This is a genomic window from Labrenzia sp. PO1 (assembly GCF_012273635.1).
GTDB classification, from domain to species: Bacteria; Pseudomonadota; Alphaproteobacteria; order Rhizobiales; family Stappiaceae; genus Roseibium; species Roseibium algicola.
Genome location: NZ_JAAXCR010000001.1, coordinates 1138323 through 1253665 on the forward strand (window position 1 = coordinate 1138323; position 115343 = coordinate 1253665).

Annotated in this window: 110 protein-coding genes (2 of these 110 cut by a window edge); 59 read left to right on the forward strand and 51 right to left on the reverse strand. The window is 60.5% G+C overall.

The annotated features are described in order from the left end of the window. The 9 genes from uxaC to uxuA all read left to right on the forward strand — a co-directional run. Window positions 1-650, forward strand: partial view of a glucuronate isomerase gene (uxaC, locus tag HCG46_RS05320; protein WP_168684995.1) — the 3' end only. Its footprint begins 793 nt before the window's first position; 650 of the gene's 1443 nt are visible here — the last part of the coding sequence; its start codon lies off the left edge, out of view; the stop codon is at window positions 648-650. A 23-nt stretch (window positions 651-673) separates the two neighbouring features. Then, window positions 674-1654, forward strand: a complete 981-nt coding sequence (locus HCG46_RS05325; RefSeq protein WP_023003254.1) for a TRAP transporter substrate-binding protein — start codon at window positions 674-676, stop codon at window positions 1652-1654. A gap of 152 nt (window positions 1655-1806) precedes the next feature. Then, window positions 1807-2304 (forward strand): TRAP transporter small permease, encoded by a 498-nt coding sequence (locus tag HCG46_RS05330; RefSeq protein WP_088665314.1) that lies wholly within the window; start codon window positions 1807-1809, stop codon window positions 2302-2304. 1 nt (window position 2305) lies between these two features. Next, window positions 2306-3586, forward strand: coding sequence for a TRAP transporter large permease (locus tag HCG46_RS05335; RefSeq protein ID WP_055656087.1), 1281 nt, complete (start codon window positions 2306-2308; stop codon window positions 3584-3586). Between the two features lie 10 nt (window positions 3587-3596). Continuing rightward, entirely contained in the window at window positions 3597-3914 is a 318-nt protein-coding gene (locus HCG46_RS05340; protein ID WP_023003251.1) for a cupin domain-containing protein, read from the forward strand. A 27-nt stretch (window positions 3915-3941) separates the two neighbouring features. Next, window positions 3942-4766: a 5-dehydro-4-deoxy-D-glucuronate isomerase gene (gene kduI, locus HCG46_RS05345; protein ID WP_168684997.1), complete on the forward strand. Its 825-nt coding sequence runs from the start codon at window positions 3942-3944 to the stop codon at window positions 4764-4766. Then, the gene (gene kduD, locus HCG46_RS05350) at window positions 4763-5491 is read left to right on the forward strand and encodes a 2-dehydro-3-deoxy-D-gluconate 5-dehydrogenase KduD (protein ID WP_055656093.1); all 729 of its coding nucleotides are present in this window, start codon (window positions 4763-4765) and stop codon (window positions 5489-5491) included. The genes kduI and kduD overlap by 4 nt, the downstream gene beginning before the upstream one ends. Further along, window positions 5481-6935 carry a mannitol dehydrogenase family protein gene (locus HCG46_RS05355; RefSeq protein ID WP_286185199.1) on the forward strand — a complete coding sequence of 485 codons (1455 nt, stop codon included), beginning with the start codon at window positions 5481-5483 and terminating at the stop codon, window positions 6933-6935. Before kduD ends, HCG46_RS05355 begins: the two co-directional genes overlap by 11 nt. Then, the gene (gene uxuA, locus HCG46_RS05360) at window positions 6932-8119 is read left to right on the forward strand and encodes a mannonate dehydratase (protein ID WP_168684999.1); all 1188 of its coding nucleotides are present in this window, start codon (window positions 6932-6934) and stop codon (window positions 8117-8119) included. Before HCG46_RS05355 ends, uxuA begins: the two co-directional genes overlap by 4 nt. On the opposite strand, the gene HCG46_RS05365 is transcribed toward uxuA, so the two are convergent. Then, window positions 8116-9744, reverse strand: coding sequence for a hypothetical protein (locus HCG46_RS05365; RefSeq protein WP_168685001.1), 1629 nt, complete (start codon window positions 9742-9744; stop codon window positions 8116-8118). The two genes, uxuA and HCG46_RS05365, sit on opposite strands and share 4 nt — an antisense overlap. Before the next feature lie 182 nt (window positions 9745-9926). Here HCG46_RS05365 and HCG46_RS05370 point away from each other — a divergent pair, with 182 nt between their 5' ends. Continuing rightward, the gene (locus HCG46_RS05370) at window positions 9927-10595 is read left to right on the forward strand and encodes an OmpA family protein (protein ID WP_055656098.1); all 669 of its coding nucleotides are present in this window, start codon (window positions 9927-9929) and stop codon (window positions 10593-10595) included. A gap of 147 nt (window positions 10596-10742) precedes the next feature. On the opposite strand, the gene HCG46_RS05375 is transcribed toward HCG46_RS05370, so the two are convergent. Next, complete coding sequence (locus tag HCG46_RS05375) at window positions 10743-11954, reverse strand: caspase family protein (protein ID WP_168685003.1); 1212 nt, start codon at window positions 11952-11954, stop codon at window positions 10743-10745. 280 nt (window positions 11955-12234) lie between these two features. On the opposite strand from HCG46_RS05375, the gene HCG46_RS05380 reads away from it, so the two are divergent. The 4 genes from HCG46_RS05380 to HCG46_RS05395 all read left to right on the forward strand — a co-directional run bounded on the left by HCG46_RS05380 (window position 12235) and on the right by HCG46_RS05395 (window position 17853). Beyond that, window positions 12235-13221: an OmpA family protein gene (locus HCG46_RS05380; protein ID WP_168685005.1), complete on the forward strand. Its 987-nt coding sequence runs from the start codon at window positions 12235-12237 to the stop codon at window positions 13219-13221. A gap of 9 nt (window positions 13222-13230) precedes the next feature. After that, window positions 13231-14835, forward strand: a complete 1605-nt coding sequence (locus HCG46_RS05385) for a caspase family protein (RefSeq protein WP_168685007.1) — start codon at window positions 13231-13233, stop codon at window positions 14833-14835. Continuing rightward, on the forward strand, window positions 14832-16277 hold the full coding sequence (locus tag HCG46_RS05390; protein ID WP_055656105.1) for a caspase family protein: 1446 nt from the start codon (window positions 14832-14834) through the stop codon (window positions 16275-16277). Before HCG46_RS05385 ends, HCG46_RS05390 begins: the two co-directional genes overlap by 4 nt. Before the next feature lie 133 nt (window positions 16278-16410). Then, the gene (locus tag HCG46_RS05395) at window positions 16411-17853 is read left to right on the forward strand and encodes an SH3 domain-containing protein (RefSeq protein WP_168685009.1); all 1443 of its coding nucleotides are present in this window, start codon (window positions 16411-16413) and stop codon (window positions 17851-17853) included. 52 nt (window positions 17854-17905) lie between these two features. Here HCG46_RS05395 and HCG46_RS05400 read toward each other — a convergent pair whose 3' ends face one another. After that, on the reverse strand, window positions 17906-19012 hold the full coding sequence (locus HCG46_RS05400; protein WP_168685011.1) for a YeeE/YedE family protein: 1107 nt from the start codon (window positions 19010-19012) through the stop codon (window positions 17906-17908). 125 nt (window positions 19013-19137) lie between these two features. Here HCG46_RS05400 and HCG46_RS05405 point away from each other — a divergent pair, with 125 nt between their 5' ends. After that, a complete protein-coding gene (locus HCG46_RS05405; RefSeq protein ID WP_168685013.1) occupies window positions 19138-20076 on the forward strand; it encodes an MBL fold metallo-hydrolase in 939 nt (312 codons plus the stop codon). Window positions 20077-20100: 24 nt separating this feature from the next. Here the strand turns inward: HCG46_RS05405 and HCG46_RS05410 are convergent, their stop codons facing one another. From HCG46_RS05410 to HCG46_RS05420, 3 genes are all read right to left on the reverse strand, one after another. Continuing rightward, window positions 20101-21207 carry a YeeE/YedE family protein gene (locus tag HCG46_RS05410; protein ID WP_168685015.1) on the reverse strand — a complete coding sequence of 369 codons (1107 nt, stop codon included), beginning with the start codon at window positions 21205-21207 and terminating at the stop codon, window positions 20101-20103. 144 nt (window positions 21208-21351) lie between these two features. Continuing rightward, window positions 21352-21702: a metalloregulator ArsR/SmtB family transcription factor gene (locus HCG46_RS05415; protein WP_023003236.1), complete on the reverse strand. Its 351-nt coding sequence runs from the start codon at window positions 21700-21702 to the stop codon at window positions 21352-21354. Between the two features lie 91 nt (window positions 21703-21793). Then, on the reverse strand, window positions 21794-22168 hold the full coding sequence (locus HCG46_RS05420; RefSeq protein WP_023003235.1) for a regulatory protein SoxS: 375 nt from the start codon (window positions 22166-22168) through the stop codon (window positions 21794-21796). 92 nt (window positions 22169-22260) lie between these two features. On the opposite strand from HCG46_RS05420, the gene HCG46_RS05425 reads away from it, so the two are divergent. The 11 genes from HCG46_RS05425 to HCG46_RS05475 all read left to right on the forward strand — a co-directional run bounded on the left by HCG46_RS05425 (window position 22261) and on the right by HCG46_RS05475 (window position 32028). Next, window positions 22261-22995 (forward strand): cytochrome c biogenesis protein CcdA, encoded by a 735-nt coding sequence (locus HCG46_RS05425; protein ID WP_023003234.1) that lies wholly within the window; start codon window positions 22261-22263, stop codon window positions 22993-22995. 32 nt (window positions 22996-23027) lie between these two features. Next, window positions 23028-23621 (forward strand): thioredoxin family protein, encoded by a 594-nt coding sequence (locus tag HCG46_RS05430; protein ID WP_023003233.1) that lies wholly within the window; start codon window positions 23028-23030, stop codon window positions 23619-23621. A gap of 177 nt (window positions 23622-23798) precedes the next feature. Continuing rightward, window positions 23799-24278 (forward strand): sulfur oxidation c-type cytochrome SoxX, encoded by a 480-nt coding sequence (gene soxX / locus HCG46_RS05435; RefSeq protein WP_075282328.1) that lies wholly within the window; start codon window positions 23799-23801, stop codon window positions 24276-24278. A gap of 23 nt (window positions 24279-24301) precedes the next feature. Continuing rightward, a complete protein-coding gene (soxY, locus tag HCG46_RS05440; protein ID WP_023014500.1) occupies window positions 24302-24751 on the forward strand; it encodes a thiosulfate oxidation carrier protein SoxY in 450 nt (149 codons plus the stop codon). A gap of 97 nt (window positions 24752-24848) precedes the next feature. Then, entirely contained in the window at window positions 24849-25175 is a 327-nt protein-coding gene (gene soxZ, locus HCG46_RS05445) for a thiosulfate oxidation carrier complex protein SoxZ (RefSeq protein ID WP_023003230.1), read from the forward strand. A 173-nt stretch (window positions 25176-25348) separates the two neighbouring features. Continuing rightward, window positions 25349-26179, forward strand: coding sequence for a sulfur oxidation c-type cytochrome SoxA (gene soxA / locus HCG46_RS05450; protein WP_168685605.1), 831 nt, complete (start codon window positions 25349-25351; stop codon window positions 26177-26179). A 212-nt stretch (window positions 26180-26391) separates the two neighbouring features. Further along, a complete protein-coding gene (gene soxB, locus HCG46_RS05455) occupies window positions 26392-28086 on the forward strand; it encodes a thiosulfohydrolase SoxB (protein WP_055656116.1) in 1695 nt (564 codons plus the stop codon). A gap of 33 nt (window positions 28087-28119) precedes the next feature. Next, the gene (soxC, locus tag HCG46_RS05460) at window positions 28120-29394 is read left to right on the forward strand and encodes a sulfite dehydrogenase (RefSeq protein ID WP_055656118.1); all 1275 of its coding nucleotides are present in this window, start codon (window positions 28120-28122) and stop codon (window positions 29392-29394) included. Next, window positions 29378-30499 (forward strand): c-type cytochrome, encoded by a 1122-nt coding sequence (locus HCG46_RS05465; RefSeq protein ID WP_168685018.1) that lies wholly within the window; start codon window positions 29378-29380, stop codon window positions 30497-30499. The genes soxC and HCG46_RS05465 overlap by 17 nt, the downstream gene beginning before the upstream one ends. Window positions 30500-30586: 87 nt before the next feature. After that, window positions 30587-31030 (forward strand): DsrE family protein, encoded by a 444-nt coding sequence (locus tag HCG46_RS05470; protein ID WP_286145741.1) that lies wholly within the window; start codon window positions 30587-30589, stop codon window positions 31028-31030. A 251-nt stretch (window positions 31031-31281) separates the two neighbouring features. Beyond that, the gene (locus HCG46_RS05475) at window positions 31282-32028 is read left to right on the forward strand and encodes a Crp/Fnr family transcriptional regulator (protein WP_055656122.1); all 747 of its coding nucleotides are present in this window, start codon (window positions 31282-31284) and stop codon (window positions 32026-32028) included. A 58-nt stretch (window positions 32029-32086) separates the two neighbouring features. On the opposite strand, the gene HCG46_RS05480 is transcribed toward HCG46_RS05475, so the two are convergent. Then, window positions 32087-32449, reverse strand: coding sequence for a response regulator (locus HCG46_RS05480; protein ID WP_055656766.1), 363 nt, complete (start codon window positions 32447-32449; stop codon window positions 32087-32089). Between the two features lie 186 nt (window positions 32450-32635). Between HCG46_RS05480 and HCG46_RS05485 the strand changes: the two genes are divergently transcribed. Then, window positions 32636-32941: a hypothetical protein gene (locus tag HCG46_RS05485; RefSeq protein WP_168685020.1), complete on the forward strand. Its 306-nt coding sequence runs from the start codon at window positions 32636-32638 to the stop codon at window positions 32939-32941. A gap of 324 nt (window positions 32942-33265) precedes the next feature. Here the strand turns inward: HCG46_RS05485 and HCG46_RS05490 are convergent, their stop codons facing one another. The 4 genes from HCG46_RS05490 to HCG46_RS05505 form a co-directional block, all read right to left on the reverse strand. Continuing rightward, on the reverse strand, window positions 33266-34399 hold the full coding sequence (locus HCG46_RS05490) for an AI-2E family transporter (protein ID WP_055656125.1): 1134 nt from the start codon (window positions 34397-34399) through the stop codon (window positions 33266-33268). Window positions 34400-34441: 42 nt separating this feature from the next. Continuing rightward, window positions 34442-34870: a hypothetical protein gene (locus HCG46_RS05495; protein ID WP_023003219.1), complete on the reverse strand. Its 429-nt coding sequence runs from the start codon at window positions 34868-34870 to the stop codon at window positions 34442-34444. Further along, the gene (locus HCG46_RS05500; protein WP_023003218.1) at window positions 34870-35214 is read right to left on the reverse strand and encodes a DUF883 family protein; all 345 of its coding nucleotides are present in this window, start codon (window positions 35212-35214) and stop codon (window positions 34870-34872) included. Before HCG46_RS05500 ends, HCG46_RS05495 begins: the two co-directional genes overlap by 1 nt. A 200-nt stretch (window positions 35215-35414) precedes the next feature. After that, on the reverse strand, window positions 35415-35675 hold the full coding sequence (locus HCG46_RS05505; RefSeq protein ID WP_168685022.1) for a Rho termination factor: 261 nt from the start codon (window positions 35673-35675) through the stop codon (window positions 35415-35417). Window positions 35676-36032: 357 nt separating this feature from the next. Here HCG46_RS05505 and HCG46_RS05510 point away from each other — a divergent pair, with 357 nt between their 5' ends. Together HCG46_RS05510 and HCG46_RS05515 are read left to right on the forward strand one after the other, a co-directional pair. Further along, window positions 36033-36548: a DNA starvation/stationary phase protection protein gene (locus HCG46_RS05510; RefSeq protein ID WP_055656126.1), complete on the forward strand. Its 516-nt coding sequence runs from the start codon at window positions 36033-36035 to the stop codon at window positions 36546-36548. 112 nt (window positions 36549-36660) lie between these two features. Continuing rightward, complete coding sequence (locus HCG46_RS05515; RefSeq protein ID WP_168685024.1) at window positions 36661-36897, forward strand: hypothetical protein; 237 nt, start codon at window positions 36661-36663, stop codon at window positions 36895-36897. Window positions 36898-36964: 67 nt separating this feature from the next. On the opposite strand, the gene HCG46_RS05520 is transcribed toward HCG46_RS05515, so the two are convergent. Next, the gene (locus HCG46_RS05520) at window positions 36965-38767 is read right to left on the reverse strand and encodes a PAS domain-containing protein (RefSeq protein WP_168685033.1); all 1803 of its coding nucleotides are present in this window, start codon (window positions 38765-38767) and stop codon (window positions 36965-36967) included. 179 nt (window positions 38768-38946) lie between these two features. Between HCG46_RS05520 and HCG46_RS05525 the strand changes: the two genes are divergently transcribed. After that, window positions 38947-39144: a CsbD family protein gene (locus HCG46_RS05525; protein WP_023003212.1), complete on the forward strand. Its 198-nt coding sequence runs from the start codon at window positions 38947-38949 to the stop codon at window positions 39142-39144. Between the two features lie 155 nt (window positions 39145-39299). Here the strand turns inward: HCG46_RS05525 and HCG46_RS05530 are convergent, their stop codons facing one another. After that, entirely contained in the window at window positions 39300-40100 is an 801-nt protein-coding gene (locus HCG46_RS05530) for a response regulator (RefSeq protein WP_168685607.1), read from the reverse strand. Window positions 40101-40285: 185 nt separating this feature from the next. Between HCG46_RS05530 and HCG46_RS05535 the strand changes: the two genes are divergently transcribed. The 3 genes from HCG46_RS05535 to HCG46_RS05545 all read left to right on the forward strand — a co-directional run bounded on the left by HCG46_RS05535 (window position 40286) and on the right by HCG46_RS05545 (window position 42514). Beyond that, entirely contained in the window at window positions 40286-40492 is a 207-nt protein-coding gene (locus HCG46_RS05535) for a NepR family anti-sigma factor (RefSeq protein WP_023003210.1), read from the forward strand. After that, complete coding sequence (locus HCG46_RS05540) at window positions 40489-41043, forward strand: sigma-70 family RNA polymerase sigma factor (protein WP_023003209.1); 555 nt, start codon at window positions 40489-40491, stop codon at window positions 41041-41043. Before HCG46_RS05535 ends, HCG46_RS05540 begins: the two co-directional genes overlap by 4 nt. Before the next feature lie 160 nt (window positions 41044-41203). Continuing rightward, window positions 41204-42514: a DUF2254 domain-containing protein gene (locus HCG46_RS05545; protein WP_168685035.1), complete on the forward strand. Its 1311-nt coding sequence runs from the start codon at window positions 41204-41206 to the stop codon at window positions 42512-42514. Between the two features lie 141 nt (window positions 42515-42655). Here the strand turns inward: HCG46_RS05545 and HCG46_RS05550 are convergent, their stop codons facing one another. Then, the gene (locus tag HCG46_RS05550) at window positions 42656-42826 is read right to left on the reverse strand and encodes a DUF1328 domain-containing protein (protein WP_023003207.1); all 171 of its coding nucleotides are present in this window, start codon (window positions 42824-42826) and stop codon (window positions 42656-42658) included. Window positions 42827-42984: 158 nt separating this feature from the next. Here HCG46_RS05550 and HCG46_RS05555 point away from each other — a divergent pair, with 158 nt between their 5' ends. Both HCG46_RS05555 and HCG46_RS05560 read left to right on the forward strand, forming a co-directional pair. Then, entirely contained in the window at window positions 42985-43170 is a 186-nt protein-coding gene (locus HCG46_RS05555) for a PLD nuclease N-terminal domain-containing protein (RefSeq protein ID WP_023003206.1), read from the forward strand. Window positions 43171-43294: 124 nt separating this feature from the next. Further along, window positions 43295-44224, forward strand: coding sequence for a PRC-barrel domain-containing protein (locus HCG46_RS05560; protein WP_168685037.1), 930 nt, complete (start codon window positions 43295-43297; stop codon window positions 44222-44224). Window positions 44225-44484: 260 nt separating this feature from the next. On the opposite strand, the gene HCG46_RS05565 is transcribed toward HCG46_RS05560, so the two are convergent. The 26 genes from HCG46_RS05565 to HCG46_RS05690 form a co-directional block, all read right to left on the reverse strand. Beyond that, window positions 44485-45072 (reverse strand): exopolysaccharide biosynthesis protein, encoded by a 588-nt coding sequence (locus HCG46_RS05565; protein ID WP_023003204.1) that lies wholly within the window; start codon window positions 45070-45072, stop codon window positions 44485-44487. Window positions 45073-45192: 120 nt separating this feature from the next. Further along, the gene (locus tag HCG46_RS05570) at window positions 45193-45678 is read right to left on the reverse strand and encodes a DUF992 domain-containing protein (RefSeq protein WP_031270375.1); all 486 of its coding nucleotides are present in this window, start codon (window positions 45676-45678) and stop codon (window positions 45193-45195) included. A gap of 108 nt (window positions 45679-45786) precedes the next feature. Continuing rightward, the gene (locus HCG46_RS05575; RefSeq protein ID WP_075281884.1) at window positions 45787-47070 is read right to left on the reverse strand and encodes a TRAP transporter large permease; all 1284 of its coding nucleotides are present in this window, start codon (window positions 47068-47070) and stop codon (window positions 45787-45789) included. After that, window positions 47070-47618 carry a TRAP transporter small permease subunit gene (locus HCG46_RS05580; protein WP_168685039.1) on the reverse strand — a complete coding sequence of 183 codons (549 nt, stop codon included), beginning with the start codon at window positions 47616-47618 and terminating at the stop codon, window positions 47070-47072. Before HCG46_RS05580 ends, HCG46_RS05575 begins: the two co-directional genes overlap by 1 nt. A 17-nt stretch (window positions 47619-47635) precedes the next feature. Next, entirely contained in the window at window positions 47636-48673 is a 1038-nt protein-coding gene (locus tag HCG46_RS05585; RefSeq protein ID WP_168685041.1) for a TRAP transporter substrate-binding protein, read from the reverse strand. 25 nt (window positions 48674-48698) lie between these two features. Beyond that, complete coding sequence (locus tag HCG46_RS05590; RefSeq protein ID WP_168685044.1) at window positions 48699-49520, reverse strand: putative hydro-lyase; 822 nt, start codon at window positions 49518-49520, stop codon at window positions 48699-48701. Between the two features lie 73 nt (window positions 49521-49593). Next, complete coding sequence (locus HCG46_RS05595) at window positions 49594-50502, reverse strand: LysR family transcriptional regulator (RefSeq protein ID WP_168685046.1); 909 nt, start codon at window positions 50500-50502, stop codon at window positions 49594-49596. 207 nt (window positions 50503-50709) lie between these two features. Continuing rightward, on the reverse strand, window positions 50710-52284 hold the full coding sequence (locus HCG46_RS05600) for an acyl-CoA dehydrogenase family protein (RefSeq protein WP_168685048.1): 1575 nt from the start codon (window positions 52282-52284) through the stop codon (window positions 50710-50712). Window positions 52285-52497: 213 nt separating this feature from the next. Then, on the reverse strand, window positions 52498-52953 hold the full coding sequence (locus tag HCG46_RS05605; RefSeq protein ID WP_168685050.1) for a DUF3237 domain-containing protein: 456 nt from the start codon (window positions 52951-52953) through the stop codon (window positions 52498-52500). Beyond that, on the reverse strand, window positions 52950-53822 hold the full coding sequence (locus HCG46_RS05610) for an amidohydrolase family protein (protein WP_023003195.1): 873 nt from the start codon (window positions 53820-53822) through the stop codon (window positions 52950-52952). The genes HCG46_RS05605 and HCG46_RS05610 overlap by 4 nt, the downstream gene beginning before the upstream one ends. A 16-nt stretch (window positions 53823-53838) precedes the next feature. Next, window positions 53839-55653, reverse strand: a complete 1815-nt coding sequence (locus HCG46_RS05615; RefSeq protein WP_168685052.1) for a feruloyl-CoA synthase — start codon at window positions 55651-55653, stop codon at window positions 53839-53841. Window positions 55654-55678: 25 nt separating this feature from the next. Beyond that, a complete protein-coding gene (locus HCG46_RS05620; RefSeq protein ID WP_209009312.1) occupies window positions 55679-56149 on the reverse strand; it encodes a MarR family transcriptional regulator in 471 nt (156 codons plus the stop codon). Between the two features lie 19 nt (window positions 56150-56168). Then, the gene (locus HCG46_RS05625; protein WP_168685057.1) at window positions 56169-56936 is read right to left on the reverse strand and encodes a crotonase/enoyl-CoA hydratase family protein; all 768 of its coding nucleotides are present in this window, start codon (window positions 56934-56936) and stop codon (window positions 56169-56171) included. A gap of 10 nt (window positions 56937-56946) precedes the next feature. Next, window positions 56947-57711, reverse strand: a complete 765-nt coding sequence (locus HCG46_RS05630; RefSeq protein WP_168685059.1) for an SDR family NAD(P)-dependent oxidoreductase — start codon at window positions 57709-57711, stop codon at window positions 56947-56949. 88 nt (window positions 57712-57799) lie between these two features. After that, the gene (locus tag HCG46_RS05635; RefSeq protein ID WP_023003190.1) at window positions 57800-59116 is read right to left on the reverse strand and encodes a TRAP transporter large permease; all 1317 of its coding nucleotides are present in this window, start codon (window positions 59114-59116) and stop codon (window positions 57800-57802) included. Then, window positions 59113-59700 carry a TRAP transporter small permease gene (locus HCG46_RS05640; protein ID WP_023003189.1) on the reverse strand — a complete coding sequence of 196 codons (588 nt, stop codon included), beginning with the start codon at window positions 59698-59700 and terminating at the stop codon, window positions 59113-59115. The genes HCG46_RS05635 and HCG46_RS05640 overlap by 4 nt, the downstream gene beginning before the upstream one ends. 66 nt (window positions 59701-59766) lie before the next feature. Further along, complete coding sequence (locus tag HCG46_RS05645) at window positions 59767-60807, reverse strand: TRAP transporter substrate-binding protein (protein WP_023003188.1); 1041 nt, start codon at window positions 60805-60807, stop codon at window positions 59767-59769. Window positions 60808-61370: 563 nt separating this feature from the next. Next, window positions 61371-63017, reverse strand: coding sequence for a dihydroxyacetone kinase subunit DhaK (locus HCG46_RS05650; RefSeq protein ID WP_055656154.1), 1647 nt, complete (start codon window positions 63015-63017; stop codon window positions 61371-61373). An 11-nt stretch (window positions 63018-63028) separates the two neighbouring features. Beyond that, window positions 63029-64024, reverse strand: coding sequence for an ABC transporter ATP-binding protein (locus HCG46_RS05655; protein ID WP_168685061.1), 996 nt, complete (start codon window positions 64022-64024; stop codon window positions 63029-63031). Further along, a complete protein-coding gene (locus HCG46_RS05660; RefSeq protein WP_168685063.1) occupies window positions 64017-65114 on the reverse strand; it encodes an ABC transporter ATP-binding protein in 1098 nt (365 codons plus the stop codon). Before HCG46_RS05660 ends, HCG46_RS05655 begins: the two co-directional genes overlap by 8 nt. A 5-nt stretch (window positions 65115-65119) precedes the next feature. Beyond that, on the reverse strand, window positions 65120-65308 hold the full coding sequence (locus HCG46_RS05665; RefSeq protein ID WP_035908047.1) for a hypothetical protein: 189 nt from the start codon (window positions 65306-65308) through the stop codon (window positions 65120-65122). Further along, window positions 65308-66249, reverse strand: coding sequence for a carbohydrate ABC transporter permease (locus HCG46_RS05670; protein ID WP_168685065.1), 942 nt, complete (start codon window positions 66247-66249; stop codon window positions 65308-65310). Before HCG46_RS05670 ends, HCG46_RS05665 begins: the two co-directional genes overlap by 1 nt. Continuing rightward, complete coding sequence (locus tag HCG46_RS05675; protein ID WP_031270370.1) at window positions 66246-67193, reverse strand: sugar ABC transporter permease; 948 nt, start codon at window positions 67191-67193, stop codon at window positions 66246-66248. The genes HCG46_RS05670 and HCG46_RS05675 overlap by 4 nt, the downstream gene beginning before the upstream one ends. Before the next feature lie 201 nt (window positions 67194-67394). After that, window positions 67395-68714, reverse strand: a complete 1320-nt coding sequence (locus HCG46_RS05680) for an extracellular solute-binding protein (RefSeq protein WP_023003180.1) — start codon at window positions 68712-68714, stop codon at window positions 67395-67397. A gap of 225 nt (window positions 68715-68939) precedes the next feature. After that, window positions 68940-69968: a LacI family DNA-binding transcriptional regulator gene (locus HCG46_RS05685; protein ID WP_023003179.1), complete on the reverse strand. Its 1029-nt coding sequence runs from the start codon at window positions 69966-69968 to the stop codon at window positions 68940-68942. A 343-nt stretch (window positions 69969-70311) separates the two neighbouring features. Beyond that, window positions 70312-71271 carry an NAD-dependent epimerase/dehydratase family protein gene (locus tag HCG46_RS05690; RefSeq protein ID WP_168685067.1) on the reverse strand — a complete coding sequence of 320 codons (960 nt, stop codon included), beginning with the start codon at window positions 71269-71271 and terminating at the stop codon, window positions 70312-70314. Between the two features lie 411 nt (window positions 71272-71682). Here HCG46_RS05690 and HCG46_RS05695 point away from each other — a divergent pair, with 411 nt between their 5' ends. Together HCG46_RS05695 and HCG46_RS05700 are read left to right on the forward strand one after the other, a co-directional pair. Next, window positions 71683-77994, forward strand: a complete 6312-nt coding sequence (locus tag HCG46_RS05695; protein WP_168685069.1) for a hypothetical protein — start codon at window positions 71683-71685, stop codon at window positions 77992-77994. Between the two features lie 49 nt (window positions 77995-78043). Then, on the forward strand, window positions 78044-80017 hold the full coding sequence (locus HCG46_RS05700; protein ID WP_168685072.1) for a tetratricopeptide repeat protein: 1974 nt from the start codon (window positions 78044-78046) through the stop codon (window positions 80015-80017). Between the two features lie 31 nt (window positions 80018-80048). Here the strand turns inward: HCG46_RS05700 and HCG46_RS05705 are convergent, their stop codons facing one another. Genes HCG46_RS05705 through HCG46_RS05725 form a run of 5 tightly spaced genes read right to left on the reverse strand, consistent with a single transcriptional unit; the run spans window position 80049 to window position 84636 of the window. After that, a complete protein-coding gene (locus HCG46_RS05705) occupies window positions 80049-81167 on the reverse strand; it encodes a DegT/DnrJ/EryC1/StrS family aminotransferase (RefSeq protein ID WP_205838373.1) in 1119 nt (372 codons plus the stop codon). Further along, window positions 81164-82081, reverse strand: a complete 918-nt coding sequence (locus tag HCG46_RS05710; RefSeq protein ID WP_168685076.1) for a Gfo/Idh/MocA family oxidoreductase — start codon at window positions 82079-82081, stop codon at window positions 81164-81166. Before HCG46_RS05710 ends, HCG46_RS05705 begins: the two co-directional genes overlap by 4 nt. Then, entirely contained in the window at window positions 82078-83409 is a 1332-nt protein-coding gene (locus HCG46_RS05715) for a glycosyltransferase (protein ID WP_168685078.1), read from the reverse strand. Before HCG46_RS05715 ends, HCG46_RS05710 begins: the two co-directional genes overlap by 4 nt. Continuing rightward, entirely contained in the window at window positions 83399-84241 is an 843-nt protein-coding gene (locus HCG46_RS05720) for a 3-keto-5-aminohexanoate cleavage protein (RefSeq protein ID WP_168685080.1), read from the reverse strand. Before HCG46_RS05720 ends, HCG46_RS05715 begins: the two co-directional genes overlap by 11 nt. Further along, a complete protein-coding gene (locus HCG46_RS05725) occupies window positions 84238-84636 on the reverse strand; it encodes an acyltransferase (RefSeq protein WP_205838374.1) in 399 nt (132 codons plus the stop codon). The genes HCG46_RS05720 and HCG46_RS05725 overlap by 4 nt, the downstream gene beginning before the upstream one ends. 343 nt (window positions 84637-84979) lie before the next feature. On the opposite strand from HCG46_RS05725, the gene HCG46_RS05730 reads away from it, so the two are divergent. From HCG46_RS05730 to HCG46_RS05800, 15 genes are all read left to right on the forward strand, one after another. Then, window positions 84980-85693, forward strand: a complete 714-nt coding sequence (locus tag HCG46_RS05730) for a class I SAM-dependent methyltransferase (RefSeq protein ID WP_168685082.1) — start codon at window positions 84980-84982, stop codon at window positions 85691-85693. 136 nt (window positions 85694-85829) lie between these two features. Then, window positions 85830-86906 (forward strand): hypothetical protein, encoded by a 1077-nt coding sequence (locus HCG46_RS05735; RefSeq protein ID WP_023003168.1) that lies wholly within the window; start codon window positions 85830-85832, stop codon window positions 86904-86906. Between the two features lie 11 nt (window positions 86907-86917). After that, a complete protein-coding gene (locus HCG46_RS05740) occupies window positions 86918-88051 on the forward strand; it encodes a hypothetical protein (protein ID WP_075281902.1) in 1134 nt (377 codons plus the stop codon). Between the two features lie 9 nt (window positions 88052-88060). Beyond that, entirely contained in the window at window positions 88061-90010 is a 1950-nt protein-coding gene (locus tag HCG46_RS05745) for an ATP-binding protein (protein WP_168685084.1), read from the forward strand. Then, window positions 90007-91374: a DUF6638 family protein gene (locus HCG46_RS05750; protein ID WP_168685086.1), complete on the forward strand. Its 1368-nt coding sequence runs from the start codon at window positions 90007-90009 to the stop codon at window positions 91372-91374. Before HCG46_RS05745 ends, HCG46_RS05750 begins: the two co-directional genes overlap by 4 nt. After that, window positions 91371-92039, forward strand: a complete 669-nt coding sequence (locus HCG46_RS05755; protein ID WP_168685088.1) for a DUF1523 family protein — start codon at window positions 91371-91373, stop codon at window positions 92037-92039. Before HCG46_RS05750 ends, HCG46_RS05755 begins: the two co-directional genes overlap by 4 nt. 195 nt (window positions 92040-92234) lie before the next feature. After that, window positions 92235-92915, forward strand: coding sequence for an HAD family hydrolase (locus HCG46_RS05760; RefSeq protein ID WP_208993473.1), 681 nt, complete (start codon window positions 92235-92237; stop codon window positions 92913-92915). A 1-nt stretch (window position 92916) separates the two neighbouring features. Further along, window positions 92917-93873 carry a sugar-binding transcriptional regulator gene (locus HCG46_RS05765; RefSeq protein WP_023003162.1) on the forward strand — a complete coding sequence of 319 codons (957 nt, stop codon included), beginning with the start codon at window positions 92917-92919 and terminating at the stop codon, window positions 93871-93873. A 203-nt stretch (window positions 93874-94076) separates the two neighbouring features. Continuing rightward, window positions 94077-95348, forward strand: coding sequence for a sugar ABC transporter substrate-binding protein (locus HCG46_RS05770; RefSeq protein ID WP_023003161.1), 1272 nt, complete (start codon window positions 94077-94079; stop codon window positions 95346-95348). Window positions 95349-95443: 95 nt separating this feature from the next. Continuing rightward, window positions 95444-96316 (forward strand): sugar ABC transporter permease, encoded by an 873-nt coding sequence (locus HCG46_RS05775; protein ID WP_031270353.1) that lies wholly within the window; start codon window positions 95444-95446, stop codon window positions 96314-96316. Window positions 96317-96319: 3 nt separating this feature from the next. After that, entirely contained in the window at window positions 96320-97150 is an 831-nt protein-coding gene (locus HCG46_RS05780; RefSeq protein ID WP_023003159.1) for a carbohydrate ABC transporter permease, read from the forward strand. Window positions 97151-97161: 11 nt separating this feature from the next. Next, a complete protein-coding gene (locus tag HCG46_RS05785; RefSeq protein ID WP_023003158.1) occupies window positions 97162-98166 on the forward strand; it encodes an ABC transporter ATP-binding protein in 1005 nt (334 codons plus the stop codon). Then, window positions 98163-98936, forward strand: a complete 774-nt coding sequence (locus tag HCG46_RS05790; protein ID WP_062487354.1) for an L-iditol 2-dehydrogenase — start codon at window positions 98163-98165, stop codon at window positions 98934-98936. The genes HCG46_RS05785 and HCG46_RS05790 overlap by 4 nt, the downstream gene beginning before the upstream one ends. Window positions 98937-98939: 3 nt before the next feature. After that, window positions 98940-100451 carry a mannitol dehydrogenase family protein gene (locus HCG46_RS05795; protein ID WP_168685090.1) on the forward strand — a complete coding sequence of 504 codons (1512 nt, stop codon included), beginning with the start codon at window positions 98940-98942 and terminating at the stop codon, window positions 100449-100451. A 150-nt stretch (window positions 100452-100601) separates the two neighbouring features. Then, window positions 100602-101141 carry a TlpA disulfide reductase family protein gene (locus HCG46_RS05800; protein ID WP_031270351.1) on the forward strand — a complete coding sequence of 180 codons (540 nt, stop codon included), beginning with the start codon at window positions 100602-100604 and terminating at the stop codon, window positions 101139-101141. Window positions 101142-101172: 31 nt separating this feature from the next. Here the strand turns inward: HCG46_RS05800 and HCG46_RS05805 are convergent, their stop codons facing one another. The 4 genes from HCG46_RS05805 to HCG46_RS05820 are packed head-to-tail and all read right to left on the reverse strand — an operon-like array spanning window position 101173 to window position 105136. Next, window positions 101173-102000 (reverse strand): heme ABC transporter ATP-binding protein, encoded by an 828-nt coding sequence (locus HCG46_RS05805; protein ID WP_168685092.1) that lies wholly within the window; start codon window positions 101998-102000, stop codon window positions 101173-101175. 9 nt (window positions 102001-102009) lie between these two features. After that, window positions 102010-103143 (reverse strand): iron ABC transporter permease, encoded by a 1134-nt coding sequence (locus HCG46_RS05810; RefSeq protein WP_168685609.1) that lies wholly within the window; start codon window positions 103141-103143, stop codon window positions 102010-102012. Window positions 103144-103151: 8 nt separating this feature from the next. Further along, the gene (locus tag HCG46_RS05815; RefSeq protein ID WP_168685094.1) at window positions 103152-104051 is read right to left on the reverse strand and encodes an ABC transporter substrate-binding protein; all 900 of its coding nucleotides are present in this window, start codon (window positions 104049-104051) and stop codon (window positions 103152-103154) included. Next, window positions 104048-105136: a ChuX/HutX family heme-like substrate-binding protein gene (locus HCG46_RS05820; protein WP_168685096.1), complete on the reverse strand. Its 1089-nt coding sequence runs from the start codon at window positions 105134-105136 to the stop codon at window positions 104048-104050. The genes HCG46_RS05815 and HCG46_RS05820 overlap by 4 nt, the downstream gene beginning before the upstream one ends. A gap of 266 nt (window positions 105137-105402) precedes the next feature. Between HCG46_RS05820 and HCG46_RS05825 the strand changes: the two genes are divergently transcribed. From HCG46_RS05825 to HCG46_RS05855, 7 genes are all read left to right on the forward strand, one after another. Beyond that, window positions 105403-107544 carry a TonB-dependent receptor gene (locus HCG46_RS05825; protein WP_168685098.1) on the forward strand — a complete coding sequence of 714 codons (2142 nt, stop codon included), beginning with the start codon at window positions 105403-105405 and terminating at the stop codon, window positions 107542-107544. A 169-nt stretch (window positions 107545-107713) separates the two neighbouring features. Beyond that, complete coding sequence (locus HCG46_RS05830; protein WP_168685100.1) at window positions 107714-108778, forward strand: LacI family DNA-binding transcriptional regulator; 1065 nt, start codon at window positions 107714-107716, stop codon at window positions 108776-108778. Between the two features lie 39 nt (window positions 108779-108817). Continuing rightward, complete coding sequence (locus tag HCG46_RS05835) at window positions 108818-109813, forward strand: ABC transporter substrate-binding protein (protein ID WP_209009314.1); 996 nt, start codon at window positions 108818-108820, stop codon at window positions 109811-109813. Window positions 109814-109876: 63 nt separating this feature from the next. Next, window positions 109877-110680, forward strand: a complete 804-nt coding sequence (locus tag HCG46_RS05840) for an ABC transporter permease subunit (protein WP_031270343.1) — start codon at window positions 109877-109879, stop codon at window positions 110678-110680. A gap of 1 nt (window position 110681) precedes the next feature. Beyond that, on the forward strand, window positions 110682-111473 hold the full coding sequence (locus HCG46_RS05845; protein WP_023003146.1) for an ABC transporter permease subunit: 792 nt from the start codon (window positions 110682-110684) through the stop codon (window positions 111471-111473). Next, complete coding sequence (locus HCG46_RS05850; RefSeq protein ID WP_062491416.1) at window positions 111470-112513, forward strand: ABC transporter ATP-binding protein; 1044 nt, start codon at window positions 111470-111472, stop codon at window positions 112511-112513. The genes HCG46_RS05845 and HCG46_RS05850 overlap by 4 nt, the downstream gene beginning before the upstream one ends. Then, window positions 112510-113322: a phosphodiesterase gene (locus HCG46_RS05855; protein ID WP_168685102.1), complete on the forward strand. Its 813-nt coding sequence runs from the start codon at window positions 112510-112512 to the stop codon at window positions 113320-113322. The genes HCG46_RS05850 and HCG46_RS05855 overlap by 4 nt, the downstream gene beginning before the upstream one ends. A gap of 40 nt (window positions 113323-113362) precedes the next feature. Here HCG46_RS05855 and HCG46_RS05860 read toward each other — a convergent pair whose 3' ends face one another. Beyond that, a complete protein-coding gene (locus tag HCG46_RS05860; RefSeq protein ID WP_286185200.1) occupies window positions 113363-114436 on the reverse strand; it encodes an extracellular solute-binding protein in 1074 nt (357 codons plus the stop codon). Next, window positions 114433-115343, reverse strand: the 3' portion of a protein-coding gene (locus HCG46_RS05865) for a sensor histidine kinase (protein WP_168685104.1). The gene runs 487 nt beyond the window's last position; the window shows 911 of its 1398 coding nt (coding positions 488-1398); its start codon lies off the right edge, out of view — the gene reads right to left on this strand; its stop codon occupies window positions 114433-114435. The genes HCG46_RS05860 and HCG46_RS05865 overlap by 4 nt, the downstream gene beginning before the upstream one ends.

The following is a 115343-nucleotide window of genomic DNA, read 5'->3' on the forward strand; positions in this document are numbered from 1 at the left end:
CGCGCACCGAGAACCTGCCGGCTGCGGATGCTGAAGCCCTGTTCCAAAAGGCCCTGAAAGGCAATTGCTCACCAGTGGAAGCCGACGCATTCCGCGGCCATATGCTGACGGAAATGGCACGAATGAGCCTCGAGGACGGGCTGGTTCTGCAGATTCATCCGGGCAGCTACCGCAATCATTCGTCCGGTATCATGGCAGCCCATGGCCGGGACAAGGGTTTCGACATCCCAACCCACACCGGCTACGTCAAGGCGCTCAAGCCGCTGCTGGACGCGGTCGGTCTGGAAAAGGACCTTTCGATCATTCTCTTCACGCTGGACGAAACGGCCTATTCTCGTGAACTGGCCCCGCTTGCCGGCGTCTATCCGACGCTCAAGCTCGGTCCGGCCTGGTGGTTCTACGACAGCCCGGAAGGCATGCGCCGCTACCGGGAACTGACCACGGAAACCGCGGGTTTCTACAACACAGTCGGTTTCAACGACGACACCCGCGCCTTCTGCTCGATTCCGGCCCGCCACGATGTGGCCCGCCGTGTCGATTGCGCTTACCTCGCATCGCTCGTGACATCCGGGAGGCTGGACGAGGACGAGGCATATGAGGTCGCTCACGACCTCACTTACAGGCTTGCCAAGCAGGCCTATCGGCTCTGACGAGCCAATTTCGGGAGGAGACTATGAAAGTATTGAAGACCCTTGCGGCATCGCTTCTGGCTACCGCCGCGCTCACATCCGCATCGCTTGCATGCGAAGTGACACTGAAATCGTCCGACACCCATCCGGACGGCTATCCGACTGTGGAGGCCGTCAAGCAGATGGGCAAGCTGCTGGAAGAGCGCACTGACGGCCGCATCTGTGTCGAAGTGTTCCATTCCGCGCAGCTTGGCGAGGAAAAGGACACCATCGAACAGACCAAGTTCGGCGTCATCGACCTGAACCGCGTTTCCATGGGCCCGTTCAACAACCTGGTCGAGGAAACCAAGGTTGTCTCGCTGCCTTACATCTTCAAGGGCGTCGATCACATGCACACAGTGATGGACGGTCCGATTGGTGACGAGATCCTGGCGGCGTTCGAACCGCACGGCTATGTCGGCCTTGCCTTTTACGACGGCGGGTCGCGCAGCTTCTACAACAAGGTCAAACCGATCAAATCGATTGAAGATCTTGAAGGCATGAAGGTTCGCGTCATGCAGTCCGACATCTTCGTCGACATGATGTCGGCGCTCGGTGCCAACGCGACGCCGATGCCCTATGGCGAAGTCTATTCGTCCATCCAGACCGGCGTTATCGACGGTGCGGAAAACAACTGGCCGTCCTACGAATCTTCCGGTCACTTCGAAGTTGCCGGCTACTACACTCTGGACGAACACCTGATCGTGCCGGAAGTGCTGGTGATGTCGAAGAAGTCCTGGGACAATCTGTCTCCGGAAGACCAGGCAGCCGTCCGCCAGGCCGCAAAGGACTCGGTCCCCTTCATGCGCGAACAGTGGCAGGCCCGCGAAAAGGCGTCTGAAGAAAAAGTCCGCGCTGCCGGTGTCGAAGTCGTCACGGAAATCGACAAGGAGCCGTTCATGGCAGCCATGGACAGCGTCTACGAGAAGCACGTGACCTCCGAAAATCTGAAGGATCTCGTCGCCCGCATCCGCGCGACCGACTGATCTTCGCAAGCCCGCAGCCGGCAAAGCTGTTTCGCGGTCCATCGACCGCGGAACGGCCCGGCTGGCTGCTGGCCGTTTTTCAGGATCCGCCTTGACCCGGTTCCCTGCTTCAGGATCTCGACGTGCAGCCTCATCTCAAGTTCACCGCGCAGATGTTGCGCCATGTCTCCACGGCAGCGCTCTGGCTTGCCGGAGGCGGCCTCATTCTCATGACCGTGTTCATCACGGCGCAGGTCTTCATGCGCTACGTCATGAACGACAGTCTCGTCTGGTCGGAACCTGCTTCCGTCATCCTGATGGGCTGGTTCATCTTCCTGGGCGCCGCCGTCGGCATCCGTGAAGGTTACCATCTCAGTTTTGACGTCCTGCTCTACTTTCTGCCGCAGGGAGCCAAACTGGTGCTTTACAGCATCTCCGATGCCGTGGTCGCCGCCTTTGGCGCGGGCATGGCCTGGTACGGCGCGGAACTGGCGCTGTCGGCCTGGGATGTAAAACTGCCGTCGCTCGGCGTTTCAGGCGCGGTTGATTTCCTGCCGCTCGTTGGCGGCGGTTGCCTGGTTTTTCTCTTTTCCATCGAACGCCTGATGCGTCGCGCAGCCGGTCTGCCGACCGCACGCTTCGGCGAAGATCCCATCGAAGAGGCTGCTTGATATGGAACCCGTTATCCTCTTCGGCACATTCACGGTCCTGCTCCTGATCGGCACACCCGTTGCCTTCTGCCTGGGCGCAGCGTCGCTGGCCACCGTGCTCTACATGGGCCTGCCGCCCGTCGTCGTCTTCCAGCGTCTGAACTCGGGTGTCTCCGTTTTCGCACTGATGGCGATCCCCTTCTTCATTTTTGCCGGCGAACTGATGGTGCGCGGCGACATTGCCCGAAGGCTGGTGGCGCTCGCCGGGGCCGTGGTCGGGCATATGCGAGGCGGTCTCGGTCAGGTAAACATCACCGCCTCCGTACTCTTCGGCGGCATCTCCGGCTCCGCCGCGGCGGATGCAACCGCCATCGGCGGCCTGATGATCCCGCAGATGAAGGAAAAGGGCTATTCGGTCGAATACGGTGTCAATGTCACCGTGGTCTCCTCGATCATTGCGCTGATGCTGCCGCCCTCGCACAACATGATCATCTATTCGATCTCGGCTGGCGGGCGTCTTTCCATCGCCGACCTGTTCACAGCGGGCATCCTGCCGGGCCTCTTGCTCGCAGTTTCCCTGATGGTCACAGCCTGGTTCGTTGCCCGCCGTGCCGGTTATCCGACGGAACGCTTTCCCGGCCTGTCGGCTCTTGGTGCGATGTTCATCAACGCCATTCCGGGTCTGCTGTTGATCGGCATCATCTTCGGCGGCGTGCGCTCCGGTGTGTTCACGGCTTCCGAAAGCTCCTGCATCGCGGCCGTCTACGCACTGCTGGTGACCACGCTTGCCTACCGCACCATGCACTGGCCGGAATTCGTCGCCGCGACGAAAGCCGCGGTGCGCACCACCGCCATGGTTCTGCTGGTCATAGGCTGTGCGGCTTCCTTCGGCTGGCTGCTGGCCTTCCTGCGCATTCCCGCGGAACTTGTGGCATTCATGAAGGGCATTTCCGAGAACCCGCTGATCATCCTGCTGATGATCAACATCGTGCTGCTCTTCCTCGGCACCTTCATGGACATGTCGCCGCTGATCGTCATCACCACGCCGATCTTCCTGCCGGTTGCCACCGCTTTCGGGGTCGACCCGGTCCATTTCGGTGTGATCCTGGTGCTCAACCTCGGGATCGGCCTGTGCACGCCGCCGGTCGGCACAGTGCTCTTTGTCGGCTGCGCCGTTGGCCGGATATCGGTCTGGGATGCGATCAGGACGATCTGGCCCTTCTATGGTGCCGCCATCTTCACATTGCTCCTGGTGACCTACATCCCGTCCCTGTCGCTGTGGCTGCCATCCCTGTTCCATTGAGGCAAAACCAATGTTCGTGAAAACCTTTCCCGAAGTGACCGCCGACCCGGGCATCCGCCGGCAGGTGCTCTCCGACAGTCCCGACCTGATGGTCGTCGCCTTCCGCTTCCAGCAGGAAGGCGCGGAAGGCAAGCTGCACAATCATCCACACGTACAGTCGACCTATGTCGAAAGCGGCCGTTTCCGCTTCACCATCGACGGCGAGAGCTTCGACGTCAGTCCCGGCGACAGCTTCGTCATCCCCTCCAACGCCCTGCACGGGTGCGTGTGCCTGGAACCGGGGACACTGGTCGACACCTTCACGCCGCGCCGCGACGACTTTCTTTGAACATCGCCTGCACCCAAGGACTTTGCCATGCTGACCGTTGAAACCCGCTACGCCATCGACCCGGACACCGCCAAGACTCTCGACACCACGGGTCTTCGCAAACATTTCCACGCCGCCGGCCTTTTCCAGGATGGCAAGATCAACCTGATCTACACCCATTACGACCGGCTGATCCTGGGCGGCGCTGTCCCCGGAACTGGCGAACTCGTTCTGGATGAAGTGAAGGAAGCCGGCACCCCGTCCCTTCTCGATCGCCGCGAACTCGGCATTCTCAATATCGGCGAGGCCGGCACCGTAAAGGCGGCTGGCGAGACCTATCAGGTCGGCAAGGGAGATGTGCTCTACATCGGCATGGGCTCCGGACCCGTCACCTTCTCCGGCCCGGGCCGCTTCTACATCCTGTCGGCGCCCGCGCACCGGGCCTGCCCAAGCAGGCTGATCACCGTCAAGGACGCGCGCCGGGTGGAACTCGGCTCGGCGGAAACCTCCAACGAGCGCGTCATCCTGCAATTCCTGCATCCGGAAGTCGCCGAAAGCTGCCAGTTGCTTATGGGCTACACCCAGTTTGCGCCCGGCTCGGTCTGGAACACCATGCCGGCCCATGTCCATGACCGGCGCATGGAAGCCTATCTCTATTTCGAGCTTGGCCCGGACCAGCGTGTGTTCCACTTCATGGGCAAGCCGGACGAGACCCGGCACCTGGTGATGGCCAACGAGGACGCCGTCGTCTCTCCGCCCTGGTCTATTCATTGCGGCGCCGGCACGGGGGCCTACACGTTCTGCTGGGCCATGGCCGGCGATAATGTCGACTTCACCGACATGGACATGGTCGCCATGGGAGACCTGCGATGAGCCCGTTTTCCCTGGAAGGCAAACGCGCCCTGGTGACAGGCGCCAACACCGGCATCGGCCAGGCCATTGCCATCGCCATGAGCAAGGCAGGCGCCGAAGTTCTGTGCGCGGCCCGGCGCGACTGCGACGAAACGCTGGCCCAGATAACCAGGGGCCGCCATGTGCACCTCGATCTGTCCGACCCGATGGCTGCGATGCCACTGTTCGAGGCGGAACAGATCGACATCCTGGTCAACAATGCGGGCATCATCCGCCGCGGCACGGCGGACAGCTTCAGCGAAGCCGACTGGGACGACGTGATGGACGTCAACCTGAAGTCCGTCTTCTTCACCTGCCAGGCCTTCGGCAACGCTGCCTTCAACGCCGGCCGGACCGGGGCAATCGTCAACATTGCCTCGCTGCTGTCCTTCCAGGGCGGTATCAAGGTCGCGTCCTACACCGCGGCCAAACACGGCGTTGCCGGCATCACCAAACTGCTGGCGAACGAATGGGCGGCGCGGGGCATCAATGTCAACGCCATTGCACCGGGTTACATCGCCACCAACAACACCGAAGCCCTGCGTGACGACCCGGAGCGCAGCCGGCAGATCCTGGAACGCATTCCGGCCGGCCGCTGGGGTGAAGCCAGCGACATTGGAGAAGCCGCGGTCTTTCTCGCTTCACCGGCTGCAAAATACATTCACGGCGCTGTCCTCAATGTGGATGGAGGCTGGCTTGCACGCTGACTTGCCGCGCCTTTCCAGAACAACACCGGCGGCAAAAGCCGGCATCGTTCATCTGGGGCTCGGAGCATTTTTCCGGGCCTTTGGAGCGATCTACATAGAAGAAGCCATGAAGGCCTCTGGCGGCACCGGACAGAACAACTGGGGCATTATCGGCGTCAGCCTGCAAAGCCCGCGCATGCATGACCAGCTGGCTCCGCAGGACTTTGTCTACACAGCGCAGGAACTTGGCCCGGAAGGCGAAACCCTTCGCCAGGTAGAGATCATCCGGGATGTGCTGGTCGCACGGGAAAACCCGGAAGCCGTGCTGGCCGCGATGGCGGATCCGGACGTCAGGATTGTTACCCTGACCGTGACGGAAAAGGGGTATTGCCACGACCCGGCAACCGGCAGACTGAATGCCGATCACCCGGACATCACACACGACCTGAAAGCCGCGCTGCCTGTCTCCGCTCCGGGTTACCTCGTGCGGGCGCTTGCAAGGCGGAAGGCCGCAGGCCTGCCACCCTTCACAGTGCTCACCTGTGACAACCTGCCGGACAATGGCCGTCTGGTCCGCCGGATTGTCCTGGATCTTGCAGGGAAGCTCGATCCGGAACTGGCCGCGTGGATCGAAACCGAAGGCCGTTTCCCGGCAACCATGGTCGACCGCATCGTGCCTGCCACAAAACCCGAGGATATAGACGCCCTGGCCCGCAAGACCGGCCGCTACGATGCAGCCCCTGTGCTGCATGAGCCGTTCCGGCAGTGGGTGGTGGAAGACGACTTTGTCCCGGCTTACGGCGCCGATGCCAGGCCGGACCTAGGTGCCGTAGGTGTCGAGCTTGTTGAGAGCGTAACCGCGTTCGAGCACATGAAGTTGCGTATGCTCAACGGCACGCATTCCTCGCTGGCTTACCTCGGCTATCTCGCCGGGCACGAGACGATTGCCGAAACCGTTGCAGATCCGCTGTTCGCCCGTTTCGTGAAAAACCTGTGGCGCCAGGAAATCATTCCGTCCTTCGAGGCTCCGCCGGGTGTTGATCTGGAAGCCTACGCGGATGCGCTTTTCGAACGCTATGCAAATCCCGGCATCCGGCACCGCACCTGGCAGATCGCCATGGACGGCAGCCAGAAACTGCCTCAGCGCATTCTCGGCACCGTGCGCGACAACCTGACGAACGGTCGAAACTGCCCTGGCCTTTGCCTCGCGATTGCCGCCTGGATGATCTATGTCGGCGGCACCGATCTTAAAGGCAAGCCGATTGACGTGCGCGATCCGCTGAGCGATCGCCTCAAGTCTCTTGTCGGAGAAAGCGATGGCGACGCCGGCAAGGTGGCAGCGCTTCTGGGTGTCACCGAAGTCTTCGAACCCGACCTCGCCGCTGCCATTCTGGCGCCCGTCACCGCCGCCTATGCTGCCTTGAAGGCTGACGGTGTCGGCAAATCAATCGGAACCCTGTCATGATCGAAGGTTGGCGCTGGTATGGCGGCTATGACCGCATCTCGCTTTCTGAAATCGCCCAGACCGGTGCTGTCAGCATCGTCACGGCACTGCACGAAATTCCCTACGGCCAGATCTGGCCTCGCGAAACAATCGCGAACACCAGGACCCGGCTCCACGCTGCCGGTTTCGACTGGACCGTGGTGGAAAGCCTGCCGGTTCACGAAGCCATCAAGCGCGGGGAAGGCGATCTTTCGGAACTCTTCGCCAACTACCGGCAATCGATGGCAAACCTGGCCGCTGAAGGCATAAAGGTCATCTGCTACAACTTCATGCCGTTGCTCGACTGGACCCGGACGGACCTGGCCGCGCCCGTGGCACGTGGCGGTACCTGCCTGCGGTTTTCCGCTGCCAGGATGGCGGCCTTCGAAATCTACATGGTCAAGCGACCCAAGGCGGAAGACGATTATTGCGAACAGGTTCTGGTCGAGGCAAAACGCTGGTTCGATGCCGCAAAACAGCCGGACCTCGACCGCTTGACCCAGGCCATCATGGCGGGTCTGCCCGGGGCCTATGATCGTTACGACCCCAACGGCCTGCGTGAGGCACTGGTTCCCTATCAGGGACTCGACCGGGCGGCTCTCAGACAAAACCACAAGCGCTTCCTGGAGGAAGTGGTCCCGGCGGCAGAAGAGCTTGGCCTGAAACTGGCGGTGCATCCGGATGACCCGCCCCGGGACCTGCTCGGTCTTCCGCGGATCGTCTCGGATGCGGACGACATCGACTGGATCCTGTCGGCAGTGGACAGCCCGTCCAATGGCCTGACGCTGTGCTCGGGCTCTCTTGGCGCCAACCCGAAGAACGATGTCCCTGCAATTGCGGAACGCTTTGCCGACAAGATCCATTTCGCCCATCTGCGCAATGTCGCGAAAGATCCGGATGGCTCGTTCGAGGAAGCAGCGCATCTTGGCGGCGACACCGACATGCCTGCATTGCTCGGCGTTCTTCTTGGCGAAGAAGCCAGACGGCGATACGAGGGCCGGAAAGATGCCGAAATCGTCTTCCGGCCAGATCATGGCCACGAGCTGCTGAGCGATGCCGACCGCGGTGCGCACCCGGGCTATCCCCTGATCGGGCGAATGCGCGGACTGGCGGAACTGCGCGGCGTGATCGCAGGTTTGACGGCTCGCCGCGCTGTCCAGGCCTAGCCGTTACACAGGACGTGCCCGCGGACTTCGTCTTCGGGCACGCCCAGCGCCTTCAGAAGAGACGGATCGATAACGGTTTCGGAGCGGTTCAGCAGATCCTTATTGGCCCGCCCGATTGCCTTGCGCGTGTTCGGGCCGAGCGACCCGTCCGGAGTGCCCACGTCAATACCGCTGTTGTTGAGACCGGCCTGCACCAGCCGCACAAGACCGGCATCATATTCATCGACCTGACCGCAGAACTCCCGAGGCACCTCGGCAAAGGCAAGGCTTGCCGGAATGCGTTTGAAAGATGTCTCGAACGTTCCCATGTTTTCGGCGAACAGCTCGACAAAATAGAGCAGCGCCACCCGGTGATTGTACTCCTTCAGCGCCAGACCAACCTCGGTGTTGTCGATCCCTGCGGCAATGTTCATCAAGGCCGACGCATCCCGGTCGCGAAACTCCGAAAGCTTGCCGTTGGCTTCCAGCTCGAACAGCGCCACTTGCCCGAAGTCGCCGAGCAGACATTTCGAACTGCCATCGCAGACGTAGGACCGCCAGCTGTCGCCATTCGGGCTCTTCACGCCCAGACAGATAAAATTCTGCCCGGTAACATAGGTCAGGAAAGTGCGTTCGTTCGATTGCAGATTGGCCAGCAGGTCCTGCGACACGGTGTTGAAGCGTCCTTGATACAGGCTGGAACAATAGGACAGCATCTGGCTGCGGCTGAGATTTGACAGATCCTGTGGACGTCCAACGACGAAGATCCCTTCGGCAGCCATTTCCGCCAGGGACAAGTGATACATGGACCCGGGTTTCGTGCCGTACATATTGCGCATGAAGCCGATGCCGATACCTGTGCTGAGGAAATAGTCCGTAACCTCGTTGACGCCCCGATTGATCAGCTGAACGACCTGCCCGACCTGCTCCGCGCTGTAGTTGCCCTCAGGAAGCTGGATATAAGGCTGATGAATGCCGAGACGGGCGGTTTCATGAGCAAAACGGCGAGGAAAGAAGAACCCCTCGTATCGCGTGTAGCCCGCCAGAAAGACCAGGGAACAGGCGGACTCGCAGACGGCATTTTCCGGCAGCAGCGTGATGAAGTTCTGCTCCGCGATGTATTTGCCGATTTCCAGCGCCTCGCGCAGGTTGCCGCCCGGGCTGTTGAGCGAAATCACGTTGTTATAGGGGCAGTAGCCGGGCCTCAGGCAGTCCGAAAAGCCGGTGCGTTCCACAAGAGCCTTCAGGTGATCGAGGTCCCCCTTCTGGATCTGTCCCTCGATGGATATGACCTTGCCCGTCTTTAGCCCACCCCAGGCCGGCACGATATGCAGTGTCTCATAGGTATGCGCGCCATCGCCTGCGATGCCGTTTTCGAAATAAGGCAGTGATCCGTCCTTGACGGCACTCTTCGATGTAAAGCCGTCTTCAAGGCCCTTGGCGTGACCGACGGCTTCTGCGCTCACCGTCCCAAGGTCCAGAAGTTGGTAGCCGGCGGCTGATGCAGGATTGCTGTCGAGAAGACGCATTTCCGCAGCATGGGCCACCGAAAAGGCAGGAATACATACAGTCACCGACGCAAGCGTCTGTATTACACTTCGGGCAAAGCCTTTTCCCGCCACCGCCGCTACAGCGTTTCGCAACATGATCAGCCCCTCATTCAACCCGGTTGTCTGCAATTTGATTTTGTAAGGCCGCAAATGTGGCAGGGATGATGGGACAGCGTCAAATACCCAACTGACGCAGTGGCCACTTTCATTTTTTGCCAGCCGTATGGTAGAAACGGATCAATCCGTGAAACGACCACGTAACGGTTCGGGATATTGCCATGAAGCCTTTTGCATTTCTTTTGATTTTTATTTCCCTGGCTCTGCCTGCCGCGGCGCAAAGCACTATCACGCTTGAGGATTTCGATCTTGGCGGCGACACCAAACCCGCAACTTCCGCCTCGCGTGACGCCAGTGCCCCGGCGGAGACCGACATGGAAAAATGCCTGCTTGATCAGGCCGCCTGCAGCAACTCGGAATTCAAGTCAAACACCGCCCTGTCGATGGACGATGTAGTGAACCTCAAGCTTGTCGATCGAGAAGGTGCTGCCTCCACCCCGCCACCAGTCGGCGGCTCTTCGGAAACTGCGTCATCGGCTCCACTGCCGACGATCGACATGGAAATCCTGTTCGACTACAACTCGGCATCGCTGCGTCCGGACCAGGCCGCGAAGATTACCGAACTCTCGCGCATTCTGAGCCAGGACAAGTTCAAGAACTATCGCTTCCTGCTGCTTGGCCATACGGATGCAAAGGGCAGCGCACAGTACAATCTTGCCCTCTCGCAGCAACGCGCCCAGACGGTAGCAGGTTTCGTTGCAGCCTGGGGTGGGCTTTCAGAGCAGCGTGTTCTGGCAAGCGGAATGGGCGCCTCCAGGCTGAAGGACCAGAGCGATCCCTACGGCGAACAGAACCGCCGCGTCCAGCTGGTCCTGCTGCCGGTCAACTGATCCTCACAAGAGGACCTGCCTACACAGTCGCCTCCCCGACGTCCTCCCGGCCAATCGAAGCGCGGGCTGGGATCGGGGATGCACAGACCTTTCGGTCTCAGAGCGCGGGCGCATCTTCGTTGAAAGCGCCCCGCCTCTTCTCCTGCGTCAGTTGATCTTGAACTCGGCAAAATGATAGGCGACCCGTTCCGGGTCGGACCCGATGGTTCCGGACATCTCGTTTTGCGCGAGCTGTCCGTTGATCCGCCTGAGCACTTCCTTCTTCTGCTGATCGGAAAGAGCGGGTCCCATTGAGCAGAAGAAGCCGATGCGGTTCGCCCCCTTCTCGTCCGCTTCTTCCACGACCAGCCCATAGCGCGAGCCGGGCGAGATTTCGTACCGGATTTTGCCGCCGCCGAGTTCAACCGTCTTGAAGTACGAAGTCGGGATCGGCGTCACCCGGTTTGACGGTGTTATGTTAAAGAAATCCGGTGCGCACTGCTGCGGCACATCCGCCAGAACCGAGACTTCCTCGCCGGCACTGACCGAACCGGGATAGACCGCCAGCAGGGTCTGCTGATCATCTGTCTCCGGAGCGGCTGCGTTGGTGCGCTTGAAATAGAATTCCGTCTGCATCTGAGACAGCTGCTGCGGCCGCTGCTCGCCGTCGGTCTCGGCCATCACGTCACGCGTCACCCGCTTCATCAAGACGGAGACTTCCGCATCCGGTGTGGCGACGTGGCGGGCCAGCGCCTTGGCAAAAGGCGAGTTCTGTCCGGCACCATCCTTTGCAACGGAATTCGGCAAGGTGGCAAAAGTGACCAGCATGTCGCCAACGGTGCGGATAGGGGCAAGCCCGCGGGTGATCCCGGCGGACCGCCCGTCGGAGGAGGACTGCGACAACAGATGTTCGGCAAAGGGGTTGTTGCGGCAGGCGTCAAGGAACAGGAGACTGATCGGCACCTCTTCCATCACCTCCATGAACGAACGCAGACTGACCGTTTCCCGTTCGATCGAGGTCGCAGATTTCAGTTGCGCATCCACGGGGATCAGAAAATTCTCACCATCCTTCTGAATGCCATGGCCTGCGAAATAGAGCACCGCCACATCCAGGTCCGGAGCACGATCGGCAAGATCGTCCAGGACCTTGCCAAGACCGTCCTCATCAAGGTCGAAATGAACCGAAACTTCGAATCCGACCGCTTCCAGCGACTTGGCGACAAGATCCGCATCCCGTCCCGGGTTTCCGAGCCGGCCGATCTTCTCGTAGGACGAATTACCGATAACAAGCGCAAAGCGGTTTTCCTCTGCCTGCGCCAGACCGACGGCCATCAGAAAAAGACAGCAGAACCCCGTCAGAAGCTTGACACATCTCGACATTTGACCGCCCGGCACCACTGCAACCTCATCCTTAGAAATCATCAATTTGAAATACCTCATGACGCCCTGACAATTGACTCAAGCGACCCTGCGTGATGTTGTCTTGCGAACAGATTGAAACGCAATAAGGAACGGAGAAGCAACCGGGATTTTACACCGGTGCGTCAGTTGCAACGTCTGCGAGCCCGGAAACAACCGGCCCTCAACCCTTCGCTGCAAAAACCCGCCAGACCGACCTATTTTATAATTTATCATGCAAGAGTTGGAGAGACTTTCCAGCATGCCGCTTATCCGAACTGTTTTACCCGCCCGCCTTATGCACCTGGCGGGCCTTGCCGTCTCCACCGTCATCGCCCTGCCCCTCCTGACCACTGACGCTTCCGCACAACTCGTTTCATGCGAGAGCATTCAGAAGGACTGGCTTGCGATGCCGCTGAGCGCCGGTCACGAAGACCGCGTCAGGATCTACGACCAGGCCTTCAATGACAGCGATTGCGACGGCATGGTGGTGGAAGGCTTCGGCAAGGAAATCATCGATGCCCGGCTCGACGTCATCGCGCCGTTTCAGGATCTTGAAGGCTATACCGGCAACCTTGAAACCCTGAAACAGGACCTGGCCGACCTTCAGGAATTCGGCAGCCACTGGCGTATTTCCTATCTGCTCGGAGAAATTCTGCGCAAGCAGCAGCAAACCCTGCCCGCGTTCCGCGTCTATCAGGAAGCCCTTGGCCTGGTAGACGACACCGAGCTGACCCCTGCGGAACCGGCACATGCCATGATCGCCCGGCTGCGCGACCGCCTGGATGAACTGGCGGTGGTTGTGGCCCAGATTTCAGAGGAACCGGGAGACATCAAGATCCCGGTCACCCGCAGCGGACAGTCGATCTCGCAATACAGCTTTTCCACGCGCGGCTACAAACGCAAGAAGACCCTGGTTCCGATCCAGTTCGTCTACGATCAGGATGTCATGACCAAAGCCGGCAGGACCAGCTTTGAAGACGTGCAGGAAGCTTTGGAAAAGCAGGGCTCCCCGGACATCCAGGTCGTCGGCCATACCGATCCGGTCGGCTCTGATGCCTACAACGTGCAACTGTCCATGAAGCGTGCCGAGGCCGTACGTAGCGCCTTGCTGGCAGCCGGATACTCCGGCTCCATCGAGGTGCTTGGCATGGGTGAAAGCCAGCCTTTCCAGTTCGACGATCCATCCCTCTACACCGAGGACGTGCGCAATCAGGCGCACCGGCGTGTTGAATTCGTCCGGAAATAGGCGGCCCGCATGACCAGATCCATTCTGCCGGCCTCCGCCGCTTTCCTGAAAAAGCGGGTGCCGGGATTTGCCTCTGCCCTCGTGCTTGCAGCGGGCCTTGCCGCGCCGCTTCCCGCATTTGCCGGCAATCTCTACGGCCTCGTCATCGGCATTGACGACTATCAGCACATCACTGACCTCAAGGGCGCCGTCAATGACGCGAGAGATGTTGCCGGAACACTGGAAAAGCTGGAGGCCAGCAAGGTCATCCTGCTGACCGATGCCGACGCCACTCGGGACAACGTCTTTGCCTCGTGGCGGGAGCTGACGGAGCTTGCCGGCCCGGGGGATACGCTGGTGTTTCATTATGCCGGTCACGGTGCCCGGCAGGAAGCGATCCTTCCCGGGCACGAAGAACTCGACAACATGTTCCTGCTGGCGGGCTTCGACGAAACCGGCCCGGGTGTCAACGAGCGCATAATCGACAACGAGGTCGGCCATCTGCTGGCCGAAGAAAAGGAAGCAACCGTCGTCTTCGTCGCCGACAGCTGTTTTGCAGGCGATATGGCCCGGGCAGCCGATTTCCGCGCAGAAGTAAATGTGCGCGTTGCCGATGTTCGGGTCGACAAATCCTCTGACAGGATCGCCGACCGGGTGAGGCAACTTGGCGAAGTTGAGGAAGATGCACTTCAAAATGTCATCTGGCTTTATGCCCAGGACCGCAACAAGGTCACCCAGGAAGTGCGGATCGGCGAAGAGCTGCGCGGTGCGCTCTCCTATGCCTTTTCCCGCGCTCTTGAGGGTGAAGCGGACGGTGACAGCAACAGCGTATTGAACACGGCCGAACTGAAGCGTTACGTCAACAGCTCGGTCAAGCGCCATACCGAACGGCGGCAACGGCCGGAAGTCAATGCCGGATCCAGGGACCTGGAAATCCTGCTGCATGATGCTGCCGGCACGCCTGCCCCGAGCGCCGGACTACCGGAACTGACGCTCTACGCCGCCCCCGGCGAGACAATTCCAGCCCTGTCAGGCATCCGCAAGGTCGACAGCAAGGCAGAGGCCGATCTGATTTACGACGGTGATGGCTCTTCACTGGTCTACAAGACCGGTGACGTGATCGCCTCGTTTCCCGCCCCGCCTTCCGCCGAGGCCCTGCAGGCGACCGTCGACAAATGGCGCTTCCTTGCCTTCCTGATCGGCTTTGCCGAAACTGAAGGTCCGGAACTGGACCTTTCCGACGGCAGCCGGACCTATGTCGAAGGTGAGCAGGTGACATTCTCGATCCGCTCGTCCGGCAACGAAAATGTGGTCCTGTTCAACCTCGCTTCAAACGGGGCAGTTCAACTGGTCGGGCCCGTTCGCAGAGGCAAGCGCGGTCTGGCTGCAGGCAAACTCCGGCCTGGCCGGACTGACAGCTTCCGATCCGCGGTGATCCCGCCTTTCGGCGCCGACCATCTCATCGCCATCACCACGCCGTCCCCCATGCCCGATCTCGTGGATGCGGTTCAGGACGCACAACAAAACAACGATCTCGCCGCCCTGGCCAAGGAAATCGGCCACACGCTCGACGGCCAGTCCTTCGGCCTGGACTGGGTCGGGCTTTATACGCGCGCAAAGGGAGACCTTCAGTGAAAACCGGATACCTCAAGGCATTCGCGGCAACCATGTGCCTGTGCCTGTCCGCCGGCACGGTTCATGCCGCGCAAAAGGCATTGCTGATCGGCGCCGGCGTCTACCCCTATCTGGAACCGGACGCGCAGCTTTCAGGCCCTGCAAACGACGTGCGCCAGATGGCGGATTTCCTCAAGGGCGACTGGGGCTTTGCATCCTCCGATGTCCGCATCCTGGTGGAAGAAGGCGCGGCCAAGAACAACATTCTGGGTTCCATCACCGGTTGGCTCGCCAGTGAAACGCGCCCGGGTGACCGCGTCATCATTTATTATTCCGGTCACGGCTCCCAGGTTCCCGATCGCAACGGCGACGAAGAGGACGGCCTAGATGAAACCTTCGTCCCGACCGATTACGGGCGCAGGGGTGCAAGGGCCGAGGATATGCTCACCGACGACGAGATTGCCTCCGCGCTGTCCACGCTGAAGGGCCGCGAAGTGATCCTGATCGCCGATTCCTGTCATTCAGGTACGGTCAACCGCGATGTCGTGCCGGATCTTGTTTCCAAGGGTCTTGATGCGAAAGCGCGTTACCTGCCGTTCTCGGGCGTTTCCAGGTCCCTGCCGGTGGTGCGTGACGAAGAGCCTCTGGCACGCGAAACCAATGTGCATCTGACCCTGTCCGCTGCCCTGCCACACCAGCTTGCCTGGGAAACCAACGGCTCGGGCATCTTTACCCAGAACCTGATCCGGGGTCTGCGCACGCGCGAGGCCGACCTCAACGGCAATGGCCGTGTCACCACCGCGGAACTTCTGAACTATCTGCGTCCGCGCACCGAGCAATGGTGCCAGCGCGTGGAGGATTGCCGTGATCTGCAGTTCACGCCGAACATGTCACCGCGCAACGAAGCCTTCATTCTGCAACCGGCTTCGGCCGAAGGCCCCGTCCAGACGGTAACCGGAAATACCGCCGACGATGTTTCCGACGTGCTTCCGGAACAATCCTCTCAGGAAATCAAGGTCTCCATCCTGCCCGGCTCCGTACACCAGATCGGTGACGAGGTGCAATTCCAGCTCACCAGCGCGGTCGATGGCTACCTGACCCTTTTCGACCTGACCGTCGAAGACGATCTGGTGCTTCTGTTCCCGACCGATGAGGATCGCTCCGCCGGCAAGACCGGTCGCATCCGTGCCAACTCCGCGCTCACGGTTCCCGACCCGTCCTACGGATTCAGCTTCGAGGCAGAGGCACCGGCGGGCAAGGGCAAGCTGCTGGCGATCGTGACCGAGGATCCGGTGGATCTGGAAAACCTTCTTGCTGCCAACGGTGAATTCGAGCCGATCGGTGACAAGATCGATTTCATGAAGGAACTTTCCGGCCGCCTCAACAAGGTCTGGACCGCGGACAACGCCAATCGCAGCGCCCGTTGGGCGGCCGGTTATCAGGATTATGAAATCCGGCAGTAATACCTTGGAGGCTGGCACATGCAGGCCTCCAACTTCACTTTCAGGCATCGCAAACGAGCACTTTCCCGGACCTCGTTTGGTCAAAATCATCGAGGCGGCCGGCGCCCGCTTCACTCAGCAGTCGACGGTACCCATGTTGCTCAAATCCATCGTTTTCTGTCTTTCGCTGGTTTTCTCGGTTTCGCAGCTTTCTGCCGCCGAGATTACACAGCGTCCCGATCTCGCACCGCGATTGGCACAATTGAAGCCGTTGTATCCGGGCAAAGGGTCTGCCGGCAGCGTGGTCAATGAACTGCAGGGAACGATATTCCTGGTTTCCGGTGTCATCGAAAAAGGCGATCTGGAAAAGCTGAAGGCTGCTCTCGACGGCATCTGGGGCAAATTTATCGTCTTCGACAGCCCCGGCGGCAGCTTTCTGGAAGGCATCCGCATCGGCCAGTATCTGCAATACAACGTCGGCTCGCAGGACCCGGATCTCAACGGTGTCTTCGTTCTCAACGGTAACGAGTGCCTGTCCGCCTGCGCTCTCGCCTTCACCCTGGCAGCTACCCCGCGCAACGCTGTTTATGGTGGCGATATCCGCTTTCTGGAAGCTGGCGCGGCACTCGGATACCACATGGCATTCCTGCCAGAGGAGAAGGCCAACCAGCTTGTGGCCGTCAAGGAAGCCATGAACCTGGCCTATGAAGTGACGCAGACCTACGTCAAGCTGATCAAGGGCGGCATTGCCCCGTCCATCTTGTTGCAGGAAGCCCTGTCCCACCGCACTGCCGACAGCTTCTTTTATCTGGCTGGCGGCATTCGGTCCTATGCGATGGGCCTGACGCCGGTTTCTGCCGGCACGATTGCCGACCCGATCAACAAGAGTGCCCTTTACATGGACACGGTTGGCGCCATGTGCACCCAGCTTTTCCAAGCCGACAATTCAATCAGGAAATCTGAAGTCGAATATGAATTCGGCGCAATTGACGGATCTGGCCCGAACCCGCAGGAAACCAAGCTGGAAGATCTGATCCAAGAGTTGGGGTCACGCCGTATCGCCGCCAGCCATAACGGCGTTGCTTATTGCACCGTAGAACTTTCCGAAGACGGCACCGTCGGCATGCGCATCACCTCCGGTTCGCTACCCTGTGCGAAGGGCGGGTATGACGCCCCCACATGGTGCGCAATGCCGGGGCCTTTCGACGATACCCTGCCGAAAGTGACCAACGCGCTGCTTGCCGACGCAGCCAGTTGCCACGGCGGCACGCTGACGACCGAATACGCCTACTGGACGAGCGACGTCATCGACTATGACATCGGCGAGGAAACACCGACAGCTCTGACGGACTGGAATTCGTGGGAGCGCACCATCGCGCGGGACGTCAACGTTCGCCAGAACCCTTCTCTCGACGCGGCGGCCGTTGGCCGGGTGCAGACCGGCGACAAGGTCAAGATTTCCGATTGCCGTATCGTCTCGGGGCCGCAAGGTGTCTGGTATCAACTGTCCACCGGCGGCTGGATCAGTGCCCGCTTCGTTTCCGAATTCGACCAGTTCACCCGTCCGGCAACAGAAGAAACCATGATAGGCCGATAAGGGCCTTGAACCCGTCAGCTCCTGTCAGGCAAGGCCTCTTCCTGCTTTGCCTTCAGGCTGCGGTTTTCACCTGTTCTGCTGCAGGAGACCCAACGACCGTCTGCTGCCGGGCGTCATAGCTTGTCAGCAGGCGGTCGGCAACACCGGCAGACAGCCAGATGGCGGTCAGGGTGATCCACGCCGTCAGCGCGAAGATGGAAGCTCCCGTGATACCGGCCCCGACGGCACAGCCGCCGGCAAGCATGCCGCCGAACCCCATGAGCGTTGCTCCGGTGAGGTAGCGCGCCATCGACTTGCCGCCTTCGAACCCCTGCAGGGCGAGTTCCCGCGTCACGAAAGCCGCCAGGAACGAGCCTAGAAAGACGCCGGGCACCAAGCCCACATCGAAATCAAGCAGATCGCCCGGTGGTGACAGAACCAGCATCAGGGCATCGGCGGACGGTCCGGTGAAGGTTACGCCTTCCACCTGCACGGGGTCGAAAGCCTGCCGGGCCATGGCGGATGTGAACCACCAGGCCAGGGGAATTGCCAGCCCCGCGCCCGCTGCCGCCACCAGTTGCCAGACCTTCACCCTCGACCGCCAGGCAAAGACAAGCCCCGCCACCAGCCAGAGCGCCGTGAAACCAAGCGTCACGGATGTGCTCAGTCCCAGCATCTCGGTCAGATTGTTGCCGCCGATATCCCCTGTCGTCCAAAGACCTGCAAACCATTCGCGCACCGGTTTCAACAGGCCACGCAGGCTCGCCTGGGCGACGACGGCAAAGACAAGCCCGGACAATAATGCCCGCAGATTGCCGGTGGCCGAAAGCACCAGCAGACGGCTTGCGCATCCGCGCGCCAGCACCATGCCGGTGCCGAACATCAACCCGCCCAGCAAAGCTCCGGAGAGGCTTTGCGGCGACGCCAACTGGCGGGCTTCATTTGCCTGCACTTCGCCCAGGTGGATCAACACTTGCGTGCACAGAACCGCCGCGGAAAAGGTCAGGAGCCAGACAGGCAACCGGTCCTTCGGCGCACCGCGAGAGAATTCCAGGCTGGCAGCGCGCAGGCAAAAGCGGCTTTGCTGGGCAAAGGCGCCAAAAAGGACGCCGACAACCAGCCCGCCGATTGCCAGCAACCAGGGCTCGGAAATTTCGTCCAGAAGAAATGTCAGATCCATGGGCCCCTCCCGGGCACACTGCGTCCTCGATTGCCACCAGCTTGGTGCCCTTTCGCTTCAACGGGCATTGACCTCTCTCAATGAAACATAGATAAATTCAAAAGTTTGAATATGTGGAGGATGCCATGTCCGGGCAATTTCGGAAAGATCTGACGAGACGCAACGTTCTTGCCGGAGGCCTCGCGTTTGCGACCGCGGGTTTTGCCAGCCGGATAACGCCTGCCTTTGCAACCGCGAACCTGACCCTCGGCGCACACGACATCACCGTCTTTTCCGACGGTCATCTGACCCTGCCGATGAACTTCATTTTGCCAGAGCAAAGCGAAGAAGAGATCGCGGCGCTGCTGAAACCCCATGGCCTTGCCACGGACGTTCTGACGCCGGATTGCAACATCACATTGCTCCGCACCGGCGACCGCACAGTCCTCTTCGACGTCGGATCAGGCGCCAATTTCCAGTCGACGGCAGGTGAGTTGCCGGGCCACCTGGCGGAAGCCGGTATCGATCCGTCGGACATCACCGACATTGTCTTCACCCACGCCCACCCGGACCATCTTTGGGGCATCCTGGACGATTTCGACGATCCGCTTTACCCGGAAGCGCAGATCTGGATGCCACAGGCCGAATGGGACTACTGGCGCGCCGACGATACGCTGGCCAAGACGCCGGAGGAGCGCAAGAGTTTCGTGGTCGGGGCACAGGCGCGTTTCGACGTGATCGAAGACCGGGTGAACATGATCAAGCCGGGCCAGGAAGTGCTTCCAGGCGTTGAGGCGGTCGACACGGCGGGCCATACTCCGGGGCACATGTCCTACATGCTGCACGGCGGATCCGAGAGCCTGCTGGTGGTGGGCGACGCGATTTCCAACACGGTGATTTCTTTCGAAAAACCCGGCTGGGCTTCCGGCTCCGATCAGGACCGCGACATGGGCATTGCCACCCGCAAGGCGCTGCTCGACCGCCTGGCGCAAGATGGCTCCCGCGTCATCGGTTACCACTTCCCCCACCCCGGTGGAGGGCACGTGGAACGCACCGGCGATGCCTACAGTTTCGTCGCAGCCTGAACTGCCGGGTGAAAGGTGCCGGTTTTACTCCGCCGCCGAGTGATGGGCACTGCCCTGGTTGCGCTGGAAGGCGGCAAGGACGTTGCCTTCCACAAGCCAGGCAAGCCCGACCCGCGCACCGAGTGCCATGGATACCATCACGATGGGCGCGGAAATCGCCAGCGTGGAAAAGCCGGTAATACCCTGCCCCACCGTGCAGCCCATGGAAAACACCCCGCCGACGCCCATCAGGGTGCCACCCAGAAGATGGCGGCCGAGTTCGCGTGCATCGTCGCACGCTTCCCAGCGGATATCCCGTTTCCACATGGCCGCGACCACGGCGCCGACCAGCGTACCGGCAATCAGACCGACGCCATAGTCTGGCAAGGTCCCCGTATAGGTGATCAGCTGCATGATGGTGTCACCGACCGGTACCACGAAGGATCCGGCTTCGATCTGGATCGGATCGAAGGAGCGTCCAGCAAGGAAGGTTGTCGCCCACCAGCCGAAGGCAATCACGCTGCCGATCGCAACACCGGTTCCGATCTTGCTCCATTGCCGGCGATAGGACGCCGATTTGAAGATCCAGAACAGACCGGCCAAAGCGAGCACGATGGCAACCACACCCTGCAGCTTCATGCCCACCAGGGTCGAGACAATGTCGCCCATGGACTGGCTGCCGCTTGCGGTGAAGGAAACGGCAAGATCATCGACGATCGGCACCCGCACGATGCCGACGATGCCCCTTTGGGCTGCCAGTGCCGACAGGCCGATGACGGTCAGCACCACGAGCGCCCGCAGACTTCCGCCTCCCAGACGCAGAACGGCACCGAAGCCGCAGGTGCCGACAAGCGCCATGCCGATGCCGAACATGAAGCCGCCGAGAATGGCGCCCGTCCAGGCAAATTCCGGTGACAGGTAAAAGGAGGCAGCCGTGTCGGCCATGCCGAAGGCGACGAGCAGCTGTGTGCCGATCAGTGCGGATACGGAAGCAAGCACCCAGGTCCTGAGCGCGCTGCTGTCGCCCGCGTACCAGTGCCTTTCCAAGGCCGACAGCGTACAGAAGTGGTTTGACCTGGCAACGAACCCCAGCACGCACCCCGCGAGCACACCGAGAAGCGGTGTCAGCACCGCCGGATCGAGATTGACCATGCGCGTCCTACCCTCCGCCGGTTATTCCGGCCGCGTTTCCCGTACTCGCTCTTTCGGCGATTTTTCAAACCGTAGCAGGCAGCGAAATTTGCAGCAATCGATCTCGTTGCTGCATCGCACGCCCGTATGTTGCGTTACCTGCGATTATTTTTCAGGTGCACGCACGTCCTTGCAGAACAGCTCGTAAAGGCTCGAAATGATCGAACTCACCTCATCGTTCATGAGGCTGTAGTAGATCATCCGCCCGTCGCGCCGCGACTGCACAAGGCCTTCCAGGCGAAGCCGTGCAAGCTGCTGGGAAACCGCGGCCTGCGGCATTGTCAGGATCTCTTCGAGCTCGGAAACCGACTTTTCGCCTTCAGACAGCAGACACAGGATGACAAGGCGTACTTCGTGCGAAAGGGCCTTGAGCAGATCGCTCGCCTTCCGCGCCTGCTCCATCAGCAGGTCGAGGTCCTTCGCATCCAGGTTCTTGTCAAAGGCCGGCAGTATCATCCGGAACCCACACCCTTTTCAGCATTGCCATTGCAGCGCACAAAACCGCTTTTCAGATTCATGCCTCAACTTCAGCACCGGATCAACAGCATCACTTGCTCGTGTCCGGAAGCTTTCCCAACATATCGGTCAGTAGCGGCCAGAAGAAGTGCTCTCCCGGATAGCCGCGCAGACGGTCGATTTCAACGCCGTCGGCCACCAGAATGAAGGTTGGCGTCATCCGCTCTTTCGGTATGCCGGCCAGGTCCTGCGGCCAGGCGTCGGTAATATCGACGCGGCGCAACGGCGCTTGCCGGCCTTCCGACGTCTTCGGATAGGCGATGCCGATTTCCTCGTTCCAGCGCTTGCACCAGACACACCCCGGCTGCTCAAGCATGACCAGCTCGGCACTCCAGGCGGGCAACGCCTGAAACAGGCCGGAAACCAACACTCCGGCAAGGATCATCGCACGTGTCGCGACGGACATTTTGCAGTCTCCACATTTCTTCCATTGCAATATATAGGAACTTTTGAATATTTTAAAGCAACCGAAGATCGAGTTTCTCTGGGAGGAAATGAATGCTCGATGTTTCTCTGGGCGCTGCCTTTCTGGCAGGTCTGCTTTCATTCATTTCGCCTTGTGTCTTGCCGATTGTGCCGCCCTACCTGTGTTACCTGGCCGGTGTCAGCGTCGATGAACTGAAGGGCGACACGGCCACGGCCGAAACGGGTCGCCGGGTGATTCTGGCGGCGATCGCCTTCGTGCTCGGCTTTTCGCTCGTCTTTGTCGCCCTCGGTGCAACGGCCAGCGTCATCGGCCAGTCGATCGCCCGCTACTACGATATCCTGTCTTATGTTGCAGGCGCGATCATCATCGTCATGGGCCTGCATTTTCTCGGTGTCTTTCGCATCGGGCTCCTGTTCCGCGAAGCCCGCATTCATGTGGAACGCAAGCCCGCGGGTCTGGTTGGAGCCTTCGTCATGGGCCTGGCGTTCGCGTTCGGTTGGACGCCGTGCGTCGGCCCGGTTCTGGCGGCAATCCTGTTCGTTGCCGGATCGTCGGACACCACCTGGCACGGCGCCGGACTGCTTGCGGTCTATGCACTCGGCATCGGTCTGCCTTTCATCCTGGCGGCAGCATTTGCCAGCCGGTTCCTGAAACTGGCCGGCCGTTTCCGCAAACACATGGGCACGGTGGAAAAGATCATGGGCGGCCTCCTGGTGCTCACCGGCCTGCTGTTCATCACCGGGCAAATGTCGGCAATCGCCTTCTGGCTGCTCGAAACTTTCCCGGTTTTCTCACAAATCGGCTGACCGGCCATTTCCGGTCCAGGGAGGACAATGACATGCGTATCTGGAAACAATTGGTGCTGGCAGTCGAGCTATTGGCGGCCCTGACCACAACGGCGCTCGCCGCAACGCTCGGCGACGATGGCCTGCACAAGCAGCCCTGGTTCACCGTAACCTTCCGCGACATAGGCGAAGACATTGAAACCGCGGCAGGAGAAGGCAAGCGCCTTGCAATCATCTTTGAACAACGTGGCTGCATCTATTGCCGCCAGATGCACGAAAAGATCCTCTCCGACCCGGAAGTGACCGACTACATCAAAGAGAACTTCATGGTCGTGCAATACAACATGTTCGGCGACGAGGAAGTGATCGACCTGGACGGCGAAGAACTGACCGAAAAGACCGCCGCGCGCAAATGGGGCTATGTCTTCACACCCACAATCGTGTTCCTGCCGGAAGAGGTTCCAAGCGAGGGAACCGTGTCGGAAGTGGCCGTTGCGACGATGCCTGGCGCCTTCGGCAAGTGGACTTTCCTGAACATGTTTCGCTGGGTTCAGGAAAAAGGCTACGAAGGCGACGAGCATTTCCAGAAGTATCATGCCCGCATAATCAACGAGTTGCGCGAAAAAGGCCGCCTCGACGCGGAATAGGAAGAGCGGATAAAACAGGTTTATGCCGGATACGGCAAAAGGCCTATTGCATAACATATGCAAAAAATCATATCTTTTAATATGAGGAGGACAGGCAGGCTGGGGAATCGGACCTGCCGAAGGAACGCAAACGGCACCACAGCCGGCCGTTCCGCACTGAGGAGGAAAGCCGACACAATGTTCAAGGGCGCGACACATTTCAGCCTGCCGGCGGCCTTTGCCGGCCTAGCCGTCCTGGCCGCTTCCGCAGCGGCCGCCGGAACGGTTGCTCCGGACAGCGTTCCCATCGTCGATATGGAACTGTCCGAATCCCTGACGGGCGTTCAGGGAGACCCGCAGGCCGGACGCGAAGCCTTCGCCGACCGCAAGAAGGGCAACTGCCTGGCTTGCCATGCCAATGCCGATCTCAGCGACCAGCTGTTCCACGGCGAAGTCGGCCCCGTCCTCGACGGTGCCGCCGACCGCTGGAGCGAGGCGCAACTGCGCGCCATCGTGGTCAACAGCAAGGACGTCTTCGGCGAACAGACCATCATGCCCGGTTTCTACACCCTGAAGGTGGGCATCAACGTCGACGAGGAATTCGCCGGCAAAACCATCCTGTCAGCGCAAGAGGTAGAGGACGTCGTCGCCTATCTCATGACGCTGAAAGAGAATTGATCTCGGGTTTCAAGGAGCAAGAGATGAGCTTTACAAGACGCCAGGTGTTTGGTCTCACGATCGGAGCCGCTGCATTCGTGGCCGCCGGATCGCGGGTTTCCTTCGCCGCAACCGACCAGACCGAAGAGGCCATCAAGGCCTTCACCGGCGGAGCAGATCCCAAGGAGGGAACAGTTTCCCTCGACACGCCGGAAATTGCCGAGAACGGCAACACGGTGCCGGTCGGCGTATCCGTCGACAGCCCGATGACGGCAGACAGCTTCGTTGAATCTGTCCTGATCCTGGCCGACGGCAACCCCAACCCGGCTGTTGCCACGTTCCACTTCACCGCCATGAGCGGTGTTGCCGAAGCCAAGACCCGCATCCGGCTCGCCAAGACGCAGAACGTCATCGCGGTCGCCAAGATGAACGATGGCTCCACCTTCATCGACCGCAAGGAAGTGAAAGTCACCATCGGCGGCTGCGGCGGCTAATCCGCAACAGCGCAAGCGGCTTGTCCGCAGGACCGGCACCGGCCTTTAGCCGAAACGCCGCCCGGCAAGCAGATCAGGGATACGAAGGAACCAAATCATGGCAGATCCGAAACCGCGCGTGAAAGTGCCCAAGAAGGCAGCTGCGGGCGAAGTCATCACCATCAAGACGCTTATCAGCCACCCGATGGAATCCGGTCAGCGCAAGGACAAGGAGGGCAACCTCGTTCCGCGCCAGATCATCAACAAGTTCACCTGCGAGTTCAACGGTCAGGTGGTGTTTTCCTGTGACATGGACCCGGCCGTCTCGGCGAACCCCTACATGGAGTTCAGCGCCAAGGTGAATGAAACCGGTACGTTCAAGTTCACCTGGGTCGATGACGACGGCAGCGTCTACGAATCCGAGAACAAGATCACTGTTGAATAGGCGGCGGCCCTGCATCCGCGGCTGTGACGTCCGCACGGACTGAAAAGCCTGGGACAGGGTGCATCGAGAGTGTCGGGACATCGTATCTGCAGTCGGTTGAAGGCAGGATGTTCCAGGGAACGCTCAAATCGGGAGGAGACGATTTGGCCAATAGAACGAAACGCATAGCCACCATGTTCGCAATAACGATGGTCGGCACAAGCGCAAGCCTGGCCGGGGGGCCGGTTGACGAAAAGCTCGTTATCGACGGGGAAGTGGAGATCATGACCCGTGTACCGGCGCCGGAAGGGCACCCGTTCGACGAACTGATCTCGGGCTGGCACTACCGCACGGAAGAAACGCGTGATCTGGAGGCCGACAGCTTCCAGAACCCGGGTATGCTCTATGTGGAGCGCGGCGAGGAAATCTGGAAAACCGTGGACGGTGCTGCTGGCAAGTCCTGCGCCTCCTGCCACGAGGATTCCGAGGAGTTCCTCAAGGGTCTCGGCGCCAGCTATCCCAAGTGGAATGAGGACGCCGGCAAGCCGTTCAACATCGAGCTTCAGATCAACCAGTGCCGTGAACAGAACATGCAGGCAGAGCCCTACAAGTTCGACGCGGCCGATCAGAAGGCTCTGACGACCTACATCAAGCACCAGTCGCTTGGCATGCCGATGAAAGTCGATCTGAGCGAAGGCGAAATGCAGACCTGGTGGGACAAGGGCAAGGAACTCTACTACACCCGCACGGGTCAGCTGAACCTGTCCTGTGCCACCTGCCACGAGAACTACAACGGCAACTACATCCGGGCTGACCATCTCAGCCAGGGCAGCGTCAACGGGTTCCCGACCTATCGTCTGAAGCAGGCGGACCTTGTCTCCCTGCACAACCGCTTCCGCGGATGTATCCGCGATACGCGGGCAGCCTTCCCGGCCGCCTTCTCCGATGAGCTGATGGCTCTGGAGGTCTATGTGACCTGGCGTGGCTCGGGGCTCGGCATCGAAACCCCGGCGGTTCGCCAGTAGGCTGACCGTTTAAACTCCGGCGCGGTCGCAGCCACCGCGCCGGTTTCTTTCCTGTCGCCGGCGAAGTCCCGCCCGGCCAGCAGGCGGAAACAGAGGGCTGAAAACATCAATGTCCCGAACGTGGGATAACCGGGGTGCACGGCGTCGCCGTGCCTCAACGGGAAAACTGTGCAACCGGCCGGGCATCGGCCGTTGGTTTGGAGTAACTGAGGATGTTCTCAAGACGTGAGTTCCTGATGGCGGCAACCGCGACAAGTGCCTTGCTCGGATCGGGCATGGCGGGTTCGTGGTCGCGGCTGATGGCCCAGCAAGCCCTGACGGAAGACCAGCTCCTGGGGATGGACCCGAAAGGCAAGCTCACACTGGTGCATATCACTGACATCCACGCCCAGCTGAAGCCGATCTACTTTCGCGAACCGTCCATCAACCTGGGCATCGGCGACGTTAACGGCAAACCTCCACACGTGACCGGTGCCGATTTCCTGAAGCTCTACAACATCGAAGCCGGGTCGCCGGATGCCTATGCGCTGACCTCGGAAGACTTCGTCTCCCTTGCCAGGAGCTACGGCAAGATGGGCGGCATGGACCGGGTCGCGACCGTGATCAAGCGCATTCGCGCCGAACGCGGCGCCGACAACGTTCTCCTGCTTGATGGTGGCGATACCTGGCAGGGCAGCTACACATCCAACGTCACCCAGGGCGAAGACATGATCACGATCATGAACTCGCTCGAGCCCGACGCCATGACCGGGCACTGGGAATTCACCTACGGCACCGACCGGGTTCAGGAAGTCATCGACAGTCTGCCCTTCGCCTTCCTCGGCTCCAACATCTACGACAACGAATGGGACGAGCCCGCCTTCGAAGCCTGGAAGATGTTCGAACGTGGCGGGTCCAAGGTCGCTGTCATCGGTCAGGCTTTCCCGTATACGCCGATTGCCAACCCGCGCTGGATGATCCCCGGCTGGTCCTTCGGCATCCGCGAGGAAGACATTGCCAAACATGTGACCGAGGCCCGCGACGAGGGCGCTGAAATCGTCGTGCTGCTGTCGCACAACGGCTTTGACGTCGACCGGAAGCTCGCCTCGCGCGTTGACGGCATCGACGTCATCCTGACGGGCCACACGCACGACGCCCTGCCGGAACCGGTCATCGTAAACAACACGCTGGTGATTGCGTCCGGCTCCAACGGCAAGTTTGTCTCCCGGGTCGATCTCGACGTTCAGGACGGCAAGCTGGCCGGGTATGCCTATCGCCTGATCCCGATCTTCTCCGACGTCATCACGCCAGATGCGGACATGGCTGCGCTCATCGATGAGGTTCGTGCGCCTTACGAAGCGGACCTCGCCCGCGTTCTCGGCAAGACCGAGAACCTTCTCTACCGGCGCGGCAACTTCAACGGCACCTTCGACGATCTGATCTGCCAGGCACTTCTGACCGAACGCGACGCCGAAATTGCCCTCTCACCCGGCTTCCGCTGGGGGACATCGCTTCTGCCGGGCCAGGACATCACCTTCGAGGATGTCCATAACGCCTGCGCCATGACCTATCCGGCCGCTTACCGTTCATCGATGACGGGCCAGATGCTGAAGGACATTCTGGAGGATGTCGGCGACAACCTCTTCAACAAGGACCCCTACTACCAGCAGGGTGGTGACATGGTCCGCGTTGGCGGTATGGGCTATACCATCGATCCCGGCAAGGAAATCGGCGAGCGCATCTCGGGCATGACCCTGCTTGCCACCGGAGAAGCCATCGACCCCGCCAGGGAATATGTCGTTTCCGGCTGGGCCTCGGTCAACGAGGGCACGGAAGGCCCGCCCATCTCCGAAGTCGTTGAAGCCTATCTCACAAGCAATCCCGTGGTCAGCCTGCCGGACAACCAGTCCGTCAAGCTGGCAGGATGACGCCTTTTCTTCAGAGATCCTGAGGACACGATCATGACTGACAAAACCAACTCCAAGACGCCGGGTCTTTCCAGGCGTTCCCTCTTGAAAGCAGGCTTCGCCGCAGGCGCTGTTGCAGGCACGGCTGGTGCCGCGCGCGCGGCCGGCGATCCATTGATCACCGAGATACAGGACTGGAACCGGTACCTCGGTGACGGTGTGCAGGCGCGCCCTTATGGCACGCCGTCGGAATACGAGGCCCATGTGGTCCGCCGCGACGTGGAGTGGCTGACGGCCTCCACCGAGAGTTCGGTGAACTTCACACCGCTGCACGAGCTGGACGGCATCATCACGCCCAACGGCCTGTGTTTCGAGCGCCACCACGGCGGCATTGCCGACATCAATCCTGCAGATCATCGGTTGATGATCAACGGTCTGGTCGACAGCCCCCTCGTCTTCACCATGGAAGACCTGAAGCGTTTCCCGCGCGAGAACCGGGTCTACTTCCTGGAATGTGCCGCCAACTCCGGCATGGAGTGGCGCGGCTCCCAGCTCAACGGCTGTCAGTACACCCACGGCATGGTTCACTGCGTGATGTACACCGGCGTGCCGCTGAAACTGATCCTGGAAGAGGCAGGCCTGAAGACCAACGCCAAATGGGTGATGCCGGAAGGCGCCGATGCCTCGGCCATGACCCGGTCCATCCCGATGGAAAAGGCCCTCGACGACTGCCTGGTTGCCTTCAAGATGAACGGTGAGGCTCTGCGCCCGGAACAAGGTTATCCGCTGCGCCTGGTCGTCCCCGGCTGGGAAGGCAACATGTGGGTGAAATGGCTACGCCGGATCGAAGTCGGCGACGAACCGTGGCACCAGCGCGAGGAAACGTCCAAATACACGGACCTTCTGGAGAACGGCAAGGCCCGCCGCTTCACCTGGGTGATGGATCCCAAGTCCGTCATCACCTCGCCGAGCCCGCAGGCCCCGATCACCCACGGCAAGGGACCGATGGTCATCTCCGGCGTCGCCTGGTCCGGAAACGGACGGATCAAGCGGGTCGATGTATCGCTTGACGGCGGCCGCAACTGGAAGACCGCCCGCCTCGACGGCCCAAGCCTGTCGAAAGCCATGCACCGCTTCTACCTGGACATCGACTGGGACGGCTCGGACATGCTGATCCAGTCCCGCGCGATGGACGAGCACGGCTTCTTCCAGCCGACCAAGAACGAGCTGCGTGCCGCCCGCGGCGAAAACTCGATCTACCACAACAACGGCATCCAGACCTGGTATGTCAAAGCAGACGGAATGGTGGAAAATGTCGAAGTTTCTTAAAGCCCTCAGCCTTGGAACCGTGCTCGCCACCCTGCCCCTGCTTGTCGCGACGGCCCAGGCGGGAGATGCAGAAAAAGGCGAGAAGGTCTTCAAGAAATGCGCTGCCTGCCACGCGGTCGGGGAAGGCGCAAAGAACAAGGTCGGTCCGGAACTGAACGAGATTTTCGGCCGTACCGCAGGATCGCTTGAGGACTACAAGTATTCCAAGGCGATGATCGAGGCCGGTGGTGGCGGGCTCGTCTGGGACGAAGCAACGCTGACGACCTATCTGACCAAGCCCAAGGACATGGTCAAAGGCACCAAGATGGCCTTTGCCGGTCTGAAGAAGCAGGAAGACCTGGACAACGTGATTGCCTATCTGGCCACCTTCTCCAGTGCTGCTGCTCCCGCCGACCAGCAGGGCGCCGCAGAACCTGCGGCCACTGAAACGGAAACCGCCAGCGCCGACACGGCAGCGGAGGCTCCAGCCGCACCAGTGTCCGAAGTCCGTGAAGGCGGCATCTTCGGCCTTGGCCGTGTGGCGACGGACGACGAGGTCGCCGCGTGGGACATCGACGTTCGCCCAGACGGCAGCGGCTTGCCGGAAGGCTCCGGTACGGTGGCCGATGGGGAAGTGCTGTTCACGGACAACTGCGCCGTCTGTCACGGCGATTTTGGCGAAGGTGTCGGCCGCTGGCCGGTTTTGGCCGGTGGCCAGGACACCCTGACCGAGGAACGCCCGGAAAAGACCATCGGCTCCTACTGGCCGTATCTGTCCACGGTCTACGACTATGTCCGCCGCGCCATGCCCTACGGCAACGCCCGTTCCCTGTCGGATGACGACGTTTACGCGTTGACGGCCTATCTCCTTTACCTGAACGACATCGTCGAGGACGAGGACTTCGAATTGTCGAAAGACAACTTCCTGGAGATCCGTCTTCCCAACGAGGAAAACTTCATCGCTGACGATCGCGCCGAAGAGCCGCATTATGCTGCCAAGGCCGAACCCTGCATGAGCGACTGCAAGGACAGCGCGGTCGAGATCACCATGCGCGCCCGTATTCTCGACGTGACCCCGGGATCCGTCGACGACGACGAGGCCTCCGGCATGGGAGGCGTCGACTGACATCGTTTTGCGGCAGCGGTCCGTGAAAGAAAGGCCGCCCGCGCAAGGCCGCCGCAGGATATCCTGCGGCGTTAGGAGGAGGAAACGATGGGAATGTTTTCAAGACTGGCAGTGGCCACTTCGGCCCTGCTGATGCTTGGCTCTGCCGTATTGGCAGGCGACGGCATTCACAAACTTGCCCTGCAGATCAGCGACAATGATCCGCAGAAGATGAACACCGTCTTGAACGTCGCGTCCAATGTGGCGCGCCACTACTCTGAAATCGGCGAGGAGGCCGATATCAAGATTGTTGCCTTCAATGCGGGCCTGCACATGTTCCGGGCGGATACGTCCCCCGTTTCGGACCGCATGAAATCCTTCGTGGAAAGCATGCCGAATGTCGCCTTCGAGGCCTGCGACAACACCCGCCAGGCCATGGCCAGGAAGGAAGGCAAGGACATCGAGTTTCTGGAAGGTGTCGAAGTCGTTCCCGCTGGTGCCGTCACTCTGATGGAGCTGGACGAAGACGGCTACACCATCTTGCGGCCCTAGACAGTCACAAGACCCGCCGTGCGGACAGTTGCAAGGTCCGTACGGCTTCGTCCCTTTCGGCATGTAGCCCGCCGGAACGCCCGGCTCTTGTATTTCCGCAATCAATTGTCAGCCGTTCTTGGTCTTTCTTTTGCACGAAGCATTCGCGTCCGGCATCGGACAGACTTGCTTTCCCACACCCTTCTGCCTCAAATGGGAACCAGCAGCAGTTCTAGGCGTTTTGATGGATTGCCAATGGAGATGCCATTTGAATGACCGAAACAGTCCCGTTTCAAACCAATTGCCAAACCTGCCCCCTGAGACGGAAATCCGTATTCCGCTCGCTGGAAGACAAGGAACTGGACTTCATTTCGGATTTCAAGACCGGTGAACTGACGGTCGAAGCCGGAGCAACCATTGTTCAGGAAGAAAACAAGAGCCCGCATCTCTACACCATTCTGGATGGCTGGGCTTTTCGGCACAAGGCTCTGGCGGACGGCCGACGGCAGGTATTGAACTTTGCCCTCCCGGGCGATCTTGTCGGCCTTCAGCTTGCCGTCCTGAACGAGATGCAGCACACGGTCACCGCCCTTACCGACACTACCTTGTGCGTCTTTCAGCGCGACAGGGTCTGGTCGATCTTCAAGGACTACCCGAGCCTGGCCTTTTCAATGACCTGGATCGCAGCGCGTGAGGAACAGATCCTGGACGGGCACATCATCAGCCTCGGTCAACGTTCTGCCCTGGAACGGCTCGCCTATCTCATCCTGCATCTTTACGACCGCGCAGAGACAATCGGCTATGCGAGCAATCAGGCGCTGGATGCACCGTTTTCCCAAAGCCACCTGTCTGATGCGCTTGGCATCACACCGGTTCACACCAGCCGCACGCTCCGCAAGCTTCAGGAAAAGGGGCTGATCAGCTGGGCCAAGGACCGCATCCGGATCCTGGACAGGGATGCTCTGGAAAAACTTGCCTCATACGAGAGCATGGCCGATGAGTGCCGCCCGCTCATCTGAGCGGCGGCCGACATCTTCACGTTTGCTTGAAAGGCATCTTCCAGCGATAACGAGCGCGTCAGATCAGGGCGCCGATCTGGGCTTTTGTGTAGGGCTTGCTCAGGACCACCTGCCCCTCGAACGCCGCGGGCAGCGGGTCGAGATCGCTGTAACCGCTGGCGAAGATGAACTTCGTCCCCTTTTCCAGCAGCTGGCTGGCGAAAGCCAGGCTGGTATCGTCGCCGATCTTCACATCCAGAATGGCAAAGCTGAACAGCTGAGCTGCCAGTGTTTCCGCCGCTTCCGCAAGATTTGCGAGCGTCTGTACCGGCGAGAACCCGAGCTCTTCCAGCATCATCTGCGTATCGAGCGCGATGATCGGGTTGTCTTCGACAACCAAGGCAGCGCCGCGCGTTGCCAGCACGGCAATAGTGGGTTCCATTGTCACGAGGGTTCTCATCGTCAGACTTGTTGACTGTCCGCACGATGACACGAAATCAATCGCTCCGCATTAACATAAGTTATCGCTGCAGTTAATTTTCCACTTCGATCTCAACCTCCTCCTTTATCGAAAAGAGGCGTGAAACCTTTTCTTAACTCGGGAGTTTACTAGGCGGAGGTAGACACCATGTTCACGCATCGCAAACGAATTCCGACCAACGCCCCTACGGCAATCGCCGTTGCCGCCCTTCTGGCTTCCAGCCTGATTGTGGCAGAACCCTTTTTCACCAACGAAGCGGACGCGGAAACCGCTCACAACAGCAACACGCCCGCACCGGTAGAAGTTGAACAGAAGGCCGCTCCCAAAGGCGACCTGAAGGTTGAGCTTGCCGACGTGCATGGCCGCCCGATGCGCTGCGTCTCCGGCACGCGCGTAACCACCTGTACCGGCTGGCCGATTTCCCACGGCATGCTGGCATTCAATACCGAGTAAAGAGTTCATGACGCAAAATCGTTGAAAAGCCGCCTTTTCCAGGCGGCTTTTATTTTTTGCCTTGATCCGTGGCGAACGACACACGACCCCGCCGGGAGGGCCCCACCCGGCAAGCATACTGGCAACTGACAAATTGTCCGTATCACCTGTTGGAACCTGGAACCGGTACCCACCCTCACCCACGGCATCGAACAATTGCAGCCTGGGTGCCACCTTCCATCCACTCCGGAAAGAAGAAACCCGCGACAACGTTGAACCCGCGGGCATTGGAACGCCGGCACGGGTGGCCTTTGTCATGTCCGCGGGTTCGCAGGATTGCGATTGTCAGTGAGATGCGCCGGCCTCGGGCTCAGCTTCGGAACGCCCGGGCTCTTCAGACTGAGCTGTGTTGTTGATGATCTCCAGCACACTGACCACAACCAGCAGCAACGGCACGGCTATGAATCCGCCGATCGGTCCCCACAGCCAGATCCAGAAGGCAATTGCCAGGAAAACCGCAAAGGGGTTCAGCGTCATCGTCCGGCCGAGAACGGTTGGTGTGACGAACTGCGCTTCGATCAGGTTGAGAACCAGATAGGCCAGCGGCGGCGTCAGTATCTCCACCGCCGTGTATCCCGTCGCAAGTCCGATGCCGCTCATCACCAGGACCATTATCGCCGGCCCCAGATAGACGACGTAGTTCAAGACGCCGGCCAGCATTCCCCACAACAGCGGCGAGGGAACATCGAGCAGCCACATGGTCAGCGCCACGGCAACGCCGAGCCCCGCGTTGATGACGCTGATGGAGATGAGATAGGTGGAAAGGCGCGCTTCGATCGTCCGAAACGCGGTCACGATGCAGCGCCTGCCTTCACTGTCGGGAGACAACTGGAGCGCCGCCCTGCGCAGATGCGGGCGTGTCAGCAGAAAGAAATAGAGACTTGCCAGGAACAGGACCACCTGGGCCATGAAGGCCGGTGCGAAATAGAAAACGCTTTCTACAGCGGAATTGTCATCGACACTCACCTGCATGCCGCCCTTCTGGCCCATGGCACTGCGAAGGTCTTCCTGCAGGCTCGCGACAGACGAAAAGAACCCCTGCCAACTGACCAGCTGCGCCTGCAGCCGTGACCAGATGAGCGGAAGCCTGTCGAGCCAGTCCGACAGCGGCACGACGAAAGCCGCCCCGGCGGTCAGGATCAGCGCAATAAACACGAGCACCATCCCCCCTGCGGAGAGCCAGCTCGGCACGCCCAGGCGAGACAATCTTTCCATGGGAAGACCGAAGATCGTGCCGACAACCACCGACAGGAAAACCGGTGCGAAAAACACTTGGGCAAGATCAAGGGAAGCAATCACCACGATGCCACACAGGATGGCCGCCGAGTAGCGGACAACCGGGTCCGATCTGACAGCCTCGCCCACTGTTACGGGGGGAACAAGTCCTGTTACTGCGGGTCGGTCTGGCTGCGCTGTCATCACTGTTTGCTCCGGTGGCCGGCAAGAAGGCGCGGCAATGGGTTAGCCGCGCTCTTCGTCACCTCGTGCCTGCGCTGCCAGAAAGGCCAGACCGCCCAAAGCGGCGGTGATCATCAGGCCTTTTGATTTTGTGAGCTGTGGCAGAACGGAAATGGCAGCAGCCAGGCCCAGGCGCTGCGCGGCCTGACTATGCGCCTTGCGTCTTCGGTCCTTGTGCTTCAGGAAGCTGAGCACCGCCACGAAGACCAGTCCCGTTACGGCCATGAAGACGGCAATCAGCAAAGCCGCCATCGCAGGGCCGAACACCGGCGCCAGAAAGGCGCCGGCTGCCACCACGCCGGCCACATAGGCTGTTGCGAAACAGACTGCCGCAATGCCGCCCAACACGGCATTGCGCTTGGCACGGTGAACCATGCCATTGAAGTCTCGCGAAACAGCCCCGAAGGCCAGCGGTAGGGCGCGCAGGAGCATCAGCGGCGCACCAGCGCTGCAATCAGGAAGCCGACACCGGCGGCAATGCCGATCGACTGCAGCGGACGACGGCGCACTTCAGCAACGAAGGCGCGTTCGTAATTCTGCAGCTCAGCAGACAGGTCGCTCAGGGCGTCCTGGGACAATTTGGTCAGATCCTGCCCTGCTTCGGCGGCCTTGGTCTTGTATTCATCCGTCTTGCCGGCGCCGTACTTCTTCAAGGAGCCGGCGAGAGAGGCAATATCGCCGCGAATGCGTTCGATGTTTTCCTCGATCTCACGAGCGCTAACGGTGTCATTGGCAGGATTGGCGGTCGATGCCGTGGCAGTCTTCGCAGTTGCCATCTTGTCGCTCCTGTTTTCAATCGCGTGAAGCCCTGATGACGGGCGACACGCATCGCGTGAATGGGATCAAGCCCGGAATTCGGACACTTGGACACCGCGCTGAACCAAATTGCGCGGTCTGGCTTGTAAACGGCCTTGCGCTCATTTGGTTCCAGACAACACAGCATGAATTGTTGCAGCGGCGTCTTCACGGCTGCCCGTCAGCCGCGCAAGGCCTCGATCAGATCGGATTTGTTCATTGAAGACCTGCCGCTGATGTCGACCTCCTGCGCCCGTTCATAAAGCGCATCCCTGGTCCAGGTTTCATAAGGTGCGGCCTTGCCACCCTTGCGCGACGGCGCTTGGTGGTCGTTTGCCTGCGCATTGGCAATTCTCGCCGACTTTTCCTTGCTGTAGCCCTTGTCGCGCAGAGCGTCGTAGGTGTCTTCCTTCTTGATGCTGGAGCTGTTTTTGGAAGCCATGGCCGTGTCCTTTCATTTGTTGTTCCGCTGTTTTCAAAACAACCTCAAATGAAAAACGCCGTCTCGTGCGGGATCGTTCCAATATCTCTTCGATGAAAGGACTGGATAGAGATCCTTTTATCGAAGTGATAAAAATGAACTATGCCACCCGGAAGCTCAGACTTATAAAAAATACAAATGCTATTCTTGAAATAATTTCAGATCACATTTTCCATACTGTCAAAAATCGAAATATTTTCAAAAACATGGAACTGAGGACGAGCTGAAGACTTTTCCTATCGAACGTCCGGGCCACGCTCTTGTCAGCAGCACACCCGGACACATCGATCGCCAATCGAAAGCACGAAAGGAAGAACTATGTCGACGTCTCAGGTTCTGAACATCGAAACCCCGAAGGTCGACCCGATCAAGACGGGTGTTTCTGCCGAGGTGCGCGAACAACTGGCGAAGCATCTCTCGGTCATTCTGGCCGAAACCTACATGCTCACGGTGAAATCGCACCTTTATCACTGGAACGTCGTTGGACCGCTGTTCAAGTCGATCCATGACCTCACCGAAGAGCACTATGAAAATCTCTTTGCCGCGACAGACGACCTTGCCGAGCGCATTCGTGCCCTTGGACACCGGGCGCCGGTCAATGTCGACGAAGGCAAATTGAACCTGACCGTCAGCCTGCCGGCCGGCGGCATGCCCAATGCCTTCGAAATGATCGAGGATCTGGTTCGCAGTCATGAAATGATCGCTGCCGAAATGCGCGACATGGCAGCCTACGCCGGCGACAATAGCGACCCGGTGACGGAGGATCTTCTGACCCAGCGCATCACATTCCACGACAAGGCAGCCTGGATGCTGAGGGCCGTCATTACCGAATGACCGTTCCTCACCGGCATCCCGGATAACTTGCAAGACGACAAAGGTCCGTCTGCCGCGAGACGGCAGGCGGCCTTTGGCGTATGCACCAACTCAGTTTCAACCGTGTGATACCATGATCAGCGTATCGAAACGATTTGCCGGGTTCCGGACGCCTGCAAGCGTCCTGGAAGACCGGCACCTGTCGAATGAGCAAAAGCGGACAGCCTTGCTGGCCTGGCGGGCCAGCCTGCGCAAGGCACCTCGGGCAATTTCTCGGGACGGCCGGTCTCCAGCCGAACTGATCGAAGAAATCGACGAGGCCCTGAAGGCGCTTCGCCGCGAAAAGGCTGCGCGCGGAAAAGGTTCGTAAAGCTTCGCTCGTCGCAGGACGTAACGCACCTCTCCCAGCCCTGCCTGCAGTTTACGGCACGGGCGCCCTAAGAACTTGTCTTCCTGACCGGAAACTCGATGACGCAACTCACGCCTTCGGGAGCGAAGTCGATGGTGACATCGCCGTCGAGCGCCGGCCCCACCAAACGCTCAAGCAACATCCGCCCGAAGCCGTTGCGCCTCGGCGGCACCACTTCCGGACCGCCACGTTCCTTCCAGACCAGCCTGATCTTTCCATCTACGGTCGTCCACGACACCGACAATTTCCCCCCGAGCACTGACAAGGCGCCATATTTGGCAGCATTGGTCGTCAGCTCATGCAGGGCAAGGCCAAGGTTCTGCGCCGCATCCGCCGTAATCGAATGCGGATCGCCCTCGATCTCGATCTGCGGGCTTCCCGGGTCGATCGATTGCGCCAGATGCGCCAGCACGAGTTCTTTCAGGTCAGCGCCGTACCAGGACTGCGACACCAGAAGATCATGACTGGCCGCCATCGCCTGAAGCCGTGCGGCAAAACTTTCGACAAAATCCTCGGTGTTGTCCGAACGCGCCGCTGTCTGGCGTGCCATCGCCTGAATGACTGCAAGCAGGTTCTTGGAGCGATGCGTCAGTTCCCGCATGACGAGATGCATCTGGCGTTCGTTTTCCCGCTTGTGGGTCAGGTCGATGGAGATGCCGATCAGGCCGGTGATCCGGCCTTCCTTGTCGCGCGAAGGCTCCATGCGCATGTTGTAGCTGCGATTGACCCCGTTCATGTCCATGTCGAATTCGATGACGGCGCTTTCGCCTGTCTCGAGGACCTTCTTCTTAACCGGAATGAGTTTCAGCTGATCTTCTTCCGGAAACAGCTCATCATCGCTTTTGCCGATGAAGAAATCCGGTTTGAAACCGGGCGACGGATTGACGACATGAATATATTTCAGGTCCAGGTCCTGTTCGAACACGGTTGTAAGCGAACCGTCGAGCGCCTTTTCGAAACGCCGATTTGCCTCCGCGAGTTGACTTGCCAGCGAGGCGAGTCGGATCTCATAGAGATTCTTCTCGGTCATATCGATGGCCGTGCACAGCACACCATCAATTTCACCACTGCTGTCACGTGTCGGATGCACGATCAGGTCCAGCGAAATAGTTCCCGTTTCTTCACTGTCGAGCGCGAAGAAGGTAGATGCCGTCTCGCCGGTTTCCAGCACCTGGCGCTTGACCGGCTCCAGTTCCGCCGCGGTCTCTTCCGGCAGCAGATCCTGATCTGTACACCCGATGACGTCATCGGCTTCCTTGCCGAACCGCGGATTGTGGATCCACGTGTAGCGCAGATCTTTGTCCTGGGTGAAAACGGAGATGTTGGATCCGGTCAACGCGGTCTCGAACCGCTCGTTGATCCGCCTTATCTCCCGCCGCGATCTGCCGACCTTGTCGGAAAGCTGGAGATTTTCAGCCTTCAGAACATCATTGGCCCGCTCCAGATCCTTGAGCGAGGGAATGGCCAGCAGCATCGGCCGGACCCGCCAGACAACCACTGCAGTTGCCACAGAGACAAGGGCTGTTACCAGCTTGATCAGACCCTGTGCACCGTAGATCGGCCACCAGAGCGTTACCAGAGCTGTCAGATGGGTCAGCGCACACGCCAGAATGAAGGCGATGAACAGGTAACCGATCTTGCGGGAATTGCCTTGAATATCCGGACGCTTGCGCAGAAATCCGAAGATCATCAGGGGAATGGCAATATAGGCCAGCGCAATCAGGGCATCGGAGATCGCATGAATGGCCAGGAGATCCGGACGCCAGAGCAGGCAGTATCCATGCGGCATGAAGGCGGCCGCACCAAACAGATAGGACACGATTTCAGACATTTCGAATTTGCTCCGTCATCCGGGCATGTAAACTTTCGCGGCCGTCCCGCATCGGAAAAGCCGCTCCCGCGCCGGTGCGCCAGCAAACAGTCAAAGCTGGCAGCAACCGCAATTCATTCGGAACCTTTGACCTCAGGAACCGTTTTCCAGATGTCAGAAAGACAAGGAGAAAACGACCGATGAATTGGGACCGGATTGAAGGAAACTGGAAAGAATTCAAAGGCAAGGCCATCACCCAATGGGGCAGGCTGACCGACGATGATGTGGATCGTGTTGCCGGCAAACGGACCGAACTCGCAGGTCTGATCCAGCAGAAATACGGCAAGACCCGTGAAGAAGCCGAGCGAGAAATCGATACCTGGATCTCGCGGCACTGATGGAAGAAGGCGGGCAGTGCCCGCCTCTTCCTCCCGCTACGGGATCTGTCGTTATCGCGCACTGAAGGGCAGACGCCGAAAACGGCATCTTGCTTCGCTCTCGAAGAACGAAAGCAGTGGAACACGCCCCCCGTGCTCATCGCGCAGCGCTGCCCTCAGGCAGCTGCCACCTCTTCCGCCCCTTTGAAGAACAGCGCCTGGCTGATCCCCGCCTTCACCGTATTCGGATTGAACGGCTTGGTGATAAGGAACGTCGGCTCCGGCCGTTCGCCTGTCAGAAGACGCTCGGGGAACGAAGTGATGAAGATGACCGGAACGGACATTTCAGCAAGGATATCCTTGACCGCATCGATGCCGGACGATCCGTCGGCAAGCTGGATATCGGCAAGCACAAGACCCGGGGCCTGCGCCTTGGCCGCTGCGATGGCATCGCTCGCTGTCCGGGCAACGCTGGTAACGCCATGGCCGAGCGACTCCACGATCTGGATGAGATCCATGGAAATAAGCGGCTCGTCCTCGATGATCAGCACATCCGTCTTGGTCTGCCTGTCAATTTCCGCGATGGCATCCTGGACGAGCTGGGTCACTTCATTTTCGTTACGCTCGATGATGAGGGCGGTTTCGGGAAGCGAAAACCCTTCCAGTGTGGACAGCAACAGGGTCTGCCGGCTTTCGGCCGCCATGGTCGCCAGCCGCTGCTGAGCGGTCTGCTCGAAGATGGAAACCGTCCCGTCATTCGCGATGGGCGGAACGACGCTCGCGTTCCAAAGGACATGGAAAAGCCGGTACAGACCGATTTTCACGCCATGAGATGTATCGATAATGGTCTGATCTGCCACCAGCGCCTGCAGGCAGGCCCTGACATAGGCATCGCCACTTTTCTGACTTCCCGCCAGTGCTCTTGCATATCTACGCAGATACGGCAGGAGCGGCGCGATTTCTTCCGAAAGGCTCACGGACATAAATTAGTTCCTCAATAGTTGCCGCCTGAAAGCGGTCGACGGGCCCGCGTCGAGCGCACCCATAAGTTGGAAATGCATTCGGCAAAAAAAAGTTCCATACTCGAGGAACTTTTTTTTTGCCGCCGCGTTTACGTCGCAAATCAGCCTATCGTCGAAGACGCAAATATCGGGAATCTGCCATGGCAAGCAAGCTTAACCCAAGTCGGCCCAACGCCGGATTTGGTGTAATAACACCGGCCGCCGGAGCCAAGTCCAAAGAAGACTGGATCGGCAACCAGCTCAAGAAGGTTTACGACGAGGCCCTATCGGAAGACATACCGGATGACATGATGGACCTGCTGTCCGCCTTGGACGACAGAGGCTCTGACGAGGAGGCCGCCGAATGAACGTCGCAAAGTTCAAGCAGGATCTGGTCGACGCCATACCGCGATTGCGCGCCTTTGCCAGATCGATCAGTGGTGACCGCGACCGTGCGGACGATCTGGTCCAGGAAACCCTGGCAAAGGCGATCGCCAACAAAGACAAGTTCACCGAAGGCACCAACCTCACCGCCTGGCTGATTACCATTCTCCGTAACCAGTATTATTCCGTTGGCCGGAAGATGCAGCGCGAGGTTGCCGACCCTGACGGTGAACATGCCGCCAGCCTTGAAAGCAAGCCGCAACAGGCAGGCCACCTGGAACTGAAGGATTTCCTGAGCGCCCTTCAGGTTCTTCCGGACGACCAGCGTGAAGCCCTTATCCTGATCGGTGCCAGCGGCTTTTCCTATGAAGAAGCAGCCGACATCCTCGGCGTGAAGGTCGGCACGGTCAAAAGCCGCGTCTCCCGTGCACGCCTTCGTCTGGATGACCTCATGAACGGGACCGAGAAATTTGAACGGTCCGAAATCGCCGCCGCCGAATCCGCCTCCCTGATCAGGGATGCCCTGTCCGTCTGATCATTCTCGTCTACACCGGAACCTTTCCGCTTCTGCGTCCGTCACAGGCCGGCGCACTGCATCCGGTGTGATCAGGCAAGCCGGTTGGCGCACGACAGCTAACAATGACCGGCAGGGTTCCATCGACGATGGAACCCTGCCGGTTTGAGGGGGAACGGGAATGGATCTGGCCTATCGGGAAAACGCCCGCGAACAAGCCCTCGTCCGTCTGGCCAAGGGCTTTCTGTTCATCCCCGTCTGCATCACACTTCTGGGGGCTGTCCTCGCATTCGCAGCCTTCCTGATCGATGACCTGCAACTCCTGACCGGTGTCTTCGACTTTTTCGGCTACAGCTCCATCAGCATAGATGGTGCCCGCTCGGTCCTGTCGACCATTGCCGGCGCGATGATGTCGGTCATCAGCCTTGTCTATTCCCTGACGCTGGTCGTATTCACACTCGCCGCAGGCAATATTTCGGCCCGCCTGCTGGAAACCTTCGCCAGCAACAGAACCACCCAGATTACCATCGGCCTTCTGGGCGCGACCTTCCTTTATTCCATGCTTGTCCTTTTCGGTGTCGACGACACCAAGGATCTCCGGTTTTCCGTCATCCTCTCGATAATCCTCGCCTCCAGCAGCTTTTTCTGGCTGGTCTATTTCGTCAACGACGTTGCCGGCCGTATCCGGGTCGACGCCGAAATCGGCCGCATTCATGCAGCGTTGCGATCCTCGATCGACGAGCTTCTGGCGCACGAACCGCGTGAAAAGCCGAATGACCGCGAGGAGATACCCGACCTGCCGGTCTGCACCTTCAAAGCCACGCGCAGCGGCTACATCACCTTCATCGACAGCGAACGGCTGATAGACATCGCGAAGTCTCTCGACGGTTTCATCGAAGTGTCCGTCATTCCCGGAACCTACGTCATCGAAGGCATGCCGATCGCAAAGGTGCGCACGGAGGCCGAAGACCCTGATCTGAAGCCCTTGAACGGTACCTTCAAGATCGAAAAGGCCCGGGCTCCCGAAGGGGATATCCAGTTTTCGGTGCACCTGATGGTGGAGATCGCGCTGCGAGCGCTCTCCCCCGGCGTCAACGACAGCTACACCGCGATAAGCGCGATCGATCACCTGTCGGCCTCCGCCGCGCGGATCCTGCAGCGCGGCGCTCCCAGCTCGCTCATTACGGATGACGACGAGACCCCTCGCCTGTGGTTGACGATCCTGGAAGTGCACGATCTCCTGGACACGGCGATCAGTCCGCTCAGGCAGGCTTCAAGAGGCAACATCCTGGTGCTCGACCACCTCATTTGCGCTTTGGAAAAGGCGTCCCTGGTCTGCCGCAAGGAGCACCTGCACCTTGTCTCGAGGCAGCTGTTCAATATAGCCCAGGATGCCGTTTTCTCGATCGAGAGCAGACCGGACAGACACCAAATCGCCCGCCGGCTCTGGACTGCCCGCAATACGCTGCGCATTCAGGCCGAGGCCGGCTAACCACCGGATGCCGGCAAGGCGACTGAATCACCTATTTCATTGAACGAAGAAAGCGTAGTCTTGTCAGGCGTTTGACGTTGCCTGAGCGCCTGTTGGGGAAGGCACAAAAAAGGGCGCCGAAGCGCCCGTTTTGTTCTCGCGTCAGACCCTGCGGCCTCTGATGGCATGTGCCACTGCCGAAATCAGGAACAGCGCAATGGCGACAAAGAAGATCAGTTTGGCAATGGAAACCGCAGTACCGGCAATACCGCCAAAACCAAGTACGGCTGCAACAATAGCAACCACCAAGAACAACAATGCCCAGGAAAGCATAGCAACCTCCGATATTTGAGATACGGAGATGAAACGCCTCGTTTTCGAAATCGTTCCCAATATTTTTGAAATTTATCTCGAAAACTTCAAGACCACCGCAGGGAACCTTCTTCGCGCCCGGCCGTTTCCGTCACAGTCACCAGCATCGGAGATCTGTCATGGAATATGGAATTGTCGGCCTGTTGATCCTCATCCTGGACGTCTACGCGATCATTCAGGTCCTCGGAAGCGGCTCCTCCACCGGGGCAAAGCTGCTTTGGGTTCTCGGGATCCTGATATTCCCGGTCGTCGGCTTCATTGTCTGGCTGCTGGCCGGTCCGAAAAGCGCAGGCAAACTCGCCTGATTTTTTCGCGTCGCGGCTCAACGCCCCCCAGGCGCAGCCGTGACGCCTTCTCCCGGAACTTCCCGAAAGTTCAACCATTTACCTACTGCACTTTCAACTTTTCAGAACACGAAAGGGAGCTGAAATGCTTCGCCATCTACTCGCCACCACCGCAATCGTAGCTGCCATTTCAACGGCGGCTGTTGCCGGTGAGACCGCTGCGATGAAAGACGGCGGTCAGGCCGGTGCAAGTGATGACACCGGCGTATATGAATTCGAACTCCACACCCTTGCGCCGGATACGACCACCGGGATTCTCGCCACCAACATGGTCGGCAAGCCTGTGGTGACCAGCAGAAATGCTGAAGGGGAAGAAATCGGTGACATCAACGACGTGGTCTTCGGCCGCGATGGCTCCGTGCATGCGGTGATTGTCGGTGTCGGCGGTTTCCTCGGCATCGGCGAAAAGGAAGTCGCCCTCGATTTCGCCCGCCTCAACTTCGTGGCTGGTGAGGACAAGCGACTCATCGTCGTCAGTGACGTCTCGCGCCAGGAACTGGAAGCGGCAACCGCCTATGAGCGCCCGGATTACATCCCGTACTGGATGACGACGGAAGGTGCGCGCGAGCAAATGGACAAGGTCACCGAAAACGCCAGGTCCACCTATGAAACAGTTAGGAAAGAGGCCATCGACCCCGCAAGGCAGCAGCTGGATGAAGCCATGTCCACCGGCTGGACCGAGGAAAAGACCGAGGTCGATGCAGCCAGCGTGTCCACGGACGAGCTGATCGATTCAACGGTCTACACCAACCAGGACACAAACATCGGTGAAGTCGCCGAGGTCCTGATCGGCAAGGACGGCAAGGCCCAGGCAGTTGTCATTGATGTCGGCGGTTTCCTTGGCTTCAACGCAAAGCCGGTTGCCGTTGCCTTCAACAGCCTGAAGATGTTCGAAACGGAGAACGGCGACCTTCTGGTCACCGCCCCTTTCACCAAGGAACAGCTTGAGAATGCGCAGACCTATGAGCCTGCCACCTACAAGGCCAATCCGGATGCGGTTCTGCTGAAAGGCTGAACGTCTACCTGAAAGACATCAAGGAAACGGGTCGCTTCGGCGGCCCGTTTTTTTGCGTACCCAGAGGTCGTGGCTCTCCCTGCGAGGAGGAGCAGGCTTCAAGGCAGAAGGACAAAGGAAAACTGGCTCACATCGGAGCTTCTTTCGCGCCGTGGACGGACGGATCACACGCCTGTCCTGATCCGCGCTCCCCCCGTTGTCCGTCACGAGGAGGCCTCCCGGTTTCGGGAGGAACTCATGGACAAGGTCACGAGAAGCCCTCAGGCAAGCCAGTAAACGACGGTGGCGACAGCTGCCAAGGCCACCATCAGCCCCACCAGCGTCACGACGCCGTCGCGCACCAGCAACCCGAGACTCAGGAGCAGTATTGCCGAGCCGGGCAAGGCGACAGCAAAGGGCAGCAGGGTGGCGGGATAGACAAGAAGAGACAGAAATATGCAAAACGCCGCGACGATCCGGCTCGCGGTTTCGCCGGCGAACATGGCCAGGCGTTGCCCGAGGTAACGGTCGGCGCGTTCGGCATAGGGGGTGAGCTTGTCGATGATCGACTTCACCTTCTGCTTGGGAAAACCGCGATTGCGCACGAAAGACGGTAACCAGATCGATGTTCTGCCAAGCACAAGCTGTCCCGCCACCAGAAGCGTCAATGTTGTGAGAACAATCGGCACACCTGGTATGGCCCCGATGGGAGATATCATCACAAGGGCTGGCAGAAACAGAAGAGGTCCCGCCGCACGGCTGCCAGAAGCATTCAACAGGGAGCCGACATCGGCGCGGCCTTCCTTTTCAATTTCGTCTTCCCAGTTTGTAAGAACTTCCTTGATTGTCTCCGACTGACCTGTCGCCATCCAGGTATCCCTCCAGTTCGAATTATCGTCGGACGTCCGCACTCTTTTCAGCCAGATCCGCGTCCGGAAATGCAAAAAGGGCCGGCAAAGCCGACCCTTCTTGACGTTATGTCACTTTGTTCACTTGATCGCTTCCAGTGACATCCGACTGACACCAACCGTGATGTTCGTGCCCGTCTGGCTTTCCACACTGAGCGGGTTCAGCGCAATCGACTTGTCGAAGCCGCCAATAAGGGCATTGGCCTTGATACCCGCACCAAGGCTGGCACCTGCGGTCACGCCAGCGTATTCACCTTCAAGAGCGCCCACCTCCAGGTCGGCGGTCGGTGCAACGACGCCCCATATCAGCGTGGCCGAGTCGGTGGTCCCGATATCAAGCCCGTACTCGCTTACGGTCGCCGTGTAGTAGCTGGCAGGGCCGTCACCGACCCGGTCGAAGGTGCAGTTCATGACGGCCTTGGAACCGACGATGAAATTGGTTTCCTGCTCGACAACGCATGTCAGTTTGCCAACTTCAACGCCAGCAGGCTTGTCCTGGGCCATCACAGGGGTCGCAAGAAGCGTGGCTCCCGTCAGGGTCAGGGCGAGTTTGGTAAACCGTGTCATCAATGTCTCCTTCGTGTATGTGGCCTCCGGATTGCTCCGGTCCGCCTTCATCACGGTGGAAACGTCTGCCCGGTCTGTCAGTTCCAAAATAATTCTGCTCTTGTCCCCTCAGCGCATGGCCATCGGCAGATAAAGCGCAATCTGCGGCAGGGCGATCAGCGCCGCGACCATGGCCAGCATCGCCAACACGTAGGGAATGGCTCCCAGCATCACCTCGGCAATGGATCCGCCGCGCCGCGCACTCTGGACGACGAAGAGATTGAGCCCCACCGGCGGTGTGATCAGCGCCATCTCGATCAGCACGATCATCAGGATGCCGAACCAGACCGGATCATAGCCCAGGCTGATGACGATCGGCACAACGATGGGAATGGTGATGACCATCAGAGACAAGGTCTCGATGAAGAAACCAAGCACGATATACATCGCGACGATCACCAGCAGCGTCTGCAGGGGACCGAAGCCGAGGCCCTCCAGAAAGCCGCGCAATTCCTGGGACAGGCCGGCGGCCGAAAGCGTGAAGTTGAGAAACGACGCCCCGATAACCACCAGCATGATCATCGCCGTGACCCGCACTGTGCCGATCAGCGCTTCGCCGATCATGCGCGTGTTGAGCCCACCGAAAAGAGCGGCAATTGCCAGCGCTCCGGCAACCCCGACAGAGGCTGCTTCGGTTGGTGTTGCCCAGCCCTTGTAGATCGAGCCGATGATGGCACTGAACAGAAGAATGATCGGCAGCAGATCCGCGAGCCCGAGTGCCATTTCCCGCAAGGGGAACGTCCGCCGTGCCCCGCCAAGCTTGGGATTGACCAGGCAAACAAGCGCAGTCACTGCCAGAAAGGCCATCGCCAGCAGGATGCCGGGCAGAAGCCCTGCCAGAAAAAGCTGCGGGATCGAGGTCTGTGTCAGAAAACCGTAGACGATCAGGTTGATCGACGGCGGGATCATGATGCCGAGCGTACCCCCGGCGGCGATCGCACCGGAAAAGAGCTTCTGGTCATAGCCCAGCCGATCAGCCTGCGGCATGGCCACCGTCGCCACTGTGGCAGCCGTTGCCACGGAAGATCCGGACGTGGCCGAGAACATGGTGGCGGTTGCCACATTGGCATGCACCAGCCCGCCTGGCAGCCAGGAGACCCAGCGGTCGAGCGCCGAGTAGGTGCGTGCGGCAATGCCGGTGCGCACCAGGATCTCGCCCAGCAGCACAAAGAACGGAATGGCGATCAGCGCTGCATTTTCCGACGTCGACCAGACCATTGACCCGAGACCGCGTGTCAACGGAAAGGCGCTGAAGAACTGGTCGATACCAAACCCCAGCAGGAACAGCACGATGCCGACGGGAATGGAAAGGCTGAGGAGCCCAAGAAGGCCTACGGAAACGAAGGAAAGCATCAGGCCGTCTCCCCTTCCGGAAAGGCACCGATCGCCTGCTCGGATTTTGCAAATTCACCGCGCAGGACCAGCAGCACACCGGCGACAAAGGTCAGCCATGCGGTGACCGCGAACCACACCCACCCGGCAAACCAGGGCAATTGCACCAGCGCGAGCGGAGTTTCCAGGGGTGTGTTCGCCCTTGAGGAATTGCGCAGTGTCGTTTCCACCACCGGCCAGCACTTCAGCGCGACGATCGAGACGGTCGAGGACAGGGCAAAGATCGACAGAAGATCCAGCACCGCCCGCCATTTTGGCAGTCCAACCGAACGGCGCAGGAAATCGATCCGGATATGCGAAAGTTCGTTCAATCCGAAAGCCATGCCCCAGGCCGTTCCGATGGCCATCACATAGCCGGAGATTTCGTCGGTGCCGCCGAAGGAGGCACCGACACGGCGGAGACAGATATCAATCAGAACAAGACCTGCACAGGTGAGGAACAGAACGCCGACCGAAATCGCTATCGCCCGGTTGATCCTCGACAGGATTGACAGGAGTTTCTCCGCCACCTCGATGTCTCCCGGGCTTAGTTGGTCTTGATCTGCACACCGACGACGGTGCCGACGCTGTCGTTCCAGCGCGCGGCCCAGTCGCCACCGGCCCGCTCTGCCCATTCCGGCAGAACATCCGTTTCCAGGATCTGGCGTGCGCGCTCGATGTCACCGTCGCTGGCTTCGACAAGAACCATGTCCCGCACGTCGCCCGAGGCGCATTCCCCCTTGCCGGTCAGGCAGGCGATGTCATTGCTCAGCGCACCTTCCGCCGATGCCCAGGCGGGGGCTTCGAACTTTTCGGCAATTTCCTTTTCGATCAAAGCCCGGGTCTCGCCGGACAAAGCGTTCCACTTGTCGAGATTGATCGCCGTTACCACCGGGTCCCAGCCGCCAAGCGGGATCGGCAGAAGATGCGTGCTGACTTCCCACCAACCGGCGCTGTAGCCGGAGCCTGCCCCGGTCACCGCACAATCGACGACGCCCTTCTGCAGCGCGCCCGGCACCTCGGAAAAGGCAACCGTAATGCCTTCTGCTCCGAGCGCTTCCAGGAACTTGGCCGTCATGCGGCCGGATGCGCGGATCTTCTTGCCCTTCAGGTCGTCCAGCGAACCGACTTCAGCGTTGCAGAACACCACCTGCGGCGGATAGGGCGCAATCGCAAGCACCTTGGAATTGAAGCGTTTTTCGAAGATCTCCTCGACCATCGGCCGGGCAGCATCGACCGCGGCATGGGCCCTGTCGGCAGACATGGCCACCAGCGGCACATCGAGGCCTTCCAGTTCCGGTGCATCGGCAACTGCATAATCGCCCACCGTCATGCCGACGTCGAAAACACCCTGGCCAAGCAGGCGGAACACTTCGCCAACGCCGAGGTTCATCTGGTTGTGAGTGGTGACGGTTGTGTTGATGGTGCCACCGGATGCCTCAGGCAAGGCGGTCTGCCAGAACGGCGCCTCGTAGTCCTGGTGCAGAGGCAGGCTGGACCAGCTGCCGACGACCGACAGGTCTTCCGCGGCGGCGGCCGAGGACATGGCGGCACCGGCCATGAGGAAAGTCAGAATCTTTTTCATGTGTCCACTCCGTGAAGGTTCGAGCTTACAGCGTCTTTTTTGTTATGATTGGAATTTCAGCGTCATCCGGGATGTCCGTGATCAGCATGTGTCCCGGTTTATGGGTAATCAGCAGCGGCAGGGCAGCGTTCTGGATGATGGCTTGCGGTGTCACTCCGCAAGCCCAAAAGACGGGCGTGAAACCGGCCTCCACCGGCACCGCATCGCCCCAGTCCGGATTGCCGAGATCGGAAATGCCGATGGCCGCCGGATCGCCGATATGGACCGGTGACCCGTGCGCCAGCGGAAAGCGCGCCGAAATGGCAACCGCGTCCCGCACCCGCTCATCCGGGATCATCCGCATGGAAACCACCATTGCACCGCGGAACGGCCCGGCCGGTGTCGTTTCCATGTTCGAGCGGTACATCGGCACGGTGACATTGTTAGAAATGTGCCAGAGGTCGATCCCGGCCTCGATCAGCGCATGTTCGAAGGTGAAGGAACAGCCGAGCGCAAAGGCAACGAAATCGTCTGACCACAAGGCGCTTATGTCCGTCACCGAGCCTTCCAGCCGGCCATCGCGATAGATGTTGTAGGCGGGTACGTCGGTACGAATATCCAGGCAGTGTCCCAGGGTGAACAGGAGGGGGTTTCCCGTGTCCGAAGCACCGATCAGCGGACAGGGTTTGGGATTGCGTTGGCAGAAGCGCATGAAATCCAGCGCATAGGCTTCCGGAATGATCGCCAGATTTGCCTGAAGCAGGTTCTTGCCCAGCCCCGCCGTGTGCGAGCGATAGCTGCCGGACCTTATCTGCGCCCGAAGCGTCTCGATGTTTTCCTGTCGAAGGGTTTCATAAGATTGCAGCACCGGGGCTCTCCTCCATTGGAGAAAGGCTCCCGCATTGCGGTTATAAACTCAAATTGAATGATTTTAGCAGATCTTATAAATGATTTTTATATTCAGAATAGGCGACCGCAACCTCCAGCGCCTTCTTCGCAGCAGCCGCCACGATGTGGCTGCGCGGGTCACCGAGATAGCTCGCCGAAAACCTCAGGGCATCCGGTACCCATCCCGGATCGAACTCGACGATGCTTCCTCCCTCGACATAGGGCCGTGCCAGCGCCCTCGGCAGTGCGGCGACCCCGAGCCCTGCTTCCACCAGCCTGAAACAGGCAGACAGAGACGACGACGGGAACATCTGCACGTCCGGTGCAACCCGTTCGAACAACAGCGTTTTCAGCTCGCGGTAAGGCCGCGTGTGCCGGGCGTAGGTGATTACGGGTTTTTCCCGCAAAAGCGCCTCGGCTTGCGCGCCCTTGGCCGGACTGTCCGCCGCCACATACCAGCCGAGGTCGAAACCGGGCAGCTCGATATTGTCGACCGAATATTCCGAAATCGGTCCCAGCAACAGGGCCAGATCGATTTCCCGGTCGAGCAAACCGGCGCGCAGGTTCACCGAGATATCGACGTTGATTTCCACGATCAGATTGGGAAAGTCGGCCCGCAGCGCGGCAACCAGATCCGGCAGCCAGCACTGTGCAATTGTTTCCGAGGCTCCAATGCGCAGATGGCGGTCAATCCCCTCACGGGAGACTACCGTCTCCTCGACCTTGTCCGACAGACGCTCGAACTGCTCGGCAAATGTCTGAAGCAGCTCGCCGCGCTTGGTCAGCTTCAGCCTGCCGGGAGAGCGTTCAAACAGCTCGGTCCCCAGGGCTTCCTCAAGCCTCTTGATCCGCGTCGTCACCGCCGGCTGCGTCAGGTTCAAACTTCCCGCGGCCTTGTTGACGCCGCCATGGCGGACAACGGCCAGAAAGGCCCTTAGCTGATCGAGATTGAGCGGATGCATGAAACGTCCCGGCGTGATCGGTTTGGGCTACTTTGCGCGAAGCTGCGGACATTGAAAAGGTTTCGGGAACAGACCGGCGTGCAAAAGCAGAACGAGAGAGAACCTCATCCCCGGCCTTTTTGGCGAGATGTTACTGCCCAAGGGGCTCGTGCCCCTTGCCCCTTGCCCCTTGCCCCTTGAAGAAAAGAACTTCGCTGCTGTGCAGGCTCAGGCGCTCAGCGCCAGTTCCGGCCTTTCAAGCACTTTCACCGCAAGCCGCCTGATCCGCTCAGGGTCCGGATGGAGGTCAGCCTTTTCCGCCATGCGTGCCCACAGGACCTTCAACAAGGCCTTGCTCGTCAGTTTCATGAAGTCATGGGCAAGGGCTGTCGGGTCTTCGCTCTGCAACACCTGATCCCTCACCCGGCACCAGTTGGCGACAACCTCGCCCAGTTCCGGGCAAATCTTATCGTTCCGCAGACATTCGGCCCGCAGGAATTCCTCGAATGCCTCGCTTTCCTTGCCCGGCAGCAGACGCGTGACCAGTGCTCTTTCATGAATGGCGTTGGCACCTTCATAAATCGCGGTGATCCGCACATCCCGGTAGCACTGTTCCAGGACGTATTCCTTCAGATAGCCGTACCCGCCGAGCACCTGCATGCCAAGCTCCGTTGCCTGCATGCCGGCTTGCGTGCAGTAAGCCTTGGCGATCGGTGTCAGGAATTCCGCCAGTGCCCGGTTCTCGCCTGCTTCGACCGTGACCAGCGCAAGGTGCGCGATTGCTCGTCCGCCAAGGGCAAGGGCATCGATCTCGTCCAGCATGCGACGTACGTCGGCATGACCATCCAGCGTCACCGGCTTGCCCGCAGCATCCCGGCCCTGCTTGCGTTCCGCCGCATAGGTGCTGGCGATATCCGCAGCGCGGGCGGCATGGGCAACACCCTGCAAGGCCACATCCACGCGGGCATGGTTCATCATCGTGAACATCGCCTTCAGGCCTTCGCCTTCCCGGCCGACCAGTTCGGCGACAGCGCCGTCGAAAGCAAGCTGGCAGGTGGGCGAAGCATGCAGGCCCATCTTTTCCTCGATGCGGGTCACGGTCACCGCGTTGCGGCTGCCGTCCGCGCGGGTGCACGGGCACAGAAACAGCGACAGGCCCTTCACGCCGTCGTCTGACGTGCGCGCCAGCACCAGATGATGGATCTTCTCGCTCATGTCCTGATCGCCGCCAGAGATGAAGATCTTCTCGCCGCTGATTGACCAGCCATCACCAGCCTGCACCGCCCGGCAACGGATGCGGGAAAGATCGGACCCCGCGTCCGGTTCTGTCAGGCACATGGTGGCAAGGGCCTCGCCGGAGGCAAATTGCGGGATCACGCGCGCCTGCTGATCTTCCGTGCCGAAGGCCAGCAGGGTGCGGGCGGCACCCGCAGCAAGGCTCGTCACCATCTGCAGACTGTGGTTGGCGCCGGTGAAGATTTCCGAGGTGATCGCAAGTACGCCGGCATCGAGCCCCTGCCCGCCAAGTGCTTCCGGGATCGTCAATCCCGGCCAGCCCTGCTCCGCATAGGCGGCATAGGCTTCGCGGAACCCGTCCGGCATGCGCACCCGCCCCTCCACCAGCCGGCAACCCTGGCTGTCGCCCGGTTCGTTCAACGGGGCCAACTGCTCTTCTGCAAAGGCAGCAAAATGACCGCCGATCTCGGCGGCAAGATCCGCATCGAAGTCCGGCAGATCGGCTGCCCCGGCAACATGGGTCAGGCAGAACAGGATATCGTCAAGCGGTGCGGTGAAGGGTTTCATGGCTACAGGCTTTCAAAGGAACGGCGATACAGCAGTTGCTGCAATTTCCCCCTCATCCTGAGGAGGGCGCCAACCCGTCTCGAAGGATGGGCGGCAAACTCCGGCGCAAGCGGCCCATCCTTCGAGACGGACCCGAAGGTCCTCCTCAGGATGAGGAAGCAGCCGGACAAAGGCTTCTGGCAAAGAGGCGTCCAAGGCCAAGTTGTTGCTCCCTCACCCCACCCGAAACAAGGACACAAGCACGGCGGAGGCAAGTCGCCGGCCGGTGCCGACGAAGAGAGTATTGTTGACCCAGTCATAACGCGGGTCTCCGGTCTCCAGCCGCGCCGCCGTGCGGAAGTAATAGAGCGCAGGGTCGATATCCTCGCCGCGGGCAAGCGCTTGCAGCACGTCCGGCGGACCATGACGAACCCCCTTGTTGATGATCTCGATCACCGCACCGTCGTCTGTCTCGAAGGCGTAGCGGGTGTCGATGTCGGCCGAACCGTCCGCCAGGATCGTCTGCCAGTCAGCGCCCATGTCCAGCACCATTCCGGACACCTGACCTGTCACCCGGCCACCGACAATCGGGATGATCCGCCGCGCACCCGCCCTGCCCTGCCCTAGTTCGCGGACAGGGCCAAGTTCGACCTCAAGGTCGCAGAAATGGGTGAGCTCCGGAGTGATCATGCCAGCCCCAGCAGCCTAGCCGCATTGCCCTTGATGATGTCCGGCCGCAGCTCGTCCTTGATGGCGATCTTCTCGAAATCCGCCAGCCAGCGCTCCGGTGTGATCATCGGCCAGTCGGAGCCGAACAGCACCTTCTTCTTCAGGATCGAATTGCAGTATTTCACCAGGATTTCCGGGAAATACTTCGGCGACCAGCCGGAGAGGTCGATATAGACATTCGGCTTGTGCTGGGCGACCGCCAGGGCTTCCTCCTGCCAGGGGAAGGAAGGATGCGCGAGGATGATCTTCATGTCGGGAAAATCGACCGCGACATCGTCCATATACATCGGGTTGGAGTATTTCAGCCGCATGCCGTTGCCACCGCGCATGCCGCTGCCGACGCCTGTCTGGCCGGTATGGAACAGCGCAATGGAGCCTTCTTCCGCGATCGCTTCATAGAGCTCGTAGGCCATGCGGTCGTTGGGGTAAAAACCCTGCATCGTCGGGTGGAACTTGAAACCCTTGATGCCGAAATCCCTCATCAGGCGCCGCGCCTCGCGCGCACCCATCTTGCCCTTGTGCGGATCGATGGAGGCGAAGGGGATCAGCACATCGTCGTTTTCGGCGGCAAGTTCCGCCACTTCCTCATTCTTGTAGCGGCGGTAGCCGGTCTCGCGCTCGGCATCGACCGGAAAGATTACCGCCGCAATGTTCTGTTCGCGGTAATGGGCTGCCGTTTCCGGTACGGTCGGCGGATGGCTCCAGGGCGCGCGGAAGTATTTCGCCATCGTGGCCTGCAGGTCGTCATAGCCATCGTCGGAATGACAGCCGCAGGGCTCTTCGGCGTGAGTGTGGATGTCGATGGCGCGAACCTTGGTGATGTCGACCATTTCAAGCGCTCCTCAATCAGAGTGTGACCACAGCAGGGTCATCGTCGGTGTAAAGCCGTTCCAGCAGGGCCTCGCGGCGCGCCAGAACCTTTCGGATGTTCAGATTGCCCTTGGCGGTCATCTCGCCTTCGGGCATGGAAGCTGGCTGAGACAGCACGATGGCGCGGGACACCAGTGTCGAGCTGCCGCTGATCTCGCGGGCGCGCGCCGAAAGCCGGCGGTGGATTTCGCCCTGCAGCAGCTTGCAGCGGAAAGCACCGTCATCATCGTTGAGGTCAAAGCCTTCCCGGGTTAGCTCCGCGACATTCGGGAAGATCATCACCCCGATCTGGTTCCGATCGGCGCCGGTGATGATCAGGTCTGCGGCAAGCGGTGCGAGACGGGACAGCATGTCCAGCTTCAGCTGCGCCGCCCGCACCCAGGTGCCGGACTGCAGCTTGAAGTCTTCCGATATCCGGCCGTCAAAGCGCATGCCCTTGTTTGCGTCTGCCGGATCAAGAAACAGCATCGCATCCCCGGTGATGAAGAACCCTTCTTCATCGAAGGCTGCGGCGGTCTTTTCAGGATCGTTGAGATAGCCGGGCATCACGTTGGGTCCCTTCACGCGGACTTCGCAGCGCATGTCCGCATCGGGTAAAAGCTTGACGGTGACGCCGCTCACCGGAACACCGACAATGCCGGAGTGGGGTGCAGGTTCCTGCTGCATCAGGGCCGAGGGCGCTGTCTCGGTCAGTCCCCAGGAAGACGTCATCAAGGGCACCTCGCCCTTGACCTCCATCGCCATGCGCTCAAATCCGGACCAGACCTCCTGCGGCAGGGAGGCCCCTGCATAGAAGATCAGATCCAGATCCTCGAAGAAGCGCTGACGCAGATCCGCGTCCGCCTCCAGTGCCTTCAGCAGCATGCCGAAGCCAAGCGGCACGTTGAACACCAGCGTACCGGTCTTCAACGACAGGTTCTCCACCGTCCGTTCGAACAGGCCCTTCACCGGCTTGCCGTCGTCAATGTAGAGACTTCCACCGTTGGCCAGCATCATGTTGAAATTATGCGAGCCGCCGAAGACGTGGTTCCAGGGCAGCCAGTCGACGATCACCGGCGGACGCTTGCGCAGGAACGGCATGGAGTCGGCAAGCTGGGCCTGATTCACGCACATCATCCGGTGGGTGGTCAGAACGCCCTTCGGGCTGGAGGTCGAGCCGGAGGTCATCAGGATCTTGCCGACCGTATCCGGCGTGACGGCCGCGAAAGCGCTGTCGACGTCGACGCTGCCGTCTCCCTTCAGAAGATCTTCGAAGGCGGTAACGTTCCGGCTTCCCGGGCGGCTGGCGACAATCTCGACCGACGCAAGATCTTCGAGGTTCAACGCTTCGCCGTATTGGTCGGCATCCACCACATAGGCCATTTTCGGCTTGATGAGGTTGATCGCCTCGCGCAGGCGGCCATGGGCACCGTGAATGAGCGAATACTGCTCGGCCACCGGCACCACCGGCACTCCGACATACTGGGCAGCAAGCGCAAGAATGCCGTGATCGACACCGTTGCCGGACATGATCAGGATCGGCGTATTTGCCCCCATGCCCCTTACCAGGAGCGCGGCACCGATCGCCCGAACCTTTTCCAGGATGCCCGCATAGCTTTCCTCGCGCCAGCCGGCGCCGCTGCGTTCGGCCAGAAACACCCTGTCCGGAGCTTCCCCCGCCCATTGGTGCAGCCAGTCTCCCGTCCGCTCGACCACCGGGCTCAGCGGATAGGTGGACCGCAGCAGAATGCTGCCATCCGGACGGTCTTCCCGCTCGACCGAGTGGCGCAGGAATTCCGTGGTGCGCTTCATGATCGTCTCCTCCCGAAACTTCATGTCAGTCTTCCCGTTGGCGGTTGCTTTCAATCAGTTGCATCACCTTGGTGGCGACACTCAACGCGTCCTTGCTGATACCGTTGAGCAGCATCTTTTCGTGCTCCATGACCGCGGCGATTGCCTTTTCACACAGCCGGCGACCGGCCAGTGTCGCCTTCAAGGCATAGGCCCTGCGGTCACTCGGCAGCCGGTCCCGGATGATCAGGTCACGCCGCTCCAGTTCGTCGACAATCACGACCAGGTTGGGCCGTTCGATATCCATGGCCTCGGCCAGTTGGGATTGTCGCAGGCCCGGGTTGTCGACGATCAGCACAAGGGCGGTATAGGTCAGCATGCGCAGGTCGAACGGCTTCAGGGTGCGGCTCAGGTCCGACTGAATGACGTTGAACGTCCGCTTCATCTGATAGCCGTAAAGCGCGCGCAGGGTCCTGTCGCTGACGTTGACAATTCCGGTCTCGGTCTCCGGTTCCATCGCGGTTTTCCTCATGAGATCACCTGAAGGTCGGGTTGCGCTTTTCCAGGAAGGCGGCAAGGCCTTCCAGCGCGTCCGGGCTGGTCTGTGTAATCGCGGCGCACAGGCTCTCGGTAAAGAGACCGTCCGTCTTAGACATGTCCGCAATGCGCGCCAGCGCCTGGATCATGATGTAGTTGGACAGCGGCGCGTTGGAAGCGATCCGGCTTGCCAGGTCCTGTGCCTTGGCCAGTGCCTCTCCCTCGCCGACGGTGTAATGAGCAAGGCCCAGAGCCAGGCCTTCGTCCGCGTTGTACTTGCGGCCGGTCAGCATCATCTCGGTCATCCGGTCCGCGCCCAGAATGCGGCCCACGCGCACGGAAGCGCCACCACCAACGAAGATGCCCCTGCGGCCTTCCGGCAGCTGGAAGAACGCGGAGGTTTCGGCAACGCGCACATGGGTGGCACTGGCCAGTTCCAGACCGCCGCCGATGACGGCGCCGAACATGGCGGAAACCACCGGCAACCCGCCGAACTGGATCCGGTCCATCACCTGGTGCCAGCCGCGCGAATGGCGCATGGTTCCTTCCGCGTCGCGGGCCACATGCTCGGACAGATCAAGGCCGGAGCAGAAATGCCCGGCCGTGCCGGTGATGACCACCGCCTTCACCTCGGCGGGCGGAGACAGGAAAAAGCCGTCAATGGCCCCAAGCAGCTCGTCGCACATGGCGTTGCGCTTGTCCGGACGGTTCATGGTCAGGGTCGCGACGCTATCGGAAATCTCAATTTTCAGGATCGGTTCTGTCATCGGTGTCTCCTCAGCGCGGCGGCAGACGCACGGCCCCATCCAGGCGGATGGTCGTGCCGTTCAGGAACGGGTTGGTCACGATGTGCCCGGCAAGCAGGGCGAATTCCTCCGGCTCGCCAAGACGTGGCGGGAACGGAATGTTGGCCGTGATCTTGGCTGAGACCTCTTCCGGCAGGCCTTCCATCATCGGCGTTCTGAACAGACCCGGCGCAATGGCCATCACGCGGATGCCGTGCTGGGCAAACTCCCGCGCTGCCGGCAGACACATGGCGGCAATGCCGCCCTTGGACGCCGAATAGGCAGCCTGGCCCAGCTGGCCGTCCTCGAAGGCAACCGACGCCGTATTGACGATCACGCCACGCTCGCCGTTTTCCAGCGGCTCCACGCCCATGAGGCGTCTTGCGGCATGGCTCATGACATTGAACGTGCCGAAGAGATTGACCTTCAGCGTCTTTTCAAAGGTATCGAAGGAGAGCTTGCCTTCCCGGCCGACGATGCGCGCGGCAAAGCCGACGCCGGCGCAGTTGACGACAACACGCGGCGTTTCACCGAAAAACCCGATGGCTTCGTCGAGTGCAGTCCCTACGGCTGCCTCGTCGCTGACGTCGGCCTGAACGGCGAAGCCGCCGATTTCTTCCGCCACAGTGCGGGCCCGGTCGATATCGAAATCGAGGATCGCAACTTTCGCGCCCTGGCTCGCAAAATGACGGGCTGTCGCGGCCCCGAGGCCACTGCCGCCACCTGTCACGAAAGCCGCTTGTCCGGATATCAGCATGGCACAGCCTCTGAATTGGTTTTAGTCATCATTGTTATATCTCATACCTATTTTGATACGCCGAAAGGGCGCACTCCTTCCGGCTGGGTTAGCCAGCCAGAAGGAACAGGGTGATTGACGGAAAGAGGACCAACAGGATCACGCGGACTATGTCGGACGTTACGAACCAGAGAACCGCCTTGTAGGTTTCCTTCATCGGCGTCGACCGATCCATCGCGTTGATGATGAATAGGTTCATGCCGACGGGCGGTGTTATCAGCCCCACCTCGACAACGATCAGCACCAGGATACCGAACCAGATGGCAACGTGTTCCGGGCTCATGCCGAAGTCGAGCACGCTGATCACCGGAAAGAAGATCGGGATGGTCAGAAGGATCATCGACAGGCTGTCCATGAGGCAACCGAAGACCAGGTAGAACAGCAGGATCAGTGTCAGAACGACAAGCGGACTGAAGCCCTGGCCAACGACCCAGCCGGAGAGTTCCTGCGGCAGCTGGCTGAGTGCCAGGAAGCTGTTGTAGAAGCCGGCACCGAGCACGATGAAGAAGATCATCGCCGTACTCATGGCCGTCTGGATCATGCTGTCGACAAAGACCTTCCAGGTCAGGTTACCGGAAATGAGCGCGATGATGCCCGTTCCGGCCGCACCCACGGCAGCGCCCTCGGTCGGGGTAAACCAGCCCAGATAGATGCCACCGACCACGAGCCCGAACACCAGAAGCACAGGCCAGACGTCCATCAGCGCACGCATGCGCTCCGCATAAGGCACCGGCTCACGCGTTCCGGCGGAGCCGGGATTGAGGCGGACATAGATCGAGATGGTGATCATGTAGCCGATGGCCGCCAGAATGCCCGGAATGAAGGCAGCCAGGAACAGCTTGGCGATGTTCTGTTCGGTCAGGATGGCATAGATCACCAGGATGACCGACGGCGGAATGAGAATACCGAGCGTGCCGCCGGCGGCCAGCGTTGCTGTCGAAAAGCCGCCGGAATAGCCGTAGCGGCGCAGTTCCGGCAGGGCGACACGGCTCATGGTGGCGGCGGTTGCCAGTGACGATCCGCAGATGGCGCCAAAGCCCGCGCAGGCCCCGACCGCAGCCATGGCAACACCGCCCTTGCGATGGCCGAGCCAGCTTTCGGCGGCCTTGAAGAGAGACGACGACATGCCCGAGTGGGTCGCGAACTGCCCCATCAGCAGGAACATCGGAATGATCGTCAGCGAGTAGCTGGAGAAGGTGGAATAAGTCTCCGACTTCAGCTTGGCGAGAATGATGTTGGAACTGCCGGTTGCAAGATAGAGACCACCCAGGCCGCAGATCATCATGGCAAGGCCGATCGGCGCCCGCAGGAAGATAAGCAGCAGAAGAACGGGAAACGACAGATAGCCGAGTTCAAGCAGGCTCAATGGACCCCTCCCTCGGCATCGGGCGTGAAACGCCGGCCGGTGATTAGTTCAAGCACCTTGGCGACGGCGCAGTAGAGCGCGACGACGGAGGCAACAGCGGCGGCGGCAAAGCTGAGCGCGAAGGCCCACCAGATCGGAAACTGCAGCAGGAAGGTGGTTTCGTTGTAGCGCATCTTGTCTTCCATGCCGACGAACAGCCGCCAGGTGATCAGGAAGATCAGCAAGCTGAGGAGAACCTCCCACACGACTTCCAGCCACCGGTTCATCCAGCGCGGAAAACTGCCGGCGAAGACGTCCACGGTGGCGTGCCCCCGCTTAAGCTGGCAGATGGGCAGAAAGGCGAAAATGGTGAAGCTGATCCCCGCTTCGACCAGCTCGAAATCGCCGGAAACCGGACCGACACCGGTCGCGATCAGCGCGTTGGCGGCGCTTTCGGACAGCGAGGTCATGAATTCGGAATGACCGAATGTGTTCAGCCCGCGGCCAAGCACGCTGACACAGGTCAGCCCGATCAGCGCTGTCAGAACCAGACCGCCAAGGATCGCCATGAAGCGCGCGAGACGCTCCACCAGAGTGAGCAGCATTTTACGTGTATCCTGTCGAAGGATGCCCTCCGGAACACCTGGTTCCGGAGGACTGCTTCATGACGGTCAGTTGGCCATCAGCGCTTCGGCACGGGCCTGAAGTGCCTTGCCGTCGATGCCCTTGGCATCCATTTCGGCGTACCACTCGTCGATGGTGCCCTGAGCGGCGGCTTCCCACTCGGCAGCCTGCTCGTCCGTCAGCGTGATGATGTTGTTGCCCATCTCCACGGCTGCGGCCCGCGGGCCGGCATCATCGGCCTGCATCTGCTTGCCGGCGAAGGCAGAGAATTCCTCACCGGAGTTTGCGTCGATGATGGCCTTCAGGTCGTCCGGCAGGCTGTCGTACTTGTCCTTGTTCATCCCGAAGATGAAGGACGTGGTGTAGAGCGCCTTGCCCGGGAACTCGGTGTGGTTCTTGACCAGCTCGTTCACCTTCAGCGCGCCGACGACTTCCCACGGAATAACCGTCGCATCGACAACACCCTTGCTGAGCGCTTCCGGAATGGCCGGAACCGGCATGCCGATCGGCGTTGCGCCCAGATTGGAGAACAGCTTGTTGGTGACACGGGTCGGTGCACGCAGCTTGACGCCGTTCAGGTCGGACAGCGCGACGATCGGCTTGCTGGAGTGGATGACACCGGGTCCATGAACCCAGAGGGCCAGCGGCTTGAAGCGCGCGAAGTCCTCATCCATCATCGTTTCTTCGGCAAGCTTCCAGTAGGCACGGGACATGGTCTCCGCATCCGTCATCGTGAACGGAAGCTCGAACACTTCTGCGCGCGGGAAGCGGCCCGGGGTGTAACCGGCAACGGTCCAGACGATATCAACGACACCATCGACGACCTGGTCGATCAGCTCCGGCGGCTTGCCGCCCAGCTGCATGGCCGGATAACGCTCGATCTTGATGCGCCCACCGGATTCCGCTTCGATCTTGTCGGCCCAGGGGTCGAGAACGTTCTTGGGTACATTGGCCTGAGCCGGCAGGAACTGGTGCAGGCGCAGCGTGACTTCCTGCGCAAGTGTGGACGACATGCTCCCGCCAAGTGCGATTGCGGAGACAGTCGCAGCCACAGCCAGTTTGGCAAACTGCTTATGCAAGTTGATCATGGTTTCCTCCCTGTTCGATCAACTTCAAAACCTGACCGGATTCCTCCCTCCGATCAGATGATGATCTATAATAGTTATATTACATAACTTTTTTCAAGCTCTATTTGGCGACCTGGTTCACTCCCTTCGCCTTGAGCTTTGCATGCAGGCGACCAATCGGAAAGTTATACATTCTGGTCAGCTGCAAAAGCATCACAAGATCCCGTAAAATTTGCCGGAGTTTGTGATGGATCAATCCCGAAGGCAAGGGTTTCCGTGAGAAGAATGGACAGAAAACGTCTTTATCATCAACCCTGCCACTTCCTGCAAAGGAAGACCCGCCAGCCGGCATGCCGACAGGCACCTTACCTAACGCAAGGGCATCAAGGCGGTAGTATCAAGCCAACGGGAATTTGTGGAAAGCATGCCGGAGGTCGCAACGTCCCGGGACTTGCGGGTTATCCGAACGCCGGAACACCATTGGTGAGGACACTCGACCAGAGGCCGGTTCAATGGAATGGAAAATCAGGGAAAGCACCGGCAGGCCGTGGGCTCGAAGCCCGGCCTGCCGGTCAGGTGCCGGCCTACGCGGACTTGGAGGTAAGGGCCGGTGAGAGCGTCAGTTGCTCGAACAGCCGGGCGACGGCCTCCGCGCCCGGATCGTTGTGACCGGAGAGGTTCGCCTCCGAGACATAGGATGCCCTGCCCGCGCGCGCCCGCGTGATCCGCGACGTGGCGTCCGCGCCCTGACGGGCTTCGGCAGCAGCCGCCTCGACACCGTTTTCCAGAGCGTTGAGCGCCGGCAGCAGGGCGTCGATCATGGTGCGGTCACCCGGCTGGGCGCCGCCCACCTGCATGATCCGGTCAAGACCCGCTTTCAGCGCTCCAATGGCCCCACGGCCACTGGAGGACGCATCGCCGGCAGCGGCAAAGAAGATCGCCAGCAGGACACCGGAAGACCCGCCCATCGTCTGGCTGAGTTCCAGACCGATGGCGCGATAAAGCTGGGTGAGATCCGCCAGCGGCAACCGGTCGAGCGCCTTCACCAGCGCCCGTGCAGCGGTGGCAAGTGTGCTGCCGGTATCGCCGTCGCCCGACTTGGCATCAAGCGCATTGAGATCGTCCTCGGCCGCGATCAGGATGTCGCAGCAGCGTTCGATGAACTTCCGCGTCTCCGGGTTCTTGGACGGCAGCGGCTGGATCGGCGTCAGACCGTCCGGCAGGGGCAGGACGGAAACCGCGCCAAGCGCAAGACAGCCGGGCCACGCCCAGGGTGCGACCGGCGCCTGCAGCAGGGCTTCTTCCGTCTTGCCGACCGGTAGCAGCGACACCGAGAACCCATGCATGTCGAGCGAGGTCATCATCGCCGCGGGGCCGATGACCCAGCGGATCTGGCTGCCGATGCGCGAAGCCGTGAGCTCTTCCAGAAGCACCGACATTTCAAGAGGTGTCGTGCTGCCCAGGTTGTTCACGATCGCCACATGAGGTCCGGGTGCGAGGTTCGGTGCAAGCCGGTCCACCACCATGGCCATGGCGGCGCGGGCATTCGAATAATCAACCTGTTCGATCCCCGCCTCGCCGTGAATGCCAAGCCCGAGTTCCGCCTTGCCATGGGCAATCCGGTCTTCCTTGGGCGAGCCAGGCACCGTGCAGGTGTCCAGCGACATGCCGATCGAAATCGCACCGCCGATGGTTTTCTTCGCCGCCTCGGTAATGGTTTCAAGATCCGCGCCCTGATCGGCGAGCGCTCCGGCGATCTTGTGCACGAACAGCGTACCGGCGACACCGCGCGCCTGCGGCAGATCCGGCAGGGCAACGTCGTCATCGACAATCACCATGTTGACCTTCAGTCCGAAGGAGCGGGCCCGCTCGGCCGCCAGACCGAAGTTCAGCCGGTCGCCGGTGTAGTTCTTGACGATCAGCAGGCAGCCGGCCTTGCCGGTGACGGCCAGAATGCCCGCCAGCACGGCATCCACGGAGGGCGAGGCAAACACCTCGCCGCAGACGGCCGCCGTGAGCATGCCCTGGCCGACGAAACCTGCATGGCTCGGCTCATGACCAGAGCCGCCTCCGGAGACAAGCGCCACCTTGGATTTGTCCCAGTCGGTGCGCACCACCACCTTGATATGCGGATAACCGTCGAGACGGGCGAGCCGTCCGCCGGCCGTGCGCAGCATGCCGTCAATCGCTTCGGTGACGAGCGTTTCCTTGGTATTGATGAATTGCTTCATGTCCCGTCTCCTCAGGAAATGCGAGCGCCGCTGGCGTCGAAGAAAAGCGGATTTCTTGGTTGAATGGCGAGAGTGTCGCCCGGTTCCAGGGCGGTGTGGCTGTCTGACAGCGTTACGACGGAATGTCCATCCAGAGTTAGATGCAGCCGGGTCTGATCACCCAGATGTTCGACCCGGCGAACTTCCGATACCTTGCCTTCGCCTTGCGCGATATGCTCCGGACGCAGACCGATGGTCTTGGCACCGCTCGGCGCGCCGGCAAAAAGATCGGCCGGCAGCACGTTGATGCGTGGCTGGCCGAGACGCCCGGCGACATAGAGATTGACCGGGTTTTCGTAGATCTCGCGCGGCGATCCGAATTGCACCAGGCGGCCATGATCGAGAACGCCGACGTGCGTTGCCATGGTCATGGCCTCGATCTGGTCATGGGTCACGTAAAGCAACGTCGCCCCCAGGCTTTCCTGGATGCGCTTCAACTCGATGCGCAGGTCCGAACGCAGCTTGGCGTCGAGCGAGGAAAGCGGTTCGTCCATGAGATAGATGGACGGATCGCGCACCAGTGCCCGGCCGATGGACACCCGCTGCATTTCGCCGCCGGAAAGGTTGGTCGCCTTGTTGGCAAGCTTGTGCGAAATGCGCAAGACTTCGGCCACTTCGGCAACCTTGCGGTCGATCTCGTCCGCAGGCGTCTTGAGCAAGGGCGAGCGAAGCGGAAATGCCAGGTTCTCCCGCACGCTCATGTGTGGATAGAGCGAATACTGCTGGAACACCATGGCGACGTTGCGCTGCGCCGGCGTGTCGCCAACCACCGACCGCCCCGCGATGACGACGTCGCCCGCGTCCGGCTGTTCCAGTCCCGCGATCAGACGCAGGATGGTGGTCTTTCCGGCCCCTGTCGGCCCCAGCAGCGTCACGAAGGCGCCGTTGGGGATGTTCATGCTCACCTCATCGACAGCGAGCGTATCGCCGAACCGCTTGGTGAGGCCTGACAGCCTGACTTCAGCCATGAGCAAGCACTCCCTCGTTCAGTTCCGACCGCAGCGCCCGCCCCGACTGATTGTCGAACAGTGTCACCGTTGATCCGTTGAATTCGAGGCCGACAAATTCACCGGCGCGAACTGGCTGGTCTGAGGGAATGCGGGCCTTCAGCTCACCGGAGGCGGTCTTCAACGTGACGATCTGCGTGGTGCCGAGATATTCGGCGGCCAGAACCTCACCCCGGTAGGATCCGCTGTCGTTGAGCGTGATGTGCTCCGGACGAATGCCGAAGACCATGTCGCCTTCAAAGGGTTCAATCAGCCGCGGCACGTCCAGTTCCTCGTGATGCATCATCACCTTGGACGCGCCCGCATGGACCTCGCCGTGAAAGCGCAGGAAGTTCATCGGCGGCGAGCCGATGAAGTCGGCAACGAACATGGTTGCCGGCTTGTCGTAGATATCCTGCGGCGTGCCGAACTGCTCGATGACGCCATGGTTCATGACCACGATCTTGTCGCCCATCTGCATGGCCTCCAGCTGGTCGTGGGTGACATAGACAGTGGTGGCGCCCATGCGGTCATGCAGCGCCCGCAGCTCCTCGGCCATGTGCTCGCGGAACTCCGCATCGAGCGCACCGAGCGGCTCGTCCATCATGAAGGCTTTCGGATCCCGGACGATGGCCCGGCCGAGCGCGACACGCTGTCGATCGCCGCCGGAAAGCCCGCCCACCGGCCGGTCGAGGATCTTCTCGATCCCGAGAATGCGGGCAACTTCCGCCACCTTCTCGGCAACCTGTTGTTTCGGCATGCCCTGGCTGACCAGAGGATAGGAGATGTTCTTGCGCACATTCATGTGCGGGTAGAGGGCGAACATCTGGAAGACGAAGGCGATATCGCGCTGACTCGCCGGCCGTTGGCCGACCTCCTCGCCGTCAATATAGATCTCGCCCGACGTCGGCAGCTCCAGCCCGGCAATCATGCGCAAGGTGGTGGTCTTGCCGCAGCCGGACGGGCCGAGCAGCATGAAGAACTCACCGTCCTCGATCTTGAAGGAAGACGACTGCACGGCAGTGAAGTCGCCGAATTCCTTCCGAAGGTTTCTGATTACGATCTCTGCCAAGACAGTCACTCCGGAAAGTGGCTGACGATGATGAACATGACTGTTCCGGTCAGCGTGACGATGAAGGAATAGGTGTAGGCCCACAGGAAGACCGGCTGCATCAGCATGATCACACCAATGGCGATCAGAAGGGATGCGAGCATTTCCCAGGACCCGCGGCGCAGGCGGACGAGGCCGCTCATGAAATCGCTGATCATTTGCGGACCGCTCCGAAGGTGATGCCGCGCAGGAGATGTTTGCGAAGCAGGATGGTGAAGACCATGACCGGCACAAGGAACAGGGTTGCCCCTGCCGCGACCGCCGGCCAGTCCTGGCCGCCGACGCCGATGATGGTCGGAATGAAGGGGGGAGCCGTCTGTGCCGTACCGGAGGTCAGCAGCACCGCGAAGGCATATTCGTTCCACGAGAAAATCAGGCAGAAGATGGCCGTCGAGGCGATGCCCGTTGCCGCCTGCGGCAACACCACCTTGTAGAACGCCTGGAAGCGGGTGTAGCCGTCGATCAGCGCCGCTTCCTCGTATTCTCGCGGGATCTCGTCGATGAAGCCCTTCAGCAGCCAGACCGCAAGCGAGATATTGACCGCCGTATAGAGCAGGATCATGCCCAGGTGCGTATCCGACAGACCAAAGGTGCGGAACATCAGGAAGATCGGGATCGCGACTGCGATCGGCGGCATCATTCTTGTCGACAGGATGAAGAACAGCAGGTCATCCTTCAGCGGCACCTTGAACCTTGAAAAGGCATAGGCGGCGAGCGTTCCGAGGAACACCGACAGGAAGGTGGAGCCGAAGCCGATGATGACCGAATTCAGGAACCTTTCACCGTAGCGGGAGGGGCCTGCGATCACCATGTCGCGGTTGCGGACGATTTCCTCGTACCAGGTAGCGGGCGGCGGCAGGGCTTGAAGCTGTTCCGGCGACACGCGGGTGCGGGTGGTGAAGAGGTTCACGTAGCCTTCCAGAGACGGCTCGAAGAGCACCTTCGGAGGATAGGCGATGGCATCGACCGGAGACTTGAACCCTGTCGTCAGGATCCAGACCAGCGGCAGCAGGGTGATGACCGCGTAGGCGATGACCAGCGACCCGGCCACCCACTTCTGCCGCGAAGACGGTTCTGTGATGGAATAGCTGCTCATCTTTCCTTCACCTTGTTCAGGGCTTTGACGTAGATCGAGGCGAGGCCGAAGACGGTCACGAACAGGACGATCGCGTAGGCGGAGGCATAGCCGGTGCGCCACTTCTCGAAGGCTTCACGCTTCAGGTTGATGGAGGTGAGTTCGGTCACGGAGCCTGGGCCACCGCCGGTGAGCTGCACCACAAGATCGAACATCTTGAAATTCTCGATGCCGCGGAACAGGACTGCCAGCATGAGGAAGGGCAGCACCATGGGCACAGTGATCGTCCAGAACTGGCGCCACTTGCTGGCCCGATCGATTTCCGCGGCCTCGTAGATATAGTCCGGTATCGATCGCAGGCCTGCCAGACAGATGAGCATCACGAAGGGGGTCCACATCCAGGTATCGACAATCACGATGGCCCAGGGCGCGAGCGCCACGTCGCCGATCATCTGGAAGGATGCCGGATCGACCCCGGTGAAGAAGGACACACCGTAGTTGAAGAGACCGATCTGCGGCTGGTAGAGAAAGGTCCAGAAATTGCCGACAACGGCCGGTGACAACATCATCGGCAGCACGATCAGGGTGGTCCACAGATCGTTGCCCTTGAATTTCCGGTTGATCAGCCAGGCCAGGGTGAAACCGATCAGCACCTGCAGGACGATGGTCCAGAACAGGAAATGCGCGGTCGCCTGCATGGTCAGCCAGATGTCGCCATCGGTCAGGATGCGCTCGTAATTGCGCAGGCCGATGTATTCGACATCGCGGTTGGGCCGATTGGCCCGGAAATTCGTGAAACTGAGATTGATCGTCCAGATCAGCGGGAAGATATTGACCGCAAGCAGCAGGAAAATTGTCGGAGCGACAAAAAGCCAGGCAATCGTACGGTCGGAAAGCCCTCGGATTTTCGCGGCAACGGTGGGCGGCGTTGCCTTTGCTACTCGGTCTATCGGGGTGTCGGACATGAGACGCTCTTCTTGAGAAACGGTTCCGGAAAGCACGGGCCGGGACGGCCGGTCTTTCAGGGTGAGACAGCCCGCCAGAAGGCGGGCCGTCCGCAGAGGCAGGATCAGGATATGGCCGCCAAAAGACCGGCCATCTGCTGAGACAAGGGCAGGTCAAACCCTGACAAGCGCATTGGCATCGTCAGGGTTCACCTGGAGCCGTCAGAGTTTGCCTTCGTCCTCGAAGGTTTCGGTCCAGTCGGCGATCAGCTTGTCGAGCGCTTCCTGTGCGGTGCCCTGGTCGGCAACCACATAGTCATGAAGGCGTTTTTGCATCGCCAGCAGCAGTTCGGCGTAAGCCGGCTCCTGCCAGAAATCCATCACGTTATCCATGGCCAGAAGGAAGTCGGACGCAAACGGCGCACTGTCCGGGAAGCTCGGATCGCTGAGGACGCTGACATGGCAGGAATAGCCGCCGAGATCCCACCACTTCTTCTGAACGCTCGGCTGCGCGAACCACTTGATGTACTCAAGCGCCGCATCCTGCTTGTCGGAATAGGCCACCACGGAGATGCCCTGCCCGCCGAGCGTCGAGGCTTCCCGGTTCTGGCCGGGATTGACGAAGAAGCCGATCTTGTCCCCGCCCACATCCGGGTCGGCATAAAGACCGGGGAAGAAGGCAAACCAGTTCATGGCCATCGCCACCTGCCCCGACTTGAAGGCATCGAGGGACTGTTCCATGTAGCTGTCGGTGTAGCCCGGGGGCGTGCCGGTCTTGTAGAGTTCCTTGTAGAACTCCAGGCCCGCCACGGCTTCGGGCGAGTTGACCGCACCTTCCATGTCGTATTTGCCCGGCGTCATCTCGTATTTGAAGCCGAACGGATAAAGCGCGCTGGTCGCGCCCATGGTGATGCCTTCCGAGCCGCGCTCGGTGAAGATGGACGCGCCGTACCGGGTCTGACCGTCGATCTCGCGCCCCTGGAAGAACTGTGCGACTTCCAGAAGCTCAGCTTGCGTCTTGGGCGGAGCCAGGTCACGGCCGTGCTTCTCCTTGAAGGCAGCCTGAATGTCCGGCATTTCGAACCAGTCCTTGCGATAGAACCAGCCGTTGGCATCGCCCATGGCCGGCAGCGCATAGTAGTTCGGCTCGCCCTTGGGCCAGGTGGAATAGGCATAGACGGTCGCCGGAGCGAAATCGTCCATGCTGATGCCTTCCTTCTCGAAGAAGTCGTTCAGCTTGACGTAATGGCCGTTTTCCGCGCCGCCGCCGATCCACTGGCTGTCGCCAATCAGCAGATCGCACAGCTTGCCGCCGGAGTTCAGCTCGTTCAGCATGCGGTCGGCGAAGTTCGGCCAGGGCACGAATTCGAAGTTCATGGTGTGGCCGTATTCGGCTTCAAATTCCTTCGACAGCTCGACCAGCGCGTTGGCCGGATCCCAGGCCGCCCAGCACAGCGTCAGCTCATCGGCCTGCGCATTGGAAACAGATAGTCCGCTAACCGCAACAATGGCGGTTGCCGCGAGAAGTTTCGCAGTTTTCATGGGTGAAGTCCTCCCGAATGGTCGCGTGCCGGCGCATGCCGGACCGCAGCACTCCTCCAAGTGCAGGCTCACGCTATCTGACATACGTATGTCACGTCAATCAAAAAACTGACATACGTCTTTCTTTTCGAGGTCAATCAGACCTGAACCATGCCGACAGCACAGGACATGATATTGATATTGCTTATTTTTAAGGGACAGAACTCTTGGCCGGAGCGGCCAGCCTCAATAGAGGTTTTCGCGCATGATGATCTCGATCCGGATCTTTTCCTGAGCCTCATAGATGTCCGTGCCGTCGCATTTGGCCCGCAAGACCCGCAGGGCACTGCGCACGAGATGCCCGACATTCTGGGCAATGACGGCGTCAAGTTCGCCATCGGCAAGAGCCTGCCGCGTTACCGGCGTCAGATCGTGAGCGATCACCACAAACCGTCCGGCAACGCCATGCTCACGCAATGCATCCAGCATGGCCGCATTGCCCGACCCCATGGAATAAACCGCCTTCAGCTCCGGATGTGCCTTGAGCGCGTGGTCAAGGGTTTCATGGATCCGGTCCGGATCGTCGTAGAATTCGATCGTCGGCAGGGTTTTCAGTTGCGGAAAGTCCCGCGACAGCACTTCGTCCAGACCGAAGCGGCGCTCGATACTGTCGCGCGCCACCATGGAATTGGTCACCACCAGGATGCTGCCGGTCTCGTTGCGCAAGAACTTGCCCAACAGCGCCCCTGCGGTCTTGCCGGCAGAGAAATTGTCGACACCTGCAAAATAGTGGCACTTCGAGTTCGGCAGGTCCGACACCAGCGCGACGACGTAAACACCTGCACTCTTGATATGCGCGATGGCATCGCGCACCTGCGGTGTTTCCGGAACCATCATGGCAACGCCGTCCAGTTCGGACAGGTCCAGGGTCTTCAGCTTGTCGACAACCGCGTGCGGATCGGCGGCGTCGACCAGCAACACGCTGACGTCGGTCCGGTCCGCCACCTGCGCACCGGACGCTTCTTCGACCGCAGCCACCAGCGTTTCGACGAAATGATTGGGCCCTTCGGGAAGAACGAACACGAATTTGTACTGTCGCTGCCTGGCGAGATTGGCCGCATTGGTATCGCGCACATAGCCGAGCTTGCGAACAGCTTCCTTCACCCGCTCCGCGTTCTTCGGGCGCACATCCGCACGCCCGTTCAAGACCCGGTCGACGGTCGACAGGCTGACCCCGGCCTCGCGGGCGATATCGTGTACGGTTGGCTTGACCATTACGTCTCCCGGACCATCCCGCGTTCTCGTGAACGCAGACAAGATGATCCACCACTTCAACGCCGATCAGCGTCCGGGCGCCCCCGCGGGATCGACCGGATACCCGCTGACCGACAGGGAGACAATGTCGCGCAGCATTCTGACATACGTCAATCAAAAATCCGCTTTACGGCGATTGACGGAAGAAATTTCCCCAAGGATATCAGGTAATTGCAAATCGCGGGCAAGCGTTGCAGAAGCAAGATGGCGCCATTGGCCACGCTTTCCTGCAGCTAATCCGATTCATGGCAACAGGGCAAGCCAGGCCGGTCGTTTCAACCGGCAGCAGCTCAAGAAACAGCAATCAAAGAGCGGACAGACCGGGGTCAGTAGCACCTGCACTGTAGGCACATGCAGGCTCTGCAAGCTGCGCCTTGCCATTTGCGTCCGCAAAGGCCCGAACCATATGCGCAAGCCCTTCCTCTATGCTTGTCTTCGTTTGCCAGCCGAGCAATTGCCGTGCTCTTTCCCCCGACCCGACGAAGCCGTTGACGTCGAAGCTGCGCGGCCCGACATGGTGGATTTCGGCGGCCGTTCCGGCAAGCCGTACGCTGGCTTCGGCAAGTTCGGTCAGGCTGGTACCGACCCCGGAGACGAATTGCACAGGCGGCGGCGCCTTCCGTTCCGCCTCGATGAAAGTGACCATCTTCAGAATACCGTCAACGACATCATCCAGATAATTGAAGTCGAAGACATGATTGCGGCCCTCGACCTGCAATCTGCGTCCTTCGGCGGCGGCTCTTGCGAAGGCGGGAACAACACGGTCCGCATGATCGGAAATCCGGCCATAGACGTTCGAGAACCGCAGGATCGCGGCCTTGACACCGGCCTCCTGGGCTGCCTCCACCAGCTTCTCGCCTGCCAGTTTTGACCGTCCATAGACATTCATCGGGCAGCGTGCAGTGTCTTCATCAGCCGGAAATCGCGTGACCGGCCCATAAGCTTCCCGGCTGCTGCCGAAGAGGACCCAGGGACGGCTCCCGCTACTTGCAGCAGTTGCAAGAACGTTGCGGGTTCCCCCGACATTCACGTCCCGGCACAGCACGGGATTATGCTCGCCCCAAAGCACCCGGGACACTGCTGCCAGGTGAATAACGCCGCCACAGCCCCGCACCGCGTCTTCAACCGCAGCGCCGTTGCGGCTGTCCTGCCCAGCATCGGCAATATCAAACGTGCGGACCGGACGGCCCAGCGCCGTCAGCGTATCCACAAGGGCGGACCCGATAAGGCCGGCACTTCCGGTGACCAGAATGGGATGGGACATGATGTGGTGGGTTCCAGGGTAGCTGCGAAAGCCCGGCCGCCTACCCGCTCGGCCGTTAAATCGCGCCTAGCACGCGCCGTGCCAAAGACGCCCGGCAGCATCACAAAGCTGCCGCGGATCAAAATCTCTCGGCCAATTCCGCCAGACGGCTTCTCCATCAAGCTGCGTTTGCTCGGAGACCCCTCAGCCAATGCCGGCCCATGGCATGGCCGCGCCAGGGCATTTCCTGCCGAGCGCACCACCAGCACCGGGCGAATTTTACCTGGGGACAGCGGCAGATTTTGTCCGACGGAGCCAACAGCCAGCATCCATTCAACAGGAGAAATCAGCGTTTTTCGCAAAAACAGGCACTGGCACGGAAGTTGCTGAGCAGCCTTCGGCCCGCTATGGGGCTTTCTGGAACCTCCTTAAGTGACGACAATCAACGCCACGCCCAGCGCGGCAACCTTCTACGTCTCACCTGCAAGCACGTCGGTGTCTCCGGCCACGGAGGAGCCATCTTCCGATACAACTTCCGGACAAACGGCGACGGGATCTGGAACCAGCACCCTCACCTCGTCCCAGACGCTCGCCAGTTACGATGCGATCACCTACCAGGAAGTCAGCACCGACGACGCGGACCATATCCGCGCGCTGACCACCACCCAGATCCGGCAACTGACGGCGGAGGACCTTGCCGCCTTCTCCGCGAGCGAGTTGCAGGCGCTGACGGCACCCCAGATCGCCGCCCTTTCGGCCACCCAGATCCAGGAACTTTCGGGAACACAGATCGAGGCGTTTTCGCCCGGTCAGGTCAAGAGCTTTGCGACATCCGTCCTTGCCGGGTTTTCCGACAGCCAGTTTTCGCATTTCGGCTCTGACGATATTTCAGCACTGACCAGCCTGCAGGTGAAGGCGCTTTCACTCGCGAGAGTGGCGGGCCTGAGCCTGGAACAGTTTTCCGGCATGGCCAGCACCCAGCTTGGCATGCTGAGCGTGTCGCAATTCCGCAATCTGACCGTGGACCAGGTTGCGGCAATGACGGCGGAACAATCCGGCCAGCTGACGACCACCCACATGGGCAGCCTGACGATGCCGCAGGTGAAGGCGATCAGCGTCGACACGCTGCTGTCGCTCGCCAGCACCCAGTTCCGCGCCCTCAGCAGCCAGAGCATCGCCGCACTGACGACGACCCAGTTCGGCGCCCTGACCGCCACCCATATCGGCACGCTGTCGACCACCCAGGTGAAAGGGCTGACACTGCCGGAAATATCCGCGCTGACGTCCTCCCAGCTAGCCGGGCTCACGGCCCAGCAGGTCTCCGTGCTGTCGACCAGGCAGGTTCAGTCCTTCTCCGAGGACCAGATCCAGACCTTCAGCCCCGGGCAGATCAGGTTTTTTTCCGGAACCTCCATCGGCACCATGACGACCACGCAGATCGGTGCGCTGACGGCTCCCCAGATCGCAAATTTCAGCAAGGCCCAAATCCAGGGCCTTACCCAGACCCAGACGCGTTACCTGAACGAGACCCAGCTCGGCGCGCTGAACTTCTCACAGATCGGTCAATTGACCCGGACGGCGGTGGCTGCCCTCGGGGCTCAGCAGGTCGCCTCCCTGACGGCAGACCAGTTCGCGTCTTTCTCGGCAACGCAGATCACCTCGCTCAACAACGAGGTCATTTCCGGCCTCAGCGAGACACGCATCGCCAGTCTGACCACGACACAATTCCAGGGACTGACCGCCGGCGACCTGTCGCTGTTTTCCGAAGACCAGTTCAAGGCGCTGACAGAGACCCAACTGACCTCGATCACCGCGACCCAGGGCAAGGCGCTGAAGGAAACCCAGATCGCGCTTCTTACCGGCACACGCCTGAGTGCCCTGTCCAGTTTCGTGATCGCTGGGTTCAACGAGACCCAGTTCGACTCCCTGTCGACCGACCAGATCGGCGCCTTGAGCGTCAACCAGGTGCGCGGCATCGGCACCACGATGATCGCCGCACTGGATGAAACCCAGATCGGCGCTCTCGGTTCACTGCAGGTCCGCTCGCTGACCGCTCCCCAGATGCGGGCCTTTTCCGCCGGACAGCTCCGAACTTTCAGCACCGAGCAGATCGGCTCGATGGGCTATGCTCAGGCGCTAGCCCTGAATGGCACGACAATCCGCCAGCTCAGCAGCGACCAGATCGCCGCCTTCAACAGCACCGCCATCAAGGGCTTTTCCACCACCACGATTGCCGCGCTCGGACCGGAGCAGATGGAAGCGCTGTCGAGCAGCTTCCTGTCGAACCTGTCGACCAGCCAGTTGCGAAGCCTGACCGAAACCGCCTTCGCAAGCCTGAGTGCCGAGCAGTTTGCGGCGCTCGGCAACACGCAACTTGCCGATCTTGCCCCGGCGCAGATCCGCGGTTTGAGTGAAAGCCATATCGCGACCCTGACGCCAGACAGGCTGGAAAGCCTGACTGCCACTGCCCTGTCGGGCCTGACCGGCTCCCAGATCGGGTTCTTCTCGACGAGCCAGCTCAGCCAGCTTGCCCCGACCCAGATTGCCGGTCTCTCGGGCCAGGCAATCGCCGCCCTTGGAACGGACCAGCTTGCTTCGCTATCGGTTGCGCAAGTCGCGGCTCTCACCGGCGCACAGGTGAAAAGCCTGACCGCATCGGCGGTTTCATCGCTGTCGTCCGATCAGTTCCAGGCGTTGTCCACGACCCAGATTGCAGCCCTTGCCGGCAACACCGCCGGCCTGACGGATGCTCAGGTTTCCGCCCTGCAGGGCGAGCGCCTGAACGCCCTTTCGGCAGCCGGCATTTCTTCCCTCGGCTCCGGCCAGATCGCGGCTCTGACACCGGACCAGATTGCGGCGCTGAGCAACACACAGGTTTCAGCTCTTTCCAGCACCGCCGTCGGCCAATTGAGTACGGTGCAATTCGATGCCTTCACGACAACGCAGATCACATCCCTTGTCGCCAATCAGGCCAAGGGCCTGACCCGGGACCAGATTGCGTCCCTGTCGACAACACAGGTGGCAAGCCTTGCACCTGCCGCACTAGGCGCCCTCGACAGCACCCAGACCGAAGTGCTCTCTTCGACCCAGGCGGCCGCGTTGTCTGCCAAACAGATCGGCTCGCTGTCGGCCTCCGGGCTTGCCGGCCTGAACAGCGACGTTGTTGCGGGGCTTGAGAAAACCCAGATTGCCGGACTGACAGCCACACAGACCGCATCTCTCGGTGCGACCCAGATCGCCGCGTTGTCCGCGGACCAGCTGGCCCAGTTCAGCTCCGTGCAATTGCGTGCCCTGACCCAGACGCAGATGGCGGCGGTGACGGCGACCAAGCTCGGCTCTCTGTCGAACGCGCAATTTGGCGAACTGACGGCAGCCGCGATCGGTGGCCTGCGTGAAGAGACCATCGCCGCCCTGACGACGACACAACTCGGCTCCCTGACAACAACACAGATGAAAGGCCTGACCGACGATCAGGTCGATGCGCTGTCGTCCGAGCAGATCCTGGCGCTGAGCGACAAGCAGATCGGCGCATTGTCTGCAACAGGTCTTGCAGGTCTTTCCGCCTCCGACGTGTCGGGCCTGACAACAGCCCAGTTGAACGGCCTGACAGGCGTTCAGTTGAAGGCCTTGAACGCAACCCAGTTCGAAGCGCTGGTGCCGGGTCAGATCGCGGCGCTGACAGCAACCCAGATCGCCAGTTTCAACGCGGCGCAGGTGACCCGCCTGACAACGGCACAGGTGGAAGCGCTGACCACCACCCAAACCGCAGCCCTTTCGGCCACCGGGATCAAGGGCCTGACACGAACCGCAATTGCAACCTTGAGCGATGCCCAGCTGGCCGCCTTGACGGGCACGGCGATGGCGGGCCTGGCCACCACGCAGATCCAGTCTTTCAGCACCGGCCAGATATCCGCCCTGTCGGCAACACAGGTGAAAAGCCTCAGCGCCGGAACGATCGGTGCGCTCAAGGCCACTCAGGCAGCCGCCCTTACCAACGAACAGCTTGCGGCCCTGAGCACCACACAAATTGCGGGCCTGGGTGATGAAGCCCTTGAAGCCTTTTCGAGTGAGCAGATCTCGGCGCTGTCACGGGCGCAGATCAGCAGTCTGAGCACCGCGGCGCTGACCGGACTAACCACCACACAGACCGCCTCCCTCTCCACATCACAGATCAGCGCGCTCACGAGAACGCAGATCGGATCGCTGTCGGCTGATCAGATCGGCGCTTTCACGACCAGCCAGATTGCCGGGCTGACGACCACCCAGGTCAGCGCCATATCCGGAGACGCTGCTGCAGGCCTGAGCCCGGCGACCACCGCCTCCCTGTCGACAACACAACTGAACGCGCTTTCAGCCGCAGCCTGGAAGGGCCTTGCCCCGGCAGCTGTTTCCGCCCTTTCGACCAGCCAGATATCCAGCCTCGCTGCAATCACCATCGGCCTTCTGAACGGCGATCAGGTCGGAGCGCTATCGACCACGCAGATCGAGAGCCTGTCGAAAACGCAGATGCAGCGGCTTTCCGCCGAAGGTCTCGGCGCCATGAGTGCCGGGCAACTGGGTGCTCTTACCGACAGGCAGATCTCCGGCTTGTCTTCGAAGGCCCTTGCAGGTCTGACCCCGATCCAGGCAGACCAGCTTGGCGCAGGCAAACTGCTGTCGCTGACCTCCGAGCAGATATCAGGGCTCTCCACGAGCGTCATTTCAAGCCTGGCGCCGGGCACGATCGCCAGCCTCAGCACGCATCAGGTAAAGGCCCTCACGGCAAGGCAGACAGGTGCCCTGACAACTGAGCAGACCGCCGCCCTCACCGGAAATCAGATCGCTGCCATGTCGACAGCCGGTATCGGCGGACTTTCGTCCACGGTCCTCTCGAGCCTTTCGCAGGAACAGATCTCCCGGTTCGATCCGGATCAGGTCGCCGCGCTTGCTCCCGGCGCCCTGGCAGGAAGCGGCACTGCCGTGCTTTCCAGATTGTCCAGGGAGCAGTTTTCCGCATTGACCGCCGGTCAGCTCGCAGCTCTCAAACCAGCGCAGATCGCGTCCCTTGAAAGCGCAACGATAGCCGGACTGGCAACGACACAGATTGCGGGGTTGTCTGCAGCGCAAGTCGGCGCTCTCACCCAGGATCAGATCGGAGCGCTTGGCACACGTCAGGTTGCGGCGCTGACACCTTCCGGCCTGTCCGGTCTGGGGGCCGATCAATTCTCATGGTTGTCAGCCGGCCAGCTCGCCATGTTCAGCGGAAAGCATGTTGCCGGGCTTTCGACAACCACGATTGCCGCACTCGATGCAACGAGCCTTGCAGCTTTCTCCGGCGGACAATGGGCGAGCATGACCGCCACCCAGGCTGCAGCCTTGACGGCAACGCAGATCGGCACACTGACGCCATTGCGGGTCTCTCAATTGTCGCTGATCGAGATGGGGGGCCTTTCCAGCTCGGCAGCCGGTGCCCTGTCCGCCCCTCAACTAGGCGCGCTGACAACAGGACAGGTTTCGGCCCTGTCCCAAAATGCTGTTTCCGGCCTGAGTGCGGCACAAATCAGTGCGCTGTCGGAAGACCAACTCACAGCTCTGACGACCAGCCAGATCGAGGGATTGTCCGGAGCAGCGCTTGCCGGGCTTTCGCCAACGACGCTTGCCACCTTCACCGACCCGCAATTCGGCGCACTGTCGGCGACTGCGATCAGCGGACTGAACACCGGCCAGATCGCCTCCCTTTCCAGCACACGCATTGGCCTTTTGACGCCAGCCGCTGCCGGCGGCCTGACCGGGGCGCAGGTCGCCTCCCTGACCACCGACCAGTTGGCCGCGCTCAAGCCCGCACAGATTACGGCCCTTTCGGCCAGCGGCATCAAGGGACTGACGGCAGCGCAGCTCTCGCAGTTCAACTCAGGTCAGCTTGGCGCCCTCGGTTCGACCGGACTGGAGGCCCTGACTGCCACCGCCATTGCCGGCCTGACGCTGTCGCAACTGAGCTCGCTCTCCACCTCGCAGATGGAATATCTGTCGGCGTCGGCGATCTCCGGTCTGAGCGCGGACCAGATCGGCGGTCTGGCGACAACACAACTTCTCGCTCTTGCCAGAGAGGCGGTCTCCGGCCTGACGGCAACCCAGATTGGCGCCTTGTCTGCAGACCAGTTCACCGCCTTCACCTCGACCATGATCGGTGCCCTTTTGCCGTCGACGATTGCGGGGCTTTCGGAAAACCAGATAGAAGCCCTGACCCTGACCCAGATCAGCGGCCTGAGCGCTGCGCAGGTCGGATCCATTTCCACCAGCGCGCTGGCCGGTCTTTCTCCGGATGAAATCGCCGAAATGAGCGCGTCACAACTTGCCGGTCTCGTGCGTGTGCAGTTGCGCGCCCTGTCAAACGCGCAATTCACGGCTTTGACCCCATCCCAGATCGCCTCCCTCAGCGCAAACCAGGTTTCCAACCTGACCAGCAGTGAAATCTCGTTCCTGTCCTCTACCCAGTTCGGAGCATTGACCTCGCGCCAGGTCGGGGCGCTGACGGTCACGCAGCTGGGTGCCCTGGCGCCGGAGCGCATCGGAGCCATGTCTTACGCCCAGCTGTCCGGCCTCACCGGAACCCAGATCCGTTCGCTCAGCGTGCAGGCGATCGCTGCCCTCGGCCCGCAGTCGATCGAAGCGCTCGACGCTGACCAGATCGGACACTTCACAGAGACACAGATCGCGACCATGACACCTGAGCAAATCGCCGCCATGGCTGTAGCGGTCTCCTGATCCTTGCGCCATCATTCCGACTCACCAGACACACCCAGGACCGCCACGAATGGCAAATGAAACCAGCCTGTCGATCGTTGAACTCATCGGCGCGGCCGAGGCCCTGAAAGGCAACGGCTCCTTTGGTGCCGCGGAAGTTCTCTATGGCACCTGGGTGGCACAGAACCCGGATGACCCACTGCTGTATGCAGTGCTTTTCAACCAGTCTGTGCTGTTTTCCGAAACCGGCAAGCTGGCAGCTGCGCGCGAGACCCTGGAGCGCGCGCTGAACCTCAATCCGAGCTTTCATGCGGCCCATATCAACCTCGGTCGTGTTCTGGAACAGCAGGGGGATATCGGCGCGGCGGTTGGCCAGTGGAACACAGTGCTGGAACAGACCCTTGCGGTGACGCCGGCTTCACTCTCTGTTCGGCTGACGGCCCTCAACCAGATCGCCCGCACACTGGAAGCCGCCAACCAGGATGTTCTAGCCGAAAGCATGCTGCGCCAGAGCCTGGAACTCGACCCGCACCAACGGGAAGTCGCGCAGCATTTCATTGCCCTTCGGCAGCGCCAGTGCGAGTGGCCGGTGGTGCAGCCGCTGGAACGGGTGACGCCTTCACAGCAGGTGCGGGCCATGTCGCCCCTTTCGGCCGCGGCCTTCAGCGACGACCCGCTGTTTCAGCTTGGCCTTTGCGCCGACTACAGCCGCCAGGACGTCGGAACGCCCTCCGCCCCCATGAAGGCATGGCCAAAGGCCATGGAGCACGACGGCCCGCTGCGGATCGGTTACCTGTCGTCCGATCTTCGCGAACATGCCGTCGGCCACCTGATGGCGGAAGTGTTCGGCCTGCATGAGCGAACCAAGGTCGAGGTCTTCGCCTATGATTGCGGCCCGACAGCGGATGATCCGCTCAGCCGGAATTTCCGGGAAACCACCGACAACTGGCGCACCATTTCCGGCATCGACGACGAAGCTGCCGCGCGGTTGATCGCCGAAGACGGCATCCAGATCCTGATCGACGTAAACGGCTATACCCGGGAAGGCCGCACGCGGCTGGTCGCACTGCGTCCAGCTCCGGTCATCGTCAACTGGCTCGGTTTTCCGGGCACAACGGCCAGTCCGTTCCATCACTATATCGTCGCCGACGACATCATCATTCCGCAGGACCACGAGATCTATTATTCCGAAGAGGTTCTGCGCCTGCCCTGCTACCAGCCGAACAACCGCAAGCGCGTCGTTTCCGAGCGCATCTGGCAACGCTCCGATTTCGGACTGCCGGAAGACGGCACGGTGTTCTGCTGCTTCAACGGCAGCCACAAGATCACAAGGTTCTGCCTGAACCGCTGGTTCGCCATCCTGAAGAAGGTACCGGGAAGCGTTCTCTGGCTGCTGACCGGCGGAACGGAAACCGACCAGCGTCTCAAGGCTTGTGCCGAAGCGGCAGGCATTGCTCCGGACAGGCTCGTTTTTGCCGGGAAGATGACCAACCCCGACCATCTGGCACGTTATCCGCTTGCCGACCTCTTCCTCGACACCACCCCCTATGGCGCCCATACCACCGCCTCCGATGCCCTCTGGATGGGCGTGCCGGTCCTCACGATTACCGGAAAATGTTTCGCCGCACGGGTCTGTGCGAGCCTGGTCACCGCCGCTGGTCTTCAGGAGCTCGTCTGTCTGACGCCGGAGGATTACGTGAAGCGCGCAGCAGACCTCGGCAAGGACCGCCAAGCACTGCGGGATCTTCGTCAACGCCTGACCGAGAGCCGGGACGACTGCCTCCTCTTCGACACGCCGCTTCTGGTTTCGAAACTGGAAGGTCTTTATGCTGAAATGTGGCAGGCATGCCGCAGCAATACGCTGCCAAAACCCGATCTCAGCGATCTGGACGCCTTCCTCGAAGTTGCCACCGGCATAGACCACGAAACGACAGACATGCTGGCCGTGGCCGATTATCCCGCCGCCTGGCGCGATCTTCTCATCGCACGGCACGAGGCAAGGCCATTGTTCAGCCGCCGGTTTCTGGACTTTACCGGGGCCTGACCAACATCAGCCTCGGGAACGAGTGGGGTGTTCAGGCTTGGACGAGCGCGCCAAGTCGTTCCACGGTGAGGTTCACCTGTTCATCCGCCAGGCCAGGATGTATGGGCAGACACAGGATCCTGCTTGCCAGCATGGACGCAGTTTCGAGGCGACCAGACCGGCGGCAATGCTGCAGAACCGGCTGGTCGTGCAGCGGAACGGGATAATGAACTGCCGTTTCTATGCCTGCCTCGCGTAAACCTCTGGAAAGCGCTTCGCGATCCTCCAGAACGACGGCATATTGCGAACGGGCACTGCCTGCCATGTCCGGACTGCGGACATAATCCAAACGACCAGTCTCCCGGAGTGGTTCGAGGAGCCTGTCGTATAGCTCACCGATATTGCGGCGGCGATCCAACGCCTTGCTGAACCGGTCGAGCCGCGCCAGCAGGGCAGCGGCGGCGATCGAACTCATCCTGCCGTTCATCCCCAGCCGCAGGTGATGGTACTTGCCGCCTTGTCCATGGTCACGGATCTCGCGAAGCGCGCTGGCGAGCGCCTCATCATTGGTGAAGACCGCTCCGCCGTCCCCAGCCCCACCGAGCACCTTCGTCGGAAAAAAACTGGTGCATCCGAGCCCCGCCAGATTGCCGCTCCGTCTGTCTTCCAACCCCGCCCCCAGGCTCTGGGCAGCGTCTTCGATCACCGGGATTCCGTGCCTTGCAGCAATCGAATTGATGGCTTCGAAGTTGGCAGGCAGTCCAAAAAGCGAGACCGCGACGATGGCCTTTGTGCGACTGGAAATCGCTGTTTCCAGTTCATCCGGGTCAAGCAAGCCGGACGGGTGCAGGACGTCCACCAGAACCGGCTCCGCACCGAGCACAAGAGCGCTTTCCGCCGGCGCGATGAAGGTAAAGTCCGGAACAATGACTTCATCACCCGGCCCAATGCCGAGAGCCATCATGGCCATTTGCAAGGCCGTCGTTCCCGAAGCACAGGCGACTGCAAACCTTGCACCAGTTATCCCGGCAAGTTTTTGTTCCAGCTCGGCAATTTCCGGACCGCCGACAAAACGCCCATGTGAGAACACCCTGTCGATACCTTCCAGAGCATTGGCCCGGACAGGTTGCCATTCGCCAACCACATCGGCGAAGGGAACAATCACCTTCACGCCGCACCTTCCGGTAGCTTGGAGGTCTCGAATGCGCATCGTCTGATTGCGTCCGACAGTCGAAGTACAGCGAGCGCCTCTTCAGCTGTCGCCAGCTCAGCCGCGTCACCTGCTCTGCTCATGACAAAAACTTCAGCCTGCCGCGTCAGTGGGTCCGGCCGCCCGTCGGGCGACAATGCAAGAAGGTCGAAACAGCGCGTTTCATCTCCGTCCAGCCAGACGTCAAGGCTGCGCTTCCGTTCGCTGGCTCCATGGACCGCAGCAAGCTCATAGGATGTGTCGCCAAAACCGAGACGGCAGCAGACATAATCCAGGCAGCCAGCCGTCCTGCGGCTCTCCAGCACCGTTATCTCGCAGTCACTTGTTCCCTCGAGTTTCACGATCCAGTCCAGATCATGCACCATCAGGTCGGCGATCACGTCCGGGCCGCCGGCAACGCTTTGCATCCGGGACAGCCGTTGCACGCGCACCTTGCCTGAGCGCTTGCGCAAGGCGGCCATCGTGCTTTCGATGGCCGGGTTGAAACGTTCGACCTGCGCGACCGATAGCCTGGCGCCGCCGGTGCGGGCCGCGGCAATCATCGTCTCTATTTCTCCCGGGCACAGCGACAAAGGTTTTTCGACAAGGCAATCGATGCCGCGTGCGAGCAACGGAACGGCAGCCTCGGCATGCCTTTCGACAGGAACCGCAATAACGGCAGCTGCAAAGTCGTTGGCGAGACCATCGATCGATCGCGCGAACGGGATCCCGTTTGCAGCAATCTCTTTGCCCTCGTCTTCATCGACGATACCGACAAGAGAAACGCCGGGCATTTTGGACAGGCATTCCATATGGAGCTGGCCCATTCTGCCAAGGCCAACCAGCAGCACGCGCAATGTTTCCTCGGAGACAATTTCGGCAAGATGCAGGGTCACGATTTCGGCTTCCTGAAGGATGCTATCTGCCGGCGGCACCGCTTGAGAACCTGCTTCTCAAACCCCTGCCAGGCCATCCGGACAGCCAATCCTGGAAATCTGTGTCTTTCCAGTTCCCTCTTCCGACCCTGCAATTCCCTCCTCAGGCCCTGCACTTCTCTCTCCAGTTCAGCGATCCTCGCCTTGTGTCGCGCATCATCGTTGGCAGCGACTGCCGTCTTCCGCTCCATCTGAGCTTTCGCCGCCCTGAGGTCTGCCTCGGCCAGGTTTTTGCAATGTTCCGCCTGTTCCTTTGCCTTCACCCGCGGTGCAAGCTGACTGACATAGCGCGATGCGGAGGTCAGTCTCTCGCCATCGTGCAGCGTCCCGGCAACGTCACTCCAGCGTTCGATGGTCCTGTAGTAGATTTCCAGCCATCGATCCACGGCTGCTTCCAGGCCGGCGTTCGCCCTGATCCACTGTGTCACCGCGCGCGCATCCGGTGCGTCGTAACGCTCCAGTTCACGCTCGATCTTGTCCTGATGCAAAAGCTGGTTCTGCAAGGTTCGGATGCCGAAATTCAATCCGCGCATGCTTTGCAGATTGGAGGAACTGACAAGCCCGCCAAGTTGACCGTAATCCATGACGACAACGGCACATCCGGACGCCATTGCCTCGATTGCAGCGCGCGCCTTTGCAAAGACAACGTCATAGTCCGCCAGGATGGTCTCCGGATGTGCGGCGGAGCGGCCGGAGTTCTGTCCAACGATATCGACGCGCTCGATGCCCATGCGGGTGCAGGCGTCACGTATCGCCTTCGGGACCTGAGCCGCAGAATTGCTGAAGACAAGCGCGGACTTCGGCTTGTCCGGAAGGTCCCGCACCTTTCTGAAGCGGTCGAGATCGACAAAATTATGCAGAACCGAGATCTGGTCAGCCGGTACGCCCGCACTGGTCAGAAGACGTTCCCGGCACAGGTCATCAACCGCGACATAGTGCAGGATGTTCGGGAAGACCGGTGGCCATTCCTGCCAGGGAATCCAGCCGTGACAGGTATAGGTGACCGGCACTTGCGGAAAACGAAGCGCGGCCGTCATCGTTTCCAGATGATGCTGCCCGTGGATCACATCGGGCACCGCGGACAGGTCCCGCAGGTCGTCAACGACAGGAATGGTCGCCGCTCGGAGACGGTCGGCAACCGGGCCAAGGCTCTGGCTGTAAGCAACCGGGAAGTGCCCGCGCCGCATGAGGGACAGCGCCAGATCCCTGAGATAAAGCTCAGACCCGGCTGGTTGATCCAGCGTGTTGTTGGTCATCAGGATCCGGAGCGGACGACGGTCAGCCTGCATGACGCGTCATCCCGAGCGCTTCGCGAACCTGCGAGGCAGAGGCAAACCGCTTGCCAAGGAGCGTGCAGAGTTCGCTTACCCGGCTAACCAGTTTCTCGTTTGTAGCCGGTTGCGTTCTGTCCGCATCAAGCCACAGAAAATCCTCCAGACCGGTTCGCACACCGTTTCCGAACAAGAGCCCCAGCGTGTTGGCGGCAAGCTGGCTTTCGCCGATCCCGCCTGCACACCAGACGGATTCTGGAGGCAGATCCTGCGTGATCGCCGCCAGATGCAAGGGCGTTACCTGTGCACTGCTGAGATTTCCGAGCAGCACGTTGAAATAGAAGGGAGGCTTCAATATCCCCCGGTCTGCAAGATACCTGGCGTAGTTCACCATGCCCGCATCGAAGACCTCCAGCTCGGGACGAATGCCGCGGTCTTCCATGGTCTTTGCAAGGCGGACAACCATGTCCGGTGCATTGATACTTTCGGTGCGGGCAAAATTCAGCGAGGACAGCGTGAGGCTGGCCATGTCGGGCCTGAGGTCCCCTGTCAGCAGCAAGGGGTCTGAACGTTGTTCGAACTCCGGGAAGTTCCGACCGCTGAGGGACACGCAGATGATCACATCCGGGTGCGTTTCCCGGATACCTGCAATGATCCGCCCGTATATGTCTTTCCGGAATGTTGGCCGGCCATCCTCGTCTCTTGCATGAATGTGCAGGATCGTCGCGCCAAGGTCCGCACACAGGCGGCAGTCGGCGATGATCTCGTCCGGCGACAGCGGCACGGCCGACGACATGGCACGGGTCGGCACCATTCCCGTGGGTGCAAGGTTCAGGATCAGGTCCTTCATGGGGATTTCTGAGCTTGCCTGTCCTGTCCGTCAGATCTGACACGAGCCGGATTACCAACCACGAGAGCACCCGGAGGAACGTCTCTGGTCACAACACTGCCGGCACCGACAACTGCATTTGCTCCGACACGAACACCCGGAAGAATGCGGCTGCCACCACCGATCTTCGCTCCGCGCTCGATATAAGGATAGACCATCGGTCCGCCTTTCAGCTTGTCGTTGAGCGTAACGACTTGCGGGCCGATGAAGACGTCATCTTCAACAGTAACCCCACGTGTAATATGGCAGCCGGTCTGAATGGAAACGTTATCGCCAATGACACATTCGCAAATATTGCAATGCGACCCGATAGTAGTTCCAGAACCAATGCTTGCATTCTTGTGAATTATCGTCATGGAGCCGACACGTGTACCGGGTCCTATTGTGACGTTTTCCTGCACCTCCGTGAGTGAGGCATTGTAAAAAAGCACGTCGGGAAAACGTTCTTCTGGCGTTTCGGATTGGCTCATGTGATTTGACGGGGCTGTTGTTGTTGTTTTTGAAGATCAGGTCTGCGGAACAATGGCATAGCCGTTGACGACGTGAAAGGTCAAAAGCTTTCAAATACGCCTTTGCCGCAGGTGCTGTTTCGCGGTAGTCCACATGCCCGTTCCCGTCCTGTTACGACAGGACAAACACCACGAACCGCGAGACCTGACACCTTCACACGGAACCTGTTGCGGGCAGACAGACAAGGCAATGAAGACAGCATCGGATCAGCAAAAAACAAACGTCCAGCGCCTTGGCGAGAAGATGGCGCTCGACCACGGATTTCTTGGCGTGCCGACCCGGACCTTCGATGAAGGTGGCAGACGTCAATTCGCAGAGCTCCTGCGCGAAGGCTTGTCGCCCGAAACGAGCGTTCTGGAAATCGGCTGCGGTTGTCTGCGGACCGCCTACTGGCTGATTCCCTTTCTTGGAGAGCAAAACTACTGCGGTATCGAACCGCACCGCGACAGGGTGCGTTGGGGACTTGATCTGTTGTTTGATGATCAGGTCCTACGACAAAGACAGCCGCGTTTCGACCACAATGCCGAATTCGACCTGTCCGTGTTCGGTAAAAAGTTCGACATGGTTCTGGCGGGGTCCATCTGGACTCATTGCAGCAAGTCTCATATCCGCACGATGCTGGAGGGTTTTCTCCAGAACTCGAACGAGAATGCGGTTTTCCTCGTTTCCTACCTCCCTGCGAGGTCCCCGGAAGAGGACTACAACGGCACAGCATGGGTCGGCACCAGCCATGTTTCCGATGAACCGGGGATCGTTCGCCACAGCAAGTCCTGGATCGACACCGAGTGCACCAGTCTTGGACTTCGTGTGGATTTTCTCGACCGGAAGGCCTTCGACGGACAACTCTGGCTGCGGGTACAACGGGCATCCAGCATCGGCTTTCCCGGCCGTCTTCAAGACTGAGCCGCTTCACGCCGTCCACGAAACACGCCGCAAGCATGTGGAACCATGACGTTTCGGCAAGCGCGTTGTAATTGTATTTCCAAGAAGACTTGCTAAATAAGAATCACTTTGAAAAAAATTTATCCGGAAGGGGCCCATGGCGGATTTCAGCGCTCAGATTGAAAAGTCGAAAAAGGAAGTTGCCGCTGCGAGGCAGAAGATCGACGAGCTGACCTCGAAGATCGAAACCGCGAAGTCCAAGCTGGACACCGGGCAGGACATTTCCATCGACATCGAGAACGCGTCCCTGGACGATGTTCACAAGCACACCGAGCTCATGGGCGCCAACATCGCCGAGCTCATCATGGGTCTTGACGATGTCACCGCGACCTTCTCCAAGGACTTCGATGCCATGCGCACGAAGACCGGATGGGAAAGCTTCATCGGCATCTTTTCCAAGCAGCGCTCCGACAGCATCCGCCAGGAACGCATGCGCTCCGCCAGCATCGACGACAAGCTTCAGGACCTGATCACCAAGTCCAACGTCATCGGACAGCTGCTGCAGGAGCAGCTCAACACGCTGAACGAACATTCCAAGCGCGTGGAAACCAACCTCAGCGAAACACTGAGCCAGCGCGAACAGACAGTCGGCACCCTGGAAGAAATCAAGGCCAAGCTTGTGGCCATGGATCCGGATGTGATTGCTCTGGAAAACAAGATTTCCGTGGAAACCGATGCCTCCGAGCGCACCAAGCTGGAGAGCCAGCTGGCGGAGATGAATGCCGAATACAACCGCCTGGCCCAGGAAGAGCAGGTCAAGCTGGCCGAGAGCCAGACGCTGGAACGCTACATCGAAAAGGGCAAGACCTGGGTCGACAGCCTTCAGAACCAGGCGGCCACCCAGATGGTGCTGATCAACAAGCTGCAGACGGACACAAAGCAGCGCGTCGTGCTTTACGATGCGCTTGTGAAGTCTCTCAAGACGGCCCAGCAGCAGGATATCGCCCACAAGATCAACGAGATCGGCGTGGCCACCGACAAGGAAGCCCAGTCCGCCATGGCCGCCATCGGCTCGGCAACCAACCAGCGCATGGCCGACATGATGGAAGCCCATGAGGACCACATGGTGTTCGCCCGCAAGGTGCTGGAGGAAAAGGCCAAGTCGGACGAGCGTTTCGCGCGCCGGTTCCAGCAGATCGTCGAGAAGCACGACAAGAACACGTACGGGGCCTGAGGGTCTGAACCGTGGATCTGACCCTGGACCACAGAACCCTGGAAGAAGCGCATGAAACACGGCGCTACTTCGCCAAGTTCGAGCGGATCATCTCGCATTTGCAAGGGGTGGCGGAAAGCGTCATCAACGAGAACACCGCGCTCGCTTCGGAAATACCGGTTCTGAAAGAGTACCTGGAAGCGCTGTCGGGAACCTTCACGGCGCTTTCCTACAAATATCTGCTGGCGGGCCGCGTGTCGGACATGCTGCCCTCGCTTTTGAACATCGACCGTCAGGACAGCGGCTTCCCGATCTATCAGGAGCTGCTGCAGATGGCGAACGACGCCATGCAGGCGGACAAGCATTTACGGTCGCTGCCGGCAATGCGCGAACTCAAGCTGGAGATGGTCAACCATATCCTGCGTGAACAATCCTCGCCGACCAACCTGCAGTTTGCCGCCTCCCAGCGCCAGTATTACGAAGAGCTCGCCAAGGGCGACCTGTTCTGGGCACGGAACGATCCACGTCTGGCCTGGATGGGCAACGTCGTCGACAACCGCCGCCTCTACAGGGTGCATTGGGCCGTCTATGACAGTCAGCAGAACATTCCGCTGATCTACATTCTCGACCTGGAAGACAGCGGCAAGTGGCCTCTGGCCAAGGACGAGCGCCGTTGGCCGCGCGTCCAGAGCCATCTGACCGCGCAATCCTCGGCGTCCCTGAAGCTGGTGACAATCGCCCGCGGCTTCGACCGCGACTTCGATGACCTGCATCCCAAGCGCCTGCGCCGGTTCTTTCTGGGGCCGATGTACAGCCACACCTTTACCCAACAGTCCGGTCCGCTGCGCGACGTCCTGGCCGAAGCCGCCGGTCGTCCTGGAGAAGACTGGGCTCTGGCCTGGACGACCGAAACCCTGGTCGCCTCCGGCTCCGAGTTCGAATCCGCAGGCTTCTTTTCGTCTGTCGAGCGGCAGATCTACCAACTCGATCCGCTGTCGGCGCACAATCCGGCTTCACAGGAAGTCGCTGGCCATACACACCAGCAGCGATCGCTGATCCTGCCGCAGCGGCCTTATCAAATTCTGGAAGAGCGAAACCCGCCGGGCTTTGCCAATATCCGCAAGTATGTCGTCAGCCCTTCGGGTAAGATCCTCAGTTACAAATAGGTTTTTCGCGTGACCCTTTCCAACGACCTCATGGAACTGAAAGAAGACAAGATCCGCGAGAAATACGCCTTTGCGGAAGCAATGCTCCAGGGCTTCGACCACACCCCGCGGATCGCCAAGAAGTCGGATGCGCCCGTTGCACAGGACCGTTCGCCCGGCCTTGGCGCCCGCCGGCGGTTCCGCTCCACGACGCCCGGCCTCGTCACCCGCTCCACGGCCCGACCCGAAGGTGTGCAGCTTTCAAACCGCATTCTGGAATGCGACGACGATGCGCTGACCACCCCGCTTCAGGCGAGCGTTCTGCAATCCCTGCGCCGGGCGCTGGCTGTCGCCCAGGTGGCGTCCGACCAGTTTGCCGACCAGACCGGCCTTGCCGAGCTAAAGCGCGCCAACCTTGCCGGAACGCTGGACGCCTCGCAGAAGATGCGTTTCCAGGATCTTCTGTCGGCAACGGCCATGATTGCGCTGCACGTCTTTGCCAACATGACGGACTTCCTCCTGTCGGGGCTCTCGGCCGAAACCGGTGAAACCGAAGTCCAGTGCGGCGACGTCGAGGAAATCCTTTTCGACAACGACCAGCTCGCCCTTCATGGTGTTCTCTGGGAGCTGGACCAGGAAATTGCCGCCGCCGCGATTGAAACCGATGCCCAGTTGATCGGCCTGGTGACGTCCTTCTGCGAACAGCTGATGGAAAAGGTGACACTACGCGCGGAAGGCGTCAGCGTGCTGCAGGCGTTCTCGGAAAGCCGTTACCGCGTGGAAGCGGACAATTTCGAGATTACCGGCTTCACGCCTTCCGCACGCGCGCACTCGACCACGCTCGCCATGGCGTTCAAGAAGCCGGAAGAAGTCGTCGGCAACCACATCGCCAAATACCAGGCGATGAAGCTTGCCAAGATGCTGATGGCCTACGATTTCGACCGCAAGCTCAACCCGTTCGCGGAACTCGGCGGCTTTATCTTCACCTTCATGGGCGACGGCAAGCCGGGCACCGGCAAGACAACCCTGATCCAGATGATGGCCGGCATGGTCAACGACTATTGTCAGGTCGCCGGCTATCCGTTCCGCTACCAGAACCTGTCCACGGAGAGCATCGACAGCTACCAGGGCAAGTCTGCCCAGAATGCCAAGGCCTTCATCCGCAATGTCACCGACCCGAATGTGATCGGTTTCGGCACCATCGACGACATAGACCAGCTTGCCGGCAAGCGCGGCGATCGCCAGTCCTCCGCCGGCCAGCTCGAAATTACAGCGGTCCTGATGGAGAGCTTTGCCGGTGCCAACACTGTGGTGCGCGGCAACTGCACGTTCGGCATGTTCTCCAACTATCCGGAGAACGTCGATGACGCCCTGCGTCAGCGCGCCGGCGCCCGCTTTCTGGTCGACGGCCCGCAAAGCCGCGAGGACTACATCGACATCCTGCATCTGCTGATGGGCAAGAACCACTCGATTCCAGTCGGCGACCATGATCTTTTCGAGGCCCAGGCTCTGAAGAAGGCCGTTGCGGCGTCCTACGAGCGTCACTCCCGGCCACAGGAAGATGCGCTGACAAAGGTGTTCGACAAGGTGCGAGCTGAAATCGGTGACCTGGACACGATCGCCAAGCTCGGGACCTACCTGAAGGCCATCCAGCAAGCGGACGAACGTTTCACCGGCCGGGCGATCAAGAACATCACCGATGCCGTGAAAGTGCGGGCGATGGACTTCGAATTGCCGGATGCCTGGATGGAAGATCCGGAACTGTTCCTGTTCAAGGACTACGAGACCAAGAAGGCGATGATCGCCGACCTGGCGCAGCCGATTACCGTCGACATGGTCATCCAGGAAATCAACCGCTACGCGGACAGCGAATTCCGCTATGCGGACAAGTCGGACGAGGTTGCCATCGAGAATGCCGTGCGCGAGATGCAGCGCATGGAAGAAGCCAAGCGCCGCTACATGGAAATCACGCGCACATGATGAGGCTCGTCAAACATGGCTTGATGTTCGGCAACCTCTACGAGGTCTCCGCACCGTCCATGGTGGCCCGCTACAACCGCGCGCTGGAACACCTGACCGGCAAGCGAACGGCGCTCGACGCCTTTCACGTCGACATCTCCGGATTTTCCCCGGAGATCGGCGATGAACTGGACGACATCCACTACCTCAATCCGCACGGTTGCAATCGGCAGTTCATTCTGCTGTCGATCGAACAGAAGACCGCACCGCTGCTGAACGCGCGGTTCTCCACGTCGCGTTCGATCCTGAAACGCTTCATCGAGGACAATGAGGAACAGCTCTTTGCGCTGTCGATCCGCGATTGCGTCGTCGGTGAACTGGTCAACTCGATCTATTCCATCACCTCGCCGCAGGACCTGTTTTATATCAGGGCGATCGAAGTGGAGGCGGACACCGTCGGCGGGCATTCCGAAGCAGGTGATGAACTGGCCGACAAGATCGAAGCGTTCATGAGCGAGCCCGACGGCTGGTGGGACGATGTGCTAATCGCGGACATGATCGAGCTTTCCAAGCACACCGGCGACATCATCCGCACCCCCTTGGCGATCAGTTCGAAAAGCTATGAGCAGGGAAATTTCCATACCTCCCATTTCGGCGGCCTCTACATCTTTCGCGATGTGAAGGAAACCGCATGCATCGCCTCCAGGCGCATGGACATTGTCGTCGACCTGCCCGTGAAGCACCTCTTCAGCCTGGAAGACCGCTACGAGGTGGCCGATTTCCTCAATCGAAACCAGTTGGTGGAGCCTATCCTCGATGCAGGCGGCAGCGTCGCCAAGAGCCTTTTGAAACAGAAACTGGACTTCATCGTCATCGACACGGCCGCCAGCCAGGGCGAGGATCTGTCGGACGTCTCGCGGCGCGACCTGCGCGCTTTGAGACGCAAGTATCACCAGCAGCTCCCCGCGGAATATCACGCCCTTAACGACATCGTGCACAGGCTGGAGCTGAAAGACGACAAGCTGTGGGTCGAACCGGAAAACGCAGCCTATTTCTACCTGCTTCGCTCGCGCAATCACCGCGACAAGAACCTGGTCAACATGCTGCTGTCCGAATTGACACCGCTTGACTTCCGCCAGCTTTTCATTTGTCACAAGGACGCATTCTACGGTCATTACCGAAGCTGGAGCGAAGCCAAGAAGAACTACGCGGTCCAGTTCCTTGCGGAAGAATATATGGTCGACAAGGTCGGCACGCGGCTGGAGCTGTTCGGACCGGAGGCCGCCATGGCGGAAGAAGACCAGGCCGACTACGGCTTTGGCAGGAACATGGGGCCGTGGGGTGCAATCCCCGGGGAACAAGACGGCGAGGATGGGGCACAATGAAGTGGATCAAATGGATAATCGGCATTCCGTTCCTGCTGATCCTTGTCGCCTTCCTCCACTACACGCTGCCGGGACGTGATGTGGTTCGCATCGTCGGCACCGACGTCAAGCGCATGGACATCGGCGCTTCGTCGTTCTTCTGGGCCGCCCCCGATGCAGGTACCAACAAGAACTGGACACGGGACGTCCGCTTCATCAACACGGTCTGGCCGAACGGCAAGCCAAGGGTCTACCGCAACGAAGACACCGATTGGGGCTGGCCGCCCTATTTCAAGTTCGACAGCAGCAACATCACCGCCCAGGCGCAGGATCTGGCCAAGAAAAGCGATGATGTCTGGATCGCCGTCACCCACTATGGCTGGCGTGTGGAGCTGTTCACGATCTTTCCCAATGCCATCAGCATCGAGGTTGTCTCCGGGCCGGATGTCTTCCTGATCCCCTGGTTCAATATCCTGTTCGTCGTGGTGCTTGTCGCCCTCGCCTATCTGATCATCAAGACCGTCAACGCCTTCAAGAAACGCCGGATCGACCCGGTGGTCGACGGTATCGACGACTTCATGGACGATGTCGGCGATAGCGCCGAGCAGGCCCGCGCCAGCGCCCATCGTCGCGCGAGCGAAGCCACGAGCGGCTTCCGCCGATGGCTGAAGCGCTGGTTCGGTTGACGAGACCGGAACGGCGTGCCTCTCTGTCGGCCGTGCTCTCTGCACCGCCCTCATCCTGAGGAGGACCGCCAGGTCCGTCTCGAAGGATGGGCTTCATACTCCTGAGCAAGCGGCCCATCCTTCGAGACGGCGCTTGCGCGCCTCCTCAGGATGAGGTCGCTCGTTTTAACTTTCCAATCGGCAGGAACCCCGAGTTTGAATCAGCCAATCGACCTAGTCATCTTCGACTGCGACGGTGTTCTCATCGACAGCGAAGTCATCAGCGCGCGCATGCTGGTGGCAGAACTGGCGACGCGGAACGTCCACATCACCATGGACTACGTCGCTCACCATTTCCTGGGTCGAAGCTATCCGGTTGTCCTGCAGCAGATCCGCAAGGAATTCGGTGTCGACCTGCCGCCGGAATTCGAAACCGCCTACCGGGCAAGCCTTCTCAGCGCCTTTGAAGCGGAGCTCAGACCGATCGACGGCGTGCGGGAGGTGATCGAGAACCTTGGCGTGGACTATTGCCTTGCGACCAGTTCCAGCCCGCCGCGACTCGCCAGATCGCTGGAGATAACCGGGCTGACGGATCTCTTTGCCGGCCGGACCACCACGGCTTCCGAAGTCGCTCACGGCAAACCCGCGCCCGACCTGTTCCTCCTTGCGGCGGAAAAACATGGCGTCGCACCGGAGCGCTGCCTGGTGATCGAGGACAGCGAAAACGGCATCAAGGCAGGGCTTGCCGCCGGTATGGAAGTCTACCGATTCATTGGCGGTTCGCACCTTTCCGGCCTTCTGAATTCGGCCACTGCCACTGCAGGGGCCGCGCAACTGTTTGCATCTTTCGGCGAATTCTTTCAGCTTAGGCCGGATCTGAAGAACAACGGCAACTAAGATGAAACAGAAAATTCCTGCCGAGGCATCCCGTCTCGATGACGCCGCCCGCGCCGGCTGGTTATACTATGTTGCCGGCAACACCCAGGACGAGATCGCCCGCAAGCTCGGCGTGTCCCGCCAATCGGCACAGCGGCTGGTTTCGCTTGCAGTCAGTGAACGGCTGATCAAGGTGCGGCTCGACCACCCGATCGCCAACTGCATGGAACTGAGCACCCGCCTGACGGAACGCTTCGGACTGCAGAGCTGCGAAGTGGTTCCCAGCGACCCGGATGCCCCGTCCTCCACGGTCGGCATTGCCCAGGCGGCCGCCACCGAGATGGAACGTCATTTCCGCTCCCAGAAACCCAAGATCATCGCCTACGGCACGGGCCGCACCTTGCGCGCTTCGGTGGATCAACTGCCGATGATGGACTGTCCGCAGCACCGCATCGTCTCGCTTCTGGGCAACATGATGTCGGACGGCTCGGCCTCGGCCTACAACGTCATCATCCGGCTTGCCGACCGCATCAATGCCCGGCACTACCCGATGCCTCTGCCCGTCTTCGCCCGCTCCCGCGAGGAACTGCAACTGCTGCATAACCAGGAAGCGGTGCACAATATCCTCGATCTCATCCGGCAGGCGGACGTTACTTTCGTGGGTATCGGCAACATGGGACCGACTGCACCACTGACGGTCGACGGATTCGTCAGTCACGACGAAATGCGCGCACTGGAGAAAGCCGGTGCCATCGGCGAGATTACGAGCTGGGTCTACGACCGAAAAGGCGCGCTGGTCGAAGGACTTACCAATGACCTGGTAGCCAGTGCTCCCCTGCTGCCGGCCGGAGAGAAACCGGTTTACGGAATTGCGGCGGGCGACGGCAAGGTGCCGGCCATGCTGGGAGCGTTGAACGGTAAATTTGTCAATTGCCTGATCACCAACGAGACGACAGCTGAGCAATTGCTCAAGCTCTGAGCGATTTCCCAATATAAATAACTATATGAACTTTAAAGGCTTTTCGCAGTGCAGCGAGAAGCCTTTTTTATTTTAGGCGATTCACATCTTGACTCGGGGTGCGAATTGGAGCGAATATTTGCCCGCAAGAATGGCAAATGCCCAATCTCGCTTGGGAGGAAAATATGGCATTTCATACCCGTGCGCTCCTCAGCGCATGTGCAATGGCGGCTCTGTGCGCATCCGCATCTGCAGAAACAATCACCATCGCGACCGTGAACAACGGCGACATGATCCGCATGCAGGGTCTGACGAAGGACTTCACCGACAAGAACCCTGACATCGAAGTCAAATGGCTGACCATGGAGGAGAACGTTCTCCGCCAGCGCGTCACCACTGACGTCGCCACCAAGGGCGGTCAGTTCGACGTCATGACCATCGGCACCTATGAAGTTCCGATCTGGGGCAAGCAGGGCTGGCTCGTTTCCCTGAACGACCTGCCGGAAAGCTACGACGCGGACGACATCCTGCCGGCCATCCGTGGCGGCCTGACCGTTGACGGCGAGCTCTTTGCAGCACCGTTCTACGGCGAAAGCTCCATGGTCATGTACCGCAAGGACCTGATGGAAAAAGCCGGCCTGGAAATGCCGGAAGCCCCGACCTGGGACTTTATCGTCGAAGCCGCCAAGGCAATGACGGACAAGGAAAACGAAGTCTACGGCATCTGCCTGCGCGGCAAGGCCGGCTGGGGTGAAAACATGGCGTTCCTGACGGCCATGGCGAACTCTTACGGCGCCCGCTGGTTCGACATGGACTGGAAGCCGCAGTTCGACACACCGCAGTGGAAAGAAGCTCTTACCACCTATCTCGACGTGATGAACGAAGCAGGACCTCCGGGTGCTTCTTCCAACGGCTTCAACGAAAACCTGGCCCTGTTCCAGACCGGCAAGTGCGGCATGTGGATCGACGCTACCGTGGCGGCCTCCTTCGTGACCAACCCGAAGGACAGCCAGGTTGCTGACAAGGTCGGCTTTGCTCTGGCGCCGGACAAGGGCCTCGGCAAACGCGGTAACTGGCTCTGGGCATGGTCGCTGGCCATTCCGGCCGGCACCCAGAAGGAAGCTGCTGCGAAGAAGTTCATCGAGTGGGCGACTTCCAAGGAATACCTGGAGCTGGTTGCAGCCGAAGAAGGCTGGGCGAACGTTCCCCCGGGAACCCGTACGTCTCTCTATGAGAACCCGGAGTACCAGAAAGTTCCGTTCGCAAAGATGACGCTGGACAGCATCAACTCCGCTGATCCGCAGAATCCGACCGTCGATCCGGTTCCGTATGTCGGCGTGCAGTTCGTCGCCATTCCGGAATTCCAGGGCATGGCAACCGTTGTCGGCCAGGCATTCTCGGCAGCTCTTGCCGGCTCGATGGATGCGGACGCTGCACTGGCTGCTGCCCAGGCGACCGCTGAACGCGAAATGAAGAAGGCCGGTTACCTCAAGTAGAAGCCTTCGCGGACCGGCGGGTGCCTGCCCGTCCCGCCGGTCTCCTCCTTTCTGTTCCGCGTGAGCTCTGGCTCTGACCGAGCAAAGGTCGCATCATGGCTACCCAACATTCACGGGCGGCGGCCCGTTTGATGATCTCTCCGGCAGTTCTGCTGCTGCTGGGTTGGATGATCATCCCGCTCTCGATGACCCTCTATTTCTCTTTCCTGCGCTACAACCTGCTCATTCCGGGAATGGAAGAGTGGACTGGCTGGACCAACTACGAGTTCTTCCTCACCGATCCGGCTTTCTTTGCAGCGCTGAAGAACACCCTGCTGCTCGTTGGCGGCGTCCTTCTCATCACCATTGTCGGCGGCGTGCTGCTGGCCCTGTTGCTCGACCAGCCCTTCTGGGGCCAGGGGATCGTGCGCATTCTGGTGATTGCCCCGTTCTTCGTCATGCCGACCGTTTCCGCGCTGGTGTGGAAGAACATGTTCATGAACCCGGTCAACGGCCTGTTCGCATACTTTGCGAAGTTTCTGGGGCTGCAACCGTTCGACTTTCTTTCGCATGCACCGCTGTTTTCGATCATCCTGATCGTCGCCTGGCAGTGGTTGCCCTTTGCGACGCTCATTCTGCTTACCGCCCTGCAATCGCTTGACAGCGAACAGCTGGAAGCGGCCGAAATGGACGGCGCCAATTTCCTGAACCGCTTCGTGTTCATCATGGTGCCGCACCTGGCCCGTTCGATCACCGTCGTGATCCTGATCCAGACGATCTTCCTGCTGTCGGTCTTCGCGGAAATTCTCGTCACCACCAATGGCGGTCCGGGCTATGCCTCGACCAACCTCACCTACCTGATCTACGCCCAGTCGCTGCTGCAGTTCGACGTCGGCGGCGGATCGGCCGGCGGTGTGGTCGCCATTATCCTCGCCAACATCGTTGCGATCTTCCTGATGCGGATGATCGGCAAGAACCTGGAGGCCTGACCCATGGCGCGCGCAGTCTCCAACCGCCGCAAGGCTCTCGTCACCGTATGTGCGTGGGCCGTCGGCATCGCCATCTTCTTCCCGATCCTGTGGACCGTGCTGACCAGCTTCAAGACGGAAGCGGAAGCCATTGCGTCTCCTCCTAGCTTCCTGTTTTTCGACTGGACGCTGGAAAACTACAGCACGGTCCAGGAGCGTTCGGACTATTTCCGGCACTTCTCCAACTCGGTCATCATTTCCTTCGGCTCCACCCTTCTGGGTCTGCTGATCGCGATACCGGCGGCCTGGTCAATGGCCTTCGTGCCGGGCAAGCGCACCAAGGACGTCCTGATGTGGATGCTGTCCACCAAGATGCTTCCGCCGGTGGGCGTGCTGATCCCGATCTATCTCCTGTTCCGGGATACCGGCCTCCTCGACACGCGTGTCGGCCTCGTGATGGTGCTTACCCTCATCAACCTGCCGATCATCGTCTGGATGCTGTTCACCTACTTCCGCGAAATTCCGGGCGAGATCCTGGAAGCCGCGCGGATGGACGGTGCGGAGCTGTGGTCCGAGATCATCTACGTGCTGACACCCATGGCGGTGCCCGGCATTGCCTCGACCCTGCTGCTGAACATCATCCTGTCCTGGAACGAAGCGTTCTGGACCTTGAACCTGACGGCGGTCGACGCCGCCCCCCTCACCGCTTTCATTGCCAGCTATTCCAGCCCGGAAGGCCTGTTCTACGCAAAACTGAGCGCTGCCTCGACGATGGCGATCGCCCCGATCCTCATCATCGGCTGGTTCAGCCAGAAGCAGCTCGTACGCGGCCTGACCTTCGGCGCGGTTAAATAGGAGACCTGAACATGGGTCAGATAACCCTCAAGCAGATTACCAAGAGCTTCGGCGACGTTCAGGTTATCCCGCCGCTGGACCTGCAGATCGACGACGGCGAGTTCGTGGTGTTCGTCGGTCCGTCCGGCTGCGGCAAGTCCACACTCCTGCGTCTCATTGCAGGCCTGGAGGATGTCTCTTCCGGTGACATCACCATCGACGGCAAGAACGCCACCGAAGTGCCGCCCGCAAAACGTGGCCTTGCCATGGTGTTCCAGTCCTACGCGCTCTATCCGCACATGTCGGTGCGCAAGAACATCGCCTTCCCCCTGCGCATGGCAGGCATCGACAAGGCTGCGCAGGACGCCAAGGTGACCGCCGCTGCCAAGGTGCTGAACCTGACGGATTACCTGGACCGTCGCCCGGGTCAGCTTTCCGGCGGTCAGCGCCAGCGTGTTGCCATCGGCCGTGCCATCGTGCGCGAACCGGCCGCCTTCCTGTTCGACGAACCCCTGTCGAACCTGGATGCGGCGCTGCGTGTCAACATGCGGCTCGAGATCTCCGAACTGCACCAGTCCCTCAAGACGACCATGATCTACGTGACCCACGACCAGGTGGAAGCCATGACCATGGCCGACAAGATCGTGGTGCTGCAGGCAGGCAAGATCGAGCAGGTCGGCTCGCCGCTGGAGCTTTATCATACGCCGCGCAACAAGTTCGTAGCCGGTTTCATCGGCTCGCCGAAGATGAACTTCCTGATGGGGTCCTTCGCCACCGAATACGATGCCGCCACGATCGGCATCCGCCCGGAGCATCTGACCGTCTCGCAAAGCGACGGCAAATGGGTCGGAAAGGTCGGTGTCTCGGAACATCTCGGCTCCGACACCTTCCTTTATGTCGATATGGAGGGCGTCGACGAACCGATCACCGTGCGCTCGTCCGGTGAGATCGGGTTCCGTCATGGCGACACCGTTCACCTGACCCCGGCTCCTGACAAGATCCACCGCTTCGACAACCAGGGCCTGAGGATTGCATGAGCCGACTTGAAGGAAAATCCGCGCTGATCACGGGTTCGGCCCGGGGCATCGGCAAGGCCTTTGCCGCGCGGTTTGCAGAGGAAGGCGCCCGGGTGGCGATTGCCGATATCAACCTGGCCGGCGCAGAAGCGGCGGCCAGTGAAATCGGCCCGAATGCCTATGCCGTTCAGTTGGACGTCACCGATCAGTCGTCGATCGATGCTGCCATCGCCGCCGTGGAACAGAAGACCGGCGGGCTCGACATCCTGGTCAACAACGCGGCTCTGTTCGATCTGGCACCGATTGTCGAGATCACCCGCGACAGCTACCAGCGCCTGTTCGACATCAACGTTTCCGGAACCCTGTTCATGATGCAGGCCGCGGCAAAATCGATGATCAGGCGTGGTCAGGGCGGCAAGATCATAAACATGGCCAGCCAGGCAGGCCGGCGCGGTGAAGCGCTGGTGGGCATCTATTGCGCCACCAAGGCAGCGGTCATCAGCCTGACCCAGTCGGCAGGTCTCAACCTGATCGAACACGGCATCAACGTGAATGCCATCGCCCCCGGCGTCGTCGACGGCGAGCACTGGGACCATGTGGATTCGATGTTCGCGAAATACGAAGGCCTGCAGCCCGGTGAAAAGAAGGCAGCGGTCGGAGCCGCGGTGCCTTTCGGCCGCATGGGCACCGCCGAAGATCTCACCGGCATGGCTGTTTTCCTGGCGTCGAAAGACGCGGATTACATCGTATCGCAGACTTACAACGTCGATGGCGGCAACTGGATGAGCTGACCAATGACCCAGAACCTAAGTGAAACTGTGCTCTCTTCTCTTCCTGAAACCGTCAAGGCACCGGCGTATCGCCGGTCGGACCTGACCCCCGGCATCCTTCACATCGGCGTCGGCAACTTCCATCGCGCGCATCAGGCCATCTACCTGAGCAAGCTGTTCGATCTCGGCGAAGGCCGTGACTGGGCCATCGTCGGCGCGGGCCTCAAGCCCTACGACAAGACCATGCGTGAACGCCTCCAAGCCCAGGACTGGCTGACGACCGTGGTCGAGCTCGACCCGGAAGGCCTCAGCGCGCAGGTCTGTGGCGCCATGATCGACTTCGTCGACGTGGATCCCAAGGCGCTGATCGCTCGCCTTGGCGAACCAGATATCCGCATTGTCTCGCTGACGATCACCGAAGGCGGCTATTTCGTCGACCCGAACACCGGTGGCTTCGACGTCAATCATCCGGAAATCCAGGCGGATCTCGCCTCTCCGGATGCGCCACAGACCGTGTTCGGCGTGCTCGTTGCCGCCCTGCTGGCCCGCCGCGACAAAGGCCTTGAACCCTTTACCGTGATGTCTTGCGACAACCTGCCCGAAAACGGCCATATGGCCAAACAGGCCGTTGCCGGTTTCGCCAAGGCCTTGTCGCCGGAAGCCGGAAGCTGGATTGCCGACAACGTCGCCTTTCCAAACGGCATGGTGGACTGCATCACCCCCGCGACCGGCGACCGCGAACGCGGCCTGGTTCAGGAACGCTTCGGCCTGACCGATGCCGCCCCTGTCGTCTGCGAACCCTTCCGCCAATGGGTGCTGGAGGATCATTTCCCGGCCGGTCGCCCGGCGCTGGAAAAGGTCGGCGTCGAATTCGTCGAGGACGTCGCTCCATACGAGCTGATGAAATTGCGCATTCTCAACGGCGGTCATGCGACCATCGCCTATCCGGGTGCGCTGCTGGGACATTACTTCGTCCATGACGCCATGGCCGATCCACTGATCTGCGCTTTCCTGAAAAAGCTGGAAGAAGACGAGATCCTGCCGACCGTTCCGGAAATTCCGGGGGTCAGCTTCGAGACCTATCTCACCACCGTGATGGACCGGTTCTCCAATCCGGCAGTGGGAGACACGATCCCCCGTCTCTGCCTTGACGGCTCCAACCGCCAGCCGAAGTTTATCCTGCCTTCTATCCAGGACCGCCTCGACAAGGGGTTGCCGGTGGCTGGCCTTGCCCTCGAAACGGCTCTTTGGTGCCGTTACTGCCTCGGTCACAACGAGGCTGGAGAACCGCATGTCATCGAGGACAACAACGCCGACATCCTGAAGGCCTGGGCACAAGGCGTTTACGCCGACAAGCCTGCGCGCATCGAAATGCCGGAGCTATTCGGTGGGCTCGCTTCCGACGAAACCTTCCTGAAGGCCTTCAGCTACGCCGCAGGCATGATCGCTGAAGATGGGGTGGCCGCAACGCTGAAAGCCTACCTCGACGGCCGCTTCGACAAAGGCGCGGCCACCCTCAAGGCGAACGCCCACTAGGAAACGAGGGATCACACTCGCGCCACCGTGTGCGCAATGTGATCCCATTTGCCTTTCAATTTGCCCTGTCCCGCTTACCTTGATGTCACTGACAGACGAGGATTTGACCTTCGCCTGCACGACGGAAAGCGGTAAGGCGGGATTACGGGCATGAGACAATTGAACAGACGGGACCTTCTGGCCGGCAGTGCGGCAATGGCATTGCTGCCGGGAACGGTGTTTGCGGCAGGCAACGACTTCTTCCGACTTGGTCTGGCCGAACCGGCCTTCGAAATCGAACCGAAACTCGACCTTCCCGATCTTGATGGCACCGTCCACACGCTTGCCGACTATTCCGGAAAGATCCTGCTTGTATCGTTCTGGGCGACATGGTGCCCGCCCTGTCGAAAGGAAATGCCGGGTCTGGCGCGTCTCAACCGGGAACTCGGCCCCGAAGGCTTTGCAGTGCTCGCCGTCAACGTAGGTGACCGGCAGGACCGGATCGAAGGTTTTCTGGACGAGATCGACCATGATGGTCTCACCGTCCTGATGGACACGGACAAGGCCATGCCGAGTACCTGGTTCCTGCGCGGTTTGCCGGTGACCTACGTCCTCGATGGCACCGGCAAGGTTGCCCTCGCCGCCATTGGCGACCGGGTGTGGGATTCAGAGGAAATGATCTCCGCGCTGCGCAGTTTGAAGACCACCTGACCACGTCGAACATCAGCAGCAAGTAAGACCCTCAGCCGTTGTCCATCGGCACGATGACAGGCCGTCCTCCACCCGGACGTGTCAGGATTTCCAGCGGAAAGTCATAGGCTTTCGACAACAACTCCGCCTGCATGACCTCGTCCCGCGTACCGAAGGCAAGACGGCGGCCACCCTGCATGACCAGCACCCGGTCGGCAAAGGCAGCGGTCAGGTTGAGGTCGTGCATCACGGCGACGACGCCGCCACCACGCTTGGCGTAATCAGCTGCAAGCTGCATGATCTGGACCTGGTGCTTGATGTCGAGACTGGAGACCGGTTCGTCCAGGAACAACCAATGCGGCAGGCCTTCTTGCGGAAGCGGGTCCCAGACCTGACACAACACCCGTGCGAGCTGCACCCGTTGCTGCTCGCCGCCGGACAGCTCCTGATAACTTCGCCCTTCGAACCCCGACAGGCCAACTTTCGCAAGGGCTTCGGCGATGCGCCGGGCACGGAAGCTCCGCTCCCGGCGGCTGGAGGTCAGGCCGAGACCGACCACTTCAGCCACGTTCAGCGGAAAGGAAATCTGACTTGCCTGCGGCAGCACCCCGCGCATGGCGGCAAGCACTTCCGGTGACAGGCCACCAACCTCCAGCCCTGCCAGCGTTATCCCGCCGGAATAAGGCAGTTCACCGGTCATTGCCTTCATCAAGGTCGTCTTGCCGGAACCGCTTGGCCCGATGATCGCCAGCACTTCCCCAGCCTTTGCGTGAAAGGAAAGGTCCTGCACGATCCGGGTCTTGCCTGCCGAAACAGACACCTGCTCGACAACAAGATCGGGTGCCAGCGCCGTGCCATTTTCAATTGTCCTGTGCAACATGACCACACCCTAAAGACCTGTGAGGCCGCGCTTGCGCAGCAGGATCCAGAGGAAGAAGGGCGCACCGGCAAAGGCGGTGATGATACCGATGGGCATTTCCGCCGGTGCCACGATGGTGCGCGCCAGCGTATCGGCGGCTATCAGCAGGCAGGCGCCAAGAAGCGCTGCGGCCGGCAGCATGTAGCGATGGTCGGGACCGATTGTGAGACGAAGCAAATGCGGCACGACGATGCCGACAAAACCGATGCCGCCGCTGACAGCCACGGAGGCGCCGGTTGCCGCCGCCACCAGCAGGATGCTGAGGTTCTTGAGCCGCTGCACCTTGATGCCGATGTGCGAGGCGGCGGCTTCGCCAAGCGTCAGACCGTTGAGACCGCGTGCCAGGAACGGTACGCAGACCAGCATGGTGAGAATGATTGGCGCGGCAGAAGCAACCTTCTGCCAGTTGGATCCCGCGAGCGACCCAAGTCCCCAGAACTGCAGGTCGCGCAGTTCCTGGTCATCGGCCACATAGACCAATAGCCCTGTCATCGCACCGGTGAGCGCACCGAGCGCAATGCCCGCCAGCAGCAATGTCGCAACTGACGTGATGCCTCCGCGCGTGCCGATCCTGTAAAGAAGCAGCGTCGTGACGAGGCCGCCGGCAAAGGCTGCCAGTGGGACCGCATAGATACCCAGAAGCGCCATCACTGGCGCCAGTACGGTATTTCCGAGAACGATGAACGCGGCTGCGCCAAGTCCCGCCCCGGCGGAAACGCCGACAATGCCCGGATCTGCAAGCGGGTTTCGGAACAGCCCCTGCATCACGGCACCGGACACCGCCAGGGCCGCTCCGATGAGCGCTCCCAGCGTCACCCGGGGCAGGCGGATATCCATGAGCACGATCCAGTCCCTTGCCGAAACGCCCTGCGGCACGCCCTCTCCCGCTCCTGAGAAATAGGACGGCACATGCGGCAGGAGCTCCAGAACCGGGATCGAGATCGGGCCGATGGCAAGGCTTCCCAGAACGACGAGACATGCCAGCACAACGAGCAGCACAATGACGGCCCGCGCGAGCGGAGCCCTGTCTCCGCGCTGCAGGTCGGCAAACCCAAGGAGAGAGGAAATCCGTCCCCTTCTGGCGGGCAAGGCCGTATCGCTCATCAGTGCCATCAGCTTGCCGTATCCGCCAGACGGGTCGACAATTCACGGACGGCTTCTGCGGTGCGCGGACCGAACCCCAGCAGGAGCTGCCCGTTCATGCGGACAAGTCGCTTGTTCTTCCCTGCCGGCGTTTGCGCCACGGCCGGATGATCGAACACCGCATCACCGCTCGTTGCGTCTTCGCCGTCGCCGTGGCGATCCATCATCAGCACGACGTCCGGTGCCGCACTGACGATCGCCTCGTCGCTGAGGATCTTGTAGCCGGAAAAGCCGGACGTCGCGTTTTCTGCACCGGCAAGCGCAAGTATGCCGTTGGCGGCCGTATCCGATCCGGCGGCGAGGATACGCCCGCCTTTTGTCGACAGGACGAAGAGGACACGAACGCCAGACGTCCGGCTTTCAGCGGCACGTTGCGCCTCTGCCAGATCCTGTTCAAGCTTGCCCGCAAGAGCATCGGCTTTCGCCTCGACGCCGAGCACGTCACCAACGACACGCACCTTCTTGATGATGCCTTCGGCGGTATATGCCTCCGGCACATCCGCCATCGCCACACCGGACTTGCGCAACACGTCGACCGTTTCCTGCGGCCCGCTGCCTTCCAGCATCAGGATCAGCTCCGGGTTGACGGAGAGCACACCTTCCGGGGACAGCGCGCGCATGTACCCGACATCCGGAAGGCTTGCCGCTTCCACCGGGAAAATGCTGGTGCTGTCACGGGCAATCAGCCTCTTGTCTTCGCCCAGGGCGTAGACGATCTCCGTCACCGAACCGCCGATGGCAACAACATTGCTGCTGTCCGGACTGCCCGTGCCTTCCGCAAACAGTGGTTGGCCGGGCAGGACCAGGGCTGCAACGGTCAGCGCGACAGCCGCCGAGACGCCGGAAAAACGCGAAAGAGACCCGATCATTCCGCTGCCCCCAGCTTTACCGCCCGATCCAGTTTCGGCAGATTTTCGGCAAGGCCGCGCCAATCGGACCGTTCCTGGTTGCCCTCACCACGCACACCGAAGAACTGGATGATCTGCTGTCCGTCGCTGTCATAAGCTTCCACCGACGTGACATGGCCGACATCCGCCGGTTTGCGCACGGCCCAGACCTCGTGGATGTGGTCGGTCCGCAGATGCAGATGGAAGGTCGGGTCCATCACGTTGATCCATGGACCCCGGTCCATCACCGTTGCCACCGCCCCGGAGTGGATCTGAATGCAACCGCGATTGCCGACAAAACACATGATCGGGATGTTTTCCGACGCTGCAAGGCGCAACAAGGCCGGCACCGCCCCACGATCGAGCGGCCAGGCCCAGGCATCGCCCGCCAGTTCAAAGGCGCTGACCCGGTCGAGGTCCAGATCCTTCAAAAGTCCGTGGAACTGATGCGGATCGGTCATCGCCTGCCAGCGGTCGCGCAGCACCGCTTCAGCTCCTTCGGATGCCTGTTTTCGGCTGAACGGTTTTGCTTCGCTTACTTGCGGCAACACATCCGGCGTCTGGTCGTCCAGCACGAGCTTTTCAACCAGAGTGTTCCACGCATCCAGGTCCGTTTCCGCACGGGTGTGGATCTTCATCACCGCATCACCATGGGCATCGAAGAACTGCAGTGACCGGCGGATATCGTTGCCGTCAGCCTTTTCGACCGCAAAGCCATGCACCCAATTGGCCGGAAACATGCGCGTGTCGATCTGCTCGCCCAGCATCAGGGCCGCCCGCTTGCCGTTCACGAATTTCTCGAACGGTCCGATCTTCTCGTGCACTGCGCTCTCGTTGCGCGTCAGTGCCATGACCGTGCCGACGGTCTGCAACCCGGGAAACAGATCCTCGAAACGCGGCGCGATGCGGCGCACGCCATGCCCTACGAAGCTGGCGACCAGCTCCGCTTCCGTAATGCCGAGTATCTGCGCCAGATCCCGCTCCCGCATCTTCGGATTGTCCGCGCGTGCCGCCCGGATGTCGGCTGCGCTCTGCCTGGTTTCAGAGGAGATCTGATCGGCATTCATGTGTTCTGTCCCCAATCGCTATGGTCTTCCTGCAGCCCGCGCTCAGTTTCCCGCCTCATCATCCCGTAACGTAAATTACTGAGATTATTAGGAATTTTTGAATCATTCCAAAGAGACGCTTTTCCTCGGCGACCGCAATCTAATACTTGACTCCTATATTCATATTTCATTAGGAACACAATACCTGAGTCACTGACTCATGTTTAAAACGCTGTGTGAGAGGCAGCGAAAAGGACGCGAACAACGCGCACTCTTGGAGAATTTTTATGGGGCTCAAGAAGACCGGTAACACCCGCTTGATGGGTGGTGTTGCCCTTTGGGTTTTGGCTTTTAATTGCGGGGCGGTTGCACAGGATGCAGTAGCGGATGCAGCACCGGCGACACCCGTTGCCGGACAGGATCAACCGGTGTCGCAGCTACAACAGATCGTGATCAGCGCCGGCGTGCCCAAAGTCGCGATCGACACTCCTCAGGCCGTCACCGTGCTGGACCAGGAAGCCATCGACGACCTGCAACCGCGCTCGATCGGAGACGTCTTCCAGGAGATCCCGGGCGTCACGCCGATCGGCAGTAACTCGATCCTCGGCGAAAGCATCAATATCCGCGGTATCGGTGAAGCTCTTTCCGGCGACGAGACCCGGATCATCATGCAGGTAGACGGGGTCAACAAGTTTTTCGAACAGTACCGGATGGGGTCGTTCTTCTCCGATCCGGAACTCTATAAACAGATCGAAGTCCTGCGTGGACCGGCATCATCGACCCTTTATGGCGCCGGTGCGATGGGCGGTGTGATCACCTTCACCACAAAGGATGCCAGCGATTTCCTCGATCCGGGTGACCTGATCGGCGGCCGGCTGAAAACCTCCTGGGATTCGAACGGCAACGGCTGGCTGGGCAGCGCGATCGTCGCGGCGGAACCGGTCAAGAACCTCGAGTTGCTCGGCGCGCTCAACTATCGGCAGTCTCAGGACATTACGGATGGCCAGGGCAACGAGGTCCCGGACACGGATTTCAACTCCATCAACGGTCTGATCAAGGCCCGTTACACCTTCGGGGAAAATGAAGACCAGTCCGTTTTCGCAAGTTACCAGAACTGGTCGAGTGACGAGGACGACCAGAACTACGACCAGATTGCCTGGGGTCCGGACTTTGGCGATGTCGACCGCACAGTGACGGATCAGACCGCGATCGTCGGTTATGCAAACGGGTTTTCAGGAAACGATCTGCTTGATGTGAAGGCCCAGTTCAGCTGGTCCGACACGCGGGTCGAGCAGAAGAACCAGGATCAGATCTGCGCCCAGTTCGCCCCGGCGCCCGCGCCGCCGACCTGCTATTACCCGTTTGGCTTCAATTCCGAATACTCCTACGAGACCTGGCAGGGCAAGGCCGACAACGTCGCAACGTTCCAGCTGGGCGAAGACTGGATGGCCTATGTCACGACCGGCATCGACGGCCAGTACCAGGAACGCCGCAATCCGCGTGATTTCGGCACGTATGTGCGCAGTGGTTCAGGGACTCACCCGGAAGGCGAAACGGTCAACGTCGGCGGCTATGCGCAGGCCGAACTGGTGTGGAACGACCGCATCACCCTCATTCCCGGCATGCGGATCGACTACAGCAACGTGTCTGTCGGCAGCTACGTGGACGGCAGCGGCAACACCATCAACCTGAACGAGGAAAAGAGCGCCGTCGGCTACTCGCCAAAGCTTGCAGCCATGATCAAGATGTCCGAATGGCTCGGCGTCTTCGGCTCCGTCGCACACACCGAGCGTCTGCCGTCCCTCGACGAGGTGTTTTCGAACTACGTCGTCAACGATCTCGACAAGGAACTGTCGAACAACTTCGAGGCCGGTGTCACCTTTTCTTTCGATGACCTGATCATGGGTGGTGACGCTTTCCGCCTGAAGGGAACGGCGTTCCGCAACAACGTCACCAACTACTACGCCAGCTACTGGAACGGTTCGACAGTGGTGACGGAAATCATTCCGAAAGCCCGTTACGAAGGGCTTGAGCTGGAAGCCTCCTACTGGACCGAAAGCATTTACGGGTCTCTCGGCGCCTCGCTGATCCGGGGCAACAACGTCAGCACCGGCGGCTACATGAATGCCGTCCCCGCCGACAGCGCCTTCCTCAAGATCGGCTACGTCTACCGTCCGTGGAACCTCGACTTCGGCTGGAAGGGCGACTTCTACGCCGCCCAGGACCGTGTAGGCGTAGACGAACAGGAAACCGCTGGCTACGTGCTGCATAACCTTTATGCGGCATGGAAACCGACCGACGGTTTCATGGCGGACAGTGAGGTCCGGTTCAACGTCGACAACGTGTTCGACAAGTCGTACCGGAACCATCTGAGCGAAGACGAAGGTGCAGGCCGCAGCTTCAAGCTGAGCTTCGCCAAGAAGTTCTGATCCATGACCCGCCGCCTGTCCCCGCGGGCGGCGGGTTTCAAGCCCGGTTGCGGCTGACGACTGCGAATCGAAAAGCGCTCCCTTTCCCTTCTGGAAACGCTTTCATCAAAGTGACATCGACACCCTGTATTCAGTGTTGGAAACGTTTCCAAGACTGAAGGAGCCAAGGGTGAGATCGCGTCCGCCGACGATCAAGGATGTTGCCGAGCAGGCCGGTTGCGGCATTGCAACGGTGAGCCGCGTCCTCAACGGCACCGGCTCCGCCAGCGCCGACACCCGCCGGAAGGTTCTTTCGGCAGCAAAAGCACTCGGCTTCGAATTCAGCGCGCTTGGCCGATCCCTGCAAAGCAGCTCGACAAAGACACTCGGCTGCATCGTCCCTTCTCTCGCCAATCCCGTGTTTGCCGAAGTCGTCCAGGCTGCCCAGCAGGAAGCCCACCGCGAAGGCTATCAGCTCATTCTGGCATGTTCGGAATACGACGAAGTGCTGGAGCTTCAGGCCGCACGCACCCTGATTGCCAAACAGGTCGACGGCCTGGTCCTGACGGTCAACAATGCCGCCGACAGCGAGGCACTGGGGCTGATCCGGGATCGAAACCTTCCCTGCTGCCTCGTCTATAACCGCTCCTCTTTCGGCTTGCCCGCGTGGGCTGTCGACAACCGCGCCGCCGCGCGTGAAGTCGCAAGGGCTTTTCACAGCCAGGGACACATTCAAACCGGTTTTCTGGCCCTGCGGTTCCACCGCTCCGACCGCTCGCGTGAGCGCTACGAAGGCTTTGCCGCTGCATGCCGTGAGTTTGGCATGGCAGACCCGCTTCTTCTGGAAATCGAGGAGCAGGACGGCACCCTTCTGGAATTGCTCGGCACGCTTCTGGCGGAGCATCAGGCCCTGACCGGAATTTTCGCATCCAACGACTTTCTCGCCCTTGCCGCCATGAAGGCCGCACGGGCCCTTGGCAAACGCATTCCCGACGATCTGTCGCTGGTCGGCTTCGACGGTATTTCCACCGGCCTGCTGGTCGACCCACATCTGGCGACCGTCGAAACAGATCCGCGCACCATGGGTCAGGGCGCCGTCAATTCCGTGCTGGCAAGGCTGCTGGACCGGCCCACCCCCGACCTGCCGTCCGCAGCCGCCACATTCAGTTTCCGCGCGGGAGGCAGCCTTGGCCCTCCCGTTCCCGGAAAAGCCGATGGCAGAGAAGCTGCCACTTCCCTGCCATCCAATGAGTAACCCCGAGACCTGCTTGAGATCGCTTCAGGAGTCACTGACATGAAACGTACACTTTTCGCATTGGCCATGACAATGGCGGCCGTCGTGCCGGCAAAGGCCGAAGATGCCGTTTGCTACAACTGCCCTCCGCAATGGGCCGACTGGGCATCGATGCTGGAAGCCATCAATGAGAAGCTCGGCATTGCCATGCCGCATGACAACAAGAATTCCGGCCAGACCCTCAGCCAGCTTCTGGCCGAGAAGGCCGCGCCGGTCGCCGACGTTGCCTATTACGGCGTGACCACTGGCATCAAGGCCGGCAACGAAGGTGTCGTCACCGCCTATAAGCCGGCCGGTTTCGATGACATCCCCGAAGGCCTGAAGGACCCGGAAGGCAAGTGGTTTGCCGTTCACTACGGCACCCTCGGCATGTTCGTGAATGTCGACGCGCTCGGCGACGCTCCGGTGCCGCAGTGCTTCGCCGATCTGAAAAAGCCGGAATATCGCGGCATGGTCGGCTACCTTGATCCGTCTTCCGCCTTTGTCGGCTATGCAGGTGCGGTTGCCGTCAATCTGGCCTTCGGCGGCGATCTGGAGAACTTCGATCCGGCTATCAGCTACTTCAAGGAACTGGCGGAAAACGATCCGATCGTTCCCAAGCAGACCTCTTTCGCGCGCGTCGTTTCCGGCGAAATCCCGATCCTCTTCGACTATGACTTCAACGCCTATCGCGGCAAATACGAAGAAGACGGCAACTTCGAATTCGTGCTGCCGTGCGAAGGTTCCGTGCGTGTTCCCTACGTGATGAGCCTGGTGGCAGGCGCACCGCATGAGGAAGCCGGCAAGAAGGTTCTGGACTTCATCCTGTCCGACGAAGGCCAGGCCATCTGGACCAATGCCTACCTGCAGCCGTCCCGCCCGGTGGAACTGCCGGCTGAAGTCGCCGCGAAGTTCCTGCCTGCAAGCGATTACGAGCGTGCGGTTGCCGTCGATTATGCCCACATGGAACGCGCCCAGGCCGGTTTCGGCGAGCGTTACCTGAACGAAGTCAAATAACATCCTGACCCGGCGGGCCGGAGCGCATTGGCGTTCCGGCCTGTTTTTCCGAAGGCATTCTTCATGTCCGACAGAACATTCGTGACCGCCTGCCTTGTACCGCTGGCGGTATTCGCCCTCGCTTTTCTGGCTCTGCCGCTGGTGCGCCTGGTTCAGGCTTCCTTTGAATCGGAAGCCGGCTGGCACATCTACCTGCAGATCCTGCAAACGCCTCGATATCTTGAAACCCTGGTCAACACGGTGCTGGTGTCGCTGGCGGTCAGCCTTGCCGCGCTCGCTCTGGCAACCACCGCCGGCCTGTTCCTGGCGCGAAACCGGTTCTTCGGACGCGGCCTGCTGCTTTCCGTCCTGACGCTGCCGCTGGCCTTTCCGGGCGTCGTCATCGGCTTCCTGATCATCCTCCTGGGGGGACGTCAGGGGCTGTTCAACCAGCTATTGCCCGGGCACATCGTGTTTGCCTATTCGCTGATCGGCCTCTTTCTCGGCTATCTCTATTTTTCCATCCCGCGCGTCCTGCTGACGGTGATGGCCGCCGTTGAAAAACTCGACCCCGCACTGGAAGAAGCCGCCCGCACCCTCGGCGCATCGCCGTGGCGCATTGTCATCGACGTGATCCTGCCCGGTCTTGCCCCGTCCCTCGTAGCCGCCGGTGCAATCGCCTTCGCCACCGCCATGGGAGCCTTCGGAACCGCCTTCACGCTGGCCACCAATATCGATGTCCTGCCGATGGTGATCTATACCGAATTCACCCTGTCGGCGAACATCGCCATGGCGTCAGCCCTGTCCGTTCTGCTGGGCCTTGTGACCTGGGCCCTGCTTTACATCGCCCGCAGTTTCGCGGGAACGACGGTTGCGGCGGGAGGCTGACATGAAAAGATCCCTCGCCTGGTGGCTGCAGTGCGCAGTCACGCTTGTTATCGCCGCCTTTCTGCTGGTCCCGGCCATCCAGTCGATCCTGGCCGGGGTAACAGCCAACTACTTCCGCGGTCTTTCCTCGGGCCTGACCCTGAAATGGATCGGGCGGGTCTGGGAGTTATATTCCGCCAGCATCTTCCTGTCACTCTGGCTCGCGATAGCCTGCCTTGCCGTCACACTGGTGATCGGCGTTCCGGCGGCGTACGCCCTTGCCAGAAATCCCGGACGCCTGTCGCGCCTGCTGGAAGAGTTCATCTCCTTGCCGCTCGCCATTCCCGGCCTCGCACTGGCGCTCGCGCTCTTGCAGCTCTACGGAACCTTGTCCGGGTTCCGCACGTCCTGGACCTTCATCCTCGTCGGCCATGTTCTCTACACGCTGCCGTTCATGGTGCGATCGGTCCTGGCCGTCCTGATGGCCATGGATTTCCGCAGCCTGGAAGAAAGCGCGGCGACACTTGGCGCGTCTGCCTTCACGCGGTTTCGAACGGTGATCATCCCCAATGCCATGCCGGGCATCCTGGCTGGTGCCCTGACCGTGGTGACGCTCTCCATAGGCGAATTCAACCTCACCTGGATGTTGCACACGCCTTATCTGAAAACCCTGCCCGTCGGCCTTGCCGACAGCTATGCCTCCATGCGGCTGGAGGTTGCCTCCGCCTATACGCTCGTCTTCTTCGCGATGATCGTGCCGCTGTTGATGGCCATGCAATGGGCCTCCGCCAGAGCGCAAAGGATCGCTCAATGACCCTGACAATCGAAAACGCCGCCAAGACCTTTGCCGATGGCACGCGGGCTCTCTGCCCGACCAACCTGACCGTCGGTCCCGGCGAAATCCTGTCGCTGCTCGGTCCCTCTGGCTGTGGCAAGACGACCCTGCTGCGCATCATTGCCGGACTGGAGCGCCCCGATGCGGGCAGCCGGATCCGGTTCGACGAAACCGACGTGACCGGACTTGCCGTGGAACATCGCAATGTCGGCATGGTGTTTCAGTCCTATGCGCTCTTTCCCAACATGAGCGTGCGCGCGAATGTCGGCTACGGCCTGAAGGTTAGAAAAGTGCCGGCGGAAGAACGCCGGCAACGTGTGGACGAGGTGCTGAGCCTGTGCCGCCTTACCGACTACGCCGACCGCCCGACAAATGCCCTGTCTGGCGGGCAGCGCCAACGGGTGGCCCTGGCCCGTGCCGTCGCACCGCGCCCCAGGATCCTGCTGCTGGACGAACCCCTGTCCGCGCTGGACGCCGCCTTGCGCGACAACCTGCGTGACGAACTGGCCGCCATGCTGCGGCAATTCCGGATCACGGCTGTTTTCGTCACCCACGACCAGAGCGAGGCGATGGCGATCGCGGACCGGATCGCGGTGATGTCGAACGGAACCATGCTTCAGGTCGGCCGGCCAGAAGAGCTGTACCACACTCCGGCCAATGCCTTCGTCGCCCGGTTCATCGGCAACGCCATGCCATTGACCGGACACATGGAAAACGATGTACTGCAGCTGCCTGGCGGACAGTTGAAGCTTCCCGCTGGCGCCGCCGGCAAAACAGCTTACATACGGTCGGAAAACGTCCGGCTAGACCAGACAGGATCCTTGTCGGGAACAGTGGAAACCGTCACGTTCTCCGGCGGTCATTTCCGTCTCGCCGTGGGCGGCGTCCTTCCGGATGCCGGCCTTCTCTATCTTCAGCACCCGGGCAGGACAGCCCCTGAAACCGGCAGCACCGTGCGCCTCACCATTGATCCCTCCGACCTCATCTTCCTTGCAGACCAGACATCGACCCATTCATGACCAAGATCATTCAGATTTCAGACACCCACATTGTTCCTGAAGGAGCACTCGCCTACGGACAGGTCGACACGGCCGCGGCCCTTGCCGAAACGGTCGCCACAATCAACCGTCTGCTGCCGCAGATCGGTCCAGTCGACCTCGTGATCGTTACCGGCGACCTGACCGAACATGGAACGCCGGAAGAATACGACCGGTTCAAGATGCTGATGGCGGACCTCGACCTGCCCTACAGGGTGCTGCCGGGAAACCACGACCGGCGCGAGCCGATGCGGGAGAATTTCGCAGACGCACTGTGGATGCCCCGCACCGGCCCCCTGGACTGGCAGATCGATTTTGAAGACTTTGCCGTTGTCGGGCTCGACAGCCTTACCGAAAGCGCAGCGCATGGCACACTTGAACCGGCAACCCTGTCCTTCCTGACGGACGCGCTCTCCGGTCTTGGCGACAAACCCGCGATAGTCGGTTTTCATCACCCTCCCTTTGCCGTGGGGATCAAGGCCATGGACGCGCAGAACCTGCACGACGCAGACAGCCTGGGCACCGCCCTCTCCCTTCATTCCGGGCAGGTTCGGCTTGTCTGCGGCCATCTGCACCGCTCCATCGCCGGCCTCTTTTCCGGCAGTCTGTGTCAGGTCTGCCCCGGCACCTCGCATGCGGTCACGCTGGACCAGCGCACCAACGCCGGCAACAGCCTGACCAAGGAACCTGGCGGGATGCTGCTTCACGAATGGCGAGACGATGGTTTCCTGACGCACCTCATTCCGGTCGGCGCCTTTCCGGGGCCTTATCCCTTCCTGGGCGTTTCCTGAGATCCTGAAAAGAGCGTCGTGCAACGCGCCTGCCGGCGCCTCATGGCCCGGGAAACGTCGACCGCCAGCGGCGCAAAAAGGTTTCCCGGGTCAGGGCATCCAGTGCGACCATGAGCGCAGGGGAAAGACCGATCGGCCGCAGGGCTGTCGAACTCAGGACCTCGCCTTCATTGCCATCCTCCGTTTCCAGAAGCGGGCTGATCAGCAGTGCGGTCCGAAGTGCAAGCGTGCCTTCCGAGGACAAGAGGAAATCCAGGAACGCCTCGGCCTCGGCTTCGTTGCTTGCCTGCTTCGGGATCATGAAGGTGCGCGACAGGACCAGTGTGTAGTCAGACGGCAGCACGATGCCGATCCTGTCGTCGTTCAGCTGATAGCCCTGGGCGTAGGAGCCAAGCACGTTGTAGGCGATCAGGTAGCGCCCCTCGGCAACACCCTTGATGATGTCGACCGAGCAACAGGTGGAAATCGCCTGTGAGCGGCCGAAGGATTCCTGAAGCGCGCCGAAGGTGGTTGCTTCCTGCGCGTCGGCAAAAGCAAACAGATACCCAAGCCCCGACTGCTCGATGTCATAGGTCGCGACTCGCCCGGCATAGGGAGTGCCGGAAGGCCGAAGGAGATCGAGCAGGTCGAAGCGGGTCTGCGGAATATCCTCCACGGGCACCAGCTCGCGGTTATAGACGATCACCGCGGGCTCTCGGGTGATGCCCCACAATTCGTCGCGCCAGCGAAGGGCCTCCGGCAACTGTTCGGTCAACCGTGAGCGGTAGGACGCTGCGCAGGCTTCGTTGACCAGCTGCACCATCTGGTGAACACCGGAGCTGATGACAATGTCGGCGCCTGGAACGCCGTCGCGGCAGTCCCGGCGGGTCAGGCGGTAGAGCTCGTTCGATCCCCATTGCTCGTAGCGCACCTGCAGCCCAGACCGGGTGCGCAGGAAGCTTTCGACCACGGGACCGAAGATGGAAATATCCGTCGTGGAGCGCACCACCAGCACACGGTTGGTGGTCTCCGGTCCGAAATTTTCCACCAGCTCCTGGGCCGACACGGCCTGGCCGGTGGCAAGCAGCATCACGACTGCAGCCAGGCACTTCAGCAGATAGGCGAGCCGCTTCATGTCCGCCCCTCCGGTACGGCTGCAAACACAAGGGCTGCACGAAAACGCGCCCCACCCGTCTTTTCCAGACGCAATTCGCCATCGTAGGAAAGGGCGACGGAATGCGCGATCGCAAGACCGAGGCCGGAACTGCTTTGCCGCGACAGCGCGCCCTTGTTGAAACGGGACCCCAGTTCGGCAAGAACCCCGTCCACCGGTCCACCGCCCGCATCTTCCACCCAGATACTGGCCCGCCCACCTTGCAGCGAAGCCCCGATCCGCACCGGTGAGCGGCCGTATTTGAGCGCGTTGTTCAGGAGGTTCTTCAAGGCTTCCTTCAGCGATTGCACATCCGCCAGCACTTCGACAGGGTCTTCGCCGATCTCCAGGATCACGTCGAATTCCGGATTGAGAACAGCATGATCGCCTTCCTCGAAAACGTCGAGGGTAATATCGCGCAAGTCCACCTTCTCCCGTCTGGCGCTGTCGCCTCGGTGGATCACCAGTGCCTGGCTCAGAAGCTGGTCGAGCAGACGGCCGAGGCTTGCCGTTCGGGTCTGTATCCTCTCGACGATCTTTTCCTTGCGGGAAAGTTCCGCTTCGTCGGTGAAGAGATCCGCCTGGGCCCTGAGGGCAGCGACAGGCGTCCTGAGCTGATGCGCGGTGTCGGAGATCAGATGCCGCATGGAATTCATCTGCCGGTCGAGCCGGGCCATGAAGCCGTTGAGGGCATTGATCATCACCGCCGTTTCCCGCGGCACCGACGTGTCGAGCGGTGTCAGGTCGTGGGGGTCCCGTGCCGAGAGACCGCCGGCGATCCGTTCCAGCGGCTGCAGCACCGAGCGGACGACGACGACCGACAACAGCACCATTGCCAGGCCGGAGGCTGCAAGCACGTAGAGCGCCTTGCGGGTGATGTCATAGGCCA

Bases quoted from the DNA above. Each gene is read 5' to 3' on its own strand.
- HCG46_RS05325 (WP_023003254.1), top strand. From the start codon at position 674: ATGAAAGTATTGAAGACCCTTGCGGCATCGCTTCTGGCTACCGCCGCG.
- HCG46_RS05330 (WP_088665314.1), top strand. From the start codon at position 1,807: ATGTTGCGCCATGTCTCCACGGCAGCGCTCTGGCTTGCCGGAGGCGGC.
- HCG46_RS05335 (WP_055656087.1), top strand. From the start codon at position 2,306: ATGGAACCCGTTATCCTCTTCGGCACATTCACGGTCCTGCTCCTGATC.
- HCG46_RS05340 (WP_023003251.1), top strand. From the start codon at position 3,597: ATGTTCGTGAAAACCTTTCCCGAAGTGACCGCCGACCCGGGCATCCGC.
- kduI (WP_168684997.1), top strand. From the start codon at position 3,942: ATGCTGACCGTTGAAACCCGCTACGCCATCGACCCGGACACCGCCAAG.
- kduD (WP_055656093.1), top strand. From the start codon at position 4,763: ATGAGCCCGTTTTCCCTGGAAGGCAAACGCGCCCTGGTGACAGGCGCC.
- uxuA (WP_168684999.1), top strand. From the start codon at position 6,932: ATGATCGAAGGTTGGCGCTGGTATGGCGGCTATGACCGCATCTCGCTT.
- HCG46_RS05365 (WP_168685001.1), bottom strand. From the start codon at position 9,744: ATGTTGCGAAACGCTGTAGCGGCGGTGGCGGGAAAAGGCTTTGCCCGA.
- HCG46_RS05370 (WP_055656098.1), top strand. From the start codon at position 9,927: ATGAAGCCTTTTGCATTTCTTTTGATTTTTATTTCCCTGGCTCTGCCT.
- HCG46_RS05375 (WP_168685003.1), bottom strand. From the start codon at position 11,954: ATGTCGAGATGTGTCAAGCTTCTGACGGGGTTCTGCTGTCTTTTTCTG.
- HCG46_RS05380 (WP_168685005.1), top strand. From the start codon at position 12,235: ATGCCGCTTATCCGAACTGTTTTACCCGCCCGCCTTATGCACCTGGCG.
- HCG46_RS05385 (WP_168685007.1), top strand. From the start codon at position 13,231: ATGACCAGATCCATTCTGCCGGCCTCCGCCGCTTTCCTGAAAAAGCGG.
- HCG46_RS05395 (WP_168685009.1), top strand. From the start codon at position 16,411: ATGTTGCTCAAATCCATCGTTTTCTGTCTTTCGCTGGTTTTCTCGGTT.
- HCG46_RS05400 (WP_168685011.1), bottom strand. From the start codon at position 19,012: ATGGATCTGACATTTCTTCTGGACGAAATTTCCGAGCCCTGGTTGCTG.
- HCG46_RS05405 (WP_168685013.1), top strand. From the start codon at position 19,138: ATGTCCGGGCAATTTCGGAAAGATCTGACGAGACGCAACGTTCTTGCC.
- HCG46_RS05410 (WP_168685015.1), bottom strand. From the start codon at position 21,207: ATGGTCAATCTCGATCCGGCGGTGCTGACACCGCTTCTCGGTGTGCTC.
- HCG46_RS05415 (WP_023003236.1), bottom strand. From the start codon at position 21,702: ATGATACTGCCGGCCTTTGACAAGAACCTGGATGCGAAGGACCTCGAC.
- HCG46_RS05420 (WP_023003235.1), bottom strand. From the start codon at position 22,168: ATGTCCGTCGCGACACGTGCGATGATCCTTGCCGGAGTGTTGGTTTCC.
- HCG46_RS05425 (WP_023003234.1), top strand. From the start codon at position 22,261: ATGCTCGATGTTTCTCTGGGCGCTGCCTTTCTGGCAGGTCTGCTTTCA.
- HCG46_RS05430 (WP_023003233.1), top strand. From the start codon at position 23,028: ATGCGTATCTGGAAACAATTGGTGCTGGCAGTCGAGCTATTGGCGGCC.
- soxX (WP_075282328.1), top strand. From the start codon at position 23,799: ATGTTCAAGGGCGCGACACATTTCAGCCTGCCGGCGGCCTTTGCCGGC.
- soxY (WP_023014500.1), top strand. From the start codon at position 24,302: ATGAGCTTTACAAGACGCCAGGTGTTTGGTCTCACGATCGGAGCCGCT.
- soxZ (WP_023003230.1), top strand. From the start codon at position 24,849: ATGGCAGATCCGAAACCGCGCGTGAAAGTGCCCAAGAAGGCAGCTGCG.
- soxA (WP_168685605.1), top strand. From the start codon at position 25,349: ATGTTCGCAATAACGATGGTCGGCACAAGCGCAAGCCTGGCCGGGGGG.
- soxB (WP_055656116.1), top strand. From the start codon at position 26,392: ATGTTCTCAAGACGTGAGTTCCTGATGGCGGCAACCGCGACAAGTGCC.
- soxC (WP_055656118.1), top strand. From the start codon at position 28,120: ATGACTGACAAAACCAACTCCAAGACGCCGGGTCTTTCCAGGCGTTCC.
- HCG46_RS05465 (WP_168685018.1), top strand. From the start codon at position 29,378: ATGTCGAAGTTTCTTAAAGCCCTCAGCCTTGGAACCGTGCTCGCCACC.
- HCG46_RS05470 (WP_286145741.1), top strand. From the start codon at position 30,587: ATGGGAATGTTTTCAAGACTGGCAGTGGCCACTTCGGCCCTGCTGATG.
- HCG46_RS05475 (WP_055656122.1), top strand. From the start codon at position 31,282: ATGACCGAAACAGTCCCGTTTCAAACCAATTGCCAAACCTGCCCCCTG.
- HCG46_RS05480 (WP_055656766.1), bottom strand. From the start codon at position 32,449: ATGGAACCCACTATTGCCGTGCTGGCAACGCGCGGCGCTGCCTTGGTT.
- HCG46_RS05485 (WP_168685020.1), top strand. From the start codon at position 32,636: ATGTTCACGCATCGCAAACGAATTCCGACCAACGCCCCTACGGCAATC.
- HCG46_RS05490 (WP_055656125.1), bottom strand. From the start codon at position 34,399: ATGACAGCGCAGCCAGACCGACCCGCAGTAACAGGACTTGTTCCCCCC.
- HCG46_RS05495 (WP_023003219.1), bottom strand. From the start codon at position 34,870: ATGCTCCTGCGCGCCCTACCGCTGGCCTTCGGGGCTGTTTCGCGAGAC.
- HCG46_RS05500 (WP_023003218.1), bottom strand. From the start codon at position 35,214: ATGGCAACTGCGAAGACTGCCACGGCATCGACCGCCAATCCTGCCAAT.
- HCG46_RS05505 (WP_168685022.1), bottom strand. From the start codon at position 35,675: ATGGCTTCCAAAAACAGCTCCAGCATCAAGAAGGAAGACACCTACGAC.
- HCG46_RS05510 (WP_055656126.1), top strand. From the start codon at position 36,033: ATGTCGACGTCTCAGGTTCTGAACATCGAAACCCCGAAGGTCGACCCG.
- HCG46_RS05515 (WP_168685024.1), top strand. From the start codon at position 36,661: ATGATCAGCGTATCGAAACGATTTGCCGGGTTCCGGACGCCTGCAAGC.
- HCG46_RS05520 (WP_168685033.1), bottom strand. From the start codon at position 38,767: ATGTCTGAAATCGTGTCCTATCTGTTTGGTGCGGCCGCCTTCATGCCG.
- HCG46_RS05525 (WP_023003212.1), top strand. From the start codon at position 38,947: ATGAATTGGGACCGGATTGAAGGAAACTGGAAAGAATTCAAAGGCAAG.
- HCG46_RS05535 (WP_023003210.1), top strand. From the start codon at position 40,286: ATGGCAAGCAAGCTTAACCCAAGTCGGCCCAACGCCGGATTTGGTGTA.
- HCG46_RS05540 (WP_023003209.1), top strand. From the start codon at position 40,489: ATGAACGTCGCAAAGTTCAAGCAGGATCTGGTCGACGCCATACCGCGA.
- HCG46_RS05545 (WP_168685035.1), top strand. From the start codon at position 41,204: ATGGATCTGGCCTATCGGGAAAACGCCCGCGAACAAGCCCTCGTCCGT.
- HCG46_RS05550 (WP_023003207.1), bottom strand. From the start codon at position 42,826: ATGCTTTCCTGGGCATTGTTGTTCTTGGTGGTTGCTATTGTTGCAGCC.
- HCG46_RS05555 (WP_023003206.1), top strand. From the start codon at position 42,985: ATGGAATATGGAATTGTCGGCCTGTTGATCCTCATCCTGGACGTCTAC.
- HCG46_RS05560 (WP_168685037.1), top strand. From the start codon at position 43,295: ATGCTTCGCCATCTACTCGCCACCACCGCAATCGTAGCTGCCATTTCA.
- HCG46_RS05565 (WP_023003204.1), bottom strand. From the start codon at position 45,072: ATGGCGACAGGTCAGTCGGAGACAATCAAGGAAGTTCTTACAAACTGG.
- HCG46_RS05570 (WP_031270375.1), bottom strand. From the start codon at position 45,678: ATGACACGGTTTACCAAACTCGCCCTGACCCTGACGGGAGCCACGCTT.
- HCG46_RS05575 (WP_075281884.1), bottom strand. From the start codon at position 47,070: ATGCTTTCCTTCGTTTCCGTAGGCCTTCTTGGGCTCCTCAGCCTTTCC.
- HCG46_RS05585 (WP_168685041.1), bottom strand. From the start codon at position 48,673: ATGAAAAAGATTCTGACTTTCCTCATGGCCGGTGCCGCCATGTCCTCG.
- HCG46_RS05595 (WP_168685046.1), bottom strand. From the start codon at position 50,502: ATGCATCCGCTCAATCTCGATCAGCTAAGGGCCTTTCTGGCCGTTGTC.
- HCG46_RS05600 (WP_168685048.1), bottom strand. From the start codon at position 52,284: ATGAAACCCTTCACCGCACCGCTTGACGATATCCTGTTCTGCCTGACC.
- HCG46_RS05605 (WP_168685050.1), bottom strand. From the start codon at position 52,953: ATGATCACTCCGGAGCTCACCCATTTCTGCGACCTTGAGGTCGAACTT.
- HCG46_RS05610 (WP_023003195.1), bottom strand. From the start codon at position 53,822: ATGGTCGACATCACCAAGGTTCGCGCCATCGACATCCACACTCACGCC.
- HCG46_RS05615 (WP_168685052.1), bottom strand. From the start codon at position 55,653: ATGAAGCGCACCACGGAATTCCTGCGCCACTCGGTCGAGCGGGAAGAC.
- HCG46_RS05620 (WP_209009312.1), bottom strand. From the start codon at position 56,149: ATGGAACCGGAGACCGAGACCGGAATTGTCAACGTCAGCGACAGGACC.
- HCG46_RS05625 (WP_168685057.1), bottom strand. From the start codon at position 56,936: ATGACAGAACCGATCCTGAAAATTGAGATTTCCGATAGCGTCGCGACC.
- HCG46_RS05630 (WP_168685059.1), bottom strand. From the start codon at position 57,711: ATGCTGATATCCGGACAAGCGGCTTTCGTGACAGGTGGCGGCAGTGGC.
- HCG46_RS05640 (WP_023003189.1), bottom strand. From the start codon at position 59,700: ATGCTGCTCACTCTGGTGGAGCGTCTCGCGCGCTTCATGGCGATCCTT.
- HCG46_RS05645 (WP_023003188.1), bottom strand. From the start codon at position 60,807: ATGATCAACTTGCATAAGCAGTTTGCCAAACTGGCTGTGGCTGCGACT.
- HCG46_RS05650 (WP_055656154.1), bottom strand. From the start codon at position 63,017: ATGAAGCAATTCATCAATACCAAGGAAACGCTCGTCACCGAAGCGATT.
- HCG46_RS05655 (WP_168685061.1), bottom strand. From the start codon at position 64,024: ATGGCTGAAGTCAGGCTGTCAGGCCTCACCAAGCGGTTCGGCGATACG.
- HCG46_RS05670 (WP_168685065.1), bottom strand. From the start codon at position 66,249: ATGAGCAGCTATTCCATCACAGAACCGTCTTCGCGGCAGAAGTGGGTG.
- HCG46_RS05675 (WP_031270370.1), bottom strand. From the start codon at position 67,193: ATGTCCGACACCCCGATAGACCGAGTAGCAAAGGCAACGCCGCCCACC.
- HCG46_RS05680 (WP_023003180.1), bottom strand. From the start codon at position 68,714: ATGAAAACTGCGAAACTTCTCGCGGCAACCGCCATTGTTGCGGTTAGC.
- HCG46_RS05685 (WP_023003179.1), bottom strand. From the start codon at position 69,968: ATGGTCAAGCCAACCGTACACGATATCGCCCGCGAGGCCGGGGTCAGC.
- HCG46_RS05690 (WP_168685067.1), bottom strand. From the start codon at position 71,271: ATGTCCCATCCCATTCTGGTCACCGGAAGTGCCGGCCTTATCGGGTCC.
- HCG46_RS05700 (WP_168685072.1), top strand. From the start codon at position 78,044: ATGGCAAATGAAACCAGCCTGTCGATCGTTGAACTCATCGGCGCGGCC.
- HCG46_RS05715 (WP_168685078.1), bottom strand. From the start codon at position 83,409: ATGCAGGCTGACCGTCGTCCGCTCCGGATCCTGATGACCAACAACACG.
- HCG46_RS05720 (WP_168685080.1), bottom strand. From the start codon at position 84,241: ATGAAGGACCTGATCCTGAACCTTGCACCCACGGGAATGGTGCCGACC.
- HCG46_RS05725 (WP_205838374.1), bottom strand. From the start codon at position 84,636: ATGACGATAATTCACAAGAATGCAAGCATTGGTTCTGGAACTACTATC.
- HCG46_RS05730 (WP_168685082.1), top strand. From the start codon at position 84,980: ATGAAGACAGCATCGGATCAGCAAAAAACAAACGTCCAGCGCCTTGGC.
- HCG46_RS05735 (WP_023003168.1), top strand. From the start codon at position 85,830: ATGGCGGATTTCAGCGCTCAGATTGAAAAGTCGAAAAAGGAAGTTGCC.
- HCG46_RS05750 (WP_168685086.1), top strand. From the start codon at position 90,007: ATGATGAGGCTCGTCAAACATGGCTTGATGTTCGGCAACCTCTACGAG.
- HCG46_RS05755 (WP_168685088.1), top strand. From the start codon at position 91,371: ATGAAGTGGATCAAATGGATAATCGGCATTCCGTTCCTGCTGATCCTT.
- HCG46_RS05765 (WP_023003162.1), top strand. From the start codon at position 92,917: ATGAAACAGAAAATTCCTGCCGAGGCATCCCGTCTCGATGACGCCGCC.
- HCG46_RS05770 (WP_023003161.1), top strand. From the start codon at position 94,077: ATGGCGGCTCTGTGCGCATCCGCATCTGCAGAAACAATCACCATCGCG.
- HCG46_RS05775 (WP_031270353.1), top strand. From the start codon at position 95,444: ATGGCTACCCAACATTCACGGGCGGCGGCCCGTTTGATGATCTCTCCG.
- HCG46_RS05780 (WP_023003159.1), top strand. From the start codon at position 96,320: ATGGCGCGCGCAGTCTCCAACCGCCGCAAGGCTCTCGTCACCGTATGT.
- HCG46_RS05785 (WP_023003158.1), top strand. From the start codon at position 97,162: ATGGGTCAGATAACCCTCAAGCAGATTACCAAGAGCTTCGGCGACGTT.
- HCG46_RS05790 (WP_062487354.1), top strand. From the start codon at position 98,163: ATGAGCCGACTTGAAGGAAAATCCGCGCTGATCACGGGTTCGGCCCGG.
- HCG46_RS05795 (WP_168685090.1), top strand. From the start codon at position 98,940: ATGACCCAGAACCTAAGTGAAACTGTGCTCTCTTCTCTTCCTGAAACC.
- HCG46_RS05800 (WP_031270351.1), top strand. From the start codon at position 100,602: ATGAGACAATTGAACAGACGGGACCTTCTGGCCGGCAGTGCGGCAATG.
- HCG46_RS05805 (WP_168685092.1), bottom strand. From the start codon at position 102,000: ATGTTGCACAGGACAATTGAAAATGGCACGGCGCTGGCACCCGATCTT.
- HCG46_RS05810 (WP_168685609.1), bottom strand. From the start codon at position 103,143: ATGAGCGATACGGCCTTGCCCGCCAGAAGGGGACGGATTTCCTCTCTC.
- HCG46_RS05815 (WP_168685094.1), bottom strand. From the start codon at position 104,051: ATGATCGGGTCTCTTTCGCGTTTTTCCGGCGTCTCGGCGGCTGTCGCG.
- HCG46_RS05820 (WP_168685096.1), bottom strand. From the start codon at position 105,136: ATGAATGCCGATCAGATCTCCTCTGAAACCAGGCAGAGCGCAGCCGAC.
- HCG46_RS05825 (WP_168685098.1), top strand. From the start codon at position 105,403: ATGGGGCTCAAGAAGACCGGTAACACCCGCTTGATGGGTGGTGTTGCC.
- HCG46_RS05835 (WP_209009314.1), top strand. From the start codon at position 108,818: ATGAAACGTACACTTTTCGCATTGGCCATGACAATGGCGGCCGTCGTG.
- HCG46_RS05840 (WP_031270343.1), top strand. From the start codon at position 109,877: ATGTCCGACAGAACATTCGTGACCGCCTGCCTTGTACCGCTGGCGGTA.
- HCG46_RS05845 (WP_023003146.1), top strand. From the start codon at position 110,682: ATGAAAAGATCCCTCGCCTGGTGGCTGCAGTGCGCAGTCACGCTTGTT.
- HCG46_RS05850 (WP_062491416.1), top strand. From the start codon at position 111,470: ATGACCCTGACAATCGAAAACGCCGCCAAGACCTTTGCCGATGGCACG.
- HCG46_RS05855 (WP_168685102.1), top strand. From the start codon at position 112,510: ATGACCAAGATCATTCAGATTTCAGACACCCACATTGTTCCTGAAGGA.
- HCG46_RS05860 (WP_286185200.1), bottom strand. From the start codon at position 114,436: ATGAAGCGGCTCGCCTATCTGCTGAAGTGCCTGGCTGCAGTCGTGATG.